Here is a 113,312-nt window from a genome sequence, read left to right as displayed (position 1 = left end):
CAGATCGCTGGTCACCAGCGGAGTGCGCTGGAAGGCGCTCGTCTTGCTGGCCGTGCAGTCGCCGGGCTTGTCGCCCGCGGCCCACTGGATGCCGCCCAGCAGGTGCTTGAGGAAGTACTCCTCCTGGAAGGCGGAGGGCGCGTGCCCGCCGGCCGTGAACCAGGAGCGCCCGCCGTCGTAGTTCTGGCACCACGAGTACGGGTGGTCGACGCCCTCGTCCAGCCCGTTGATGCCGTCGCGCACCTTGATCTGCGCGAGCGTGTGCACCTTGCCGGTGGGGTTGGTGCGCCAGTTGTACCACTCCTCGGTGCGCTCCCAGAGCTGAGGGAGGCCCTTGGTGGAGGGGTGCGCCTGGTCGAGCACCTTGATGCGGCCGGTCTGCACGGCGGGGTGCTTGTCGAAGATGGCGCCGACCAGGCCCTCGTACCAGTCCCAGTCGCGCTCGCTGGCGCTCGCCGCGTGCAGTCCGACGTAGCCGCCGCCGGCGCGGATGTACTTCTGGAAGGCCGCGCGCTGCTCGGCGTTCAGGAGATCTCCGGACTCCGGCGTGGAGTTGGTGTTGTTGAAGACGATCGCCTTGAACCTCGCGAGGTTCTCGTCGGTGAAGGCCGCAGCGTCGTCGGTGGCCTCGACCTCGAAGCCGTTCTCGGCGCCGAGCTTCTTGACCGCCTCGACTCCGGCGGCCCGTGAATCGTGGTCGAAGTTGGTGACCTTCGAGAAGACCAGGACGCGGAACGGGACGGCCGCTCCGGCCTGTTGGGGAACCGTCACGACCAGGCCGAACACCATCGCGCACAGCGCGGCGAAGGTGGCCAGAGGTCGCAGAAGTCTTCGGGCGGTGCCGCGGTTCGGGGGATGACTCATGGGCGCTCCCGCTGTCTAGGGGTACGGCTGTGTGCCGTCGGCTCATCGGGTGCATCGCTAGGGAGAAAGCGCTTTCTGAGGTGCAGTCGCTCAGCGTAGGTTCCAGTGATCGGAGGGGTCAACGGGTCGTAGGGGGCTTGTTACGTACCGGAGTTGGGGCTGTGGCCCGTGCGCGCGAAGGGTCCGGGCGGTGCGCTGAGGGTGTGCGCCGGTGCCGCGCGGTGGTGGCGGACGGCGGGGGCCGGTGCGGCGCGGTGGGGGCGGACGGCGGGGGTGGGTGCCGCGCGGTGGTGGCCGGGCGCCGGCCGCCGCGGTGTGTCCCGACTGTTCCTGCGGAGGTGTCCGGGGAGCCGTCGTGGGCAGGGAGCCCTCGTCGCCGTATGCAGCCCGCGAACGGACCGAGGAGCACAGCGATGACGCACACGACGCCGTACACCACCCAATCCGTGACCGCGCCGGACGGCCTCCAGATCGCCGCGTACACCTGGCTGCCGGACGGCGGCCGGCCCCGCGCACTCGTCCAGATCGCCCACGGGGCGGCCGAACACGCCCAGCGCTACGACCGGTTCGCCCGGTACCTCACCGCACACGGCTACGGGGTGATCGCCTCGGACCACCGCGGCCACGGCGCGACCGCGATCTCGACGGGCGGGTACGGGGTGACGGAGGCCCCCGGTGCGGAAAACTCCGAGGCGGACGGGGCGGGCGCGGACAGCTGGCGGGCGATCGTCGACGACCTGAAGGCGGTCGGCGACCGGGCGCGCGAGCTCTTCCCGGATGCGCCCACCGTGCTGCTCGGGCACAGCATGGGGTCGATGCTGGCGCGCGACTACGCGCAGGAGTACCCGGACACCCTCGCGGCCCTGCTGCTCTCGGGAACCTTCCGCACGCTGCCCGGAGTCGAGATCCAGAGCTCCCTCGACCGGCTCGACCGGGAGATCGCCGAGGGCGGCCGTGCGGCGGTCTCCTCCTTCGTGCCCGAGGTGTTCGCCTCCTTCAACGACCCCTATCCGCACCGCACCGGCTTCGAGTGGCTGTCCAGGGACGAGTCCGAGGTGGACCGCTACGTGGCGGACGAGCGCTGCGGGTTCGCCTTCTCGGCGGGTCTGTCGCGGGACTGGGTGAACGGCATCCGCAAGATCAACCACCCCGACCAACTCGCCCGTATCCCGGACGACTTGCCGGTGCACGTGGCGGTCGGCACCAAGGACCCCTGCAACCAGGGCATGTCCCTCGTCTACGACCTCCTGGAGGACTTCCGCTACGTGGGCGTGGCCGACCTGACCTGGAAGGGTTACGAGGACGCACGCCACGAGATCCTGAACGAGACCAACCGGGCGGAGGTGCAGGCGGATCTGGTGGCGTGGTTGGAGAAGCGGGTGTGAGGCGGGACGTGTCGGGTGCGGGACGGGTGTGTCGGGTGGGTGTGAGACGGGGGTGTGTTCGGTTACGGCAGCGGACGCGGTCGTAGGGGTGGGCCCGTGACCCTGGAGGGTGGGCCCGCGACCGTGGGGGCGAGCCCGCGGCCCCGTGAAGCCGGGCGTGTTCGGCGGTGGGCAGCGCGGATGTCAGTGGGGTGTCGTACCTTCTGAGCCATGACCGCTGCCGCCGCCCCCACCTCGGACGACGCCCGTGCCATCGCGCTCGGGCTGCCGGAGACCACCGAGAAGATCGCCTGGTCGATGCCGACGTTCCGGGTCGCGGGCAAGATGTTCGCCACGATGCCGGAGGAGGAGACCTCGCTCGCGGTGCGCTGCCCCAAGGAGGAGCGCGACGAGCTGGTCCTGGCCGAGCCGGAGAAGTTCTGGATCGCCGACCATGAGGCGGCCTTCGCCTGGGTCCGCGTCCGGCTCGCGGCGCTCGACGACCTGGACGAGCTGCGCGCGATCCTCACGGATTCGTGGCGGCAGGCGGCGCCGCCCCGGCTCCTGGAGCAGCACCCGGAGCTGACGGTCGTGGGGGAGTAGAGAGGGACTCGCCGCGGCGGCCGGGATCCGCGTCACTCCCAGGCTGCCCCCTGCACGACGTGATGCGGGGACCGGCCCTGCCGCGCCGCGGCGATCGCCTCGTCCACGGACTGCCCCGTGCCGGTCCAGTCGTGCGCCGACCAGCTGTCGCCGAGGGCGGTGACGGTGCGCCCGCGCCCGGCGTCGAGGGCCACGAATGTGCCCGTGAGCACGGCGAGCACCACTTCGTCGAGGCTCTCCAGAATGCCCTCGGACCCGTCGTCGCAGGCGTCGCAGCCGCAGTCCGGCAGCCGTGCCAGCTCGACGGCGGGCTCACCGGCGCCGAGCGTGAGCACCGTCCCCGGCACGCCGTCCATGGCCGAGAAGCCGAAGACCAGGGGTACGGCGTCCGACCGGACCGGCCGCAGCCGCACCGCGCTGTCGACGGCCACCTCCGGCTCCCGCAGCCAGACCTCCGCCGCGCCCGGCCGCCCGGCAGCGGGACGGGCCCCGGCGGCCGCGGCGGACGGCGCGCCTGCCGCGGCGGGAGGGAGCTCGACTGCGGCGGGAGGCGGCTCGGCTTCCTCGGAATGCGCGCCTGCCCCCACGGGAGGCGGCTCGACCGCCTCCGAAAGCGCTCCCGCCGCAGCCGGAAGCGACTCAGCCACGGCCAGCGAGCGGCCGGTCAGGACGCGGGTCCACGCTTCCGCACGAGCGGCCAGGATCCGGTACTTGCCGGGATCCTCGCAGCGCGAATACGCCTCGTCGGGGACCTCGCCGTCGGGGTGGGGGTCCGGCCAGGCCGGGGTGCCGGCGCCGGTCACCACGAAGGCCTCGTCCACCAGACGCAGCCAGTCGCTGGGATTCACGTACGCACTCTCCCTGCGCGAGAACGGAACCGGCCGGTGTCCGGACCAGCCGGGTCCGGCCCGGAAAGAGCCCGGAACGAGCCCGGACAAAGCAAAGAGGCCATCGCTTCCGATGGCCTCTGAACTGCGGTACTTCACCGACATCACTGTCGGGACGACAGGATTTGAACCTGCGACCCCTTGACCCCCAGTCAAGTGCGCTACCAAGCTGCGCCACGTCCCGGTGCTCGTGTGACCTGGGGTTTCCCCTGGCCGAACGCGCACGGAAACAATACCGCACTCCGGCCGGTGCTCGTGAACCCGTTTTCCGGCACGCCCCCTGTGGCGCACCGGATGCGGAGGGTGACCACACGGGCCCTCACCTGTGCGGAGCCGCCGTCGATGCACGCACCACCAGCTCCCACGAGGTCGCCTTGCGCCGCGGCCGTCCCGCCGGCGGGCGCAGCGCGAGGGTCAGCACCTCCTGGCCCATGCGCGCCAACGGCAGCCGGACCGTGGTGAGGCCGGGGGCCAGGTCCGCCGCGTACGCGACATCGTTGAAGCCGACCACCGACATCCGCTGCGGCACCGGCACGCCCTCGGTGCGCAGGGCCGAGAGCACCCCGAGCGCCATGGCGTCGTTGAGCGCGACGATCGCCGTCGTCTCCGGATGTTCGCGCAGGATGCGCTCGGCCGCGTCGTGGCCGCCGTCGCGGGTGAACTCGGCGTGCATCACGGGCACGTCCGCCATCGACAGACCGGCCCGGCGCAGCGCCACGCTCAAGCCTGCGAGCCGGTCCACCACCGTGGACAGGCGCGCGTCCCCGGCGGCGACCGCGATCCGCCGGTGCCCGAGCGCGACGAGATGCTCCGCGATCGCCTCGCCGCCCTCCTTGTTGGCCGGGCGCACCGAGTCCGCGCTCAGCGCGTGCCGGCCGATGACGGTGAGCCGCCCGCCCGCGCTCTGGAAGGCGGCGAGCTCCTGTTTGGCCTCCGCCTCCAGGCTCGGGTCCACATAGCCGGAGCCGGCGATGATGATGATCCCCACCCGCTGCGCGATCAGATGCCGCACCTGGCGCAGCTCGCTGCGCGGGTCGCGGGCGGACGTGCTGATCTGCACGATCAGTCCCCGCTCGCCCGCCGCCCTGATCACACCGCTGGCGATCTCGGAGAAGTACGGGTCGTCGATCTCATGGACGATCAGCCCGACGGTGGACGTGGCGCCGCCGGCCAGCGTGCGCGCGTGCGGATTGGCCACGTAGCCGAGTTCGCGTGAGATCTGCCGGACGCGCTCCGCCACCTCCTCGCGGACCCCGTCACGCCCCGCGAGCGCCCGGGAAGCGGTTGCCAAAGAGACCCCCGCGCGCTGAGCGACATCCGCAAGGCGCAGCGGGGAGCGTGGTCGGGTCATCCGTCACCGCCTCTGAACTGGGGCTTGTGAACTGGTAGTTGCGCGGCCGTTGTGCAGTTCCTGTGACGTGGCTTACATAGTACGCAAGCGCTCCCGAAAGCGCTTGCTCGTGAGTGGACAGGGGGTGTCCAGCAATGAGCACAACCAGACGAGGGCAGCTGGTGGCCACGGTGAGCGCCCTGGCCGCGACGTTCGCCCTCGGCGGCTGCGGCGGCGGAGCGGGCTCCGAGGGCTCCGGGGACGACACCATCACCATCGGCGTCTCACTCCCGCTGACCGGCGACTTCGCCGAGCCCGGCAAGGGCGTGGAGCGCGGTTACAAGGCCTGGGCGAAGATCGTCAACGACAAGGGCGGACTCCTCGGCCGCAAGGTCGAGTTGAAGATCCTCGACGACCAGTCCAACGCGGACCGGGTCGTCTCCGACTACGAGCAGCTCATCGGCAAGGACGAGGTCGACCTGGTCTTCGGCCCGTTCTCGACCCGGCTCGTGGTGCCCTCGGCGCGCGTGGCCGAGGAGTACGGGATGCTCTTCGTCGAACCCGCGGGCGCCGCGCCCGAGGTCTTCGAGCAGGGCTTCAAGAACCTCTTCTACGCGGCTCCGGCGGTGGCGAACGACCACTACAACCACCTGGCCGAGTACATCCTCGCGCTCCCCGCAGACCAGCGGCCGAAGAGCGTGGCGTACTCCGCGATGGACGACCCGTTCGCCCAGGGGACCGCGTACGGGCTCAAGGACAAGCTCGAGGCCGCCGGCATCAAGACCGCGGTGGACGAGGTGTATCCGCCCAACACCACCGACTTCGGCCCGATCGCCGCGAAGATCGCCGACTCGAAGGCCGACATGGTGGTGGGCGGCTCGCAGTACCAGGACGGCGTGAACCTGATCGTCGCGCTCCAGCAGCTCAACTACCAGCCGAAGATCGCCGCGTTCTCCACCGCCCCCACCTCGCCCGAGTTCGCCGAGGCGATCGGCAACAAGACCGAAGGCGTCCTCGCCCCCACCGGCTACACGCAGAAGGCGGACTACCCGAGCAACAAGGAGTTCGTCGAGAAGTACACGGAGCAGTTCGGCAAGGCGCCCGAGGAGGACGAGGCCAACGCGTACACCACCGGCCAGGTGGTGGCCGCCGCCGTCGAGGCCGCCAAGTGCGCCTCGCAGGACGAGGAATGCCAAGCCAAGCTGATCGAGTTCCTGCGCGGGAACGAGGTCGAGACCGTGGTCGGGCCGCTCAAGTGGGACGACAAGGGTCGCCCGCAGAGCGCCCACATGATCCAGCAGTGGGTGGACGGCGAGATCCAGATCGTGCTGCCCGAGGAACAGAAGGAAGCCGACTTCGTCTTCCCCAAGCCGAAGTGGTGACGGGCCGGTGCCCTCGGCCGGACTGGTCTTCCAGAGCGTGCTGCTCGGACTGCTGCTCGGCGGGCTGTACGCCCTGCTCGCGGCCGGTCTGACGCTGTACTTCGGCATCATGCGCGTGGTGATGATCGCCCACTCGGCGTTCCTGATCCTCGCCGCGTATCTCGCGTGGTGGGCGCACCGCGAGACGGGAGTGGACCCGCTCCTGACGCTCGTGGTGACCGTGCCGCTGTTCTTCCTGGCGGGTGTGGCCCTCCAGCGGCTGCTCCTGTCCCGGCTCAGCCCGGTGACGCTCACCATGATGTCGGTGCTGCTCACCTTCGCGATCGCGCTGGTCATCGAGGGGCTGCTCGGCTACGCCTTCTCCGGTACGCAGCGCAGGATCAGACTCGGCTACAGCTCCACGAGCCTGGAGCTGTTCGGGGCCCGTATCGCCGTCGTGAAACTCATCGGCTTCGCGCTCGCCGCCCTCTCCCTGCTCGGTCTGTATCTGCTGCTCAAACACAGCAGGTTCGGCCAGGCGCTGCGCGCCACGATCCAGCACCGCGAGGCCGCCCGGCTGCTCGGCATCGACACCGACCGCGTGGCCGGCTACGGCTTCGGGCTCGGACTCGCCACCGCCGCCGTCGGCGGCACGGCGCTCTCCCTCGACTCGACGATCTATCCGTCCCTGCACTGGCACTGGATCGGACCGCTGATGGCGATCATCGTGGTCGGCGGCCTCGGCAGTGTCCCCGGCGCGGCCATCGCCGCGATGACCCTCGGCATGATGCAGAGCCTGTTGCAGATCGAACTGGCCGCCACCTGGGCGCAGACCATCTTCTATCTCGCGCTGTTCGGCACGCTCGCGTTCCGGCCGCAGGGATTCTTCGGAGGCCGTCTTGCGCAGCGATTCTGAGCCCCGGACGACGACCTCCGGATCCCGTACGGGCGGCGGCGGACGCACCGGCCCGCTCGCCGCCCCGATCGCCAGGCACCGCGTCGCGCTCGGCATGAAACTCCTGCTGTACGCCGTGGCTCTCACCGCGCTCTTCACCTTCCCCGACGTGGCGCCGAGCCGCTACGAGGTCACGGTCGCCATCACCCTCCTCAACTACGCCGTGCTCGCCACCGCCTGGAACTTCGTCGGCGGCTTCACCGGCTATATCTCCCTGGGCCACGGCGCGTTCGCCGGCCTCGGCGCCTACGGCACGGCACTGCTCGTGGTGAAGGCCGAACTGCCCAGCTTCCCGGCCCTGTTCGCGGCCGCCGCCCTCGTCGGACTGATCGCCGTACCGGTCGGCTATGCGGCCCTGCGCGTGCGCGGCGCCTCGTTCGTGATCGTCTCCATCGCGCTCGTGCTCGTTCTGCTGCTCGTCTTCCAGAGCTGGGCCTCCTTCACCGGCGGCTCGCGCGGGATGGTCGTGCCGCGGCCGTTCCCGGGCATGCTGCGCACGGAGCACCACCGCGTCTTCTACTTCCTGTTCGCCGCGCTGCTCGCGCTCGCCCTCGTCACCTGGTGGCTGATCGACCGCTCCCGCTTCGGCCTCGGCCTCAAGTCGATCCGCGAGGACGAGGACAAGGCGCAGGCGCTCGGCACGCCCACCTTCGCGTACAAGCTCGTCGTGTTCGTCGTGTCGGCGGTGTTCACCGCGCTCGCCGGCGGCCTGTACGCCCTGTGGTTCGGCGATCTCGATCCGGTCTTCCAGTTCTCGATCCTGTCGGGTGCGTACATGGTCCTGATGGCGCTCCTCGGCGGCGTGCGCCATCTGTACGGGCCGCTGCTCGGTGCGCTCGTCGTCGGCTACGCCCTGGAGTACTCCAAGCTCGAATACGGCGACACCCCGCTGCACCTGGTCACGGCGGGCCTGCTGCTCGCCGTGGTCGTGCTGTTCATGCCGGACGGCGTGATCCCGGCCGTGCGGGGTCTCGCCGCGCGGTTCCTCGGCGGCGGGCAGTCCTCGATCCGTGAGGTCACGGCCGCGGAGCTGCTGCACGGACAGCGCGCCGCAGGCTCCGCAGCACCTCCCGACTCCCGTACACGGAAGGAGGTCAGCTCATGAGCGGCCTGGAGATCACCGGGCTCAGCAAGTCCTTCGGCGGGGTGTGCGCCCTCGACGACGTGTCCGTCGCCTTCCCGCATGGGAAGATCAACGCCCTGATCGGGCCCAACGGTTCGGGCAAGACCACCTTCTTCAACTGCGTCACCGGCATGATCCGCGCCGACTCCGGCCGCATCACGTACCGCGGCCAGGACCTCACGGGGCGCCCGCCGCACCGGATCGCGCGGGCCGGGATCGGCCGCAGCTTCCAACTGTGCCGGGTCTTCCCGCGGATGACGGTGCTCGACAACCTGCTCTGCGCGGTCCAGCCCCGTACGCTCCGCGCCAAGGCGGGCCGCTCGCACAGCCGGGCGGAGACCGAGCGCGCCCGCCACTGGCTGACCCGGATGGGCATCGACCACCTGGAGCGCGCCGAGGCGCAGAACCTGTCGTGGGGCCAGCAGAAGCTGCTCGAACTGGCCGGAGTCCTCATGAGCGAACCGGAGACGATCCTGCTCGACGAACCGGCGGGCGGGGTGAACCCCGCGCTGATCGACCGGATCTGCGCGCTGGTGAGCGAACTCAACGCCGAGGGGCGCACGTTCCTCGTCGTCGAGCACAACATGGATCTGGTGATGAGCCTCAGTCACCACATCGTCGTGTTCGACCGCGGCTGGCCGATCGCCGAAGGCCCGCCCTCCGCCATCCGCTCCGACGAGAAGGTGCTGGGGGCGTATCTCGGTGTCTGAACCCCGCGCGGCCTCCCCGTATCTGCTCGAACTCGACGGCATCGAGGCGGGATACGGCCGTGCCGCTCTCGTCCTGCGCGGACTGAGCGTGCGCGTGCCGCCCGCGACGATCGTGTGCCTCGTGGGACCCAACGGCGCCGGCAAGTCCACCGTCCTGAAGGTCGCCAGCGGTCTGCTCGCCCCGCGCGCCGGACGTGTCCTCGTCGACGGCAGGGATGTCACCGGTCACGGGCCGCAGCAATTGCTCTCGGTCGGAGTCGCCCATGTCCTCCAAGGCCACAGCGTCTTCCGCGAGATGACGGTCGCCGAGAACGTTCTGCTCGGCGGCTACACCCTGCGCGACAAGGCGGCCGTGGCCCGCCGGGCCGAGGTCGTGCGCGAGATCTTCCCCGTCGTGGCCGAGCGCTGGACGAGCCTGGCCGGACTGCTGTCCGGCGGGCAGCAGAAACAGGTGGAGTTCGCCCGCTCCCTGATGGTGGAGCCCCGGGTCGTGCTGCTCGACGAACCGTCGATGGGACTCGACCCCAAGGCCACCGGCACGGTCTTCGCACAGGTCGAGCGGATGCGGGCCGCGGGCACCGCGGTGCTCCTCGTGGAGCAGAACGCCCGCCGCGCCCTCCAGACCGCGGACATCGGCTGCGTCCTCGACCTCGGCCGCGTCCACATCGAGGGCCCGGCCCGCGAGCTGCTCGCCGACCCGCAGCTCGGTGAGCTGTATCTGGGCGGGCGGCCTGCGGAGCCGAGCGGCCGTCCCGCGGGGCCGGGCGATCGTCCTGCGGATGCGAGTGGCCGTCCCGCGGAGCCTCCGCCGGCGTCGAAGGCCTGACAGGGGCAGGGGTTCGGGGAGCGCCGCACCGGCGGTGGCCGCGCGGGAACCGGCACGAGGCCGGACTGACCCGACCGACCCGACCTGACCGAGTCGACCCGGCCGACCCGAGCCGACCCGAGACGGACCCGCCCCGAGACCGACCCGCCGCGATCCGGTCCTCGGCGGCCCGCACAGCCCGACCTCCCTCACCCCGTGATTGACTCCTTGTCGACATGACCGCTCACGTCCTGATCCTCGGCGGCACCACCGAGGCCCGCGCCCTCGCCACCGCGCTCGCCGCACGTCCCGGCCTGCGCGTGACGACCTCGCTCGCGGGCCGTGTCTCGGCGCCCGCGCGCCTCGAAGGCGAGGTGCGCGTCGGCGGCTTTGGCGGAGCGGACGGGCTCGGCGCCTGGCTGCGGGACGCGCGCGTGGACGCCCTGGTCGACGCCACCCACCCCTTCGCCGCGGCGATGAGCACCCACGCGGCGCAGGCCGCCGCGCGCACCGGTGTGCCGATGGTGGCGCTGCGCCGCCCGGGCTGGAGCGCCGGCCCCGGCGACGTATGGCATGACGCGCGGTCCCTGCCCGAAGCGGCGGAGCTGCTGCCCGCGTTGGGGCACCGTGTCTTCCTGACGACGGGCCGCCTGGGCCTCGGCGCGTTCGCCCATCTGACGGACCAGCACTTCCTCGTACGGTCCGTCGAGCCGCCCGACCCGCCCCTGCCCCCGCACACCGAAGTCCTGCTCGCGCGCGGCCCGTTCACGCCCGACGGCGAGCGCGAGCTGCTGCGCACCCACCGGATCGACGTGCTCGTCACCAAGGACAGCGGGGGAGCGGCGACCGCGGCGAAGCTCGGCGCGGCACGTGAACTCGGCATCCCCGTCGTCGTCGTGCGCCGCCCCGCCGCACCCCCGGGTGTGCCGTCCGTCGCCGACGTGGCGGGCGTGCTCGCGTGGCTGGACGGGGTCGTCTGAGAGCCTGCCGCGTCCCGAACCGCCCGCCGCCAAGAGGACTCAGCCGCGAACTCAAAAGCGATCTCAGCCGCGTCGGCGCAGCAGATACGTGTCCATGATCCAGCCCTTGCGCTCCCGTGCCTCGGCCCGCACCCGCTCGATTCGCGGGCCCGCCTCCGCGATCGGCCCGGACACGAGGATCTCGTCCGGCGTGCCGAGGTAGGCGCCCCAGAAGATCTCCAGGTCCTCCTCCGCGTACGCGCGGAAACTCTGCTGGGCGTCCAGCATCACCACGACGTCGTCGACCCCCTCGGGGAAGCCCTCCGCGAGCCTCCGCCCGGTCGTGATCTGCACCGGCCGCGCCACCCGGTTGAGCCCGGTGCGATGCCGGGCGACCAGGGTCGAGACGCTGCTGATCCCGGGCACGACGTCGTACGTGAACGCGGTCCGGCCGCGCTCCAGGATCTCCTCCAGGATCCCCAGCGTGCTGTCGTACAGCGCCGGGTCGCCCCACACGAGGAACGCCCCGGTCTCGTCCTCGCCGAGCTCCTCGCCGATCAGCCGCTCGTAGATGTCCGCGCGGCGGCTGCGCCAGTCGTCCACCGCCGGAGCGTAGGCGCCCCCGCTCGCCCGGCGGTCCCGCTCGGGGTCGCGGGCCTCGACCACCCGGTACGAACCCGCCGGCAGGTGCTCGTCCAGGATGGCGCGGCGCAGATCCGTGAGATCCGCCTTCACCTCGCCCTTGTCGAGCAGGAAGAACACGTCCGTGGCCTTGAGCGCCTTCACGGCCTGGAGGGTGAGGTGGTCGGGGTCGCCCGCGCCGATGCCTATGACATGGATGGTTCGCACGCGGTCAGTCTGCCGTACCCTCCGCGCCCCCTTCGCGGCGCCTCAGGACGGGCGCCTCGCGTGCGGCGTCCACGGGCCCGCCGCCCGCCTCGACCCGGCCCGCCAACTCCTCGGCCCAGGCGGTGAGTCCGGGTCCGTCGATCCCGTACGGCGCGCCGGTGAGGCCGAGGGTGCCGCGCCGCAGCAGCCGCGCCCCGCCCTTGGCGTTCCCGCGCGCGGCATGGGTCAGGCCCACCGCGAGCTGGGCCAGACCGCGCCACAGCGGCTCCTCGCCCGCGGGCCCCGCCTTCCAGGCGTCCTCGAACACCTCATGCGCGTGGAAGGGTTTGCCGGCGTCGAGCAGCGCCTGCGCCTCGTCGAGGGTCTGCCGCGGGGTGCGCACCACCCCTTCGGGCTGCCGCTCGACCCCCTCGGAGCCGTACGGCAGCGGGCGGCCGAGGCCGTCCCTGGGGCGGGCGTTGCGCGCCCGGCCCTCCGTGTCACGGTCGCGGTCACCGGCCGCCTGCGGGATTTCGTCGCTCACCCTTCGATTGTCCCGGGGCAGGGGCAACGACGCAGGTCCGGGGTGAGGTATGGTTCTTTCTCGTGAGCGCGGCAAGCCCGCGCGAACGGGACGTGGCGCAGCTTGGTAGCGCACTTGACTGGGGGTCAAGGGGTCGCAGGTTCAAATCCTGTCGTCCCGACAGTTCGACGCGTCGGACGTCGCAGCGGAAGGGCCGTTCTCGAACGGCCCTTTTTCCGTTGCCGGACGGGTTGGCCGGGCCCGTGTCACGGGTCGAGGACGGGTGGCCGTCCGCCCGCATTGGTCTTCGGGTTCATCGGCCGAGCACGCGCGCCAGCAGGACCTCTTCCACGTCCCGCAGCGGAAAGGCGGGATCCTCGGCCGCCAGCGACAGCGCGCCGCGGACGGCGGCCAGGATCAGGAGCCGGTCGCCCGCCGGATCGGTGGACCCGGCCTCGCGGAGCGACCGGTCGAGCGTGTCGAACAGGTCGGCCGACTTCGCGTCGGCCTGTGCCGCGCGCAGGACCTGCCGGGCCTGCGGATCGGCGAGCAGCGCGGACACGGCCCGGCTCTCGGTGACTTCGTCGGGCGAGGTGTCCAGACCGAGCAGCGCGGAGCGGACGAGCAGGCGCAGCGCGGTCGCCGGGTCGGAGTCCTCGTGCGCGGCCAGGGCCGCGCGGGTCCGCTCGCGCCACCGGTCGGCGATCTCCACGAGCAGCGCGTCCTTGCTGCCGAAGTAGTGCGAGGGCAGGCCGCCGGCCACGCCGGCCCGTGCGGCGATCTGCCGCAGGGTCGTCGCGTGGTAGCCCTGCTCGGCCATCAACAGCACGGCAGCTCTGCGGATGCGGTCCCGGGTGGCGCGGCGGACCGCGGCCGAGGCCTCAGGCGTCCTGGGCACGGTGCCTCCTGTCCGGCCCGGCGGTGTGCGCGGCCTGTACATTGAACATGCGCTCAATCATAAGCGCCGAGGAACGAACCGGCTGAGGGGACCCGTCATGGCCGACCGGAAGCATGGTGCGAAGGCGCCTGCCACGACCCGTACCGTCAGGGCGCGGGACTGGACCTTCGAGGAGCTGGACGGGGAGACCTTCGACAAGGTCCTGTTCCTCAACGTCGACATGATGGAACTGGCCGACCGCGGGGCCGTGTTCACCGACTGCACGTTCCGTGGTGTGCGCTTCAACGCCTCGACGCACCGGGGCGCCGCGTTCACCAACTGCACCTTCGTCAACTGCTCGTTCTTCGACGCGGCCTTCACGGACTGCAAGCTCGTGGGGAGCATGTTCGACCGTTGCAGCTACGGGCTGATGCGGGTGGAAGGCGGGGACTGGGGGTTCACGGGGCTGCCCGGAGCCGACCTCGGCGGCACGGTCCTGCGCCGCGTCCGGATGCGGGAGGCGGACCTGACCGGCGCCCGGCTGGTCCAGGCCGAGGTGCGGGAGTGCGACCTGTCGGGCGCCTGGCTGCACAGCGCCGACTTCACGGACTGCGATCTGCGCGGCACCGATCTGACGGGCATCGATCCCGACACCGTCACGCTGAAGCGGGCGGTCGTCGACATCCCCCAGGCCATGGTGGTCGCCGAGGCGCTGGGTCTGAAGGTGGCGCCCTGAGCGCCGCCACCGGTGGGCGGTCGAGGTAAGTCACGGTGCGGCCAAGGGAGTTGGCCGGTGTGCGGGCGGGGCGGGTCTTGTGTCCGCGATCGGGCCGCCCGACGATGCACCCATGACCGAGCCGACTTCCCCGTCCTCCGGAGCGCCCTCCTCAGCAGCGCCGTCCGCAGGAACCCCGTCCGTCCTCGCCGCCCTCGTCGGTGCCCTGCGCTCGGGGGCGGTCGAAGTGGTGGATCTGACCGCGCCGCTGTCCTCCTCGACGCCGATCCTTCGGCTGCCCGAGGAGTTCGGGCAGACCGCGCCGTTCCAGCTGGAGGAGATCAGCCGGTACGACGCCAAGGGGCCCGCCTGGTACTGGAACAACTTCCGGTCCGGCGAGCACACGGGCACCCACTTCGACGCGCCCAACCACTGGGTCACCGGCCGCGACCTCGCCGATGTGGCCTCGGTGCCGGTGCAGCAGCTCGTCGCCCCCGCGGCCGTGCTCGACGTCAGCGAGGAGGCCGCGAAGGACCCCGACTTCCTCGTCGAGGTGGAGCACATCCGGGCCTGGGAGGCGCGCAACGGCGCGCTGCCGGACGGCGGATGGCTCCTGGTGCGGACGGGATGGAACAGCAGGTCCGAGGATCCGCAGGCCTTCCTCAACGCCGACGAGCGCGGACCGCACACCCCGGGCCTGTCCGCCGCGTGCGCCCGGTGGGTGGCCGAGGAGTCGCCCGTCATCGGGCTCGGCGTGGAGACCGTGGGCACGGACGCCGGGCAGGCCTTCGCCTTCGAGCCGGCCTTCCCCTGCCACGCGTATCTGATGGGCAGCGGCAAGTACGGGCTCACGCAGCTGCAACGGCTCGCGCAACTCCCCGAGACCGGTGCCGTGGTCGTCGCCGGGCCGCTGCCGATCGTCTCGGGCTCGGGCGCGCCCGCCCGGGTGCTCGCCCTGGTGGAACGCGCGTCGTGAAGGCCGCCGAAGCCGTCGGCCGTGCGCTCGTGGCCTGCGGGGTCGGGCAGGTCTTCGGGGTGGTCGGGTCCGGCAACTTCCATGCCACCAACGCGATGACCGCGGCCGGAGCCCGCTTCGTCGCGACACGGCACGAAGGCGGGGCCGCCACCATGGCCGACGCCTACGCCCGTACCTCGGGTGCGGTCGCGGCGGTCAGCGTGCACCAGGGATGCGGCCTGACCAACGCGCTCACGGGGATCGGCGAGGCGGCCAAGAGCCGCACCCCGCTGATCGTGCTCGCGGCCGAGGCCACACAGGCGCACTCCAACTTCCATGTGGACCAAAGGGCGTTGGCGCGTGCGGTCGGTGCTCACAGCGTCCGGGTCACCTCGGCGGCCGGCGCCGTGGCGCAGACGGCGGACGCCGTGCGGCTGGCCGTCCAGGAGCGGCGCACCGTCGTGCTCAACCTTCCGCTCGACGTACAGACGCAGGAGACGGCCGGCGCGGAACGAGCCCTGGCCGCGCTCGGGCCGCCACCGCCGCGTACCGCGGTGGCGCCCGCACCGGACGAGGTCGAGGCGCTCGCCGGGCTGCTCGCCGCTGCCGAACGGCCGGTGTTCATCGCCGGCCGCGGAGCGCGGGGCGCGGGCGCGCGCACGGCTCTGGAGGAGCTGGCCGAACGCTGCGGGGCCCTGCTCGCCACCTCGGCGGTGGCCCGCGGGCTGTTCCGCGACAACCCGTGGTCGCTCGATGTCGCGGGCGGCTTCTCGACGCCCCTGGCGGCCGAGTTGATCCTCGGCGCCGACCTGGTCGTGGGCTGGGGCTGCGCGCTGACCATGTGGACCACACGGCACGGCCGGCTGATCGGTCCCGAGGCCACGGTGGTGCAGGTGGACGACGAGCCCGCGGCACTCGGCGCGCACCGGCCCGTGCACCTCGGGGTCACCGGTGACGTGACGGAGGTGGCGCGGCGGGTGCTCGCGCGGGCGCGGGACCGCACCGGCTACCGCAACGCCGCCACCGCCTTCGCGCTCGCCGACCGGCCCGGCTGGCGCGACGTCCCGTACGAGGACGCCGGGACGCACGAGCGCATCGACCCGCGCACCCTGTCGCTCACCCTCGATGAGATCCTGCCCGCCGAGCGCACCGTCGGTGTCGACTCGGGCAACTTCATGGGCTACCCCACGATGTATCTGTCCGTCCCCGACGAACAGGGCCTGTGCTTCACCCAGGGCTTCCAGTCCATCGGCCTCGGCCTCGCCACGGCCGTCGGCGCCGCCCTCGCCCGCCCGGACCGGCTGCCGGTGGCCGCGGTCGGCGACGGCGGGCTGCTGATGAGCGCCGTGGAGCTGGACACGGTGCGCCGGCTCGGGCTGCCGATGGCGGTGGTCGTCTACAACGACGACGCTTACGGCGCCGAGGTGCACCACTTCGGACCGGACGGACACCCCCTCGACACGGTCGAGTTCCCGCCCACCTCCCTCGCCGCGCTCGCCCGCGGCTACGGGTTCGAGACCGTGACGGTCCGCACGCCCGACGACCTGAAGCCCGTACGGGACTGGGTGGCCGGACCGCGCACCGCGCCGCTGCTCATCGACGCCAAGGTGGTGCGGGACCGGCCTGCCTGGTGGCTGGAGGAGGCGTTCCGCGGGCACTGAGCGCGGGCACTGAACGCGCGTGTCACGCAGGGGAGTTGTGAGGGTCCGGTACGGCCGCTGCGGAGAGCGGCCGTACCGGACCGTGGGTCACGCCGGCGCGGGCGCGTAGCCCACCGGGCGGGCCGTGAACGCGCCACGGCCCTGGGTGCGGCTGCGCAACCGGGTCGCGTAGCCGAAGAGTTCGGCCAGCGGGACCGTCGCCGTCACGACCGCCGTACCCGACCTGCCCGTCGAGCCCGACACGCGGCCGCGGCGCGCGGCCAGATCGCCGAGGACGCTGCCGACCGCGTCCTCGGGCACGGTGACCGTGACCTCGACGACCGGTTCGAGCAGGGTCATCCGGCAGGACCGCAGCGCCTCGCGCAGACCGAGCCGGCCCGCCGTGCGGAACGCCATCTCCGAGGAGTCCTTGGAGTGGGTCGCCCCGTCGGTGAGCGTCACGGCCAGACCCGTCACCAGGTGGCCGCCGAGCGGCCCTTCGGCGAGTGCGTCACGGCAGCCCGCCTCGAAGGCCCGCACGTACTCCTGCGGCACCCGGCCGCCCACGACCGCCGAGCCGAAGGCGAACTCGTCCTCCGACGGCCGCACATCGAACACGACGTGCGCGAACTGGCCCGCCCCGCCGTCCTGTTTGACATGGCGGTACGTGAATCCGCCGACGCCTTCGGTGACCGTCTCGCGGTACGTGACCCGCGGCCGGCCGACCCGGACGTCCAGGGCGTGGTCGCGGCGCAGCTTCTCCGCCGCGACCTCCAGGTGCAGTTCGCCCATCCCGGAGAGCACGGTCTGACCCGTCTCCGGGTCGGTCCGCACCGCGAGCGACGGATCCTCCTCGGCCAGGCGCGCGAGCGCCGCCGTGAGCCGCCCGGCGTCCGCGCGGCGCACCGCCTCGACGGCCACCGAGACGACGGGCTCCGCGACCGTCGGCGGTTCGAGCACCACGGGTGCCCCGGGCGCGCACAGAGTCGTGCCCGCCCGCGCCGACTTGAGCCCGACGAGCGCGACGATGTCGCCCGCGACGGCCAGGGCGACGTCCTCGTGCCGCTCGGCCTGCACGCGAAGGACGCGGCCGACGCGTTCGGTCCGGCCCGTGGCGGCGTCGAGCACGGTGTCCCCCTTCCGCAGCGTTCCCGCGTACACCCGCAGGAAGGTCCTGCGGCCGGTCGTGCCCGACTGCACCTTGAACACCAGGCCCGCGAACGGCGCGTCCGGGTCGGCCGGTACGTCCGCCGGCACGTCGAGCGGCGAGGGCAGATACGCCACCACCGCGTCGAGCAGCGGCTCGATGCCACGGTTGCGGTACGCCGCACCGCAGAGCACCACGACACCGTCCCCGGCCGTGGTGATCTCGCGCAGCGCCGCGCGCAGCGTCGCCTCGCCGAGCGCACCCGAGGCGCAGAACTCATCGAGCGCGCCCGCGTGCAGCTCCGCCACCGCCTCCTCCAGGAGGCGCCGGCGGCGTACCGCCTCGGCCGCGAGCGCTTCCGGAACGGCCGTTTCCGCGCAGACTTCGCCCTGCCACGTCAGCGCGCGCATCCGGACCAGGTCCACGACGCCCGTGAAGCCGTCCTCGCGCCCGATCGGCAGCTGCACCACGAGCGGCACCGCGCCCAGGCGGGTGCGGATCGACTCGACGGCCGCGTCCAGATCGGCGCCCGCGCGGTCCAGCTTGTTGACGAACGCGATCCTCGGGACGCCGTGCCGGTCGGCCTGGCGCCACACGGACTCGCTCTGCGGCTCCACGCCCGCGACCGCGTCGAACACCGCGACCGCCCCGTCGAGCACCCGCAGCGAACGCTCCACCTCGTCGGCGAAGTCGACATGGCCGGGGGTGTCGATCAGATTGATGCGATGGCCGTCCCAGTCGCAGCTCACGGCCGCGGCGAAGATGGTGATGCCGCGGTCGCGCTCCTGCGCGTCGAAGTCGGTCACCGTGGTGCCCTCGTGCACCTCACCGCGCTTGTGCACGGCTCCGGTCAGGAACAGCATCCGCTCCGTGACGGTGGTCTTGCCCGCGTCGACATGGGCGAGGATGCCCAGATTGCGCACGGTGGCAAGGGGGTTGGGGGAAAGACGGGTTCGCATGGCCGAGGGCCTTTCGGAGTGTTCCGGAAGTGGTCGGCGCGATTCACCGTGACGGCGGCGGCACGGGACAGGGCGCGCGGGACTGCGCGCCTGTGCGGTGGGCCTGAGTTACGTCACGGAGTCCGGTGCGGGCCGCGCAGCCCGGACCGGAGGGGCGAGGACACGAGCAGGACCTCGAACCCGTACGAGGAGACGGCACGTGCGGTGTGGTCACGCATGGCCGTCCCCTTCCGTTCAAGTCGCTGTGCCGCCACGGCTTTCCGTGGCGATCACAGGCGAGTGTAGGGAGCGGTGCGGGGCGGGGCATCCGAATTTGTGCGGGGTGCGGAGCAGGGGCCGTCGATGCCGACGGCCCCTGCCTCGTACGTCCGGATGCGATCCGGCCTGCTCCTCGAAGGAGCGGCTCACCCCTCGAAGGACCGGCCTACTCCTCGAAGTAGGCGTCGAGCGCCGCGTCGAGCTCGCCCGTCCAGCGGGTGAGCGTGGCGCGGTCCGGGGCCTGCACCTCGTTGGGGTACCAGCGGTCGCCCTTGGTGTGCACCGTGACCGTGAGGCGCTTGGCGAAGCGGGCGGTGGCCTGCTCCACCGCGACGACCTCGTCCCAGGTGAACTCCGTGGCCTGGTCGTCGAGCGTGAAGCCGATGCCCCCGGCGTCCACCGTGATGGTGCCGCGGTGGTCCTTCGCCTCGAAGACGGGACGCTCACCGGAGGCCTCGGGCTCGGCGCTCTCGGACTCCGAGCCGTCCGCTTCCCCGGCGGGCTCCGTCTCCGCCGACTCCCCGGGCTCCTCGGCCTTCGCCGGCTCGGCGAGGTCCACAGCCGCCGCCTCGGCGTCCTGCGGCTCCGCGTCCACCACCGCGGCGCCGGCCTCCGCGCCGTCCGCCCGCTCCTTCTCCCGCACCGCGTCCCCGGCCCGCCCGGCCGGAGTGATCCCCGGAATGAAGCCCGGGTCCATGGAGGCGGCCGTGTGCAGGGGAGCGTCCTTCTGTCCTATGCGCTGATCCACGGTTGCCTTTCCTGCGAAGCCTTCGCCACTAGCCGCTCGGTTTCTTCCGGTGCGCAGTATGGCCGACGAAGCTGTGCCCGCGCAGTCCCGGATGGGTCTCATGCGGTCACGAACAGCCGGTCGGCCCGCCCTCTCACAGGTGACGGGGCGACTGCATCAGCGGCAGCTCCGGCGACGCGTCGCGCTGCTGCGGGAGCACGGCCGAGGCGCTCAGGCCGCTCGGATGCAGCGCGACGGTGCGCGCCGGAGCCGGTATCCGGATGCCCTCCGCCTGGAAGCGGCCGTGCAGCCGCTTGATGAACTCGTGCTTGATCCGGTACTGGTCGCTGAACTCGCCCACCCCGAGGATCACCGTGAAGTTGATCCGGGAGTCCCCGAAGGTGTGGAAGCGCACCGCCGCCTCGTGCTCGCGCACCCCGCCCTCGACCTCGGCCATCACCTCGTCCACGACCTCCATCGTGACCCGTTCGACGTGTTCGAGATCACTGTCGTACGAGACACCGGCCTGCACCAGGATCGTCAGCTCCTGCTCGGGCCGGGTGTAGTTGGTCATGTTCGTCGAGGACAGCTTGGCGTTGGGGATGATCACCAGGTTGTTGCTGAGGTTGCGGACCACCGTGTTGCGCCAGTTGATGTCGACGACGTAGCCCTCCTCGCCGCTGCTGAGGCGGATGTAGTCGCCCGGCTGGATGGTCTTCGAGGCGAGGATGTGCACGCCCGCGAAGAGGTTGGCGAGCGTGTCCTGGAGCGCGAGCGCCACGGCCAGACCGCCGACGCCGAGCGCGGTGATCAGGGGCGCCACCGAGATGCCCATGGTCTGGAGGACCACCAGGACACCCATCGCGATCACCACGACGCGCGAGATGTTCACGAAGATGGTGGCCGAGCCCGCGACGCCCGTCCTGGCCTGCGTGAAGGCCTTGATGAGGGCGACGATGACCCGGGTCGCGGTGAGCGTGGCGAACAGGATCAGGGCGGCCGTCAGGGACTGGTTGACGATGCCGCGTACGCGGTCCGTGAGCGGCAGGGCCGTCGCGCCGATCGCCGCGCCCGCGATGGTCGCGGCCCACGGCACGAGGTAGCGCAGCGCGTCCACGAGGACGTCGTCACCGCTCCAGCGGGTGCGCTTGGCCGCCTTGCCCAGCCAGCGCAGCACCAGGCGAAGCAGCAGACCCGCGGCGATGCCGGCGGCGAGCGCGATGCCCGCGACCAGCCAGTCGTTCCAGGTGACCTCGGAGCTCACCGGCCCACCTCCCTGGCTCGCGGGGCACAGGGAACGCCCGGTGTGGGCCGTATGTGAGAGATCGTCACGTGGAGGTCACCTGCTCGGTCGTCGAGTAGCACCGCGCGCGGGCGGGCCCGGGTGCGCGCGGTCGAAACAAGGCGCCATCCTGCCGCATGAACATGAGGTTCCGGCACCGGCCCCCGGCAACCGGGCCAACACCCGCAGAGACTCGGCCAGTTCGCGGCCGGATGCGTCCTGTCCGCGGGCGCGGGCGGCGGCGGACCTCCCTGCACCCCCACGCATCCGGCCGCGAAGTCCCAGGTCAGACCGTGGCGATGGCGGGATCGCTGATGCCCGGCGCACCCGTCTCGACATGCCCCGCGAGGCGGCGCAGATAGCCGCTGTCGGCCGACGAGACAATGCTCACGTCGTACCAGCGGCGGGTGGCCGCGAGGTCCACGGTCCGCTGCACCGTCGCACCCGCCCCCACCGGCACCGACTGGGCAGCGCCGCCATAGGCGTTGGTGACCGTCAGGGTTACGGCGGCCGAGGTCGGATTGGTGAGGGTCAGGAGCAGATTGCCGCTGGCCTTGTCGTGGCGCGCTTTCACCTCGGGTCCTGCGGCCTTGCCGGCGCTCTTGAAGCGGCGCAGGAATCCGTTCGGCCCGAAGACCGTGAGGTCGTGATTCCCGCCCGAATAGGCCGAGTTCCAGGCGTCGGAGACGGTGGCGCCGGTACCGGCGGTGTACGTCCAGGGGCCGTCGGTGCGGTTGTCGGAGCGCACGTGGAAGCAGATGCCCGCGCCGGAGCCCGTGCCGAAGGTGAGCGAGATCTTGCCCGTGGCCGGGTCCACCGCGCCGTCCACGAAGGGCTCGTACGGGAGCGGGCGGGCGGGGCGCGAGCCGCGCTCCTGCTTGGGCAGGGACCCCTGGGCGGGCGGCTTGGGCAGCAGGCCGGCCGGCTCGTCGTGGTTCGGGGGCTCGAAGCCCGAGGTGTCCGGGAGGTCGGCGGGCGTGGTGACGGCGCGGCCGAAGTCGAAGGCCGAGGTCAGATCGCCCGCGACGGCCCGCCGCCACGGGGAGATGTTGGGCTCGTGCACCCCGAACCGCCGCTCCATGAAGCGGATGATCGAGGTGTGGTCGAAGACCTGGGAGTTCACATAGCCGCCGGTGCTCCACGGCGAGACCACGATCATCGGCACCCGCTGGCCCATGCCGTAATGCCCGGCCGCGTACGAGGCGTTGCCGGGGAAGTAGTCCGTGGCCGTCTCCACCGTGGACCTGCCCTGCGCGGCCGAGGCGGGGACGTACGGCGGGACCACGTGGTCGAAGTAGCCGTCGTTCTCGTCGTACGTGAGGAACAGCGCCGTCTTCGCCCAGACCTCCGGGTTCGAGGTGAGCGCTTCGAGGACCTGCGAGATGTACCAGGCCCCGTAGTTGACCGGGAAGTCCGGGTGCTCGCTGAACGCCTCCGGTGCCGCGATCCAGGAGACCTGCGGCAGCCGGTCCGCGGCGACATCGGCGCGCAGCACGTCGAAGTACCCGTCGCCCGCCTTGACGTCGGTGCCGGTGCGCGCCTTCTCGTAGAGGGCGTCGCCCGGCTTGGCGTTGCGGAAGGTGTTGAAGTAGAGCAGCGAGTTGTCCCCGTAGTTGCCGCGGAAGGCGTCGCTGATCCAGCCCCAGTGCCCGGCCGCGTCCAGGCCGTCGCCTATGTCCTGGTACACCTTCCAGGAGACGCCGGCCTTTTCCAGGCGTTCGGCGTACGTGGTCCAGCCGTAGCCCAGCTCCTGGTTGCCGAGCACCGGTCCGCCGCCCGTGCCGTCGTTGCCCACGTAACCGGTGAGCATGTAGTAGCGGTTGGGGTCCGTGGCGCCGATGAACGAGCAGTGGTACGCGTCGCACACGGTGAACGCGTCGGCGAGCGCGTAGTGGAAGGGCATGTCCGCGCGCTCCAGATGCGCCATCGAACGCTCGGACTTGGCGGGGATCCACTGGTCGTACTTGCCGTTGTTGAACGCCCTGTGCCCGCCCGCCCAGTCGTGGTCGAGGCCCGCGATGAACTGCATGCCCAGGTCGTCGACGTCGGGGCGGAACGGCAGCGTCACCTTGTTGTTGTTCGCCTGGTGCCAGACCGGCTTGCCGCTCGGCAGCGTCACCGGGCGCGGGTCGCCGAAGCCCCGTACGCCCTTCATCGTGCCGAAGTAGTGGTCGAAGGACCGGTTCTCCTGCATGAGGACGACGATGTGCTCGACGTCCTGGATGGTGCCGGTGGCGCGGGCGGCCGGCAGGGACGCGGCCCGGGCGATGGACTCCGAGAGCGCGGCGAAACCCGCGCTCGCGCCGGCGATCTTCAGGAAACGGCGGCGGTTCAGTTCGGCCATGAGTGGGGGTCCTCGGGGCTGGTGGGGGCAGGTCGGTGGAGTGTTCCAAGAGACCCCGGGGAGGGAAAGGGCGCGTGGTGCAGAAGTGAAAGGATCTCGTACGGATGTCCAACAGCTGCACTCGAACGAGGCGTTCCGGATCCTTGGGCCGCCGCCCGGATGCGGGCCGGGTCCGCCGTCCTCACCTGAGCGGCTGCCGTCCTCACCCCGGCAGCCGCAGCCCTCACCCCAGCAGCCGCAACGCCGTGGCGGCCACCCCGACCCGCACCCGCTGCCCCCACACCAGCTCCAGAGCGTCCTGCTCCATGCCGTCACCGAAGGCCACGAGCCGGTCGGACTCCACCGTGAGCTCCAGGCGTGCGCCGCCCCGCAGTTCGCCCGCGACCAGCGAGGTGCCGGTGGCCGGTGACGGCCAGGCCTCGCGGACGAACCAGAGCAGCCGGCGCTCCGCCGGCGAAGGCAGTGCCAGCGTGCTGCCGCGTTCCTGCCAGAGCGAGCGCAGCCAGCCGGTGGCGCCCGTCCCGGTGCCGACGAGCACCCCGGACGAGGCCTGCGCCTCCGCGCCGGATCCGCTGCCGATGCGGTAGCGGGCCGTCTGGTGGCCGGGCGGACCGAGATAGATCTCGTTCAGCGCGAGCAGCCGCTGCGTGTCGTCGGCCACCGCCTCCACCATCGTCAACTCCTCGTCGCCGGTGGCCTTTCCGAGCGCCGCGGGCAGCAGCCGGGCGGCGTCGCGGGCGCGGTGGCGCACCAGGACGCCGGGGTTGCGCCCGGGATCGGTGTCGATCCCGATCACGGGCTGGCCGGACAGATACTTCGCGGTGTTGGCCACCAGGCCGTCCTGGCCGACCACGACCACCACGTCCTCGGGCCCGAACAGGAACCGGTCGAGATCCGCCCGCTCCACGCGGCTCTGCCGCCAGGTGATCGGCACGGCCGCCGCCACCTCGGCGAGCGCGGCGGCCGTACGGCGGTGGCGCTCGACGAGCTCGTCCACCGAGCGCCCGCGCGACGAGAGGAAGAACGCGGCCTGCCCGTGCGTTCCGTGCCGGGCCAGCAACTCGGCGTACTCCGTGGTGCGGTGCACGAGCACCGCACGCGGCGCCAGCGCCATCAGCGCTCACCGCGGCCCGTGGCGACCGGCGCCGGGCCGCCCGCACCCAGCTTGGCCAGCAGCCCCGTGAGCACGTCCGGCGAGAGCGTGAGGCTCTCGATCCGCGGCAGGTTCTCCGCCGCGCGGCTCGCCGCGAGCGCGTGCAGCACCGCGGGATCCGTGCGCCCGTGTACCTCGAGCCATGCGGCCTGCGCCTGCGCGCGGGCCTCGCCGATCTCGCGCGCCGCCGCGGCCTCGGCCCGGGCCAGGCGCACCTTGCGGGCCGCCTCCGCCTCGGTGCGCACCCCGTCGGCCGCGGCCTTGGTCTCGGCCTCGCGCCGCGTGTTGGTGCCGCGCTGGTCCACCAACTGCTCCTCGCGCCGGGCCAGTTCGATCTGGCTGGCCAGCTCGTTCTCGGCGATGGTCCGCTCGCGCTCCACGGCCACGGCCCGGCGCTCGTACGTGGCGCGGTCGGCCTCCTGCTGGATCAGCTCGCGCGCCGGGGTGCGCAGGGCGCGCTCCACCTCGGCCTCGGGCCGGATCGCCACCACCCGTACGGCCACCACCTCGATCCCCGTGGCGGGCAGGCGCGGTTCGGCCGCGAGCCCGGCGGCGATCCGCTCGCGGACCGCCGCGACCCCGTCGACCAGGGCGGCGGCGAGCGGGGTGCGGGCCAGGACGTCCAGGGCGTGCTGCTGCGCGGTCTCGGTGAGCAGGGTCGCGAGCTGCTCCACGGGTGCCCCGCGCCAGGCCCCCGTGTCCGGGTCGATCGAGAAGTCGATCCTGGCCGCCGCCGTCACCGGGTCGCTGATCCGGTAGGTGACGGTGGCCTGCGTGGACACGTCCTGGAAGTCGGCGGTGCGGGCGTGGAAGCTCATCGCCAACTCGCGGTCGTCCACGGGTATTTCGGAGAGTGCGGCGCTGAGCGAGCGGTACCAGAAGCTCAGCCCGGGACCGTCGTGCACGACCTTGCCCGCACGCAGGTGCCGGATGTGGGCCGTGGGTGCGGATCGCAGATGGCGCAGTCCGAAGCGCCGGGTGATGTCGGCCATGAACCCCCCTTAATGTCACTAGGACGATAATCCCGCGCATGGGATTAAGTGTCAAGATGACTACAACGGGAGCCGGAGTCCGGGCATACGGCGACAACGGCCGCTGTCCGGGCATGCGTCGACAACTGCCGCTGTCCAGGCATGCGTCGACGCCCTCGGAAGGGAAGCGCGAGGGCGTCGACGGAAGGAACGGGCAACAGGGGGCGCAGAACACCCCGACCCCGGGCGCCCCGCAGGCCCGCGACCCGAAGGCCGGGGCGGAGGGGGGAGCGCGGACGGCGCCCGGGCGGGCGCTACGGCCGGCTGGCTCACCGACAAGCCAGCCGACCGAGCTCGTGCCGTACGCGCACGAACTCGCCTGTGCCGTACGAGCCCCACTCTGCCTCCTGGCAATCACAACGGACAGCAATTACGGGGCCGATGCGTATACCGAACTTCTTCTGGGGCGGGCATAGGTATACCGAGGACGTCCGCCCGGCCGACGCGTATCGTCGTCGGCGAGAAGCGGAGGCGAACGCGCCGACCGCCCTGCACACGCCGCATGCAGTGAGGTTGGGAATGACTTTGGCTCTTGTCCGCCGCAGGCCCGGCGAACTGCCGGTGGAGGTCACCGGGTTCGTCGGGCGGAACAAGGAACTCACCCGGGTCGACGAGGCGTTGCGCCAGACCCGGATGGTCACCGTGACCGGGCCCGGCGGTGTGGGCAAGACGCGGATCGCGCTACGCAGCGCGGCGCGCGTCGCCGGCCGCTACGCACACGGGGTCTGCCTGGTCGAACTGTCCGAGCTGCGCGACCCCGAGCTGCTCCCGCACACCGTGGCCAACTGCCTGGGGCTGCCCGAGGGCGACCCGCGGCCGCCGCTCGACGCGGTGCTCGACCATCTGCGCGAGCGCAACCTGCTGCTGATCCTGGACACCTGCGAGCACCTCGTGGACGCCTGCGCGATGCTCTCCGACATCCTGCTGCACGAGACCACCGGAGTGTCGGTGCTCGCCACCAGCCGCCAGCCGCTGGACGTACCCGGCGAACACATCTGCCCCATCGCGCCGTTGCCGGTACGGGCCAACGGCGGCGACGCGGTGGAGCTGTTCGCGCAGCGGGCCCGCGCGGTCGACCCGGCGTTCACGGTGCACGACGGGAATCGGGCCGACGTGGTCGCCCTGTGCCGGCGCCTGGACGGCATGCCGCTCGCGATCGAACTCGCCACCGTGCGCCTGCGGGTGCTGCCCCTCGACCAGCTCGTGGCCCGCCTCGAGGACCGCTTCCGGCTGCTCACGGGCGGCAGGCGCACCGCGCTGCCGCGGCACCAGACGCTGCGCACGGCCATCGAGTGGAGCCACGAACTCTGCTCCGAACAGGAGCAGTTGCTCTGGTCGCGGCTCTCCGTCTTCGCGGGCAGCTTCGACATCGCGGCCATCGAGGAGGTCTGCGCGGGCGGACCGCTGCCGCGCGAGGACATCCTGGAGGCGCTCGTCGGGCTCGTCGACAAGTCCGTGGTGCAGCGCGAGGGAGCCGACGGCTCGCGCTACCGCATGCTCGACACCCTGCGCGAATACGGGGCCGAACACCTCGCCCTGCGCGGCGAGCAGGCACAGCTGCGCGAGCGCCACTACGCCCGCTACCTGCGCCTCGCCGAGGAGTTCGACCGCCACTTCCTGGCCGACGACCAGATCAAGCGCTACCGCGCGCTGCGCGAACAGCACCCCGACATCCGGCTCGCCATCGAGTACGCGCTCGCGGCACCGGGCAAGGACAGCGAGGCCGCCGCCCTCACCGGGTCCCTCTGGCCGTACTGGCACATCGCTGGCCTGCACACCGAGGGCCGCTATTGGTACGCGAAGATCACCGACCGCTTCCCGGGCGCCGTGCGCGAGCGCGCCTGGGCGCTGGCACAGAGCGCGTATCTCGGCGCCTTCCAGGCCGACCCCCGGGCGCTGGACGAGGCCGAGGAGTGCGTGCGGATCGCGGACCACCTGGACGACCCGGTGGTCGCCGGGCGCGGCCGCGTCTACCTCAATCTGTCGCTCACGTTCATGGAGCGGCACGAGGAGGCGGCCCGCGCGGCCGAGGAGGCGTACCGGATCCTGGAGGAGGCCGGCGACGTGGTGGGCCTCGTCACCCTCGAGACCCAGATCGGCTACATGCAGCACCTCAGCGGACAGCTCGACGAGGCGCTCGAGGTCTGCGAACGGGGCCTCAGGCGACTCGGCGAGGACTCCAAGGAAGGCTGGGTGCGCGGCTATCTGCACTTCGTGACCGGCGTGGCCCGCTTCCGGCGCGGCGAGTACGAGCAGAGCCGCGCCTCGGGCGCCACCGCCCTGCGGATCAAGCACGAGCTGGGCGACGGCGTGGGCATGGGCTACTGCCTGGAACTGCTCGCCTGGCTCGCCGGACACGACGGACGCCACGAGGAGGCCGTCTGGCTGCTCGGTGCCGCGGACCCGCTGTGGGCCGGGGCCGGGGCGCGGCTCGGCGGCACCTCGCTGATGGAGGAGTTCCACCAGAACGCCGTACGGGCCGCGCACGCGGCACTCGGCGAGCAGCGCTGCGCCGAGCTGCGCGCCGACGGGGCGCGCCGGCCGCAGGACGAGGTCGTCGCCCTCGCCACCGGCCGGCAGGCGAAGGAGGTGATCCCGGCGCCGCGCTCGCAGACCCATGAACTGACGCGCCGCGAGCACGAGGTGGCGCTGCTCGCCTCCGAAGGACTGTCGAACCGGGAGATCGCCGAGCGCCTCGTGATCTCGAAGCGCACGGTCGATGCGCACCTGGAACGGATCCTGGCGAAGCTGGGCGTGCCGTCACGGGGGGAGATTGCGGCGCGGCTGAGCGAGTTGGACGGCTGAACAGGTCAGGTACTGAGGAGGTACGGGGTCGGTGCGGGAAGTGGTTTCACGTAGCATCCATCCCGTATGGACATATCGACAGGGGAATTCCTCGTCCTCGCCCTGGCGGCGGCGCTCGTCGGGTTCTCCAAGACGGCGGTCAGCGGCGCGAACACGGTCAGTCTGGCCGTGTTCGCGGCCGTGCTGCCCGCGCGGGAATCCACCGGCGTCCTGCTGCCGATCCTGATCGCGGGCGACGTGCTCGCGGTGCTCACCTACCGCCGCCACGCCCACTGGCCCACGCTGTGGCGGCTGTTCCCGGCCGTGGCCGCGGGAGTGGTGGTCGGCACGGGGTTCCTGATGTGGGCGGACGACGACGGCGTGGCCACCTCGATCGGCGCGATCCTGTTGCTCATGGCGGGCGTCACGGTGTGGCGGCGCCGGCTCGCCGCCCGCCAGGAGGAAGCCGGCGGTTCCGTGCCGGCGGCACGCTGGAAGGCGCCCTCGTACGGGGTGCTCGGCGGGTTCACGACGATGGTGGCCAACGCCGGCGGACCGGTGATGTCCCTGTACCTGATCTCCAGCGGGTTCCAGAAACTCGGGTTCCTGGGGACGTCCGCGTGGTTCTTCCTGATCGTGAACTCCTCGAAGGTGCCGTTCAGTGTGGGGCTCGGGCTGATCGACCGGGAGTCGCTGCTGCTCGACGCCGCGCTCGTGCTCTTCGTCGTGCCGGGCGCGTGGCTGGGACGCAAGTGCGTCGACCGGATCGACCAACTCCTGTTCGAGCGGCTGGTGATCGGCGCGACCGTTGTGGGCGGAATTCAGCTTCTTGTGCGCTGACGTTCGCGCCCGTACACGGAGCGGGCGTCCGTCTCGCACAAGGCACCGATTACGATCCTGGGCCATGAACGCTTCCGATCAAGAGGCCACCGCCGCCGAGGACCAGGAGACCGCGACGGGCGACCCCGAGGAGGAGAGGGAGAGCCGCCGCCCCGGTATGACGCCGCGCCAGGCACGGCGGCTGCGGATCGCCGCCGCGTCGGTCGCGATGGTCCTGGTCGCCGTGGTGCTCGCGGTCCGGCTCGCGAGCCGCTCGTCCGTCCTCGTTGTCGGCGTGTACGGGCTCCTGCTCGTGCTGTGCGGCCTGGTGATCGAGCTCAGCCGCCGGGGGCGCACCCGCCTGGGAACGTATCTGCTGGCAGCGGGACTTGTGGGGGCCCTGCTCGGCGACTGGGTGCTGCTGCCCTGACGCCCGGGCCCGCGCTCCACGGGACCCTCGGGCGTCAGGCCTCCTCGAACGCGCCGTGCCGGCCCGCGCCCGCCGCGAAGCGCGCCGCGCCGTCGAGGCTCTCGGCCAGCACCCCGAGCCCGTGGCGGAACTCGCCCGCCATCGCGGCCTGTTCGCCCAGCCCCTCCTGCTCCAGCACCGACGCCCGGTCGCTGCGCAGACAGGCCTGCGGGAACGCGGCGATCTCCGCGGCCAGTTCCTCGGCCGCCCGCCGTGCGCCGCCGTTCGGCACCACGCGGGTGGCAAGCCCCATCGCGTAGGCCTCGGAGGCAGGCACCGGGCGGCCCGTGAGGATCATGTCGAGCGCGCGTCCGGTGCCGACGATGCGGGGGAGCCGCACCGTACCGCCGTCGATGAGCGGGACGCCCCAGCGGCGGCAGAACACCCCGAACACCGCGTCCTCCTCGGCTATCCGCAGATCGCACCAGAGCGCCAGCTCCAGACCGCCCGCCACCGCGTGCCCCGCGACCGCCGCGATCACCGGCTTGGACAGACGCATCCGGGTCGGACCCATCGGGCCGTCCCCGTCCTCGGTGACCTGGTTGCCGCGCTCCGTGCCGACCGCCTTGAGGTCCGCGCCCGCGCAGAACGTGCCGCCCTCGCCCCACAGGACCGCCACCCGCGCCGCGTCGTCGGCGTCGAACTCCCGGAAGGCCTCGGCGAGCAGGGCGGCCGTGGCCCCGTCCACGGCGTTGCGCGCCTCGGGGCGGGAGAGGACCACGGTGGTGACGGGGCCGGTGCGTTCGATGCGTACGGTCATGGGCGCAGTCTGCCGTGCGGACCGGTGCCGCGACAGGGGCCCGCCCGGCGCCGTCCACCGTCTCCCGGGCGTCGCCGGCACATCTCCGTGCGGCGCGGCAACCGCTGCCCGGTCAGCGCCGCAACCAGTCCCCGGCCGCATGCACCCACCGCGCGAACAGGTCCTCCTCGCCGAAGAGTTGGAGCTCCGCGTCCGGTGCGCGGCGCTCGTACAGGGCGAGCAGGATGTCCCTGAGCGGGCCCCGCACAGCCGTGGTGGCCTTCTCGTGACCGCGGCGCCACGTCATCGGCTCCGTGCCGAGGTCGATCAGCCACTCGCCCGCCTCGCCATCGTCGTCCGGTGCGTCTGTCCCGTGCAGGTGCAGCGTGCGGGCCGGGGCGATGAGCGCGGCCTGGTCCTCCGGGGAGGCGTAGGCCTGCGGGAGCGTGCTGAAGCCGAGCCACTCCTCGATGCCGTCGATGGCCGTCCGCGCGTCGAGGGTGTACCTGCCGCCGGCCGCGACGGTCGCGTCGTAGCGGTGCACCACGGTCTCATACGTCATCCGGCGGGCCCAGAAGACCGGCTTCCCGCTGGGGGCCACCGTCCAGACCGGGGTGTCCTCGGGTGTGGCACGCAAGGTGGCCGCGAACTGCTCGGCGCCTTCAAGGAGCCACGCGCTCAGGCCCGGCACGTCGTCGTCCTTGCCGGGGGTGACCTCGTTGACCTGGTCGTCGGAGACCGGAGCGGTGGCCCGCGTGCGGATCACCGTCTCCGCCCAGCGGTGCGCTCCGCCGACATGGCGCAGGAGGTGGGCGAGGGTCCAGCCGTCGAGGCCCGGGACGGGCGCGGCGGCGTCCGCGCCGGCCACGGCCTCGGTCAACCGGCGTGTCTGGTCGGTGATCCGGGCGGCGTAGAGCTCGTGGAGGTCCTGGGCGGCGCGCGTCATGGGATCACCGTAGCCGCCCCGCCCGAGGCCGCCCCGGAAGCCCGCGGACCCGGTCAGTCCTTGAGGAAGCGCAGGACCGCGAGCACGCGCCGGTTCAGATCCTCCGAAGCCGGCAGGCCCAACTTGCCGAACAGGCTGGCCACATGCTTCTCGACCGTGCCCGCCGACACGTACAGCTCCGCCGCGATCGCCGCGTTGGACCGGCCCTCAGCCATCAGCGACAGCACCTCGCGCTCACGCGGCGTGAGCGTGGCCAGGTCGTCGGTGCGGCGGCTCGCACCGGCGAGCTGGGTGACCACCTCGGGGTCGAGCGCGGTGCCGCCGGCCGCGACCCGGTCCAGGGCGGAGGTGAACTCGGCGATGTTCGCCACACGGTCCTTGAGCAGGTAGCCGACGCCGGCCGAGCCGCCCGCGAGCAGCTCCGTGGCGTACTTCGTCTCCACGTACTGGGAGAACAACAGGACGCCGGTGTCCGGGTGTTCGGACCGCAGGGCGATCGCCGCGCGCAGTCCCTCGTCGGTGTGCGTGGGCGGCATCCGGATGTCGACGATCGCGACATCCGGGCGGTGCTCGGCCACTGCGGCCCGCAGCGCGCCGGCGTCGGGCACCGCCGCGCAGACCTCGTACCCGCGGTCCTCGAGCATCTGGACCAGGAGTTCCCTGAGGACGGCGGCATCTTCGGCGATCACGACTCGCATGGCGCCCATGCTGGCACGAACGCTCATGCGCGCGGCGGCAGATCGACGGTGATCATCGTCGGGCCGCCGGCGGGGCTGCGGATCTCCAGGGACCCGTCGACGGTGCGGACCCGCTGGGCGAGTCCGGTCAGGCCGCTGCCGGTCCCGGCCTCGGCGCCGCCGTGCCCGTCGTCGCCGACGCGCAGCCGCAGCCCGCCCCCCGGGCTGCCGACCGCCGAGACGGTGGCGCGGGTGGCGCCGCTGTGCTTGATCACGTTGGTGAGCAGCTCGGCCGTGCAGAAGTACGCGATGGACTCGATCGCGGGCGAGGGCCGTTCGGGCACGTCCACCGTCAGCTCGACGGGCAGCGTGGAGCGCGCGGTGAGCGTCTCCAGGGCCTGCGCGAGACCCTCGTCCAGGACCGGCGGATGGATGCCGCGGGCCAGATCGCGCAATTCGGTGAGGGCTTCGGTGGCGTTGCGGTGCGCCCCGTCCACGAGCCGCCGTACGGCGTCGAGGTCGAGCGTGGACTCGTCCGCGAGTTTCGTCTTCACCATGTCCAGGCCGAGCGCCAGGGCGACCAGCCGGACCTGCGCCCCGTCGTGCAGATCGCGCTCCACGCGCCGCAGCAGCGCCACGGAGTCGTCGACCGCGAGCGCGCGGGTCTCCTCCAAATCCCTGACGCGTGCGGCCAGTTCACCCGGGCCGAGCAGGGCCCGCAGCAGCCAGCGGTCGGTCAGCACGACCAGCCGCGTGAACCAGGGCGCGACCAGCAGGGTCGCCAGGCCCATCACCACGCCGAGGAGCGACCCGGCGAAGCTGTGCGCGGTCGGGCTGCCGCCGAAGGGGAGCGGCGTGAGCAGCAGCATGCCGTGGGTGCCCTGGCCGAAGACCGCCCAGCGCAGGGGAGCGGTGAGGTTGATCAGGCCGACCACCCACCACTGCACGGCGTACAGACCGATCAGGGACAGCGGCAGTTTCGCGAGGACGTACGAGACGTGCCGCCAGGCGGTCCCGTCCCGCAGCCGGGCGTCGAGCCGCGCGAACAGGCCGGGGCCCGTGTGTGCGGCCGGACGGTGGGGCGCCGGGACGTGCTCGCCCAGGAGGCTGCCCGCGAGCCGCCGGTGCAGGGAGCCCAGGCCGAGGGCGAGACCCAGGGCGGCGACGGTCAGGAGCAGGCCGACCACCGAGCCCACGAGCGTGACGACGAAGGCGAAGCCGAGCGCGAGCAGCACGAGCACCGGGAGCGCGCCGGCCAGCCCGAGCAGGCTGCCGAGGAGCAGATACGCGACCTCGCGTCCGGCCCGCCGCGACAGCGGGGCCCGCAGCACCGCGGACAACGCGGGGGCGCGGGACGCGGGGGAGTCGGCGGCGGTGGCGGCGTCGGGTCCGGCGGGCATGCCGCCGATGATCCCGTGTCCGCCGCCGTATTGCTGCCCGGGCGTGTCCGGCGCGTCGCCCGCGGCGGTGTCACGCATCCCGCTTCACCAGGACCCGCAGCCCGGCCGCGTACACCACGGCTGTGTAGAGCACGAGGAGGGCGAAGCCGGCCCACGGCGTGAGCATCTCCGGCATCGGTCGGGACACGGCGAGCGAGTTGCCCGCGATCATCGTCGGGAAGAACTTGGCGACCGCCGTGCCCGTCGCACCCGCAAGCACCGCGGGCACGACGAAGAGCAGCCCCACCAGCGCACCGATCGCGCTCGCCGTGTGCCGGACGAGCGCCCCGATACCGACGGCCATGACGGCTATCAGACCGAGATACGCCCCGGACATCAGGACCGCGCGCAGCACCCCGCCATCGGTGAGCGAGGGCTGGGGGATCGCCGGGTAGAGCGCGGCCCCTCCCGCGAAGAACGTGACGAGGACGACGAGCTCGCTGAGCACCAGCGTGACGCCGCCGAACACCGCGGCCTTCGCGGCGAGGACGAGCGGCCGGTGCGGCACGGCGGCGAGCGTGGCGCGGATCGAGCCCGAGGAGTACTCGCCCGTGACGAGCAGGACCCCGATCACACCGATCACCAGCTGTCCGAGCGCGACCCCGGCGAGCACGTTGTTCGTCGGGTCGAACGTGGCGAGCTTGTCGGGCGACGGAGGCTTGGTGTTGGCCATCGTGACCACGCCGATGGCGATCATCCCGGCGACGACCACGAGCAGCGCCCACCATGTGGACCGCAGACTGCGGAGCTTGATCCACTCCATCCGCAGGGCGTGCGGGAGTCCGTAACCGCCCGCAGGCATAAGGGAGGAGAGAACGGCGGTGCTCATCGGGGCCTCCGGTGGGGCGGGTCGTACGGAGAGGGGGAGGGGGCGGACAGGGGAGCGGGGGAGGGCGTTTCGGTGTCCGGGCGGTGTGCCGGGGTGCCGGTGTACATCGCCGCACCGCTGGTGAGCCGGAAGAAGGCCTCCTCCAGGGAGGAGCCGTCGGCCGTCAGCTCCGCGACGGACGTGTCGGCGAGCAGCCGGCCCGGCCCGATCACCACCAAGTGCTCGGCGGTGAGGGCCATTTCGCTGATGAGGTGGCTGGAGACGAGGACGGTACGGCCCTCGGCCGCGAGGGACTTCATCAAGTCCCGGATCCAGCGCACCCCTTCGGGGTCGAGCCCGTTCACCGGCTCGTCGAAGAGCAGCACGCCCGGGTCGCCGAGCAGCGCGGCCGCGATGCCGAGCCGCTGCGACATGCCGAGCGAGAAGGTGCCGGCCCGCTGGTGCGCGGCCTCGGCGAGGCCCACGGTGCGCAGCACCTCGCCGACGCGGGCGCGGGACACACCGCCGCCCGCGGCGAGGGCGGTCAGGTGCTGGTGGGCGGTGCGTCCGGGGTGGTACGCGCGGGCTTCGAGCAGGGCGCCCACCTCGCGGAGGGGCCAGGCGAGCTCCGGGTACGGGCGGCCGTTGACCAGGGCCCGGCCCGCGTCCGGGGTGTCCAGGCCCATGATCATCCGCATCGTGGTGGACTTCCCGGAACCGTTGGGGCCGAGAAACCCCGTGACGGTTCCGGGAGCCACATCGAAGCTCAGGTCTTCGACCGCGGCGGTGGCGCCGTACCGTTTGGTCAGTCCGCGGACCGAGATCATCCGAGCCTCCTGGTGGCGGACGGCCGCACGGGTCGGGTCGTCGGGGGAAGGGTGGCGTTCGTGCTCATGCCTCGACGCTAGATCCGCCCGCACGCCACGGGAACGCGGCTTTCCTCCGCGGTGCCCGGGGGAAAACCCCCAGGTCGGGATCGCTACGCGCCGGGTACGGTCTGCTGGACCTGGCGCAGGAACGCGGCGTTGTCAGGTGCCTTGCGCAGCTGCTCGACCAGCGTCTCGGTGGCCTGGACGCCCCGCGGCTGGAGGGCGCGCCGGAGCGCGCGTACCGCCGTCAACTCGGCTTCCGGCACCAGGAGTTCCTCTCGCCGGGTGCCGGACGGCGCGATGTCCACCGCGGGATGGACCCGCTGGGAAGCGAGGGTGCGGTCGAGCCTCAGCTCCATGTTGCCGGTGCTCTTGAGCTCCTCGAAGTAGTAGTCGTCGCCGCGCGAGCCGGTGTCGACGAGCGCGGTGGCGAGGATGGTGAGCGAGCCGGCCTCCTCGGTGAGCCGGGCCGCACCGAACAGACGCTTGGGCCCGATCAGGGCGCCGGCGTCGACACCGCCGCTCAGGGTGCGGCCGCCGGACGAGGCCGCGTTGTTGTGGGCGCGGCACAGACGTGTCAGTGAATCCATCAGGATCACGACGTCACGGCCCTGCTCGACAAGCCGCTTCGCGCGTTCGACGGCGAGTTCGGCGAGGGCGATGTGCTCCTTGGCGGGGCGGTCGAAGGTGGAGGCGAGCACCTCGCCGCGCACCGAGCGCTGCATGTCGGTGACCTCCTCCGGCCGCTCGTCCAGGAGCAGCATCATCAGATGGCACTCCGGGTGGTTCTCGGCCACGGCAGCGGCGAGCTGCTTGAGCAGTACGGTCTTGCCGGTCTTGGGCGGCGCGACGATCAGGCCGCGCTGGCCCTTGCCGACGGGCGCGACGAGATCGACGACGCGGGGCGCGAGCCCGCCCGCGGGGTGTTCCAGGGTGAGGCGCTCGCGCGGGTGCAGCGGGGTGAGGTCCTTGAAGTGCGGGCGCGCGCCAAGGAGTTGAGGGGCCTGTCCGTTGATCAGGTCGACGGTGCCGAGGGTGCGGCCTTTGCCCGTCCGTGCGAGCGTGCCCGCGACGGCGTCGCCGCGGCGCAGACCGTGGCGGCGGATCAGGGCGGCCGGGACGTGCGGGTCACCGGGCGAGGCCAGGTAACCGGACGTGCGCAGCACGCCGTTGCCCTGCGTCGTGAGCTCCAGGATCCCGCTCGCCGTGGGCAACTCGGCGGCGGGTGCGGCGGGTTCGAGTGTGGTGGTGGTCATGGTGGGCGTCCTTTCGGGGACGGAACGTGGCATACGGGAGGGGGAAGGGCTCGACGCGACGCAGAACGCGGGCCGCCCGCGACGGGGGCGCGCACCGCACGTCGGCGGAGCAGGAGAACCGGCTCGGGTGCGGGGCCGTACGAGAACGGTCCGCGGGAGCGCGGTGACGGTGGGCGGAGCTGCCCGGAAGAACCGGAAGAACCGGTCTCTTCGGGAGGGCCCGGAAGGGATGACCGTGCATGCCCGAAACGAGGGGCAACGGCTGTCCGAGAGGCCCGCAAGAAGCGGGCGGAGAGAAGATCCGCACCGGCGTCCGGAGAGGCCGGACGAGCACAGGTGCTTCTCGCACTGTAGCAGCTCTTGACCTGAAGTAAAGTTGAGGTTCTAGGTTTCCAGGCATGAGCATGGAGACCACAGCCTGGACCCAGCTGCACAGCGTCATGAACGCACAGCAGGAGCAGCGTCCCTTCGCCCGCGCCACTCTCCGCCGGATCGCCGGCTTCGCCCGCCCGCACCGCCGGCGCATCGCCCAGTTCCTGGTCGTCAGCGTGGCGATGGCGCTGCTCGCCGTGGCCACCCCGGTGCTCGCCGGATGGGTCGTGGACGCCATCGTCGGCGGCGACGAGCCGGACGTGGTCGTCCGGCTCGCCCTCCTGATCGCAGTGATCGCGGTGGCCGAGGCCGGGCTCGGGATCCTGGGCCGGTGGCTCTCCGCGAGCCTCGGCGAGGACCTGATCCTGGCCCTGCGCACCGCCGTCTTCGACCACGTCCAGCGGATGCCGGTCGCCTTCTTCACGCGCACCCGCACCGGCGCCCTCGTCAGCCGGCTCAACAACGACGTCATCGGCGCGCAGCGCGCCTTCTCCAACACCCTGTCCGGGGTGGTCTCCAACCTGGTCACGCTGGTGCTCACGCTCGCCGTGATGCTCAGTCTGTCCTGGCAGATCACCCTGCTCGCGCTGGTCCTGCTGCCGGTGTTCGTCGTCCCGGCCCGCCGCATGGGCACCCGGATGGCCCGGCTCCAGCGCGAGGCGGCGGCGCACAACGCGGCGATGGGCACCCGGATGACCGAGCGGTTCTCGGCGCCGGGCGCCACCCTGGTCAAGCTCTTCGGCCGGCCCGAGGAGGAGTCGGAGGAGTTCGCCGCGCGGGCCCGCCGCGTACGGGACATCGGGGTGCGCACCGCGATGGCGCAGGCCACCTTCATCACCGCGCTCACGCTGGTCTCCGCGCTGGCGCTCGCCCTGGTCTACGGTCTCGGCGGCTGGTTCGCGCTCCGCGGCAGCCTCGACGCGGGCTCCGTCGTCGCCCTCGCCCTGCTGCTCACCCGCCTGTACGCCCCGCTGACCGCGCTCGCCGGCGCCCGTGTCGAGGTGATGAGCGCCCTGGTCAGCTTCGAGCGCGTCTTCGAGGTCCTCGACCTGAAGCCGCTGATCGAGGAGAAGCCGGACGCCCGCGCCGTGCCGGAGGGGCCCGTCGCCGTCGAGTTCCAGGACGTCCGCTTCGGCTATCCGTCGGCCGACAAGGTCTCCCTCGCCTCCCTCGAAGAGGTGGCCTCACTCGACACCCGCGGCGGCGAGGAGGTCCTGCGCGGCCTCTCCTTCCGCGCCGAACCCGGGCAGACGGTGGCGCTCGTGGGCTCCTCGGGTGCGGGCAAGTCCACCATCGCCCAGCTGGTGCCGCGGCTGTACGACGCCGACGAAGGGACGGTGCGCATCGGCGGGGTCGACGTACGCGAGCTCAGCACCGCCTCCGTACGGCAGACGCTCGGCATGGTCACGCAGGACGGTCACCTGTTCCACGACTCCGTACGGGCCAACCTGCTGCTCGCCCAACCCGCCGCCACCGAGGAGGAGTTGTGGGACGCGCTGCGCCGGGCCCGGCTCGACGCGCTGGTGCGCTCGCTGCCGGACGGTCTGGACACGGTGGTGGGCGAGCGCGGGTACCGGCTCTCCGGCGGTGAGCGCCAGCGCCTGACGATCGCCCGGCTGCTGCTCGCCCGCCAGCGTGTGGTGATCCTCGACGAGGCGACCGCCCATCTGGACAACACCTCGGAGGCCGCCGTCCAGGAGGCGCTGGCCGAGGCGCTCGACGGCAGGACGGCACTGGTCATCGCCCACCGCCTGTCCACGATCCGCTCGGCCGACCAGATCCTGGTCGTCGAGGACGGGCGCATCGTGGAGCGCGGCCGCCACGAGGAACTGCTCGCGCAGGGCGGCCGCTACGCCGAGCTGCACCGCACGCAGTTCGCCGGGCAGGAGCAGGTGGCCGAGGCCGCCTGACGGGCCGGGCAGGGGGAGGCGTGAGGGGCCCCCGGGGGGTTGGGCCCCTCACGCCGGTCTCGGGTGCGGGAACCCGCCCGGGCTCCCGCAGGGGAGGCCGGCCGGGTCAGGCGTCGGCCGCCCGCAGCAGCGCGGCGATCTCGTCCTGGCCCTTGTCCTCCGCGTGCTGGAGCGGGGCCACCCCGTTGCTGTCGGCGAGCTTCGGGTCGGCGCCGCCGTCGAGGAGGTACTGGACCGTCTTCCGGTGGTCCTCGCCGCCGTCGCCGAGGATGATCGCCTCCAACAGGGCGGTCCAGCCCAGGTTGTTGACGTGGTCGACGTCCATGTCGGTGTTCTTCAGGACCTCGCGGATGTACTCCGCGTGACCGTGCTCGCCGGCCGGGATCAGGGACGTGCCGCCGTACCGGTTCTCCAGCGTGTAGTCGGGCTTCGCGGGGATCAGGACGCGGGCCATCTTGACGCTGCCGGTCACGCCGGTGACCAGCCAGGCGCTGTCCTGCTGCTCGTCCTGCGCGTCCGGATCGGCTCCCGCATCGACCAGGATCCGGGCGACCACATCGTGGTCCCCGGTCGCGGCGAGGATCAGCGGCGTACGGCCGCGGTCGTCCCGCGCCTCCACATCGGCACCGGCCTTCAGAGCCTCGCGCGCCGCGTCGGGCTCGCCCTGCGCCGCGGCGGCGAGCAGATCGCGCGAGGCCTGCGCGTTCCCGCCCTTGGGCGCCTTGCTCGCGGGGGTCTCCTCGGCGGGGCTCTGCCCGGCCGAGGCGGTGGCGGAGGAGCGCTCGCCGGCCGGTTCCTCCTGCGCCGGGGAACCGCACGCGGCGAGCAGCGTCACCGAAGCGGCCAGGAGGGCCGCGGGGAAGAGGGTGCGGGCGTGGCGACGGGGGGTCCTGCGCTGCGGCTGCACGGTGGTCTCCTCACGGTGGGGCGTCATGAGGAGATCGTCGCCGACGCCCGACGCCCCGGGCATCGCTTCATCGGGGCGGGTGGGAGAGACGGGTGGCGGACAGGAGGGTCCACCGATCGGTTGATACGGGGCGGGGGCGCCCGGCCGGTCAGGCCGGTGCGGGACCGGCGGGCCCCGGGCCCGACGAGCGCACCCCGCCCAGTCCCTCACCGCCGCAACGTGGTCACCTTCAGCTGCGGATCGGCCAGGATCTCCTCCTGCGTGAACCGCTCGGTCACCCACCGGCCGCGCGCGAACAGCCGTGTCTGGTCGGTGTAGTGCGGCGAGCGTGGGTTGGCCGACTGGCCGTAGGTGAGCAGGGTGGCGGCCCGCGGGCCGTCGTCCGTCAGCGTCACGGCCATCAGGAAGGTGGTGCCGAACGCACCGCGCACCGGCGATCCGGTGCCGGAGTCGGGCCCGGCGTCCATCACGTTGAAGCAGCCCTGCTCGCCGTCGCAGCCCGGCAGTGCGATCCCCGCCCAGCGCTGCACCGCACCGAGCGGGGCGTCGGCCGGCAGGCCCTCGGCGGCGAACATCTGCACCGCGTCCGCCAGCGTCCGGCCGACCACGGGCCGGGTCACGTCGATCCCGCGCGGCGTGGTCAGCGGCTCGGCCGGGTCGTACGGCACCTTCGCCCAGCTCTCCTCCTGGCCGAGCAGCAGCTCGTGGAAGGCCGTCCACAGGGCGGCGCCGCGCCGGTCGGGGTGCGCGCGCCCGCCCCAACTCCCCAGAGCGGCACAGGCCTTGCGCACATCGACGAGGCTGCCGTCCGTCGCCCGGAGCCGCGGCCGCTCGCGGCACAGCGCCACGACGTCCGCGCGCCCCTGCTCCGCCGACAGGACCCGGTTGCCCAGCATCGACGCGCGCAGGGTGCCGAGGTCGAACCCGGGTGCGCCCAGACCGTCACTTCCGTCGGCGCGCCCGGCGATCATGTCGAGGCCCAGCTGGGCCCGTGGCCCGAGCCTCCCGTGGTCGTACACGGCGGGGAAGCCGGTCAGGGGCGCGGCCGGATTGGTGTACCGCGGCCCGTTGTTGGAGTTCGCCACGAAGTCGCCACGGGTCAGCTTCGGCTGGGCGGCCGGACCGTACACGCCGGGGACCAGCGCGTCGGGATCGCTGCCCCAGGCACAGGCGGCCGTCGATCCGTCGAGGGCCTCCTCCTCGCCCGCCACGGCGCACCGCTTCAGCTGCTCGTCGGTCAGGTGTGGGACGGCCGAGGAGTCGGTGAAGTACGTTGTGCCGCCGCTGTCGGCGGCCTGGGTGTAGGTCCAGGGGATGCCCTGGATCCGGTCCTGCGCGGAGCGCAGCTCGCCGAGGTCGCTGGCGCGGCCCATGGCCAGCCAGGTGTCGAGCGAGCGCAGGTTCGACGCGTTCGCGTCGCGTACGGCGTAGGCGGTGCTCTTCGACCAGCCGAGGCCGAGGACGGCACCGAAACGCGAGCGGTACACGGTCCGTTCGACCGTCCTGACGGAGCCGTCCGCCTCGCGCACGGCGACCGGAACGGTCGTGCGCCGCATCCGCTCGCTGCGCCCGTCGACCAGATACCGGGCCGGGTCCTTCGGGTCCAGCTTCAGGCGGTACAGCGTCGCGTGCTGCGCGTCGCTCGCCGTGTGCGCCCACGCGACCCGCTCGTTGTGGCCGATCGCGACGACCGGCATCCCGGCCAGCCCCGCGCCCGCCACGTCGTACGAGCCGGGGATCGTCAACTGCACCTGATAGAAACGCGAACTGCCCACCCACGGCAGATGCGGATTCGCGAGGACCATGGCGTTCCCCGCACCCGGCCGCATCGCCTCGCGCCCGACGGCCCAGCCGTTGCTCGCAGGCGCGCCTTCGGCGGCCTCGGCCCGCGCCGGTCCGCCGCCTCCGCTTCCCGTACCGTCTGTGCCGCCCTGGCCCGGCTTCGCGTCCCCGATCGCGGGGGCGTAAGGCACCGCCCCGCTGGATCCGTTGATGTCGTAGAGGATGTGCCAGATGTCGTCCTGCGTGACCGGACGCACCCAGGGCTTCCCCTTGCACTGCGGATCCGGCAGCCCGGCGGCCCCCGTGTCGCGCAGATACCGGTTGAACCCGTCGACATACCCCGCGACCAACTCCCGCGCGTCACGCGAAGGCCCCAACGGGGCCTTCTGGCGCAGCAGTTGCCGCACGGTGCCGTCCTTGCGCAACGCCGAGTAGTAGGTGTCGCTCGCGAGGTTGTACGGGGGTCCCTCGCCCGGCCCCTCCTGGCCGGACGGCCCGCCGTTCCCCGGCGCGGTCCCGTCCGCCGACCCGGCCTCCCCGTCGCGCGGCCCGAAGAACCGTGAGCGTTCCCCGCGCACCGTCGCCACGGTCTCGGCGAGCAGACAGACGTTGTCCTGCGCGTAGGCGTACCCGTAGCCGTATCCGAGACCGCCGAAATCCTCGGCCACGATGTGTGGGATGCCGTACGCGGTGCGCCGGATCTGCACCGTACCGCCGTCTTCCGCGCCCGCCGGCGCCGTGGGCAGCAGCACACCGCCGCCCGCCACCAGGCCGCATGCGAGTGCCGCACCGGCCGTCCTCCTTGACCACCCGCCGAAGAAACGGCGTGGCGTACTTCGGATCGCATCCATGCGGTCACCCTGGCGGAATCCGGGCCGCACCGAATCCGGCGCGGGGCCCGTTTCCCGGAGCGGCGGTCCGCCGGAGTATGTACGCCCCAGGGCTACCCCGGGCGGCCCGCTCCGTCGCACGGGCGGGGCACGGCCAGCACTGGACCCGCTGCCCGCCGGTCCGCGCTCGTCAGGCATCCTGAGGTCCGGACGGGCAGGGGTGCCGGGCAGCCCGGGGAGCAGGCGGCCGGGCGGGTCTTCGGAAGGGCAGGGACAGGGTGAGCTCAGGGTGGGGCCACGCGCTGGGCGAGACCGCGTTGACGATCCTGGTCCCCGAGGCCGACCCGCTGATGCGGGAGGACTTTCCCGCCCACGTCTCCGTGCTCTTCCCGTTCCTGCACGAGGGCCACGTCGACGACTCCGTACGCCGCCGGCTCGGCGAACTGGTGCGCGGACACGAGCCTTTCGAGCTCACCTTCGCCGAGTTCGGCCGCTACCCGGGGGTGCTCTACCTGGAGCCCTGGCCCGCCGATCCCTTGCGGGCGCTGACCAAGAGCGTCGTCGCGGCCTGGCCCGAGTGCGCACCGTACGGCGGGATCTTCGGCGAGGCCGGTCTCGCGCCGCACCTGACCCTCGCGAACAGCGCGGGCCCGGACACCGCGGACGCCGCGTACGACGCCCTCGAACGGGAACTGGCCCCGCGCCTGCCGCTGACCGTGACCGTACGCGAGGTGACCCTGGTCACCTGGGACGGGCAGGCCTGGCGCAGCACCCGCAGCTTTCCCCTCGGTACGGACGGGACGCGCTGAGGCGTACGGGACGCGCTGAGGGGTACGGACCCGCCCGATGCGGGCCCGAAGACCCACAACGCGGACCGCTCCGCCACCGACCGCTCAGCGCATCGCCGCGGCCAGCCGCGCCGCCCGCGCCCGCAGCGTCAACTCCTGCGGCTCGGGCGGTGTTGGGCCGCCTTCTGGAGGTGGGGCGCTCCGCGGCCGAGCGGCCATCTGCGGCGACGCGGAGTCTGCTGGGTGCGGTCCTGCTCCATACCGGATCCAACGACCGAACCGGGCTTCGGTCGCACACCTGATGCGGAGCGCAGACGTCCGGGCGACGGCCGCCGGGTTCGGACGGACGCCGCGCAGCTGGCATCATCGAGGCATGTCCGACCTGATCATCGCCGCCTGTGACGGTGCCGCCAAGAAGAATCCGGGACCCGCCGCGTGGGGCTGGGTGATCGCCGACGCCGACGGCACCCCGCAGCGCTGGGAGGCCGGCCCGCTCGGCGTCGCCACCAACAATGTCGCCGAACTGACCGCACTCGCCGAGCTGTTGGAGGCCACCGAGCCCTCCGTGCCGCTCGAGGTGCGGATGGACAGCACGTACGCGATGCAGGCCGTCACGACCTGGATCAAGAACTGGAAGCGCAACGGCTGGCTCACCGCCTCGAAGAAGCCGGTGGCCAACCGCGAGCTCGTGATCCGGATCGACGAGCTGCTCACCGGCCGTGACGTCACCTTCCGCCATGTCGCCGCCCACCGTGCCGACGGCGATCTGCTCAACGCCATCGCCGACATCGCGGCCAGCGACGCGGCCGAGTCGCAGCAGCCGGCCGGCACCGCCCACGGCATGACGGAGATCCCCGAGCCCCGCGCCGATCGCGTGACCGCCGAACCGTCGGCGCGCAAGGCCGCCCCGCGCAAGAACGCAGGAAGCGGCAAGAGCGCGGGGGGCGGCAAGAACACGGGGAGCGGCAAGAAGGCTCCGGTGATCAACGCGAAGTTCGCGGGCCGCTGCTCGTGCGGGAAGTCGTACGACGCGGGGGAGAAGATCACCAAGCTGGCCTCGGGCGGCTGGGGGCACGTGGCCTGCGCGCAGGCGTGACGGCCCCGGCGCGCGGGACCGCCGAGCGGCGTCGAGCGCTGCCGGGACCGGCCGAGTGGCCCGCAGGGACGGTCAGTTGTTCACGTCGCGCTCGAAGTCCCGCTCGCAGGCGTCACGTTCGCTCTGCGAGTCGGCCTGCCGGACGCAGTCCTCGAAGCTCTTGAACTCGTCCGAGTTCAGGATCGACGCCCCGATCACGATGATCACGACGGAGGCGATGGCGCCGAGCGCGCCGAGGACCGCACCCGCGATCGAGAGCCCGCGGTACGGCGCCCGGCCGCCGCGGGCCCTGCGGGCACCGATGATGCCGAAGATCACGGCGAGGAGTCCGAGGACGACTCCGCCGATGACGGTCCAGAAGAGCAGGGCGGCCGCGACGCCGAGGACGAGCGCCGCGATGCCCATGCCGTTGCCCTGCCGTGCGCCGCCGTGCGGGTCGGTGGCCGTGCTCCCGTAGGGATACGGGGTGTGCGCGGGGTCGGTGGAGGACACGCGAGGAACCTCGTTTCGTGGGGTGTCGGGTCATGTGCGGTGGGCTACGAGTTCCCGTACGGCCGCGGTGAATGCGCGCCGCCCCGGGCCGGACTGTGCACAGCCCGTTCACGCGGGCCACGGGAGGGCACTCGCCGTACATGCACACCAACCCGGATCCCGATCCCTACCGCACACCAGGACTCGAACCGGGCGGCGGAGTGCCGCCGGGCGAGACGCCGCCCGCCGAGGGCAGTACCCCGGGCGCGGGTCCGCGGGAGACCCACAATCCTCCGCGGGGCTGGGCGAAGGCGCCCCTGGTCGCCATCATGATCGTCGTGGCGCTCTTCGTGGTGGGCCTGCTGGCCTTCGCCGTCGAGCTGCACCGGTGACGCCGCGATGAGAGAACGGCACCGGTGACGCCGCGATGAGACTGTTCCACAGCCGCCCGTCCGACCGCGGCCTGCGCCGCGTCCGCCACGGCCGCGGCTTCCGCTACCTGGACGGCCACGGGGATCCGGTGCGCGACCCCGAGGAGCTGGCCCGTATCCGGGGCCTGGCGATCCCGCCGGCCTGGCAGGACGTGTGGATCTGCGCCCGGGCCAACGGGCATCTTCAGGCGGTCGGCACGGACGACGCCGGCCGCCGGCAGTACCTGTACCACCCGCAGTTCCGGGCCGAGCAGGAGCAGGCCAAGCACGAGCACGTGCTCGACGTCGCCGAGACCCTGCCCGCGGTACGGGAGGCCGTGGAGAGACATCTGCGGGAGCGCGGCCTGACCCGCAACCGGGTGCTCGCGACCGCCGTACGCCTGCTCGACCTCGGCTTCTTCCGGACCGGCAGCGACCGCTACACCGAGCAGCACCAGAGCTTCGGCCTCACCACGCTGCTGCGGGAGCACGCCCGCTGCCGGGCGGGCGGTGTCGACTTCACGTACCACGGCAAACACGGCAAGGACCTGGTGCAGACGGTCGCGGACCCGGCCGTCTGCCGCAGCCTCACCGCCCTGCTGCGCCGCCGGAACGGCGGCGACCGGCTCCTGGCCTACTGGGAACACCGCACCTGGCACGGCGTGACCGGCGAGGACCTCAACGCCTACCTGAAGGAGCTGGCCGGACTCGGGATCACCGCCAAGGACTTCCGCACCTGGCACGCCACGGTCATGGCCGCCGTGGCGCTCGCGGTCTCCCGGTCCGTGGCCCGCAGCGAGACCGCACGCCGCAAGGCCGTGGCCCGGGCGGTACGCGAAGTCGCCGGGTATCTCGGGAACACACCCGCCGTCTGCCGCGCCTCGTACATCAACCCGCGCGTGATCGAGCTGTACGAGGAGGGCGTGACCGTGGCCGCCGACCTGCCGCACCTGGGCGAGGAGAGCGCCGACGGCGTCCCGGCCACGCAGGGCCACATGGAACGGGCGGTGCTGCGCATGCTCCGCGCGAAGCGGGTCTCTGGAACGGGGCGAGGGAAAGAGCCCGCCGTTGTACAGTGAAGGCGCCCCTGACCAGCAAAAAGCCGGCGGGGAGCCGTCTTCTAGGAGTGCAAAGTGCTGCGCACCATGTTCAAGTCCAAGATCCATCGCGCCACGGTGACCCAGGCGGACCTGCACTATGTGGGATCCGTGACCGTGGACGCCGAGCTCATGGCGGCCGCCGATCTGCTGCCCGGTGAGCTCGTGCACATCGTCGACATCACCAACGGTGCCCGCCTCGAGACGTACGTCATCGAGGGCGAGCCCGGCTCCGGCGTCATCGGGATCAACGGGGCCGCGGCCCATCTCGTCCACCCCGGCGACCTGGTCATCCTGATCAGCTACGCCCAGGTCGACGATGCCGAGGCCCGCACCCTGCGCCCCAAGGTGGTGCACGTGGACGCCGGCAACCGCATCGTCGAGCTCGGCGAGGACGCCTCGGCGCCCGTTCCCGGCACCGACCAGGAGCGCAGCCCGCAGGCACGGGTCCCGGCGGCCCGTCTCTGACGTCCGGCTGACCGGCCGGCCCGTCCCCTCCGGCCGGGCGGCACCGCACCCGGCCGGAGGGGACAGCCGACGGCCGGGTTGGCACACTGGGCGCATGACAGACTCCGTGATCGCCGACGACCGGCCGAACGGCCGGCTCGAGGCCCGCGCCGACGGTGAACTCCTCGGCCACATCCAGTACTTCGTGCTCGACGAGCCCGCGCCCGCCCTCGTGCCGGTGCACACCGTCGTCGAGCCGGCCCACGAGGGCAAGGGCGTCGCGGGCTCCCTCGCGCGCGAGCTCTACGCGATCGCCGCGCGCGAGGGCCTCGCCGTGGCGCCGCTGTGCCCGTACGTGGTGCGCTGGGCGGCCAAGCACCCCGACGAGGCCCCCGCCGCCCCGCAGGACCTCCTGGACGCGGCGAAGGCGGCGGTGGCGGCCGACCCCGGCAAGTGGTGACCTGAACTTCCCCGCAGGAACGGCGCTTTGACCCGGACACCGGCGAAGACGAGGAGCAGGACATGGTGGCGGACGGCGAGGACGTGGTGCTCAGCCCGGTGGGCTGGGTGGCCGCCCAGGCGAAGAAGTACGAGGAGTCCGGCGGCACCAAGGGCACCACGGTGATGGGCGTCCCGTGCCTGCTCCTCGACTACCGGGGCCGCAGGACCGGACAGTGGCGGCGCACCGTGCTGATCTACGGGCGCGACGGCGAGGACTACCTGCTCGTGGGCTCCGACGGCGGCGCCGACCGCCACCCGCAGTGGTACCTGAACCTGGAGGCCGACCCCGACGTACGGGTGCGGGTGGGCGCCGAGCGCTTCACGGCCCGGGCCGAGACGCTGGGCGCCGAGGACAAGGAGCGGGTATGGCCGGGCCTGGTCGAGCTGTTCCCGCAGTACGCCCAGTACCGGAGGAAGACCGAGCGGGACATCCCGGTGGTACGGCTGCGGCGCACCCAGGCCGCGGACGACTAGCTTCGCCGGGCGGGGGAACGCGGCCCGGGAGAGAGTGGGGAGGAAAGGCCTCCGTTTCCCCGAGGAGGATCGCCATGACCTACCCGTACCCCGACCCCGCCGGGCCGGGGCCGACCCCGGGCCCGTACCCGCCGGACCCCGGACGCCCCGGGCCGCCGCCGGATCCGGGCCCGCTGCCGGACCCGTTCCCGCGCCCCGCCGACCCGGAACCGGCGCCCTCGCCCGTGCCGCAGCCGCCGGGCCCCGACCCCGTACCGGACCCGGAGCCGCAGCCCGATCCGATGCGCTAGCGGCGCCGGAGCACGCGGGCTGACGCGTGAGGGGCGGCGGCTTCACGGCCGCCGCCCCTCAACTCCCGTATGCCGGAGCCCGGTTCTGCCGAAGCCGGTTCAGGCCTCGACCTCCGAGCGGTCGCCGCCCCACAGCGTGTGGAACGAGCCCTCGCGGTCGGTGCGCCGGTAGGTGTGCGCGCCGAAGAAGTCCCGCTGGCCCTGGGTGAGCGCGGCCGGCAGGCGCTCGGCGCGCAGCGCGTCGTAGTACGCGAGCGCCGCCGAGAAGCCGGGCGTGGGCACGCCCTGCTGCGTGGCCGCGACGAGCACCGCGCGCCAGTCGTCCTGCGCCGTCGCGATCTCCTCCGCGAAGCCCTTGTCGGACAGCAGCGAGGGCAGGTCCGCACGCGCGTCGTAGGCCGCGCGGATCCGGTCGAGGAACGCGGCCCTGATGATGCAGCCGCCGCGCCAGATCGCGGCCACCGCGCCCAGGTCGATGTCCCAGCCGTACTCCTCGGAGCCCGCCTGGATCTCGTGGAAGCCCTGCGTGTACGAGACGATCTTGGAGGCGTACAGCGCCTGCTCCACCTGATCCGCGAAGGCCGCCTTCTCGGCCTCGCCGAGCGGCTGCGCGGTCGGACCTGCCAGATCCCGCGAGGCCTCGCGCAGTGCCGTGTGGCCCGAGAGCGAGCGCGCGAACACCGCCTCGGCGATCCCCGAGACCGGAACGCCCAGGTCGAGGGCGATCTGCACGGTCCAGCGGCCGGTGCCCTTCTGCTCGGCCCGGTCCTGCACCACGTCCACGAAGGGCTTGCCCGTCGCCGCGTCCACGTGCGACAGGACCTCGGCGGTGATCTCGATGAGATACGAGTCGAGGCGGCCCCGGTTCCAGGTGCGGAAGATGTCCGCGATCTCGGCGGGGGAGTAGCCCGCGACTTCGCGGAGCAGGTGGTACGCCTCGGCGATCAGCTGCATGTCGGCGTACTCGATGCCGTTGTGCACCATCTTCACGAAGTGGCCGGCGCCGTCGGGGCCGCAGTGCGTGACGCAAGGGGTGCCGTCGGCGGCCTTCGCGGAGATCTTCTCCAGCATCGGGCCCAGGGTGGCGTACGACTCCACGGAGCCGCCGGGCATGATGCTCGGCCCGTTCAGGGCGCCCTCCTCGCCGCCCGAGACGCCGGTGCCGACGAAGTGGATGCCCTGCTCGCGCAGCTCCTTCTCGCGGCGGCGGGTGTCCGCGAAGTGCGCGTTGCCCCCGTCGATGATCATGTCCCCGGGCTCCAGGAGCGGGGCGAACTCGCGGATCACCGCGTCCGTGGGCTCACCGGCCTTGACCATGACGACCAGGCGGCGCGGACGCTCCAGGGCGGCGACGAACTCCTCGGCACTCTCGGCGGCGACAAAGGTCCCCTCGTGCCCGAATTCCTCGACGAGCGCGCGGGTCTTGGCGGCGGTGCGGTTGTGCACGGCGACGGAGAATCCGTTGCGCGCGAAGTTGCGGGCGAGGTTGCGGCCCATGACCGCAAGTCCCGTCACGCCGATCTGGGCTGAAGTGCTCATGCCTGTCGCTCCTGGACCTTGGGAAAGGAAGTCCTGCCTGGGGGCCAGTATCGCCCGGAGCTCTGGGATATCTTCCCGACAACCTGTCCGGTGGACACCAGAGGGAGCGATGTCGCCATGGCCCTGTTCGATCTTCCGCTCGATCAACTCCGTTCCTACCGGCCGTCATTCCCGGCCCCGGACGATTTCGACGAATTCTGGGCGAAGACCCTCGCGGAGGCGCGCGAGCACGAGCTCGACGCCCGATTCGAGCCGGTGGACACGGGCCTGACCGGTGTCCAAGTGCTCGACGTCACCTTCTCCGGCTTCGGCGGGCACCCCGTCAAGGGCTGGCTGATACTCCCGGCCGGCGCGGGCGAGCCGCTGCCCGTGGTGGTCGAGTACATCGGATACGGCGGCGGACGCGGCCTGCCCCACATGCATCTGCTGTGGGCCTCGGCCGGGTTCGCGCACTTCGTGATGGACAGCCGCGGACAGGGCAGCGGCGGCTGGGCCGAAGGGGGCACCGCGGACCCGGTGGGCAGCGGACCCGCGTATCCCGGCTTCATGACGCGCGGTATCGAGGACCCGCACGACTACTACTACCGGCGCCTGATGACGGACGCGGTACGGGCCGTGGAGGCCGCGCGCTCCCACCCGCTGGTGGACGCCGCGCGCACCGCCGTGGCCGGGGTCAGCCAGGGCGGCGGCCTGACGCTCGCGGTGGGCGGACTCGTACCGGACCTCGCGGCCATCGCGCCCGACGTGCCGTTCCTCTGCGACTTCCCGCGCGCGATCTCGCTCACCGACCGGATGCCGTACCGCGAGATCGGCGGCTACCTCCAGGCCCGCAGGGCCGACCCGGCGAAGGTGCTGCGCACGCTCTCCTACTTCGACGGCGTGCACTTCGCGGCCCGCGGCACCGCGCCCGCCCTGTTCTCCACGGCGCTCGAGGACCAGACCTGCCCGCCGTCGACGGTGTTCGGCGCCTTCAACGCGTATGCGGGCGAGGACAAGTCGATCGAGGTCTACGACTTCAACGGCCACGAGGGCGGCGGCCCGTACCAGCAGGCCATCCAACTCCGCTGGCTCCCGGGCAAGTTGAGGGCCGGGCGCGACGCCTGAGAGGCGCCGGGGCCGGGCGGGGCGACTGAGGGGGATTTGGGCGCGGTTGATCAACTGGGGCATGTGACGGAGGACTTGTCGCAGAGGCGGCCGAAGACCCTCTTGTCATGGCCTGTTCGGCGCGATTACGTTTGCGGCCCTTGACGCGTGTTGTTTGGGGGAAACCATGCCGGGCCGTCACCGCCGTCAGCAGCCGACCAGGATCAACCGCGCCTCGCTCACCGTCACGGTCGGCGGCGCCACGATGGCGCTGCCGCTGGTCGGCACCGGCAGCGCCCACGCCGCCGACGTGGGCACCTGGAACAAGGTCGCGGCCTGCGAGGCCGGCGGCAACTGGTCCATCAACACGGGCAACGGCTACTACGGCGGCCTCCAGTTCCGGCAGTCCACCTGGGAGGAGTACGGCGGAACGCGCTACGCGCCGCGCGCCGACCTCGCCACCAAGGACCAGCAGATCGCCATCGCCGAGAAGGTGCTCGCGGGCCAGGGGCCCCAGGCCTGGCCGGTGTGCTCGGTGCGCGCGGGCCTGACGCGCGGCGGAGACGCCCCCGCCATACAGCCCGCACCGGCGAAAACCAAGACGAAAACCGGCACCAGGCAGGCCGCACCGCCCGACACGAAACCCGAGACCACCCCGCAGTCGAAGGCCGGGCGCACCGAGATGTACACGGTCGTGCGCGGCGACAGCCTCTCCGGCATCGCGGACGAGCGGGATGTACGGGGCGGCTGGCGGCAGTTGTACGAGGCGAACCGCGAGGTGGTCGGCGGCGACCCGGACTTCATCCTGCCGGGGCAGCGGCTCACCCTCGACGTCCGGGGCGGCGCCGCGCAGCGGCCCGCGGACGCGGCCTCGGCGGAGCGGAAGAGATCGGCGGCCGAGGCGGACGCGAAGCGCCGGGCCGCCGCGCAGGAGCGCTCGGACGGTAAGCAGAAGTCCGACGCGCAGCAGAAGTCCGACGCGCGCAAGCAGGCCGACGCAGAGAAGCAGGCCGCCGAGAAGCAGGCCACGGCGAAGCGGCAGGCGGAGGCCAAGAAGCAGGCGGACGCGAAGAAGCGCTCGGAGGCGAAGCAGCGGTCCGAGGCGAAGACGGCGGACAACAAGCCTTCGGGTCAGAGCACCGCACCCCGCCGTGCCGCGCCCGTGGCCGCATCCCCCAGCACCCCGTACCGCGCCGCCGGCGGATCCTGGTCAAGCGGCTACCACACGGGGGTCGACTTCCCCGTGCCCACGGGCACGTCGGTGCAGGCGGTGGCCGCCGGCAAGGTGGTCACGGCCGGCTGGGGCGGGGCGTACGGCTACCAGGTGGTCATCCGGCACGAGGACGGCCGCTACACGCAGTACGCGCACCTGTCGGCCCTCGTCGTGAAGACCGGCCAGACGGTGAACGCGGGCCAGCGGATAGCCCGTTCCGGCTCGACCGGGAACAGCACCGGGCCCCATCTGCACTTCGAAGTGCGGACGGGGCCCGAGTACGGAAGCGATGTCGACCCGCTGGCCTACCTGCGGGCGGGGGGCGTCAGGATCTGATCATGCGTGCGCAGCGGCCGCTGTGCCGGCCGCTCGCCACGTCGTCGTGCGCCGTGTCACCCGCCTCGTACACCACGGCGGGCGGCTGGCCCGGGATGCCGGCCAGCCCGCGCACCCCCGGCCGGAGCCCGGGGTCCGCGTCCTCGGAGTCTGTGGACACGGCGCGCACCACGTCCTCGGCCGAGAGCGAGGCGGGCGAGCCCGGCAGGTGCACACCGGCCGGCGAGTCGGGCACGAGGACCGTGTCCGGAACGAGCAGGTCGGCCGTGTCGAGGTCCACCGGGGGAAGATCCCCGACGGGAAGGTCCAGTTCGGGAAGGTCCGGTTCGGGCAGGTCTCCCACAGGAGCAGCCAGTGCCGGAAGGTCGTCGGACGCGGCCACCGTTTCCGTCTCCGCCTCCGCCGCCTGCCCGATCCGCTCCGTGGTGAGCAGGATCAGACCGCCGGCTGCCACGACGCCGCAGCCGAGTGCGATGAGCGTGCCCGTGAGCCCGTAGCGGAAGGTCTCGCCGAACAGGGTCAGACCGACAGCGGCCGCCACCACGGGATTGACCACGGTGAGCACCGAGAGCGGCACCGCGAGGCCCGCGCCGCGGTAGGAGGCCTGCGACAGGAGCAGACCGCCGACGGCGAGCACCGCGATCATTCCGAGGCCGGGCAGTTCGTGGAGGAGGCTGCCTGCGGTGAAGTCCACGGTGAGGTTCTTGGTGAACACCGAGGCCATGCCGAAGGAGATGCCCGACGCGGTGGCCAGGAGCACGCTGCGGATCACCGGGTGCCGGTGCACCGCGTGCGCGGTCACCATGAGCGCGCCCACACCGCCCACCGTGGTGAGCGCGACCAGCAGCTGCTCGCCGCCGTCGAGGGCGTGCGACTCGGTGGAGCCGGTCAGGGCGAGCATGCCCGCGAGGCCGACGGTGGCCATGATCGCGCCGCGCCAGGCGGTGGAGCCGGCCTTGCGGCCCACGAACAGCGCGGCCATCGGCAGCGCGAAGACGATGGTGAGGGCGCCGAGCGGCTGGACCACGCTCAGCGGCCCGTAGGCGAGGGCGACCACGTGCAGCAGTCCGCCCAGGCCGTTGAGCACGACCGCCAGCCACCAGCCGGCGCTGCGCAGCGGGGCGTACGAGTGGCTGCGGCCGGTGGTGGCGACGCGCTCCTGCACGATCGCACCACCGGCATAGGCGACGGCGGAGACCAGGGACAGGAGCACGGACAGCGCGAGGGCACTCATGTGTCCCTCCGGGCGTTCTCGTGCGGCAGGCGGTCGCGGTTCATAACACCCACGATGACGCTTTCATTCCGCCCGGTCGTCGTCCCTGAGCACGCATTCCGGGGTACTGCCGTTGGAGTACGCGCCACGCAGCGTAGTCCCCTGGGTGGGCACCGGTGACCTGCGCAGGGAGTGGTCCGTGGGGCGCCCGGGATCCGCGCCCTACGCGTTCCGGAACCGCACCCGTCCGCTGTCCAGATCGAAACGCGCCCCCTCCACCACGGCGCCGCCGAGCGCCGGATCGTCCCGGACCTGCGCCACGACCCGGTCCACGTGCTCCCGTACGGCGTGGTCCACCCAGTCGCCCGCCCGGAAGCGCGTCGCGCGGGCGGCCGGTGCGATGCCGTCCACGACCCGCGTGAGATGTCCGCCCGTGTGCCCGCCGTCGCGTACGTGTGCGACCGCCGCGCCGACCGCGCCGCAGCGCTCGTGCCCCAGGACGACCACGAGGGGTACGCCGAGTTCCGCGACGCCGTACTGCACACTGCCGAGGACGGCCTCGTCCAGGACGTGCCCGGCCGTGCGGATCACGAGCAGATCGCCGAGCCCCTGGTCGAAGACCAGCTCCGGCGGCACCCGCGAGTCGATGCAGCCGAGCACGACGGCGAAGGGATGCTGCGCCACGGCCACCGCCCGCCGCCACCGCCTGCTCTCGTGCGGATGCCGCGCATGCGCCTCCGCGTAGCGCGCATTGCCCTCGCGCAGCCTGCGCAGCGCTTCGGCCGCGGTCCGCGGCGGCCGGTCCGGGTCGGCGGCCCGCGGGGCGGGCACCTGCGCGGCGAGCGGCACGGCGGCGACTCCGAGCCCGAGGAAGGCGCGGCGGCCGCGCGGGCGGGAGGTGGCCGGGACGTCCTGCGGATCGGTGCTCATGGCGCCATGGTGGCCACGCCCCGCGGACGCCGCGCGGGTGTCGCACGAGGAACCCACCTGTGGGTGACCACCGGACTCCGGCGACCTGTGGGTGACCATCGGGTTCCTGCCAGGAACCCGCCTGCCAGGAACCCGGCCGCGAGGGCCCGCCGACCCCCTGCGACCATGAACCCCATGCCCGAGCCCTTGACCGCCCGAGACCTCGCACGGGTCTCCTCCGTCGGCGGCTTCTTCGCGCTGCGGACGGAATCGCGGCCCGCGGGGGCCCCGCTCGCGCAGGTCTACGCCGGGCAGCACGACGCGCTCGGCTTCCGCGTGGCCAAGGTGCGCTCCGCGATCGGGGCCGACGAGGTCCGTATCGCCGTGTCCATCGCGCAGTTGGGGCTGGCCGCGCGGATCTGGTCCGTGGCCCTCGGCGCGGCGGCGCTCCTCGGCCGCGTCCCGGAGCTCGATCCCGCCACCCTGTACTGGGACCCCGACGCATCGAGCCCCGACGACCTCGCGCTCACCACCGCGGGCACCCGTCCCGTCGAAGACCTCGCCGAGGTCGTGCTCGAACGGCACCTCGTACCGCTCGGCGCCGCCCTGCACGCCCGCTTCCGTATCTCCGACCGGCTGTTGTGGGGCAACGCCGGATCGGCCCTGGCCGCCGCGGACCGCGAGATCCGGCGCTGGGCACGGCGTACGGGGGACGCCGAAGCAGCCGAGCGCGCGGGCGCCCTCGCCGCCCGCCTCTTCGAGGACCCGCGGCTGCGCGGCACCGGCGCGTACGAGGGCGAGTCCTTCCGGCGGCGCAGCTGCTGCCTCTACTACCGGATCCCCGGCGGCGGAGTCTGCGGCGACTGCTGCTTCCGTACGCCACCGGACCCTTCCGCTCCCCGCCGAACTGGGTGACCATGAGGGTGCGCCATCGCCGTACGAGGCAACGCCGTCGCGTCCGAGGACCGGAGGGCTGTGGGTGAAGGTCGGACTGCTCAGCCGTGAGTACCCGCCGGACGTCTACGGCGGCGCCGGAGTCCATGTGGAGTTCCTCGCGCGGGAGTTACGGGCGCTCGCCGACGTCCGCGTGCACTGCTGGGGAGAGGGCGGGAGCGACACCGTCACCCGGCACGCCGCCTGGCCCGCGCTCGCCGACGCCAACGACGCGTTGCGCACCTTCTCCGTGGACCTGTCCATGGCCGCCGCCGTCGCCGACCGCGACCTCGTGCACTCGCACACCTGGTACGCCAACCTCGCCGGCCACTTCGCCAAGCTCCTGTACGGCATCCCGCACGTGATGACCTCGCACTCCCTCGAACCCCTGCGCCCCTGGAAGGCCGAACAGCTCGGCGGCGGCTACGCGTTGTCGAGCTGGGCCGAGCGCACCGCCGTCGAGGCGGCCGACGCGGTGATCGCCGTGTCGCACGGGATGCGGGCCGACATCCTGGAGAGCTACCCGGCCGTCGACCCGGACCGCGTGCACGTCATCCACAACGGCATCGACACCGAGCTGTACCGCCCGGACCCGGACGGGGACGCGCGGGAGCGGTACGGCATCGACGCCGGACGCCCGTACGTCCTCTTCGTCGGACGCATCACCCGCCAGAAGGGCGTCCCCCATCTCCTGCGCGCCGCACGGCAGTTGGACCCGGACGTCCAGCTGGTGCTGTGCGCCGGCGCCCCGGACACCCCCGAGATCGACCGCGAGTTCCGCGCCCTCTTCGAGGAGCTGAGCCGCGGCCGCTCCGGGGTGCAGTGGATCCCCGAGATGCTGCCGCGCCCCGACGTGGTCCAACTCCTCACCCACGCGGCCGTGTTCGTCTGCCCGTCGGTGTACGAGCCGCTCGGCATCGTGAACCTGGAGGCGATGGCCTGCGGCACGGCCGTCGTGGCCTCCGCCGTCGGCGGCATCCCCGAGGTGGTCACCGAGGAGACCGGGCTGCTCGTGCCCTACGACGAGAAGGACCCCGAAGGGTTCGAGTCCGCGCTCGGCGCCGCCCTGAACACCCTCGTACGGGACCCCGGGCGGGCCACCCGCATGGGCGCGGCCGGACGCGCCCGTGCCGTCGGGGAGTTCGGCTGGGACGCGGTGGCCCGCAGGACGGCGGATCTGTACGCGGCAGTGAGCTCGGCGACCTAGACCTAGACCTAGACCTACTAGACGCACCAGAACACCAGGCGAACCAGTCGATCCATGTGAACCAGGCGTACCAGGCGATCCAGGGGGCGGCGATGCGCGGCGGACCTTCGGTGCTCGGCATAGTCCTTGCGGGTGGGGAAGGCAAGCGGCTGATGCCGCTCACAGCCGACCGGGCGAAACCGGCGGTGACCTTTGGCGGCACCTACCGGCTGGTCGACTTCGTGCTCTCCAACCTCGTCAACGGGGACATCCTCCGGATCTGCGTGCTGACGCAGTACAAGTCGCACTCCCTCGACCGGCATGTGTCCACGACCTGGCGGATGTCGAGCCTGCTTGGCAACTACGTGACCCCCGTACCGGCCCAGCAGCGCCTCGGCCCGCGCTGGTTCTCCGGCAGCGCGGACGCGATCCTCCAGTCCCTGAACCTCGTGCACGACGAACAGCCCGACTACATCGCGGTGTTCGGCGCCGACCACGTGTACCGGATGGACCCGCGGCAGATGCTGAACCAGCACATCGAGTCCGGCGCGGGCGTCACCGTCGCGGGCATCCGGGTGCCGCGCGCCGAGGCCTCCTCCTTCGGGATCATCACCCCGGCCAAGGACCGCACGCGCGTGGAGCGGTTCCTGGAGAAGCCCGCCGACCCGCCGGGCCTGCCCGGCAGCCCGAACGAGGTCTTCGCCTCCATGGGCAACTACCTCTTCACCACCAAGACCCTGATCGACGCCCTCCAGAAGGACGCCGAGGACCCCACGTCCAAGCACGACATGGGCGGCTCGATCCTGCCGATGCTCACCGAGCGCGGGGTCGCCCAGCTCTACGACTTCGACGACAACCACGTCCCCGGCGAGACCGGCCGCGACCACGGCTACTGGCGCGACGTCGGCACCCTGGACGCGTACTACGAAGCGCACATGGACCTGATCTCCGACCACCCGGTGTTCAACCTCTACAACCGCCGCTGGCCCATCTACACCCACCCCGGCCAGCTGCCGCCCGCGAAGTTCGTGGCCGGCGGCATCGCGGGGGAGTCCATCGTCAGCCCGGGTTGCGTCATCAGCGGCCAGGTCACCGGTTCCGTGCTGTCCCCGGGCGTGGTGGTCGAGGCGGGTGCGGTGGTGCAGGGTTCGGTGCTGCACGACAACGTGCGGGTGGGACGCGGTGCGGTCGTGCGCGGCGCCGTGCTCGACAAGAACGTGGACGTCCCGCCCGGGGCGACCATCGGCGTCAACCCCGAACGGGACCAGGAGCTCTACACGGTGTCCAAGGGTGGGGTGATCGCCCTCGGAAAGGGCCAACGCGTGGAGTGACCCTTGCGCGGCGCTGCCGGACGACCCGTCCGCGCAAGGGAGTTCACAGCATCCGCCGTTTGCGCCCCAGCCACGTCTGCGCGACCACCACCACCGCCAGGAACGCCCCGCTGACCACCTGTTGGTAGGAGGAGTCGAGCGAGCCGATCTGGTTGATGATGTTCTTGATCACCTGGAGCAGCAGCACCCCGGCGAGCGTGCCGCTGATGAAGCCGAACCCGCCGGTGAGCAGCGTCCCGCCGATCACCACCGCCGCGATCGCGTCCAGCTCCATGCCGACGCCCAGGATCGTCACGCCCGACATGAGGTAGGCGGCGTTCAGCGCGCCCGCGAGCCCGGCGCACAGCCCGGAGAGCGTGTACACGGCGATCTTCGTACGGGCCACGGGGGCGCCCATGAGCGAGGCCGCGTCCTCGTTGCCGCCCACCGCGTACACGTACTGCCCGAAACGGCTGCGGCGCAGGGCAAGCGCGCCGAGCACGAACAGGACGGCCGTGATCCACACCAGCAGGCTCACTCCGAGCAGGCTCTCCTCGCCGAGCGTCGCGAGGAAGGACCGCTCCTCGACCAGGTAGGTGGTGGAGCCCTCGTCCGTGACCGCGAGCAGGATGCCGCGGGCCAGCAGCATCGCGGCCAGCGTCACGATGAACGGCGCAAGCCGGGACTTCGCGATCAGCAGCCCGTTGACCAGGCCGATCAGCCCGCACACGGCCAGCGGGAGCAGCAGCGCCACCAGCGTCCCGTACTGCGAACCCCAGGCCGCGAGCACCCCGCCGAGCGCGAAGGTGGAGCCGACCGAGAGGTCGATGCCGCCGGTGACGATGACGAAGGTCATGCCGAGCGCGACGATCGCGAGGAACGTCGAACCGACCGCCATGTTGCCGAGGTTGTCGGAGGTCGGGAACGCCTCGAAGCTGACCGAGGCGATCAGGACCGTGAGCAGCAGCGCCACGAGCGCGCCGTGCTGCTGGGCCAGCGCGGTGAGCCGTTCGCCGCGGCGCGCGCCGAGCGGCTCCTCCTCGGGCAGCGAGGCATCCAACACGGGGCTCTTCATCTGGGTACTCATCGCCTTCCCCGCTCCCGCGCCGCGTAGACGGCGGCGACGATCACTACGGCCTGGGCGATCTGCGTCCAGGACGGCGGCAGATCGTGCTTGATCAGCGTGGCGGTCAGGAGCTGGATCAGGACGGCGCCCGCGACGGTGCCGCCGATCCGGACCCGGCCGCCGCTGAGCGGGGTGCCGCCCACGACCACGGCCGTGATCGCGGAGAGCTCCATCAGGGTGCCCAGCGAGGTGGGGTCGCTGGCCGTGAGCCGGGCCGTCGCGAGCACACCGGCGATCGCGGCCAGGGCGCCGGACACCACGTACACGACGACCAGGACGCGCCGCACCGGCAGCCCCGCGAGCTGCGCCGCGGGCCTGCTGTCGCCGATGGCGAGCAGCTGCCGGCCGAAGGTGGTGCGCTTGACGGTGAACGCGACGAGCAGCGCGAGCGCCACGGCGATCAGGACCAGATACGGGATGCCGAGCACGCTGCCGCTGCCCAGCGAGGCCATCGTGGGGTCGCGTACGTCCTTGAGCTGCGGCAGGAACACGTTCGCGAGCCCGCGGCAGGCCACCATCAGCGCCAGCGTGGCGACGATGGGCTGCACCCCGATGAAGGCGATCAGGGAACCGTTCGCGAGGCCCACCAGCATCCCGCCGAGCACGGCGACGAGGATCGCCGCCACCGGTCCGTATCCCAGGTAGAGGGAGATGAGCGAGGTGGAGAGCGCCATCACCGACCCCACCGACAGGTCCACGCCCTCGCTGCCGATCGCGAGCGCCATGCCGAGCGCCACGATGATGACGGGGGCGACCTGGACGGCCTGGGTGCGGAAGTTCTCCGCCGAGACGAAGTGCGGGGTGAGCAGGACGTTGGCGAGCAGCAGCGCGAGGACACCGGCGTACACGCCGTAGTCCTGGAGCAGGCGCAGTACGCGTGCGCGGTCCAAGGGGACGCCGCGCAGGGCCAGTTGGGTCATGACGGCGCACCCTCTTCCGGGGCTCGGGAATGGGCGGCGATCGCTTCGAGCAGCCGGTCCTCGGTCACCTCGGCGCCGGCGAGCTCCGCGACCACGGCGCCGTCCTTGAGGACCACCACCCGGTCCGAACCCTCGACCAGCTCCTCCATGTCCGAGGAGATCAGCAGCACCCCGAGTCCGTCCGCGGCCAACTCGTCGATCAGCTTCTGCACTTCGGCCTTCGCCCCCACGTCGATCCCGCGGGTCGGCTCGTCGAGCAGCAGCACCTTGGGCTGCATCGCCAGCCAGCGCGCGAGCAGCACCTTCTGCTGGTTGCCGCCGGAGAGTTCGCCCACCTTCTGGTGCGGTCCCGACGCCTTGATCCGCAAACGCTTCATGAAGGTGTCGACGATCCGGTCCACCCGCTCCTCGTCGACCAGACCGAACCGGGACAGGCCCGGCAGTGCGGCCAGCGCGATGTTCTCGCGCACCGACAGGCCCGGCACGATCCCCTCGGCCTTGCGGTCCTCGGGCAGCAGGCTGATCCCGGCGCGGATGGCGGCAGGGGTGGAGCCCGTACGGACGGACGCACCGGCGACGAGCACCTCGCCCTCGTCCGGCGGCAGCGCGCCGGCCACCGCCTTCGCGGTCTCGCTGCGGCCCGAGCCGAGCAGCCCGCCGAGGCCCACGACCTCGCCGGGCCGGATGGCGAGCGAGACGTCATGCAGGGTGTGCCGGACCCTCAACCCCCGTGCGGTGAGCACCGGTTCGCCACCGGTCTCGTGCTCGCCGCTGAACTTGGTGAGCCCTTCCGCGCGCACCTCGCCCATCTCCCGGCCCAGCATCAGCGAGACCAGGCGCAGCCGGTCCAGCTCCGCGATCGGGCCGGTGTGCACCAGCTTTCCGTCGCGCAGCACGGTCACCGTGTCGCAGACCTCGTACAGCTCGTCGAGCCGGTGGCTGACGTAGACGACCGCGATGCCCCGGTCGCGCAGCATCCGGATCACCCCGAACAGCGTCTCCACCTCGCGGGGTTCGAGCGAGGACGTGGGCTCGTCCATCACCACGACCCGCGCGTCCACCTGCACCGCGCGGGCCAGCGCCACCATCTGCTGGGCGCCGATGCCGAGCGTGCGCAGGGCCCGCGTGACATCGACCCGTACGCCCAGATCGCGCAGGGCCTCCTCGGCCTCGCGGTGCATCCGCCGGAAGTCGATGAGCCCGAACCGGTTGCGGGGCTCACGGCCCAGGAACAGATTGCGGGCCACACTCATCAGCGGGACGAGGTTGACCTCCTGGTAGATGGTGGAGATCCCCGCGTGCTGCGCCTCCAGCGGCGTCGCGAACTCCACCGGCTCGCCCCGGTACTCCACGAGCCCCTCGTCGGCGCGGTACACACCGGTCAGGACCTTGATCAGGGTGGACTTGCCCGCGCCGTTCTCACCGATCAGCGCGTGCACCCGGCCGGGATATGCGGCGAAGTCCACACCGTCGAGCGCCAGGGCGCCGGGGAACCGTTTGGTGACGCCCGCGGTGCGGAGCACGGCCTCCGCACCGGGCGGCCCGCTCCCCGCCTGCGGGCCGCCCGCGTCGTACGTCTCCGTCATCCTCAGTACGCCTTGCCGATCTCGGACTCGGCGTTGTCCTCGGTGTACTCGGTGTCCTTGATAACGATGTCCTGCCCGACCTTCTCGCCCTTGGTGAAGGCGTCGAGGGTCTCGAAGGCGAGCGGTCCGAAGCGCGGGTTGGACTCGACCACGCCGTGGATCCAGCCGTCGACGATGCCCTGCACCGCGCCGCGCGTGCCGTCGATCGTCACGATCCGCACGTCGCCGGCCTTCTTGCCCGCGCCCTTGAGCGCGTTCACGGCGCCGAGGCCCATCTCGTCGTTCTCGGCGTAGATCCCGGTGATGTCCGGCTTGGACTGGATGAGCTGCTCGGTGACCTGCTGGCCCTTCTCGCGGGCGAACTCACCGGTCTGCTCGAACACCACCTTCAGGTCCGGGGCCTTCTCGGCGATGCGGTCCTTGAAACCCTTGGTGCGCTCGGTGGTCACGTTGTTGCCGGGGGCGCCGAGCAGGATCGCCACCTCGCCCTTGCCGCCGGTGGCCTCGATCATCCGGTCGGCGGCGCGCCTGCCCTGCTCGACGAAGTCCGAGCCGATGAAGGAGACGTAGTCCTTGCAGGGCTCGGCGTTGATCTTCCGGTCGATGGTGACGATCGGGATCTTCTTCTGCGCGGCGGTGCGAAGGACCGGGCCCCAGCCGTCCGAGTTCAGCGGGGCGATCACCAGGACGTCGGCGCCCTTGGCGATGAGGTCCTGGACGTCGCTGATCTGCTTGGAGAACTGCGACTGGGCGTTGGCCGTCAGGAGCTTGATCCCGCGCTCCTTCGCCTCGGCCTTGATCGAGGCCGTCTCGGCGATACGGAACGGATTGGCCTCCTTCTCGGACTGCGAGAAGCCGACGGTGGCGCCCTTCAGATCCAGCTTCTTGCCGCCGAAGGCCGTGAGGTCACAGGTCTTCTGGTCGCCCGAGGGCTCGGCGACCTCCTGGCCCGCGTCGGCGGCGGCCTTGCCGGTGTCCTTGGCGTCGGAGGGGTCGTCCTCGGACTTGGCGCAGCCGGTGGCCAGGGCCAGGCTGAGACAGAGCCCGGCGGTCAGCAGGGTGGGGGCGGACGTGCGGCGATCGGTGTTGCGGCGCAGACGAACGGTCGGCTTCATGGAGTCCCCATTACGGCGCGGCCCCGCGGCGCTCAGGCACGCGTGGGAGATCGGCTGGTGCGGTCAACTCGCGGTCCGGTGCGGAAGGTTCGGCCACCCGGAGGTTGGCGAACCTGGAGTGTTCGAGAACCCGGGAGTTCGCGAACTGAGCGTTCGAGAACCCGGGAGTTCGCGAACCTGGAGCGTTCGAGAATCTTTTACATCGTTGGAAGAGGGCTGTAAACCCTTCGTGCGGCGGCCGGTGCGTACCGGTCCCGGGCGCCGTCTACCGGCGTCCCAGCGTGCTCTCGCGCTCCACCAGCCGGAAATCCGCTGTGAGTTCGCGTCCCTGCGGCTCCCCGTTGGCGGCCGCCGCCCCGCTCAGGCGGCTGATCACGGACTCCACGGCGAGCCGCGCGATGGCGTGCTTGTCCGGCGAGACCGTCGTCAGCGAGACCGCGCCGAACCGGCCCTCGACGATGTCGTCGAAGCCCACCACCGCCACGTCCCACGGCACTCGCAGCCCGCGCTCGTGCAGCACCCGCATCGCCCCGATCGCGACCAGGTCGTTGTACGCGAACACCGCGTCGGGCCGCATGCCCGCGTCCAGCATCCGCGCCATCGCCACGGCGCCGTCGGCGCGGTCCCAGCCGCCCACCGGGCCGACCAGGGAGTCGGGCGCGGGCTGCCCCGAGGCCGTCAACTCCTCGCGCCAGCCCTGGAGTCGCAGGTGGGCGGGCCGGTTGGCCGTGTCGGTGCGGGCGCCGAGATAGGCGATCCGGGTCCGGCCGAGGCCGAGCAGGTGGCGCACCGCGGCGCGGGCCGCCGCCACGTTGTCGATCGCGATGTGGTCGTACGGCAGGTCGTACTCGCGCTCGCCGAGCAGCACCAGCGGGACGTCGTCGGTGCGGGCGCGCAGATCGTCGGCCTCGAGCTCGAGCGGGCTGAGGATCAGACCGTCGATCACGCGGGCCCGGAAGCCCTGGCTGACGAGGATCTCCTGCTCGCGGTCGCCCCTGGTGTGGTCCAGGAGCACCGTGTAGTCGTGCTCGGCGGCCGCGTCGATCACGGCGCCCGCGAGCTCCGCGAAGTACGGGTTGCCGAGCTCGGGCACCGCGAGCGCGATGATGCCGGTGCGGCCTTTGCGCAGGTGGCGGGCGGTCAGATTGGGCCGGTAGCCCAGTTCGTCGATGGCGCGCTGCACCTTCTCGCGCATCGCCGGAGTGACGTGCTGGTAGTTGTTCACGACGTTCGAGACGGTCTTGATCGAGACGCCGGCGCGTTCCGCGACGTCCTTGAGGCTCACCCTCACGCGAATCCCCTCCGGGGCGGGCGCCCCTGGCCCCGGCCTGCGGCGACGCACCCCCGAGGGTTGCATCGATGTACAGGCGCGTGTACTGGCCCTTTGTCATGACCCTGGACAGCCGGTCGGTGCCGTGCTGTCATGCCAACTGCCGTTCCTTCCAACGTTGTACAGACTCATCCGACGACCCGCCACCCTTCGTCAGAAGGAGGAGCACGTGCGAGTGAGAAAACGACTGAGAAGCCGACGGGCGTTACGCACCGGCCGCGTGACGCCGCGCAGGAGCAGGCTCGCCCTGCTGCTCGCGGCCCTGCTCGCCCTCGCGGGCCTGACCGCGCTGCCCGCGGCCCAAGCAGCGGAGGATCCCGTGCAGCCACCCGGTCTCAAGGGCGAGTACTACACCCAATCCGCCCCCGGAGCCTTCGACTTCGCGGAACTCAAGGCCACCGGATTCGACCCGAACCTCGACTTCGACAACCTGGAGACGCGCCTGGCCTCCGCCACCGGCCGCTCCGACGACGTGAGCGTGCGCTGGACCGGCAAGCTCGTCCCCGAGCGCAGCGGCGCCCACACCTTCACCGTCATCGGCGACAACGGCTTCAGGCTCTGGGTCGACGGCAAGCTCGCCATCGACCACTGGGTGGACGACTGGGACCGGGAACAGACCTCGCAGCCGGTCGAGTTGACCGCGGGCACCGCCTACGAGTTCAAGGTCGAGTACTTCGAGCACTACGGCGGCTCGAACCTCCACGTCAACTGGATCCAGCCCGGCCAGGCCAAGCAGCCCATCCCGCAGTCGGCCTTCCGGCTCCCGGACGGCTTCGACTACGACGGCGCGTACGGCGGCTCCGTCCTCGCCTCAGGACGCACCCTGCGCCTCGACTTCGTGCAGGAACTCGCGGCCCCACCCGCCGAGTTCACCGAGCACATCGACGCCGTCATCGGCGGGGCCGAGTGGCCGCTCGGCGCCGCCCGCCTGGACCCCGACGACCCGCGCAAGCTCCTGATCGAGCTGACCGAACCCGTGGTCGGCCAGGGCGGACAGGTCGATCTGCGCTACGACGGCCAAGGCGGTCTGACCGCGCAGGACGGCAAGGCGGTCGGCGCCTTCTGGAGCGGCGGCACCAACGACTCCGAGCACCAGCTCACCACCAAGTGGGGCGAGGAGGTCACGCCGCAGAACGCCTGGCGCGAGTACCCCCGCCCGCAACTGGTCCGCAAGGACTGGCAGAACCTCAACGGCACCTGGGAGTTCGCCGGCGCCTCGGCCGGTGAGCAGCCGCCGTTCGGCAAGCGCCTCAAGGAGCGCATCCTCGTCCCGTACCCCGTGGAGTCCCAGCTCTCCGGAGTCGAGCGGCACGAGGACCGGATGTGGTACCGCCGCACCTTCACCGTCCCCGAGAAGTGGGACGACAAGAAGCGGATCAAACTCAACTTCGACGCCGTCGACTGGCAGTCCGTGGTCTACGTCAACGGCAAGAAGGTCACCGAACACAAGGGCGGCTACGACCGGTTCAGCGCCGACATCACCGACGCGCTCAAGCCCGGCCGCACGCAGGAGCTGATCGTCGGCGTGTACGACCCGACGGACGCCGACGGAGCGGAGAACCCGCCGCTCGGCAAGCAGCGCCTCGACCCGTCCGGCATCTGGTACACCGCATCCTCCGGCATCTGGCAGACGGTCTGGCTGGAGCCGGTGGCCGCGGACCACGCCTCCGGGCTCAAACTGATCCCGGACGTGGCCGGCGAGCGGCTCGCCGTGGATGTGCAGGGCGTACGGGACGGCGTGCCCGTCACCGCCGTGGCCTACGACGGCAAGCGCGAGGTCGGACGCGCCACCGGCAAGTCCGGCAGCACCCTCCAAGTCCCTGTCCCCGACCCGCACTTGTGGTCACCGGACGACCCGCACCTGTACGACCTCAAGGTGACGGTCGGCGGCGACAAGGTCGCGAGCTACTTCGGGATGCGCTCCGTCCAAGTCGAGAAGGCGGACGGCACGCCCCGGATCCTGCTCAACGGCAAGCCGGTGTTCTCCATGGCCACGCTCGACCAGGGCTTCTGGCCGGACGGCCTGCACACGGCGCCGAGCGACGCGGCGCTCGCGTACGACCTGAAGGCGCACAAGGACCTCGGGTTCAACTCCGTGCGCAAGCACATCAAGGTCGAACCGGACCGGTGGTTCCACCATGCCGACCGGATCGGGCTGCTCGTCTGGCAGGACATGCCCTCCATGACGGCCGGGCGCACCCCGGACGCCGCCTCGCGGGCGCAGTACGAGCACGAGATGAAGAAGATGATCGACCAGCACGTCTCCAGCCCTTCGGTGATCATGTGGGTCACCTTCAACGAGGGCTGGGGTCAGTACGACCAGGCGCGCATCGCCGACCAGGCGAAGACCTGGGACCCGAGCCGGCTCGTGAACAACATGAGCGGACTCAACTGCTGCGGCGCGGTGGACGGCGGCAACGGCGACATCGCCGACGCCCACGGCTACCCGAGCCCGCTGCTCCCGCAGCCGGACGGCGAACGGGCCCTGGTCAGCGGCGAGTACGGCGGCCTCGGCCTGGCCGTGCCGGGCCACGCCTGGCCGGTCCGGCACACCTACGTCGGAGTGGACCGCGCGAAGTACACGGACGAGTACCTGGCCCTGCTCGACAAGGTACGGACGCTCGCCTGCCAGGGCGGCAACGGAGCCGTGTACACCCAGATCACCGATGTGGAAGGCGAGTTGAACGGCCTGCTCACCTACGACCGCAAGGTCCTGAAGGGCGATCAGCAGCGGATCAAGGCCGCGCACGAGGCGCTGATCAGGGAAGCGGCGGCCCCGGGAGGTGTGCAGTGCGCCTGAGGTGACCCGAGTGGGGGCGGGGGATCGGTGCCACGAGAATTGACGTGCTCGTAACGTTCCGTATTCCGGACGTGCTTGACCGTAGTCGTCAACAGGTTGTTGACTGCTGGCTCCCCGTCGTCGACGCGAGAGCTGGGCATGGCTACCCACACCGATCCGCTCGCCCCCCTCGACCTGGCCTTCTGGAACATCGAGTCCGACGAACACCCCATGCACCTGGGCGCCTTGGGCCTCTTCACCGCCGACTCGGCCGGCGCCGCGCAGCACGCCGCCGACCTCCTCACCGCCCGCGCGCCCCGCGTCCCCGGTCTCGGGATGCGGATCAGGGACGTCTGGTACGGGGCCGGGGGAGCGGTGCGCGAACCGGCACCCGCCTTCGACCCTGCCGACCACGTCCGGCTCGCCGCCGCCACCGTCGACTTCCACGCCGCGGCCGGCGCGCTCATGGAGCGGCCCCTGGACCGCGCGCGCCCGCCCTGGGAGGCACACGTTCTGCCCGGCGCCGACGGCGCCACCTTCGCGGTGCTCTTCAAGTTCCACCACGCCCTGGCCGACGGGCTGCGCGCGCTGACCCTGGCGGCCGGGGTGATGGACCCGCAGCCGGACCTCGCCGCCCGCGCCCACCGGCCCTCCGAGCCCGCGCCCGAACACGGCCTCCTGTCCTGGCTGCCCCGCCCGCAACACCTGCCCGGCGCCGTCCGCGCACGGCTCGGCGCCCTCGGCCAGGCCCTCGACATCGGCGCCTCCGTGGCCCGCGCGACCTGGCCCGTGCACTCCTCACCGGCGCTCACCGCCCTCCCGACCGGCAGCCGCCGCACCGCAGGCGTCGTCCTCGACCTGGACGAGGTCCAGCGCATCCGCAAGACGACGGGCGGCACGGTCAACGACGTCCTGATCGCCCTCGTCGCCGGCGCCCTGCGGCGCTGGCTCGCCGAACGCGGCGAGCCGGCCGACGAGGTCCGCCCCCGCGCCCTGATACCCGTCTCGCGCCGCCGCCCCCGCGCCCGCCAGCCCCAGGGCAACCGGCTCTCCGGCTACCTGATCCGCCTCCCCGTCGACGAGGCGGACCCGCTCACCCGCCTGCGCACCGTCCGCGCCGACATGGACCGCAACAAGGACGACGGCGCGCACCGGGGCGCGGGCGCCGTCGCGCTCCTCGCCGACCACGTGCCGCCGCTCGGCCACCGCCTCGGCGGCCCCGTCGTGGCCCAGGCCGCCCGCCTGCTGTTCGACATCCTGGTCACCAGCGTGCCGCTGCCCAGCCTGGGCCTGCGCCTGGCCGGCTGCCCGCTGGCCGAGGTCTACCCCTTCGCGCCGCTCGCCCAGGGCCACTCACTCGCCGTAGCCGTCTCGACCTACCGCGGACGGGTCCACTACGGCCTGGTGGCGGACGCGGAGGCCGTCCCCGACCTGGACCGCCTCGCGGACGCGCTGACCCGGGAGCTCCATGAGGTGGCGACCGCGGCCGGGGTCTGACACCGCACGCCCGTCACGCTGCGTACGGCGCCAAGTGCGCCCGGTCAGGCCCGAGGGGAACGGTTTGGAAACCGGCACCCCGGCTCCGTAAAATCCACTCTTTGGAATCTGACCGGCGCCGGCGCGCCCGCACCCGTACGAGGAAAACAACGGCGATGAGCGTGACCAGCGAGAGCACGGAGGGCCAGGAGCTCACCGAGGGCCAGGAGCCCCAGAACTTCGGACCCGGCATCGACCCCGAGCGGCTCGCCGTCTGCCTCGCGGTCCTCGACGAGCTCGACAAGCTCGAGGTCGACCACCCCGACGCGATCGCCGTACGCCGCGCCACCGCCGGCATCTACCGCACGGTCAAGCAGCGCCGCCGCCAGGAGCGCCGGGCCGCGAAGACCGCGCACGACCGCCAGGTCACGCACGCCACGGCCACCGGCTCCGCCGAGCGCATCGACGACGAGACCCAGGGCCTGCTGCCGAGCTCCTCCGCCGCCGGTGAGATCGCCGGCATACTCCAGCGGCCGCGCTCCTGCTACGTCTGCAAGGCGCGGTACGTCGAGGTCGACGCCTTCTACCACCAGCTCTGCCAGAAGTGCGCCGCCGAGAACCGCGCCAAGCGCGACGCCCGCGCCGACCTGACCGGCAAGCGCGCCCTGCTCACCGGCGGCCGCGCGAAGATCGGCATGTACATCGCGCTGCGCCTGCTGCGCGACGGCGCGCACACCACGATCACCACGCGCTTCCCCAAGGACGCCATCCGCCGCTTCAAGGCGATGGAGGACTCCGCGGACTGGATCCACCGCCTGGAGGTCGTCGGCATCGACCTGCGCGACCCGGCGCAGGCCGTCGCGCTCGCCGACCAGGTCGCCGAGGCCGGACCGCTGGACATCCTGATCAACAACGCCACGCAGACCGTGCGCCGGCTGCCCTCCGCCTACGCCGCCCTCGTCGACGGCGAGAGCGCGCCGCTGCCCGCCGGCGAGCTGCCCCCGCACAGCGTGATCGGCGCCTTCAACTCCGGTGCCGTGGACGGCATCCAGGCCCTGCCCGCCGGGATCTCCGGCATGGACGCGCAGCAGGTCGCCGACCTCGCGCTGGTCGGCGGGCACGCCAGCATCGAGAAGCACCGCGACGGCACCGCCATCGACGCGGGCGGCCTCGTCCCCGACGTGGTGCACACCAACACCTGGGTGCAGTCCATCGAGCAGATCTCCCCGGTGGAGCTGCTCGAGACCCAGCTGTGCAACTACACCGCGCCCTTCATCCTCATCAGCAAGCTGCGCGCCTCGATGGCCGAGGCCGCGCGCAAGGCCGCTTCGGGACGCGCCTACGTCGTCAACGTCTCGGCGATGGAAGGGGTGTTCAACCGCGGCTACAAGGGCGCGGGCCACCCCAACACCAACGCCGCCAAGGCCGCGATGAACATGGTCACGCGCACCAGCGCCCAGGAGATGTTCCAGACCGACGGCATCCTCATGACCTCCGTCGACACCGGCTGGATCACCGACGAGCGCCCGCACTACGACAAGCTCCGCCTCGCCGAGGAGGGCTTCCACGCCCCCCTCGACCTGGTCGACGGTGCGGCCCGCGTGTACGACCCGGTAGTGCGCGGCGAGGCCGGCGAGGACCTGTACGGCGTCTTCCTGAAGGACTACGCACCCGGCAAGTGGTAGCCGGCGCCGGGGAGTCCGGTCACGGACTCCCCGCCGCCCGCAGCTGCTCGTGCACGGCGTACCCGGCCGTCGAGCCTGCCGCGGCCCGTACCCGCGTCCCGCCGTCCACGAGCAGATCCGCGCCGGTCACCCAGCGCGCCGCGTCCGAGACCAGCCAGGCCACCGCGTCGGCGATGTCCTCGGGCTCGCCGATCCGGCCGAGCGGCAGACCCTCGGCGATGCGCTGCTCCGCGCCCTCCCACACGAACCGCGCCATCTCCGTGCGGACCAGGCCCGGCGAGACGGCGTTCACCCTGACCCGCGGGGCGAGTTCGCCCGCCAGCTGACGGGTCAGATGCAGCAGGGCGGCCTTGCTGGTGCCGTACGCGCCGACGTTCGGGCCCACGCCGTGGGTGCCCTCGGTGCAGATGTTCACCACGGCGCCCCCGTGCTCGCGCATCCAGGCGCGCCACGCCGCCTGCACGAGCCGCAGCGGCGCTTCGACGTTGGTGGCGAAGGCCGCGGCCCAGTCCTCGGGGTCGGCCTCCATGAGTGGGCCGTACGGACGGTTGGTGGCGGCGTTGTTGACGAGGATGTCGAGTCGGCCGAACTCCCGCAGGAACTCCCGTACGCATGTGTCGAGTTGCGAGGGATCGGCCACGTCCCCCGCGCAGCCGAACGCCCGCATCCCGGACTTCTCCAGCGCGGCGACCGCCCGCCGGACCCCCTCGGGATCGCGCCCGGTGACGCCCACGGCCGCCCCGGCCGCACCGAGCCGGTGCGCGACGGCCAGACCGATCCCGCGGGTCGCGCCGGTCACCAGGGCGGCCCTGCCGCCGAGTTCACGCTCCGCTGCTCCAGTTGTCATCCGCGTACGGTGACATGACGGACCGTCAAAGGGGAGCCCCGAGCGCCACCGGATGCCCGGCGCGCCGTCCCCGGCCTTGACCGCATTCCGCGGGCTGTCCCCGCCCCTCCACTACCGTGCCGCCGCGGCCACCAGCTCGAGCACCGGCCGCCAGTCCTCCATCACTCCGGCGTCCAGGCCCACGACCTTCCCCGCGTCGTCGGCCTGCCGCAGCGTGAGCGCGTCCTGCGCGTACGGGTCGGCGGCGAAGGCCGCGATCTCCTCGTACGACATCGGGCCGCCCTGCACCCCCAGCGTCAGAGCGCTCTGTGCGGACAGCGGCCGTCCCGGTTCCGTCGCCGCCAGGTAGCGCTTGGCCGCGACATGGAGGCGGACGAGGCCGGCGACCCGGTGCCCGAGCAGCCCGCGCACGGCATCCGCCGCGTGCTCGGCGTGCGCCGCGTCGTCCCCCGGCCGCAGCAGATGCCCGAGGTCGTGCACGAGCCCGGCCACTTGGAGCTCCTTGTCGGCCGGGTGCGAGCGGCGCAGGAGCGCGGCGGTCTGCAACGCGTGGTCGTGCAGATCGACCGGATCGCCGCTGCGGTCGGGGGTGTCCCAGGTGCCGCGGCAGGCGTGCAGCAGATCCATCAGCGCGTCGACCGTGCGCACCGTCACTCCCGAGGGCAAGGGGTCGTGCGTGGTCAGAGGGCCGTGCGACGTCATGTGCGGCTCCTTCCGGTTCCTCGGCGGATGGCACCAAGTGCCACGCAGGAGAAGGAGAACAGGCCCGCCTGACCGTCAGGCCAACGCCGTATTAATCACGTGCAGCGAACGCCCCCTTCCGCTTACCGTGAAGGCCGTCGCCCCCTGCGGAGAGCGCCCGGATCCAGTCGGATTACCCACCACCACAGAGGTTTTGGGCCGTTTTCCCAGGGCATGCACGGAGATTTTGCCTCCCCATAGAGCGGGGGTCCGCTCATATGGGTACTCTGGGCGGCAGCGGGCCACCCAACGGGTTCACCAACACCCTTGGCCCGCCCTGGGACAAGCCGGTCACCACGGCTGCGTCCCGTACGAGAACCGGCGCCACCGCGACCGAACTGGCCTGAGCGATGCCCCACCGGGCGGCCGCGGCGCCCCGGCGGCGGGGCGGTGACGGTGCGACCGGGGGTTACCCGACACATAAGGAGTGCGCGGTGACACCAGACAAGTCCAAGAGTGAGCAACTGGCCCCGAAGGAACGGCGCGACCGGGCCGGCCGTCGGCGCGGGGACCAGCTGGGCAGCCTCGAGGTGTGGGCGCGGTCCGCGCCGATCCGCCTCGCGGGGTACGAGGACGACCTCGCCGAGCCCCACATCCTGCCGAGCGTCGACTGAGTCCTGACGGGGCTCGCCCGGAGGCCATGACCGCGGCGCCCACCTCGGCGCCTCGGCCCTCGGCGCCTCCGCACTCCGGCCCCGTCACGGCACCAGGAACTCGGCCTCGAACCCGAGCAGCTCACGGGCCGCCGTGAGGTCCACCGGAGCACTCCGGCCGGGCAGCGGCCGCCGCACCTCGGTGTCCGGATGGAAGCGCCGCAGCAGCTCCCGCGTCGGCACGTCCATCAGCGTCTCGGGCGCGCACACGTGCACCGTGTGCGCGCCCGGACCCGGCACCCGCAGGGCGAGCAGCGCGGCCCGCGCCGCCTCCCGTACCTCCAGGTGCGTCCACAAGTCCCGTGCGCCGAGCGCCGGATCGGCCCGGAGCCGGGCCGCATGGGCGAGCAGCCGCTCCTCGAAGCCGCCCACGAACGGGTAGCGCAGACAGACCACCCCCATCCCGTGCCGGCGCGCCATCATCGCGGCGGTCAGCTCGTCGGTCTGCTTGGCGAGCCCGTACGGATCGGCCACCTGCGCCGGCAGTAGCGCGTCCACCGGCACGTACGCCGGATGCGGCGCCGGATCGGCCGTCCACGGCAGCCCCGTCGCACCCCAGGAACCGGCCACCGCCGCACGGCGCACTCCGGCCCGTCCCGCCTCCTCCAGGACCGTGAACGTGGCCAGCGAGTTGGCGCCGAACACCTCGTACGGGCTGTGCCGCTCGGGGGTCGGGATCGCCGCGAGATGGATCACCGCGTCCACGCCGTCGAGCGCGGAGGCCACGGCCTGCGGATCGCAAGCGTCGCCCCGCACCACACGCCGGGCTGCCGGACCGCCCGGATCCTCCAGCACCAGCGCATGGGCCTCGAAGCCCTCCTCGGCGAGGAGGGCGAGCACGGCGCGGCCGATCCGCCCGGCGGCTCCGGTCACCAGGACCCTCATCCGCGCACGCCTTCCCCGTGGGCCCGCCGCAAGCCTTCCCCGTGGGCCCGCGCGCCCTCCCCACGGGCCCGTACGCCTTCCCGGTAGACCCGTAGGGCGAAGATCCGCGCCGAAGCCGCACCGTTCGTGGCCTCCACGACGAGGCGCAGCGCCTTCGCGGTCACCGGCCGCGGCAGGTCGTGGACGATCCGCCGGCGTCTGTTGTCGCTCGTTCGGGCGATCACCTCCCACTCCTTGCCTTCGGCACTGAGTGCCTCGACACGGAAGTCCTTGAGCAGTGTGGGGAGGAGGTCCCGCAGAGGCAGGGGCCGGGGCCCACAGGCGCGCCCCGTGCGGCGTCAGGCGGCAGGCGCATGCCGACGCCACGGCCGTGCGGCCTCCAACGCCGCGGCCGCCGCCAGGAGTTGCTCCTCCCGGCCCGGCGCGCCCACCAGCTGCACCGCGCAGGGGGCGCCCGTCGCCAGCACCCCGAAGGGGACCGACAGGGCGGGCCAGCCCGTGAGGTTCCAGGCCGGGGTGAACGGTGAGTAGCGGGTGTTGGCGGTCAGATTGCGCAGCCAGCCGCGCTCGTGCCAGGGCGCGGCGGCCGGGCCGCGGCGTGCGAGAGCCGGGGTGAGCAGCAGGTCGTGCTGTGCGAAGAACGGCTCCAGGCGGGTGCGCAGCCGGGCCCGGCCCTCGCCCCGTTCGACCCGGGCGAGGAAACGCCCGCCGAGCGCCGCGTGTCGGCGGGTGCGCGCGGTCAGTCGGGTGCGGTCCAGGTCCCGCGCGTCCACGTGGGTGCCGGCCGTCCAGTGCGCGAGCGCCGACGTGCCGAGCCAGAGCGGATACGGGGGATCCGCGGCCTCGACGCGGTGGCCGGCACCCGCCAGCGCCTTGCCCGCCTCCTGTGCGGCCGTCCGCCAGGCCCGCAGCACCGGCACACCCGCGAGCGGACTGCGCACCGACACCGCGATGCTCAACTCGGCCTGCGCGGAGGGCGTTTGGGGCTCGGTGCCGGACAGGACCGCGAGCAGGAGACGGGTGTCGGCGACGGTGGTGGCCAGCGGGCCGTTCTCGGACAGGCCGAACCAGCCGCCGCCCAGGTCCCGCGGCACGACGCCCTCGCCGGGCTTGAAGCCGACCACGCCGCAGTTCGCGGCCGGGATCCGCAGCGAGCCCATGCCGTCGTTGCCGAGGGCGAGCGGCACCATCCCCGCCGCGACCGCTGCCGCGCTGCCGCCCGAGGAGCCGCCCGCCGTGCGCGAGGTGTCCCAGGGATTGCGGGCGGTGCCATGCACCCCGTCCGTCGTGCCGAACACACACAGCTCCGGCACATTGGTCAGGCCGACGACCACCGCGCCCGCCGCACGCAGCCGGGCCACCGTCGGGTGGTCCTCGGCGGCCGGGGTGTCGGGGGTGGCCGCCGACCCGTTGCGGGTGGACTCTCCGCGTACGGGCAGATTGTCCTTCACGGCCACGGGCACCCCGGCAAGCGGGAGCCCCGCCAGATCCGACCGCGCGGCCAGGGCCTCGGCCTCCGCGAGCGCCTCCCGGGCGCGCACGTGCCGGAAGGCGCCCACGCGGGCGTCGAGCAGCTCGATCCGCGCGAGGTGCTCCGCCACCACTTCGCGTGGTGTCACCTTCCCGGCCCGCACTGCCTCGGCGATCTCCGTCGCGGTCCGCCCGGCCCAACTGCTCACGGTCAACTCCCTGTTCCCGACATGTTCCCGTCCCTGTCCCTCGGAGAGAACTCTGGCGGGTCGGGGCGCGCGCGTCGAGCCTGCGCGGGGGCTGCCGTCGGTGGCACCTCCCGGTCTTGTGAAGGCGGAGAGCTCCGATCAATACTCGGTGCGGCCATGACCACGGGGGCCCGGTACCACCGAGCATGATCCTCCAGCGGAAGGAAGCTGCGGTATGACCGACTTCGAAGGGCTCAGGGCCGTCGTCACGGGAGGTGCCTCGGGCATCGGCAGAGCGACGGCCGAGCTCCTCGCGGCGCGCGGCGCCCAGGTCACCGTCCTGGACCTCGCCCCGGACACGGTGGCGAAGCCGCTGCTCGCCCGGCGTGCCGACGTCACCGACGACACCTCCGTACGCACCGCTCTGGCGGCGGCCGCCGGAGAGATGGGCGGCTTGGACATCCTGGTCAACAACGCGGGGATCGGCGCGCAAGGCACCGTCGAGGACAACGACGACGCCGAGTGGCACCGCGTACTGGACGTCAACGTGCTCGGGATGGTCCGCACCGCCCGGGCCGCACTCCCGCACCTGCGCGCCTCACGGCACGCGGCGATCGTCAACACCTGCTCCATCGCCGCGACCGCGGGCCTGCCCGGGCGCGCGCTCTACAGCGCCACCAAAGGGGCGGTCCTCTCCCTCACGCTCGCCATGGCCGCCGACCACGTCGGAGAAGGGATCCGCGTGAACTGCGTCAACCCCGGCACGGTGGACACCCCGTGGATCGGCCGCCTCCTCGACGCGGCCGACGACCCTGCTGCCGAACGGGCCGCGCTCGTGGCGCGCCAGCCCACCGGCCGGCTCGTGCGGGCGGACGAAGTGGCCGCCGCCATCGCCTACTTGGCGAGCCCCGCGGCCGGTGCGACCACCGGCACGGCCCTCGCGGTCGACGGCGGGATGCAGGGCCTGCTGCTGCGTCCGGTGGCGTCGTGATCGGCAGCGCTCGGCTCGCCGCGACCGATGTGCCGGTCTCAAGCCTCTCCTTCGGTGCCGCGCCCATCGCCGGGTTCTCCACGCCGGTCGGTGAGGAGCAGGCGTACGAGGCGATCACCGCCGCCTGGAACGCGGGCATCCGCACCTTCGACACGGCACCGCACTACGGACTCGGCCTCTCCGAGCGCCGCCTCGGCGAGGTGCTGCGCGAGCGCCCGCGCCACGGCTTCACGCTCTCCACCAAGGTCGGCAGGCTTCTCGAGCCGTACGACGGCGGGGGCGACGACCTCGCGGCCGGCGGCTTCGCGGTGCCGGCCACGCACCGCAGGGTGTGGGACTTCAGCGCCGACGGTGTGCGGCGCAGCATCGAGGGCAGTCTGGAGCGGCTCGGCCTCGACCGTGTCGACATCGTCTATCTGCACGACCCCGACGACCACGAGGAGTGGGCGTTCCGTGAGGGCTACCCGGCGCTCGAGCGGCTGCGCGCCGAGGGCGTCGTGGGCGCGATCGGCGCCGGGATGAACCAGGCCGAGATGCTCACCCGCTTCCTCACCGACACGGACACGGACGTCGTCCTGGCCGCGGGGCGGTACACCCTGCTCGACCAGATCGCTCTGAAGGCCCTGCTCCCGGCGGCGCAGGCGCGCGGCCGGAGCGTCGTGGCCGCGGCCGTCTACAACTCGGGCATCCTCGCGGATCCGCACCCCGGCGCCACGTACAACTACACGACGGCCCCGGACGACCTCGTGACCCGCGCCCTGCGCATCAAGGAGCTCGCCGAGCGGCACGGCACCACCCTGCGGGCCGCCGCGCTCGCCTTCCCGCTGGCGCACCCGGCGGTCGCGAGCGTCCTCGTGGGCATGCGCTCGGCGGCACAAGTGCGGGACTCCGTCGCGCAGTTCACGGCACCGGTGCCGCCGGATTTCTGGGCCGAGCTCAAGGCGGTGGGGCTGCTCGCGGCGGAGGCGCCGGTGCCGGAGTCCGCGGGAGGGTGACGGTGCGGCTGCGTCGTGAGCGTCGCGCGACCGCGTGAGGCGGCCTCAGTGGTCGGAGGACTGTGACGGTGACGGCCGGTCGGAGTGCTGCGGCGGCTGCGACGTGGTCGTCAGGCGCGTCGGCGGCAGGAACTCGCGGACGTACGTACGGTCCCACCACGCTCCCGTCGCGCGCAGCTCGCCCCAGGTCGTGTAGCGGTAGCGGTACAGGCGTGCCCGGACGAAGCGGGGCGGCGCGTCGGGGAACGGGTTGTGCCGCAGAAGCTTCAGGGTGTCCCGGTCTCCTTCGAGGAGCCGCTCCACGAAGGCCCCGAACCAGCCGCGGGCATACGCGGGCGACAGCGCCGCGAACCACATCATCCAGTCGAGCCGCAGGTGGTACGGGGCGAACTGCCGTGGCATCCGGCCGGGTTCACCGGGCTTGCCGTGGAAGCCGTACTCCTTCCAGGCGGCGCCGTCGGGCAGCGGGACCGGCTCGTCGGTGCCCTCCACCGCGATCTCGTGCCGGATCCGCCCCACGCTGCCGAACGCGCCGTAGGAGTTGACCAGGTGGAGCGGGTCGAAGGAGGAGTTCATCACCTGCCGGCGCGAGAGCAGGTTGCGGACCGGGCGGTAGCTGAGCACCAGGACCAGCGCCGTCACCGCGTACACCATGAGCTCGTACCAGAGCGGGGGCTCGGCGAGCGCGGGCGGTGCGCCGGTGAGCGGGGTGAAGTCGACGGCCGACAGGGCCAGCGCGATCGTCAGCCAGTTCAGCCAGGAGAAGTTCCCGGACAGGACCAGCCACAGCTGCGTGACCGCCATGACCACGGCCGCGCAGGACGCGACCGGCTGCGGGGTGAACAGGAGGAAGGGCAGCAGGAGTTGGGTGGCGTGGTTGGCCGCCACCTCCACGCGGTGCACCGGCTTCGGCAGATGATGGAAGAACCAGCTCAGCGGGCCCGGCATCGGCTGGGTCTCGTGGTGGTAGTCGAGGCAGGTGAGCTTGCGCCAGCACGCGTCCCCGCGCATCTTGATCAGCCCCGCGCCGAACTCCACGCGGAACAGCAGCCAGCGCAGCAGGAAGAGGACGAGCAGCGGCGGCGCCAGGTCGTGCGGGCCGAGGAACACCGCGAGGAAGCCGGTCTCCAGGAGCAGCGACTCCCAGCCGAAGCCGTACCAGGTCTGGCCCACGTTGACGATCGAGAGGTAGAGCAGCCAGGGCAGCAGCCACAGCAGCATGCCCGCCCACAGCGGCAGTTCGGCGTCGAGACCGGCCAGCAGGGCCACCGCGCACAGGGCGCCGGTGCACGCCGCCACCGCGAACAGGCGGTCCGAATAGCGCAGTTGGAACAGGCTGGGAGCCCGGCGGAACGGCACCCGCGCCGTGAACCGCGGGACCGGCAGCATCCCGCGCTCGCCGATCAGCGCACGGAACTGCAGGGCGGCGCCCACGAACGCCACCAGATACACGGCGGCCAGGGCCCGCTGGAAGACGAGCCGGGCGAGCCAGTAGTCGGGCGCGGTGAACCACTCCACGCCTCCATTGTTGCGCGCGACGCCCGGGTGATCCTGCCGTGCAGGTGAGCAGCGCCTCCTCGGTGCGCCCTCGCGGTGCCGTACGGCGGGCGAGCGCGGTTGCGGGCCAAATTCCGGGATTCACACAATGAGGGACGTACTGCCAGAAAACAGGCGGGAGAACGGCGTGCACTCACCGACCAGGCGCTATGTCACAGCCCTCGCGATATCCGGAGCCCTGCTGGTCGCGGGCTGTTCCGGCAGCGGCGACAACGATGCGGGCGACACGGGCAGTGACAAGGAGCTGTTCCTGCAGCCGGTCGCCGCGGCGGGACCGGATCCGTTCACGGACTCCACCGCCAAGGTCACCGAGACCCCGCCCCCGGTCACCCGAACGCCGCAACCCTCGCCCACCGGCTCCGCCTCGCCCACCCAGGCGGGCATCCGCAGCATCCAGGGCTCGACCCCCGGTCTTTACGGCGGCACGCACTCCGTCAGCAGCTGCGATGTCGAGCAGCAGGTGCGCTTCCTGACCACCGAGCAGTCCAAGGCCCGCGCCTTCGCCCAGGTCGCCGGGATCCAGCAGAACGAGATCGCCGGCTGGCTGCGCGGTCTGACCCCGGTCCAGCTGCGGGTCGACACCCGGATCACCAACCACGGCTACAGCGGCGGCCAGGCCACCAGCTTCCAGTCCGTGCTCCAGGCCGGCACCGCGGTGCTCGTCGACAACCGGGGCATGCCGCGCGTGCGCTGCGCCTGCGGCAACCCGCTCACACCGCCGGCCGAACTGCACAGGGAGGCCACGCACCACGGTCAGCCCTGGCAGGGCTACCACCCCACGAATGTGGTCGTGGTCAAGCCGTCCACCACCGTGATCAACAACATCACGATCATCAACGTCACCAACAACACCTGGATCGAGCGCCCCATCGGCGACGACGGGGACAAGGACAAGATCGTCCCGCCGCCGACGCCCACGCCCGACCCGAGCGTCACGGACCCGGACGGCGAGAGTCCCGACCCGCCGACGGACGACCCGACCTCGGAAGACCCGGACGGCCCCGCGTCCGAGGACCCGACGACGGACGACCCGACCTCGGACGACCCGACGAGCACCGATCCCGCGGACGACCCCACGGACACCGATCCCACGGACACCGACGAGTCGACCGACCCGACGGACGGCTCGGACACGGAGACCCCGAGCCCCACCGACTGCCCGACCCTCTCGCCCACGCCCACGGCCCCGGGCGCCCCCACACCGACGATCCCGGCCGGCTGCCCGGTCCCGCTGCCCGTCCCCGTACCGGACACGGACCCGCAGGTGCCGGACGGCGGGGACGCCACCGTGCCCGACGGCGGCCAGGACCCGTTCCAGGAGCCCACGGACCGCACCGACATCCCGAGCCTGCCGCAGGACGAGACGGTGCCCGACGTGCCCGGCGACGAGACCGGACCCGAGTCGGTGCCCGAGGTGCCGGACGTCGAGCCCGGTCCTGACACCCCGTTCATCCCGGACCCGACCGGGCCCGAGGAGTTCAGCGGCTGAGCCCCCGGCGCCGGTGGGCACGGACGCGCTCCGAGCAGGGGAGCACCGACCGCCGGCGCACACGATTTTCGTCCTTCCGGCCGCAGACGGTGGCCGGAAGGACGAAGCATGTACGGGGCGGCGGATGGTGTCCTCGAAACTCCTGCCCGTACGCCGTTTCCAGGGGGAAGCTCCGTGCTGCACGTCCTCTACCTCGTCGGAGTCGCCTCCTTCGCCGCCAGCGGTGTCCTCGCCGCCCACCGCGCCAACATGGACCCCTTCGGCGGCATCGTGCTCGCCTTCGCCGCCTCCATCTCCGGCGGCACCCTGCGCGACCTGATCCTCGGCCGCCACCCCTTGTACTGGACCCACGACTGGGTGCTGCTCACCGTGATCAGCTGCGCCGCCGTGGGCACGATGCTGTACCTGCGGCGCTGGGAGCTGCCGCACCGGTCCCTGATGACGGTCGACGCCCTCGGCCTCGCCGTCGTGACCGTGATCGGGGCGCGCGCTGCGATCGACGCCGGTGTCACGCCGTTCGCGGTGATCATCCTGGCGGTCCTGACGGGCGTCACCGGCGAGGTCGTGCGCGATGTGCTGTGCGGGGAGTTCCCGCCGCTGCTGCTGCGCGAGGAGGTGTACGCGACCGCCGCCTGCGCCGGAGCCGCCGGCTACCTGCTGCTGCACTGGGCCGGCGCCTCGGACACGCTCGGCACGGTGGTGGCGGCCTCCCTCGTCTTCACCCTCCGGCTCGCCGCCATCCACCGCGAGCTGCACCTGCCCCGCCTGGCGGACTCGGCGGGCCGGGCGGCGGAGCGCCGGGGGCGCTGAGCCGCCCGGCGGTTACTGGGACTCCGGCATCCCGGGGGCGGCACCCCGGCGCCGGCATCCGGGCTCCGGGATCCGGCAAACCATGGCAAAGTGGACGCATGTCCGACCCGGACCCCTGGCCCGCGCCGCCCGAAGCGATCCTCGCGCTGAATCGCACGGGCAGCTTCGACTGGGATCTCGAGAGCGGCGAGATGCACATGGACCCGGCGGCCCACGAGATCTTCGACCTGGCCCCCGGCGAGTACGACGGCCGCCCGCAGAGCCTCGCCCCGCGGGTGCCGGTGGGGGAGAGCCGGCGCCTGGACGCGCTGGTCTCCGAGGCGCTGAAGAACGGCAGCGAGACCTACGGCGCCTACTTCCGGCTGCGCCGCCGCGACGGCTCCCTGCGCTGGACCCACACCCAGGGCTACATCCGGCGCGACGGCAACGGGCGGCCCCGGCGGATCCTCGGGATCGTCCGGGACGCGACGGAGGAACTGCTCGAAACCCGCATCCGTATGGAGCAGGACGCCGAGACCAGGCGCCAGACCAGCATCGTGGAGGGCACCACCGCGGCCCTCGCCCACGCGCGCACGATCCAGGACGTGATCGACGTCCTCGACGAGAACCAGGGCCTCGCGCACCTGGGCGCCGCGAGCCTCGTCATGGGCCTGATCGAAGCGGGCCGTATCCACCTCGTCGCCGAGGGCCCGCCCGGCGCGTTCGTGCCCGGCACGCGCTTCACGCGCATCGACGAGCACTACCCCATGAGCGAGGTCATCAGGACCCTTGCCCCCCGCTTCATCGAGTCACGTGAGGAGTTCGCCGGCTCCTACCCTCTCCTGTGGCCGCACATCAGCCACCTCAACATCACCTCGGCCGCGTACCTGCCCCTGATCGCGCAGGCCCGCCCCATCGGCGCGCTCGGTCTGCTCTACCAGGACAAGACCGGCTTCACGCCCGACGAGCGCAACCTGCTCGTCGCCCTCGGCAGCTCGATCGCGCAGTCGCTGCAGCGGGCCATGTTCTACGAGCAGGAGAAGGACCTCGCCGCCGGGCTCCAGCAGGCCATGCTGCCGCGCTCCATCCCCGCCGTGGACGGCGCGGAGATCGCGGTGCGCTACCGCTCGGCGAAGCTCGGGCGCGACATCGGCGGCGACTGGTACGACGTGATCCCGCTGCCGGGCGGCAAAGTGGGCGCGGTCATCGGCGACGTCCAGGGGCACGACACCCACGCGGCCGCCGTCATGGGCCAGTTGAGGATCGTGCTGCGCGCCTACGCCGCCGAGGGGCACACGCCGGCGACCGTCATGGCCCGGGCCTCGGTGTTCCTGCACGAACTCGACACGGACCGCTTCGCCACCTGCCTCTACGCGCAGGCCGACCTCACCACCGGCGTGGTGCAGCTCGTCCGCGCGGGCCACATCGACCCGCTGCTGCGCGCCCAGGACGGCACCTGCCGCCGCGCGCCCGTCGCCGGCGGTCTGCCGCTCGGCCTGTCCGCCGAATTCCACCGGCTCGAATACCCGGTCACCACCCTCGAACTCGACCCGGGCCAGATCCTGTTGCTGTGCACCGACGGCCTGGTCGAGCAGCCCGGGCACGACCTCGACGACGGGGTGCAGTCCCTCACGGTGGAGGTGGCCTCGGGTCCAACGGACCTGGACGCGCTGGCCGACCGCCTCGTCGAGGACGCCGACCGCCGCGGCGGCGACGACGACGCGGCCCTGCTCCTGCTGCGCCGCCGCACCTCGGACGCCCCCAAGTCCGGCGGCCGGCTCCAGCAGCACGTCGCGCCCAACGACCCGGCGGCGCTGCGCGAGGCCCGGCACATGGTCCGTGCGGCGGTACGGGCCTGGGGCGCTCGTGACCGCTCGGACGAAATCGAGCTGGTCGCCGACGAGTTGGTGACCAACGCGCTCATGCACACCGAAGGCGCCGCGATCATCACGCTGCGCGTCCTGTCCGGCGCCGAACGCCGCCTGCGCGTCGAGGTCGAGGACACCTCCAGCGCCCTGCCGCGCCGGCGCGAACCGGGCGAGGAGGGCGTCTCGGGCCGCGGCCTCCTCCTGGTCGACCGCCTGGCCGACGTCTGGGGCGTGGAGTCGCGGGGCAACGGCAAGGCGATCTGGTGCGAGTTCGTGATCCCGGACAGGGACAGCTGAACCTTTCAGTTCGTTGGTGTGTGAGGTGTGGGGGCACGTTTCAGCCGTGGGGCAACCCCCAGCCGTGGCGCAACCTTCAGCCCGTCCGGCGTTTGAGGACGAGCGCGTTCAGCGCGAAGGGGGGCCGGGGGCGCAGCCCCCGGTTTCGGGAAGGGGCGGGTAGGGGAAATCGCCCGCCGCAGGCGCCCTCCAACCCACCCGCACCCGACACCGATACCGCACCCCACCCCGCCACAGGTCCAACCTCTGCAAGCCACATTCCAGCCGCCGCCAAAGGTTTCCCGCCCCGTTCCCTCCACCCCCTAGCGCCTCCTGACGTGCCCACAGCAAGCTGACGCGCGACATCTGCCCCCAGGGCAACTCGCCGTCACGCAGGAGTAGTTGTGGACCCGAGGAGCGTCAGACGCTGGGCCGTGCTCGGCACGGCCGTGGCCGCCCTGACGGCGGGGGCTCTCACCCCCGCCGTCGCCGATTCCGAACCCGACCCACGCCCGGGCACCACCGCGGAGATACGGCGGCCCATCGCCCCACCGCCCGCCAGCAGCCCGGCCGCCGCAGGCGATCCGGCCGCAGCCCCGACGGCCGTCGTCGACGGCGACGGCATCGAGACCGCCCGCAGCGCCCGGCCCATCGCCCCGGGCGTGGAACTCACCTCGTACGACCGGCTCGAGTCGGACAAGTGGCTGCGCGTGGACGCCCTCAGCGTCGCCCTCGGCGGCACCACCGGCGGGAAGGATCCGGACGCCGGGCCGGGCCGGGGCATATCCCCGGACAAGGGCATATCCGTCGACTATCTGCACTCCGGCAAGGTCGCCGACCGCCGCACCGTCTCCGAACTCGCCGCCGCCCACGACCCGGGCAAGGGCCGCCGGACCGTGGCCGCCATAAACGCGGACTTCTTCGACATCAACGAAACAGGCGCACCCCAGGGCGCGGGCCTCAAGGACGGCAAGCTCGTCCAGTCACCCGCGCCCGGCGCCCACCGCGCCGTCGGCTTCGGCCCCGCCGACGCGGGCCGGGTCCTGGAGCTCTACTTCGACGGCACGCTCACCACCCCGCAGGGCGTGCGCGCCCTCACCGCGTACAACGCCGCGAACGTCCCGGCCGGCGGCATCGGCGCGTACACCGACGCCTGGGGCACGGCCGACCGCGCCCTCACCGTCGACAAGGCGACCCCCGTGGCCGAGGCACTGGTCGAGGACGGCAAGGTCGTCTCCGTGGCCGACCGCGTCGGCAGCGGCCCGATCGCCGCCGGCGCCACCGTGCTCGTCGGACGCGAGGCGGGCGCCGAAGCGCTCAAGGCCCTGCGCCCGGGCGACCCGGTGGGCATCGCGTACGCGCCGCGGACGAACGGCGGCCCGGTGCCCCGCACCGCCGTCGGCGGCCGCGAACTCCTCGTCGTCGACGGCGTCCCGCAGAACCACGAGGGCGCCGGCAACAACACCGCCGCCCCGCGCACCGCCGTCGGTTTCTCGGCGGACGGCCGCACCCTGCACATCCTCACCGTCGACGGCCGCCAGGCCGACAGCGGCGGCGTCACCCTCACCGAGCTCGGCGTGATGATGAAGCAGGCCGGCGCGCACAACGCGCTCAACCTGGACGGCGGCGGCTCCTCCACGCTCGTGGCCCGCGAGCCGGGCAGCGACGCGCTCCAGGTCGAGAACAGCCCCTCCGACGGCAGCGAACGCACCGTGCCCAACGGCCTCGCCCTCACCGCCCCCGACGGCAGCGGCCGCCTCGAGGGCTACTGGGTCGAGACCCGCACGCCCGCCGTCGCGGCCCCGACCGCCGACCCCGTGAAGGGCGGCCACCCCGAGCGCGTCTTCCCCGGCCTCAGCCGGGAGTTGACCGCCGCCGGATACGACGAGACCTACGGCCCCGCCGAGGGCACCCCGCGCTGGCGCGCCGAGCGCGCCGACATCGGCCGGGTCTCGGACGACGGGGTGTTCACCGCGCGCCGCAGCGGCACCACCGAGGTGCGCGCGAGCAGCGGATCCGCCGGCGGCAGCACCGAGTTGACCGTCCTGGACACCCTGGCGCGTGTCGAACCCACCGCCCGCCGCGTGGGCCTCGCGGACGCCGCCGCCACCGGCACCTTCGGCCTGGTCGGCTACGACGCCCACGGCACCAGCGCACCCGTGGAGCCCCGGGACGTCCGCCTCGACTACGACCGTACGAAGTTCGAGATACGCGACGACGGGCGCGGCGCGTTCGCGGTCAGGGCGCTCACCGGCAAGGGCGCGGGGCAGATCAAGGCCACCGTGCAGGGCAAGGAGACCCTCCTCGTCGTCAGCGTCGGGCTCGACGAGCAGTCCGTGGCCGCCTTCGACGACGCCGTGACCTGGACGTTCAGCCACGCCCGTGCCGCCGGCCGGGTCGACCCGACCCCCGAAGGCCGGACCGGCACCGGCCTGAAGCTGACCTACGACTTCTCGCTCTCCACCGCCACCCGCGCCGCCTACGTGAACCCGCCCGCACGCATCCCGGTCCCCGGCAGCCCGCAGTCGTTCAAGCTCTGGATCAAGGGCGACGGCAAGGGCGCCTGGCCCAGCCTGCACCTCAAGGACGGCGCCGGCAGCGACCTCGTCCTGCGCGGCCCGTACGTGACCTGGACCGGCTGGCAGCAGGTGACGTTCACCGTGCCGCAGGGCACCGCGATGCCCCTGTCCGTGTTCCGCTTCTACCTCGCGGAGACCGGCGCCGCCAAGCAGTACACGGGCGAGGTCGTGCTCGACGAGCTCACCGCCCAGGTGCCGCCCAGCGTCGACGTGCCCGAACAGCCCGTCGTCACCGACGAGTTGATCGACTCGGCCGCAGAAACCGAAGGCCGTGACTGGCAGTTCGCGGTCATGTCCGACGCGCAGTTCGTCGCCCGCGAACCCGACAGCCCCATCGTCCAGCAGGCCCGCCGCACCCTGCGTGAGATCAGGGCGGCGGCACCGGACTTCCTCGTGATCAACGGAGACCTGGTGGACGAGGGCGCCCCTGCGGACCTCGCGTTCGCGCGCCGCATCCTCGACGAGGAGCTCGGCGACTCCGTGCCCTGGTACTACGTGCCCGGCAACCACGAGGTGATGGGCGGGAAGATCGACCACTTCAAGGCCGAATTCGGCCCCGCGCAAAGGGTGTTCGACCATGAAGGCACCCGCTTCGTCACCCTGGACACCTCCAGCCTGTCCCTGCGCGGCGGAGGCTTCGCCCAGATCAAGGCCCTGCGCACCGCACTCGACCAGGCCGCGAAGGACCCGGCCGTCTCCTCGGTGGCGGTGATCCAGCACGTGCCGCCGCGCGACCCCACCGCCCAGAAGGGCAGCCAGCTCGGCGACCGCAAGGAGGCCGCACTCCTGGAGCAGTGGCTCGCGGACTTCCGGCGTACGTCGGGCAAGGGCGCCGCGTTCGTCGGCAGCCACGTGGGCGTGTTCCACGCCGCGCACATCGACTCCGTGCCGTACCTGATCAACGGCAACTCCGGGAAGAACCCGGCAGGCCCCGCGGACCGGGGCGGGTTCACCGGCTGGTCCCTGATCGGCGTCGACCGCGTCTCGCGCGCCGAGCAGCACGAGGCGCGGCAGCGGCCCTGGCGGGGCGGTCCCGACTGGATCTCGGTGCAGACCCGCGCCGACACCGACCGCCTCACGCTCACTGCGCCGCAGACCCTGCGGCCCGGACAGAGCGGACCGGTGGAGGCCACGGTGGTCCAGGGCGCCCGTCAGGTCCCGGTGGCCTTCCCCGTCAGCGCCGACTGGACGGGCTCGCCGAACCTGCACATCGGCGACCCGGACGAGGCCCGCCCCCGGCACGTGGCCGCGTACGACCCGGACACGGGCCGGCTGACCGCGCTCAGGGCGGGCGGGATCACGCTCGCGGTCACCGTGAACGGGGTGACGCAGCGCGCCGAGGTGCTGATCGCGAGCGCCGCGGACCAGCGGCTCGCGGAGGCCGAAGGCGCCTGACGCCCAGGGGCGCCACACACCGGTGGCCCCGGTCCGACACGCGGACCGGGGCCACCGAAGGCGTGTGCCGTGAAGCGGACTCAGAGAACGCCGGAGTCGGCCACGGCGATCGCGGCGCGGGTGCGGCCGCTGCCCGAGCCGAGCGACTCGATCTTCTTGACGAGCTTCATCGACTCCTCGTCGGCGACCTCGCCGAACACGACGTGCTTGCCGTCCAGCCACGGCGTCACGACGGTGGTGACGAAGAACTGCGAACCGTTGGTGTTCGGGCCGCGGTTGGCCATCGAGAGCAGGCCCGGGCGGTCGTGCTTCAGCTGGAAGTTCTCGTCGGGGAACTCCTCGCCGTAGATGCTCCTGCCGCCGGTGCCGTTGCCGTTGGTGAAGTCACCGCCCTGGAGCATGAACTCCGGGATGACCCGGTGGAACGGGGAGCCCTTGTAGCCGAAGCCCTTCTCGCCGGTGCACAGCGCGCGGAAGTTCTCCGCCGTCTTCGGGACGACGTCATCGAAGAGGTTGAACGTGATCCGCCCGGCAGGGGCGTCGTCGATGGTGATGTCGAAGTAGGCCTTGATTGTCATGGGCCCCATCCTGACATCCCCGCGGGGGTGCCATGGCCACACCCCCGGGAACGTGTCCCGCGGGCTCGCCTCTGACCTGGGCAAACGAGCTCGCGACGGGGCGCGTGCCTGCGGTACCGTCGGCGGTCGAGGAGGCACGATGCAGCAGAGCACGACGGCGCTGATCAGGGCGGGGCACGAGGGGGACCTCGAGGAGCTCACGCGGATCTACAACCACTACATCGCCGAGACGGCGATCACCTTCGACATCGACCCGATCACGGTCGACGAGCGCCGCGCCTGGCTGCACGCCCACCCGGAGACCGGACCGCACCGGCTGCTCGTCGCGGAGCAGGACGGGGCGGTGGTCGGCTATGCGACCAGCAGCTCCTTCCGCCCGAAGCTCGCGTATCTGACCTCCGTCGAGACCTCCGTCTACCTCGCGCCCGAGTACGGCGGCCGGGGCCTGGGCAGCCGGCTCTACTCCGCCCTGTTCGAAGCGCTCGCTGAAGAGGACGTGCACCGCGCGTACGCGGCGGTCACCGTCCCGAACGAGGCCTCGTTCCGGCTGCACGAGCGCTTCGGCTTCAAGCCCGCCGGCACGCACCGCGAGGTCGGCCGGAAGTTCGGGCGCTACTGGGACGTGGCGTGGTTCGAGAAGGAGATGCGCTGAGCGCGTCCGCGACCCGGGCGGGTCAGGCGGGCGTGAGCGTCTTGTGGAAGAACGTGGACGGCATCAGCTTTCCGGCCGGATCCGCCGCGTAGTCCGGCACCGTTCCCGTCGGCGTCCACCCGGCGGCCCGGTACAGGCGCTCCGCCGGACTGCCCGTCTCCGTGTCCAGCGTGAGCAGGGTGATCCCCGCCCCCGCCGCGAACTCCTCGGCCATATCGAGCAGTCGGCGGGCCACTCCACGGCCGCGGGCGGCCGGCGCGACCATCAGCTTCACCACTTCGGCGCGGTGCCGCCCGTTGTCCTTGGCCACCGGCGCCAGACCGACCGTCCCCGCCAGGCGTCCCTCGACGTGCGCCACCCAGACGACGAGCCGTCCGGCCGCGACCTCGGCGGACAGCGAACGCCACCACTGCGCCGCCTGCGCGGCGTCGAGGCCCGCGAGGAAGCCGAGCGAGGCGCCGCCCGCCACGGTCGCGGCCAGCAGCTCGCCGAGCGCGTCCGCCTCGGCATCGAGTCCGGCGGCGGTCAGCCTCGTGACGGTCGGCGGGCCGCCGGGCGCGGTCGTGTGCGGGGTCACAACGTGCGTGCTCACGGGGTGAGTTCCTTTCCCTGGGGCGCGGGGAGCGCGGTCCGGACCGGCGTGGGCTTTGCGCCCGCACGGCGATGGAGTACGGAGATCAGCAGGCCCGCCCCGACGATCGCGGTGCAGGCCAGCGAGGCGTGCCAGAACGCCCGGCGCATCCCCGGCAGTCCGAGGGACGCGGCCGAGGAGTGCAGATAGAGCCCGGAGACGGCGCTGATGAACACCGCCGCCGCCATGCGCTGCGACATCTGGAGCAGCCCGCCCGCCACCCCGGCCGCCTCGGCCGGCGCGTGCCGCAGGACCTGGGCCTGGGTCGGCGCGACGGTGAACCCGGTCGCGGCCCCCGCGCACAGCTGGCACAGGGCGAGCACCCACGGCAGCGCACCGGCCGGCACGTACAGCGTCGCGATACCTCCCGACAGCAGGGCGAGGGCGGACAGCGTGAGCCCGGAGGTGATCACGCGGTGTTCGCCGAACCGGCGCACCACCCGCCACGCGAAGGTGGACGTGGCACCCATGCCGACCGCCTGCGGCAGCATCACCAGAGCCGCCGTCATGGGGGACAGACCGAGCTCGGCCTGGAGGAACACGGCGAGGACCATGCCGTTCGCGAGCGAGGCGCCGAACTGGGCCATCGCCACGCCCGTGCCGAGCGCGAACGGCGCGGAGCGGGTGAGCGCCGGATGCACGAGCGGGCGCCGTCCCGAGCGCGCCCGGGCCCGCTGCTGGAGCACGAGCGCCACCGCGAGGGCCGCCGCCCCGGCTCCGTAGGCGAGATATCCGCCGGAGCGGATGAACGGCAGCATGATGAGGACGGTCAGGCCCGCGAACAGCGCGACACCCGGCAGATCGAGCCCGGCGGACGCATTGACCGGCCGCTGCCGCGGCAGGAAGCGGGCGCCGGCCACGAGCGTGGCCACGGCGAAGGGCACGTTCAGCAGGACCGCGAACCGCCAGCCCGGCTCGGCCCCCGCCGCGGCGATCAGCGCACCGCCCACCGGGGGCCCGAGCGCGGTCGCGATCCCCGCCGTCACCGCGTACATCCCGAGCGCCCGCGCCCGCGCGGCGCCGCGGAACACGTCCTGGATGGTGCCGATCACCTGCGCGTTGACCAGCCCGGCACCCAGCCCCTGGAACAGCCGCGCGCCCACCACGAGCCAGGCGTCCTGGGCGCAGCTCGACAGCAGGCCGCCGAGCACGAAGAGCGCCATGCCCGCGAGGAAGAAGGGCTTGCGGCCGTGCACGTCGCCGAGCCGCCCGCCCGGCACGAGCGCCACACCGAAGGCCAGCGAGTACCCGGCCACGATCCATTGCAGCTGTGCCGCGTCGGCGGCCAGGGCGTCCCGCAGGGCGGGCACGGCGATGTTGAGCACCGACTGGTCGAGCAGGGAGGTGAACCCGGCCGCGAGACAGACGGCGAGAATACGGCGCTCACGCGCGGAGAACCGCTCTCCCTCGCGGGTCTCGCGCGCCTCGGATATACCGCTCACGGCAGCACCACGGCGATCACGTAGCGCACCGGTCCTTCGGAGGTGCAGCGGAAACGCGAGGGCCCCCACAGGCGGAAGCGGAGACAGTCGCCGGTCGCCAGCGCGTACGTCTCGTTCTGCACGCTCACGTCCAGCGTGCCCTCGAGCACATAGATGTGCTGCTCGAGCCCCGGGACCGGCGGTCCGTCGTAGGAGATGTCCGCGCCGGGGCGCAGCGTGCCCTCGACCAGCTCGCCGCGGAGCCCCGCGTGCGGCGGGGAGACCGAGCGCCGGACGAAACCGGACTCCGTGTCGTTCCACACGCGCTGCCGCTCCGCGCGCACCAGCTGGGCCTGCTCGCCCTCGACCTCCGTGAGCAGCCGGGACATGGTGCGCTCGTACGCCGCGCAGAGGCGGTTGAGCAGCGAGGTCGTCGGGCTGATCTCGCCGCGCTCCAGGCGCGAGAGCGTGGACCGGCTGACACCGGAGCGGGTGGCCAACTCGTCCAGGGACCAGCCGCGTTCGGTGCGCAGGGCGGCGAGGCGCTGGGCCAGCCGTGCGTCGATGTCGTCTCCCATATCCGGGATGCTATCCCGAATGTGGGAGACGCTGGAACGGTCCCGAGCCGGATCCGGCGTGTGCATCGGCGCGGTGCGCGGCTGTCAGTGGCCCGTGCCAAGGTGGGATCATGCCCGAACTTCCGGAGGTGGAGGCCCTCAGGGTCTTCCTGACCGAGCATCTCGCCGAGGCCCGGATCGCCCGTGTCCTGCCGGTGGCGATCAGTGTCCTGAAGACTTACGACCCGCCACTCGGCGCCCTGGAGGGCCGGCCCGTCACGGGTGTCGCGCGGCACGGGAAGTTCCTCGACCTCGACCTGGACGGGCTGCACCTCGTCACCCATCTCGCCCGCGCGGGCTGGCTGCACTGGAAGGACCGGCTGCCGGACGGCCCGCCCAAGCCGGGCAAAGGGCCCCTCGCCCTGCGCGTCGCCCTCGACGACGGCCGGGGCTTCGACCTGACCGAGGCGGGGACCCAGAAGCGGCTCGCGGTGTACGTGGTGCACGACCCGCAGGACGTCCCGGGCATCGCCCGGCTCGGCCCCGACCCGCTCGCCGAGGACTTCGACGAGGCCGCGTTCGCCGCACTCCTCAAGGACGAACGCCGCCGCATCAAGGGTGCCCTGCGCGACCAGAGCCTGATCGCGGGGATCGGCAATGCGTACAGCGACGAGATCCTGCACGTGGCCCGGATGTCCCCGTACAAGATCGCGGGACGTCTCACCGAGGACGAGCGGCACACGCTGTACGAGGCCATGCGCGGCACGCTCGCGGAGGCGGTGGAGCGCTCGCGCGGGGTGGCCGCGGGCCGGCTGAAGTCGGAGAAGAAGAGCGGCCTCAGGGTGCACGGGCGGACGGGGGAGGCCTGTCCGGTGTGCGGGGACACGATCCGCGAGGTGTCCTTCAGCGACTCCTCGTTGCAGTACTGCCCCAGGTGCCAGACCGGAGGGAAGCCGCTCGCGGACCGGCGGTTGTCGCGGCTGCTCAAGTAGGGCGGTCGCAGGGGCGGTTCGTGAGGATGGTCAGTGCGCCGGGATGGTGAGCACGTGTGTGCCGTCAGTGCGCCGGGATGGTGAGGACGCGTGTGCCGTCCAGCGTCCGTACCTCGAACCGCCGGATCTGGTCCGCGCGCAGCCCGGTCCCGCCCTCCGCGCGGAGCGGCCGCTCGTGGCCCGTGCGGCCCGGGAAGCCGTAACCCCCTTGCGGCACCGACCAGCTGAGCACCGTCTCCTCCGCGCCGTCCGTTCCCACCGCGACCAGCTCGCAGCGCCGCGGGCCGTCGAGACCGTCCATGCGCAGGGCCACACCCGTGCCCCACGCCTGCGGTTGGAGCGCGAGGCTTGCCGCGACGGTCCCGGACCGTGCGTCGAGCACGTGCGGCTGCTCATCGCGCAGGTGCACGGTCCCGGCCGGTGCGGCGATGAGCACCGCCACGGCCGCGGCCACCAGACGCAGCCGGCTCGTACGGCGGGCGCGCCGGACCGTTGCGAGCAGGCGGTCGAGCAGCGGCGGCGAGGGGGCGGAGGTGGTCGCGCGTGCGGGCGGAAGCGCGTGCGGCTCCGTCAGCGGTGCGAGGAGCGCCACCACCCGCGAGAATGCGGCGAGTTCGGCGGCGCACGGCAGGCAGTCGCCCAGGTGGGCCTCGACCTCCAGACTGTCCGCGGGTTCCAGAACGCCCAGCGCGTAGGCGGCGACGTCCTGGTGCTGCGCGGCGCTCATGGGCGTTCCTTCTCCTGCGAGGTCGTACGGAGCTGTGCGGGACGGCCGGGGTGACGCCCCACGTGAGACGCGAGGGGAACCAGGCCCCTGCAACGTGTCCCCCTGCAATACGGGACATCGGGTGTTACTGCTCAACGCCTCCGGGAATTCCGCCGGCCGCCCCCGCCCCGTACGGCACCTGTGTCCACCGGGCACGGGGCGGCATACACTCCGCCGCATGCTGCGTGTACTGGCCGTCGACGACGAGAAGCCCGCGCTCGAAGAGCTGCTCTTCCTGCTGCGCGCCGACTCCCGGGTGCGCAGCGCCGAGGGCGCCACCGACGCCACCGAGGCGCTGCGCAGGATCAACCGTGCGCTGGACGCCGGGCCCGACGGCGAGGACGCCATCGACGTGGTGTTCCTCGACATCCACATGGCAGGGCTCACCGGTCTCGATGTCGCCCGGCTGCTCGCGGGGTTCGCGCGGCCGCCGCTGATCGTGTTCGTCACCGCGCACGAAGGGTTCGCCGTGCAGGCCTTCGACCTGAAGGCCGTCGACTACGTGCTCAAGCCCGTACGGCGCGAGCGCCTCGCCGAGGCGGTGCGCCGGGTCAGCGACCTGACCGGCAAGGCGGCCGCGGCGGCCCCCGTGCCCGCCACACCCGTCGCGGTGGACTCGGCGCCGGACCAGATCCCCGTCGAACTGGGCGGCGTCACGCGCTTCATCCCGATCGACGACATCGCGTACGTCGAGGCCCACGGGGACTACGCGCGGCTGTACACGGACGAGGGCAGCCACCTGGTGCGGATCCCGCTCTCCACGCTGGAGGAGCGCTGGGCCGCGCGCGGGTTCGTCCGCATACACCGGCGCCACCTCGTCGCGCTGGGCCGCATCGACGAACTGCGCCTGGACGCGGGTGCGACGACGGTGCGGGTGGGCGGCGCGGAACTGGCGGTGAGCCGCCGCCATGCACGCGAGGTGCGGGACCTCCTGATGCGGCACGCTCGTCGTTGAGGTGGTCTCGGTCCGCGTGCACCTTGCCGGGGTCGTCCCCGCACCCTGCTCCGCCGCTCCGCGGCGGGTGGTCGGGGTGTGGGGCTGACGCCCCACACCCCGACCACGGGGGCTCCGCCCCCGGTACCCCCGCGCCGTGCCCTCCTCCGTACGGGCGACGGCCCACTCTGGCCTGCGCCGGCGTGAACGCCCCCCCCGACCGCACACCGTCCGACCCGACCGCTCACCGCACCCCACCCGCCGTCCGGCGACGCGTGGCTGGTCGTGGGGGAGGGCGGGTGCCTAGCCTGGCGCCGGTCGACGGGAGGGAAGTCCGACGTGCCCGCTCCATCCGAAGTCGAGGCGCTGGTCAGGGAGGTGCGGGCGCTGCCCGGGCCGCCGGCGGACCGGGCGGAGGCGGTGCGCTACCTCGCCGGCCTCAAGCGCGTCGCCGCCCGGTGGGCCGAGATCCTCGACGAGGCGCAGGAGGCGGCCGCCCCGTTCACCGGGCCGCGCGCCGAAGCCGCGCTGCAACTGGCCTTCCGGCGCGCCGAGGAGTCGTACGTCGAACTGGAAGTGGCCCTCCAGGACTGCGGAGCCGAGCTCTACCCCAGGTGAACCGCCGTGCGTAGACTCCCGTTCACCCCGCACCGGACGAGGACGAGCACGAGCACGAGCCAGAGAGAGCGCACCGCCCATGCCAGCTGCACCCGACGGCCCGCGCCGGGAGATCGTCACCGGTGTGCCGCGTCAGGCGCGGCGCCCGCACGGCCACACCGCCGCGCGCTTCGAGATCGACGAGCAGACCACCATCGGCACGACCTACGTCCGCTCGCTCATGCGCAGCCAGTTGAAGGCCGGCCTCACCGCGCTCGGGCTCCTGATCCTGTTCGTCGCCACCTTGCCGCTGCTGTTCATGCTGCCCGAGTCCGTGACCGGCTCCGACACCTCGCCCGCCCTGTTCGTCTGGGTCTCGCTTGGCGTGGGCGTATACCCGGTGATGTTCCTGATAGCCCGCTGGTACGTCCGCAGGGCCGAGCGCAACGAGCGGGACTTCACGGGCCTCGTCGAAGGGCGCTGAGGCGCGTGCCGCAGACCCTCCCGGCCATGAGCGCGGGGCAGCCGTGAACCAGACGTACGCCGTCACCGCCGTCACCCTCGTCGTGCTCGCCACGGTCCTCATCGGCGCGCTCGGCCTGCGGATCTCCCGTACCACCTCCGACTTCTACGTCGCCTCGCGCACCGTGCAGCCGGGCCTCAACGCCGCGGCCATCAGCGGCGAATACCTCTCCGCCGCCTCCTTCCTCGGCGTCGCGGGCCTGGTCCTGCTCCAGGGCCCGGACATGCTCTGGTATCCGGTCGGCTACACCGCCGGCTACCTCGTGCTGCTGATCCTCGTCGCCGCCCCGCTGCGGCGCTCCGGCGCGTACACGCTCTCGGACTTCGCCGAGGACCGCCTCGAGTCGCAGACCGTGCGCCGTCTCGCGAGCCTCTTCGTCGTCGGCATCGGCTGGCTCTACCTGCTGCCCCAACTCCAGGGCGCCGGGCTCACCCTGGAGATCCTGACCGGCTCGCCCGGCTGGGTGGGCAGCCTGGTCGTCGCGCTGGTCGTGACGGGCGCGGTGGCGGCCGGCGGCATGCGCTCCATCACCTTCGTGCAGGCCTTCCAGTACTGGCTCAAGCTCACCGCGCTGCTCGTGCCCGCCCTGTTCCTGCTGGTGGCGTGGCTCGGGGACGGCACCCCGCGCGCGAGCTTCGACGCCCCGGCCGTCTTCCGCGAGCACACCTCGGTACGGATCGACACGACCGTCCGCATCGAACTCGACGCCCCCCTCACGCTCACCGTCGACGGAGAGCTCGACGGCACCGCGTACGACAAGCGGCGCGTCACGCTCGACGAGGGGAGCCACCGCGTCGAGCGCGGCACGCGGCTGTCCTTCCCGTCCGGCACCCCCGTCCCCGAGACCCAGGAGCACACCGGCACCGGCACCTCCAACTGGTCGCGCCCGCTCGCCGGCGACCGCGACGAGTACCGGCTCTACGCCACGTACGGACTGATCCTCGCGACCTTCCTCGGCACCATGGGCCTGCCGCATGTGGCCGTCCGCTTCTACACCAGCCCCAACGGACGCGCGGCCCGCCGCACCACGCTGGCGGTGCTCGGCCTGGTGGGCGCCTTCTACCTGCTGCCGCCCGTGTACGGCGCGCTCGGCCGGATCTACGCGCCCGAACTCGCCCTCACCGGCGACGCCGACGCGGCCGTGCTCGTCCTGCCCGAGCGACTCATCGGCGGGGTGGGCGGCGATCTGCTCGGGGCGCTGCTCGCGGGCGGCGCCTTCGCGGCCTTCCTGTCCACCGCGTCCGGGCTCACCCTCGCCGTGGCGGGAGTGCTGCACCAGGACGTGCTCGCGACCCGCGGGGTACGGCACTTCAGGATCGCGGCGGCCCTCGCGATGGCCGCGCCGTTCGGGGTGTCGCTGATCGCCACCAACGTCCCGGTGGCGGACGCGGTCGGGCTCGCCTTCGCCGTCTCGGCCTCGTCCTTCTGCCCGCTGCTCGTGCTCGGCATCTGGTGGCGCCGTCTCACCCCGCCCGGCGCGGTGGCGGGCCTGGTCACCGGGGGAGGGGCGGCCCTGACCGCCGTGCTCGCCACCCGCACCGGACTGCCCTCGGCCGGCTGGGCGCACACGCTGCTCGCCTGGCCCGCGGTGTGGTCGGTGCCGCTCGGCTTCCTCACGATGATCGCGGTCTCGCTGCTCACGCCGTCCCGCATCCCGCCGGGCACGGCGGCCACGCTGGCCCGCCTGCATCTGCCGGAGGACCTGTCGGCCCGGCGGCGCGGCGAGCCGCCGGCCCGTGAACTCGGCGGCGTCCGCAAGCGTGCAGTGCAGTACGGCGCTTCCGTACGCGGTGCGGGCGAGGCGGAAGAGCGGGCCGCGCGGGGCGCGGGCGAGGCAGGAGAGCGGGCCGTGCGCGGTGCGGACGGGCCGGGCGAGCCGGCGGAACGGAAGGCGGGGGAGGGATGACCGGGATCGGGATCGCGGCCCTGGTCGTGGCGGGTGTCGTCGTCCTCGCGGCCGGCTTCCTGCTCGGCCGGTTCACCGCCCGGCGCGGCGAGGGCGACCTGGACCTCGGCACCCCCGTCGAGCGCGCCACCTTCCACACGCTGCACACCGCCTCGCTCGCGGCGCCCCCGCTGCGCGCCGGCCTCACCGAGGACACGGCGCGCAAGGCGGCCAAACGGCTGCGCTCCCTGCTCGGCACCGAGGCCCTGTGCCTGACCGACCGCGAGCGCGTGCTCGCCTGGGACGGCCCCGGACTCGGCCACCACAACGACGCCGTCCTGCGCCGCCTCGGCGAACTCCTCGAATCCGGCCGCAGCTTGAGCGTGCGCACCGAGTGCGAGCTGCCCGAGTGCCCGCTGCGCTGGACCGTCGTCGCGCCGCTCACCGGCGAGGACGGCATCCTCGGCGCCCTGGTCGCCTACGGCTCACGCGAGTCCGCCGTGCTCGTACGGGCCGCGACCGAGGTGGCCCGCTGGGTCTCCGTCCAGCTCGAACTCGCCGAACTCGACCGCTCCCGCACCCGCCTGATCGAGGCCGAGATCCGCGCTCTGCGCGCCCAGATCTCCCCGCACTTCATCTTCAACTCGCTCGCCGCCATCGCCTCGTTCGTCCGCACCGACCCCGAGCGCGCCCGCGAACTCCTCCTGGAATTCGCCGACTTCACGCGCTACTCCTTCCGGCGGCACGGGGACTTCACCACCCTCGCCGACGAGTTGCGCTCCATCGAGCAGTACCTGGCCCTTGCGGGCGCCCGCTTCGGCGACCGGCTCCAGGTGACCCTCCAGGTCGCCCCCGAAGTGCTGCCCGTCGCACTGCCCTTCCTGTGCCTCCAGCCGCTCGTCGAGAACGCCGTCAAGCACGGCCTGGAGGACTCGCGCGACAAGTGCCGCATCTCCATCTCCGCGCAGGACGCCGGCGCCGAGGCCCTGGTCGTGATCGAGGACGACGGCGTCGGCATGGACCCCGCGCTGCTGCGCCGGATCCTCGCGGGCGACCACGTGCCGCAGGGAGCCGGATCCAACGGGCTCGGCCTGTCCAACGTCGACGACCGGCTGCGTCAGGTGTACGGGGACGAGTACGGCCTCGTCATCGAGACGGGCGTGGGCGCGGGCATGAAGATCACGGTACGGGTGCCGAAGTACCGCGCCGGGGTGCACTCGCACTGACGGCTCCGGGTGACCGTCCGGGGCCGGACAGGCTTCGGGCGTCGCGCCGCTCAGAACAGATGGATCGCCAAGTGCCCTAGCGGCAGCCCCAGTTCCCATGCCGGCGTCCACACCTGGTCGTCCTCGTCGACCTCGATCGCGCCCCGGTGCCACTGCAGCGAGGAGTCCAGATCGGCCGCGAGCAGCTCGGTGCGCTGCAGCCACTCCCAGGTCTCCGTCGCCAGCTCCAGGTCCGGGCCGCCGCCCTCGGCGCTCCGGCGCTCCATCCGCTCGCGCACCCACTCCTGCCAGGGATGGCCGTACGCGGTCAGGGACAGCCATTCGTCCAGCTGGGAGATGACACGGATGCCGGAGAGCTCGTCGTCCTGGTCCGACAGATAGATGGTGAGGGCGAGAGTCTGCCGGCCCGCCCGGTACTCCAGGGTGCTCGACGGGACGAGGTCTCCGGTGCGCAGCAGTTCATCGGCGATGTACTCCGCGTAGAGCCATGCCATCGGCACGGCCAGTTCGCCGGTACCCCTGCCGTTGCTCCTGTCGGGCAGCAACCGATCCACCTACTCCCTTTCCTCTGCCCCCGCGAGGCCCCTCCGAGCCCCGAGGGGCAGCCTTCACCGTCGGGCCCGCCCGTGGGTCCGGCTTTACTCAACTGGACACACTGGTTTCGAAATCGACCCCTCCGCAGCTGCACGGATGGGACGTCGCGAGCTCTGTGGTACGAGCGGTGCGCCAGAGGTCGGGCGCACGGTCCGTACCGAAGAACTCGCCTCACACTACGGGCGGTGAGGGTCCGGAGTTCGCCATGATCCGGGGGTTCGGGGGGTGAGAGTGCTCACGCCCGGGGCGTCAGCGGGCCGCTCCGGCACCGTATCCGGGCAGGACGGTCCGCAGCCGCCGAAGGGCGTAGTGCGAACGGGACTTGACGGTTCCCGCGGGAATGCCGAGCGCCTGCGCGGCCTCGGTCACGGAGTGTCCGCGGTAGTAGAGCTGCACGAGGACGTCGCGGTGTTCGCGGCGCAGCGTCGTCAGCGCCTCCCGTACGTCGAGCGCGGTCACCGAGCGCTCCTCGTGCCCGTCGCCCACCACCGCGGCGGGCGCGTGCTCGATGACTTCCGCGCCCACCTCGGCGGGCCGGGCCTGGCGGGCCCGGCGCGCGTCGATCGCGAGGCGCCGGCCGACGGTGAACAGCCAGGGCCGCATCGACTCGTGGTCGCTGCGCAGCGCCTCCGGATGCTGCCAGGCGCGCACCAGCGTCTCCTGGACCAGATCCTCCGCGCGCTGACGGTCGCCGTAGGTCAGACCGAGCAGAAAGCCGAACAAGGCGCGTCCGTGGGCTTCCTGGAGCTCGGCCAGCTCCTGCTCGGGGGTGCGGGTGGGGTGCTCCATCGCGGTGGTCACCGTTGACTCCTCCGTTCCGTCGCGCGTCGCCGTTTCGCTCGTCGGCCGACCGGCCTCCCGCCGCATCGCCGACGCCGTGAACGTAACGGCGTCGTACGGACGTGCGGCCCGCGCGTACGGCGGCAGTCGAGCAGGCGGCCGAGCCGTGCGCCGAACGGTCCGCGCGCAGGTCGGACCCGCGACGAACGGCGCGACGAACGGCGCGACGAGCGGCTCGGTGAACGGCGCGTCGAGTGGCGCGGTGAGCGGCCCCGAGCCGGATGCAGCCGGAATTGGGTGATTACCTTCCGGTTCGGCCAAGTCGTTCCGTATTGGCAACCATCGCGGCAAAGCTCCTTGACTTCCCCGATGCCCCCGGATGGATTCGTACGGGGACATTTCGATTTCTCGATCTCCCCTCCGCCGGCTCGCTCACCACTCAAGGGAAGTCACGTTCGATGACTGAACGCACCGGATCCTTCCGTGCACGCTCCACGGGCGCCGTGCTCGCAGCCGTCCTGACGGCCACCGCCGCCGCGGGCTGCAGCGAAGGGCAGCCCGCGCCCGCGCCGGGACCCGCGTCCGAGAAGAAGCCGCCCGCGCCGTCCGCCGCGGGCGGCCCCGCCCCCGCCCCGGCGCCGGCCGAGGGCTTCACGCTGGTCGCCTCGGGCGACGTGCTGCCGCACGCCTCGATCATCCGCCAGGCCAACGCCGACGCGGGCGGCGACGGATACGACTTCCGGCCGATGCTCGCCGGGGTCAAGCCCGTGGTCGCGAAGGCGGATCTGGCGATCTGCCACATGGAGACGGTGTACGGCGCGGACGGCGACTACACCGGCTACCCCGCCTTCAAGTCGCCGCCCCAGGTGGCCGACGGCCTCGCCGCGACCGGCTACGACTCCTGCTCGACCGCCTCGAACCACACCCTCGACGCGGGCGCGGCCGGTATCCGCCGCACCCTCGACGCGCTCGACAAGGCCGGGATCGCGCACGCCGGTTCGGCGCGCAGCGCGGCCGAGGCCAAGCGCCCCACGATCCTGAAGGCGGGCGGCGCGAAGGTGGCCCACCTCGCCTACAGCTACGGCACCAACGGCTACCCGCTCCCGAAGGGGCAGCCCTGGGCCCTGAACCTCATCGACGAGAAGAAGATCATCGCGGACGCGCGGGCCGCCCGTCGGGCCGGCGCGGACGTGGTCGTGGTCAGCCCGCACTGGGGCACCGAGTGGCAGGACCAGCCCGACGCCCGCCAACTGCGCCTGGCCAAGCGCCTCACCGCGGCGCAGACCCGCGGCCGGCCGGACATCGACCTCATCATCGGCACGCACGCCCATGTGCCGCAGCCGTACGAGAAGGTCAACGGCACCTGGGTGATCTACGGCATGGGCGACCAGATCGCCGGCGACATGATCAATTACTCGGGGTCCCACGACCCGCGCGGCAACCAGGGCACGATCGGCCGCTTCACCTTCGCCCCGCCCAAGGGGCAGGGCGACCGGTGGCAGGTGACCAAGGCGGAGTTCATCCCGCAGTGGTTCGACACCGGCGACGGCCGGGTGGTCAATCTGAACGCCGCGATCAAGCGGGGCGCCGACTTCACGGACGTACGCGACCGCATCCGCCGCATCTCGCTCAGCCGCGGGGCGGCCGAGGACGGGCTCCTGATGGGGAGTTGAGCGCCCGCGCACGCGAGGCGGCGGGCCGCACCCGGACCATCCGGGTGCGGCCCGCCGTCCTTCACCGCGTCACTTCTCCGCAGGGCTCTGGGACTTGGCGAGCTCGGACCGGCGGTACGAGTAGCCGAAGTAGATCAGCAGCCCGATCGCCAGCCACACCGCGAAGCGCACCCAGGTCTGCCACTGCAGATACGTGATCAGCCAGATCGAGAAGCCGACGCCGAGCAGCGGCACCACCGGCATGCCCGGGCAGCGGAACGTACGCGGCAGTTCGGGCTGCCGGTAGCGCAGCACGATCACCGCGACACACACCACCACGAACGCCAACAGGATCCCGATGTTGGTGAGTTCGGCCGCCTCGCCGATCGGCAGGAACCCGGCGATGGCCGCGGACGCGATGCCGACGATCCAGGTGACGCGTACGGGCACATGCCGGGTGGCGTGCGTCTTCGCGAACCACTTGGGGAGCAGTCCGTCGCGCGACATGGAGAACCACACACGGGTGACGCCGAGCATGAACGTGAACATCACCGTGAGGATGCCGATGATCGCCCCGATCGCGATCACATCCGCGAGCCCGCCGAGCCCCACCGACTTGAACGCCGTGGAGAACCCGCTCTCCGGGTCGACCTCCTTGTAGTTCTGCATGCCGGTCAGGACCAGGCAGGCCAGGACGTACAGGACCATCGAGATCGCCAGCGAGTACATGATCGCCTTCGGCATGTGCCGCTGCGCGTCCTTGGACTCCTCGGCGGCCGTGCTCATCGCGTCGTAGCCGAACACCGCGAAGAACACGGTCGCCGCGCCCGTGAACGCGCCGCCCACCCCGAACGGGAAGAACGGGTTGTAGTTCCCGGTGTCGATGTGGAAGACGCCGACGCCGATCACGAGCAGCACGACGAGCACCTTCAGGACCACGACCACGGTCTCGAAACGGGCTGCGTTCTTGATGCCGAGCGTCAGCAGATACGCCACGAACAGGCACAGGATCGCGGCGAACAGGTCGACCTTGTGCCCGTCGCCGGTGCCGGGCGCCCCCAGCATCCACGCGGGCAGTTCGGCTCCCATCTCCTCGACGAGGAAGCCGAAGTAGCCGGAGATGCCGATCGCGACCACGGCCACGATCGCCGTGTACTCGAGCAGCAGGTCCCAGCCGATGAACCAGCCCGCGAGCTCGCCGAGCACCGCGTAGCCGTACGTGTAGGCCGAGCCCGCCTTCGGGATCAGGCCGGCGAACTCCGCGTACGAGAAGGCGGCCGCGGCGCTCGCGACGCCGGCGATGAGGAAGGAGATGAGGACCGCGGGACCGGCCGTGCCGCTGGCCACGGCGCCCGCGAGGCTGAAGATTCCGGCACCGATGATGCCGCCGACACCGATCGCGGTGAGCTGCCACAGACCCAGCGATCTGCTGAGCGCGCCCCCTCCGCTCTCGGTCTCTTCGATCTGTTCGATCGGCTTGCGGCGCAGTACGCCGTGTCCGCTCCGGAGTGGGGCCATGAGCGTCACCTCGTCGTTGGGGGTGTTCCCTGACGGCCGATCATGATGACGCAAGGCAGGGCGGCGCGGAAGACGCCATGCCAGGACGGTTCGGGGTGACTTGATGCGGTTACGGCAGCACGGTGACGCGGGCCGAGGGCTCGCGGACTACGGCAGCACGGTGACGCGGGCCGAGGGCTCGCGGACTACGGCACCACGGTGACGGGCCAGCGCCCCGCCTTGACCAGGCGCACCGCCACCGAGCCGACGATGCGGTGCCCGGCCTGCTCGGACGCGCCCACGATCACGGCGTCCGCCTTGAGCTCGTCCGCGGCGGTGACCAGGCCGTTGTACGGGTCGCCGCGGAAGGTGTGGAACTCCCACCGGACCGAGAAGATGTCCTTCACCCGCTCGGTCGCGTCCTTGATCTCCGTGATCAGGCCCTCGGCGATCTCGTCCGTCACGTCGGCGACGGGTGCGCCGAGCGCGGCGCCGGCGGCCATCACGGGCTGCACGTAGACCACGGCGAGCAGCGCGTTCTGCCGCCGGGCGAGGCCGCCCGCGTAGGCGGCGGCCCGCAGGGAGGTGTCGGAGCCGTCCACCCCGACCATGATCACCTTGGGGCCGTCCGTACCGCGCTCGAACCCGGTCACCTGCTCTTCGCTCACATCTGTGAGGCTAGCCGAGGCGGGCCCCGGTGTGACCCGGAGGGCCCCTCTCGACGGGCGGGCCGGCCCGCGGCTTCTTAGAGTCGGTCCATGAACGCCAGCGTGGAAGCCGCGATATCCCCGGGCCAGACGCAGGATGCGGACCGGCACAGACCGGACGGCTCCGGGTTCCTGGGCAAGGTCCCCGACGTCTTCGCGGCCTTCTTCGGCCTGCTCGGCCTGTACTGCGGCATCCTCGCGGTCATCGCCCCGCTGCGGCACCTGGCCCGCCCCGTCACGCGGGCCCTGGACCACGCCACGGTCCCGGTCAGCGCCAACCTCGCGTACGCCCTGTTCCTGACGCTGCTCGCCGCGGCCTGCGCCTCGCGCAAGACCATCGCGTGGCGCCTCGTCGTCGCGTACCTCGGGATCCTGCTGATCTGGGACGGCATCCGGATCGCGCAGGGCCACTGGTCCGAGGTCCTCACCTCCTCGATCGTGTGCGGCGTGGCGCTCGTGGTGCTGGTCCTCGCCCACCGGGAGTTCTACGCGCAGACCCGCAGGGGACAGTTCCTGCGGGCCCTCGGCGTGCTCGTGGCCGGGCTCGCGGTGGCGATCCTCGTCGGCTGGGGTCTGGTCGAGCTGTTCCCTGGCACCCTGGAGCGCGGCCACCGCTTCCCGTGGGCGGCCAACCGCGTCCTCGGCGGTCTGGTCTCGGGCCAGCAGTTCGACGGATCGCCCCCGCGGCCGCTCTACTTCTTCCTCGGCCTGTTCGGCGCCCTCGCGCTCCTGAACGCCGCCTTCACCCTCTTCCGTTCGCAGCGGCTCGAAGCCGCGCTGCACGGGGACGAGGAGGCGCGGATCAGGGCGCTGCTCGGGGTGTACGGCGAGAACGACTCGCTCGGCTACTTCGCCACCCGGCGCGACAAGGCCGTCGTCTTCGCCCCGAGCGGCAAGGCCGCCGTCACCTACCGGGTCGAGGCCGGTGTCTGCCTCGCCAGCGGCGACCCCGTGGGCGACCCCGGCGCCTGGGACCAGGCGATCGAGGCCTGGCTGGAGATCGCCCGGCGGTACGCGTGGGCGCCCGCCGTGATGGGCGCGTCCGAGGAGGGCGCCAAGGCCTTCGCGCGCCACGGCATGGGCGCCCTGGAACTCGGCGACGAGGCGATCCTGTACGTGCAGAAGTTCGACCTGGACGGCCGCGAGATGCGGGTGACCCGCCAGGCCGTCAACCGCGTCAAGCGCACCGGCGCCACCTGCCGGATCCGCCGTCACTCCACGCTCAGCGAGGAGGAGATGGAGCAGATCGTCGACCGCGCCGACGCCTGGCGCGACACCGAGACCGAGCGCGGCTTCTCCATGGCGCTCGACCGGCTCGGCGACCCGCAGGACGGCGACTGCCTGCTGTGCGAGTGCCACGACGCCGACGGCAAGCTGCTCGCCCTGCTCTCCTTCGTGCCCTGGGGCAAGGACGGCATCTCGCTCGACCTGATGCGCCGCGACCGCAGCGCGCCGAACGGCGTCATGGAGTTCATGGTCAGCGAACTGTGCGCCAACGTCGGCAAGTTGGGCGTCCGCAGGATCTCCCTCAACTTCGCCGTGTTCCGCTCGGTCTTCGAGGAAGGCGCCCGCATCGGCGCGGGCCCGGTCCTGCGGCTCTGGCGCAAGCTGCTCCTGTTCTTCTCGAAGTGGTTCCAGCTGGAGGCGCTCTACCGCTCCAACGCCAAGTACGACCCCGAGTGGTACCCGCGCTTCATCTGCTACGGGGACGCCGGTTCGCTCGCCCGGGTCTCGCTGGCCTCCGGCATCGCCGAGGGCTTCGTCTCCGTGCCGAGCCTGCGCACCCTGTGGGGCAAGGGCCACACGCCCGCCAAGTCCATGCAGCCGACCACCACCGCGGGCCTGCCCTCGATCGAGGAACTCGGCCTGGGCGCCGACCGGTCGCAGACCGCCGACCCGCTCGCGGCCATGCCCGAGCAGGTCCGCATCCGCCACCGCAAGCTGGCGCGGCTCCAGGACGAGGGCATCGACCCGTACCCGGTGGGCATCGCCCAGCGCACCCACACCCTCGCCGAGATCCGCGCCGCCCACGCGGGCCTCGCGCCCGGGGCGCGCACGGGGGAGCAGGTCACGGTCGCGGGCCGCGTCATGCTCATCCGCGACTTCGGCGGTGTGGCCTTCGCCGATCTGCGCGACTGGTCCGGCGACCTCCAGCTGATCTTCACCCGCGCACACGCCGCGGTCCTCGACACCTTCACCGGCGCCACCGACATCGGCGACCACATCACCGCCACCGGCGAGATCGGCGTCTCCGACAAGGGCGAGCTGTCCGTGTTCGTGACCGGCTGGCAGCTCACCGGCAAGTGCCTGCGCCCGCTGCCCGACAAGCGCCGCGGCCTCGCCGACCCCGAGGCCAAGGTCCGCCGCCGGTACGTGGACCTGGTCGCCAACCCCGACGCCCGCGAGGTCGTCCGGGCCCGCTCCACCGCGGTCCAGGCGCTGCGCCAGGGCCTGTTGGAGCGCGGCTACCTCGAGGTCGAGACGCCGATGCTCCAGCAGATCCACGGCGGCGCCAACGCCCGCCCCTTCACCACGCACATCAACGCCTACGACCTCGACCTGTACCTCCGTATCGCCCCCGAGCTCTACCTCAAGCGGCTGTGCGTCGGCGGCCTGGAGAAGGTCTTCGAGATGGGCCGCACCTTCCGCAACGAGGGCGTCTCCTACAAGCACAACCCCGAGTTCACGATGCTGGAGGCTTACCAGGCCTTCGCCGACTACGACGTGATGCTGAACCTCACGCGCGAACTCATCCAGGGCGCGGCCACCGCCGCCTTCGGCTCGCCCGTCGCGCGCAAGGCCGACGCGGACGGCAGGCTCGTCGAGCACGACATCTCCGGGCTCTGGCCGGTCAAGACCGTGTACGGGGCGATCTCCGAGGCACTCGGCGAGGAGGTCACCGCCGACACCGAACCGCCCGAGCTGCACCGCCTCTGCGACAGGAGCGGTGTCCCCTACACCGCCGAGATGGGGCGCGGCGACGTGGTCCTGGAGATGTACGAGCGCCTGGTCGAGGAGAAGACCAAGCTGCCCACGTTCTACAAGGACTTCCCGACCGACGTCTCCCCGCTCACCCGCCAGCACCGCACCGACCCGCGGCTCGCGGAACGCTGGGACCTGGTCGCGTTCGGCACCGAACTGGGCACCGCCTACTCGGAGTTGACCGACCCCGTCGAACAGCGCCGCCGCCTCACCGCCCAGTCGCTGCTCGCCGCCGGCGGCGACCCCGAGGCGATGGAACTCGACGAGGACTTCCTCGACGCCCTCGAATACGCGATGCCGCCCACCGGCGGCCTCGGCATCGGCGTGGACCGCCTCGTCATGTTCCTCACGGGCCTGACGATCCGCGAGACCCTGCCGTTCCCGCTCGTGCGCCGCCGCTGACCTCCCTCCTTGTACGCCCCCGCCGGGGCGTGCGCATCCCGGGACGGTCCGGGCAGGTGCTTCTGCGGGCGGCGCCGTGTTGATGGGGCCCGGGCGGCCTCGGCCGTGCGACGTAATAGTCATGAAAAAGGAAGAACCGCTTCCGGGGCGTCGTGCGCTGCTGCGCGGCGCCGCCGGCCTCTCCCTCGTCCCCCTCGCCACGACCGCCGGCTGCTTCAGCAGCCAGGGGTCCGCTCCGCCCGCCGCCGGCCCGGCGGCCGGCGCCCCGGCCCTCAGCCGTCCGCAGAAGCCCTCCGCGTACCGCCTCAGACCGCTGACCGGCTACGGACCGGCCCGCGGGCTGCCCGCCGCGGCGCCCGTGCGCTCCAAGCCGATCCTGCGCCTGGCCAGCCGCGACCGCACGATGGTGCTCACCTTCGACGACGGCCCCGATCCCCGCTACACCCCGGGCATCCTGCGCACCCTGCGCCAGTACGACGTGCGCGCGATGTTCTTCGTCTGCGGCGAGATGGCCGCCGCCTCGCCCGATCTGCTGCGCGAGATGATCGACGACGGCCATGTCATCGGCAACCACACCTGGACGCACCCCCAGTTGCTCCGCCTCGGCCGCGCCGCGGTGCGCTCCGAGATCGAGTCCACCAGCGAGGTCGTCCGGCGCACAGTGGGGGAGGCGCCGTTGTGGTTCCGTGCGCCGTACGGGGCGTGGAACCGGGCCGCGTTCGAGATCGGCGCCGGGGCCGGCATGGAGCCACTGGCCTGGACGACGGACTCGCTGGACTGGACCGAGCCCGGCACCCGGAAGATCGTCGACAACGTGCTCAGGGGCGCCGGTTCGGGCGTGGTGGTCCTCAACCACGACGCGGGCGGCAACCGCAGCCAGAGCGTGGACGCGCTGCGGATCTATCTGCCCCGGCTTCTCGACGACGGCTACCGCTTCGGACTGCCGCGCCGCCGGTCCGTCTAGCTTCCCGCGCGGAATTGCCCGCGCTTCAGGCGGACAAAAGGGCCGCGCTTCCGGAATCGGATTCCGGAAGCGCGGCCCTTTTGTCTGTCGCCGACCGCCCGCTCAGCGCACCTCGACAAGCCGGGCGAACACCACGACATTCCCGTCGTAGCCGTCCTTCTTGGTGAATCCGCCGCCGCAGGTGATGACCCGGAGCTCCGGAACTCCCGTGGAGTTGTAGACCTTTCCGCCCGGGAAGTTCGCCTTCGAGAAGACCTCGACGCCGTACACCCGGAACACGGCCGTCTTTCCGTCCCGCCGGCTCACCTCGACGTGGTTTCCCTTTTTCAGGGAGCCGAGTCCGTAGAACACCGCGGGGCCCTGGTTGTTGTCGACATGGCCGACGACGACCGAGGTGCCGTTCTCGCCGGGGGAGACCGCCCCCGTGAACCAGCCCGCCAGATTGGGGTCCTCGGGCGGCGGGGCGTCCACCCAGCCGTCCGCGTCCAGACCCACCGGCTGGATCGGCGCGTTCACCTGGATCTGGTCGATCCTGACCCGCTCGGGAATCGAGAACGGCAGCGCCTTCGGTGCGGCCGTCTTCGGCTCTCCCGCCGTCACCGCCTCGGCCGCGGCCGCCGCGGCCGGCTGGGGCGGCCCGACGGCGAATTCACCGGAGCCGTTGCGGATCAGGGCGAGGCCGGTCAGCAGGACAAGCGCTATGACACCCCACGGGGCGCGCTTCTTCTGCGACTCCTCCTCCGCTGCGCCGTGTGCCGAATCCATTCACAGTCCCCTCTCGGCGCGGCCGTCGTACCGCGCCGTACGCGCATGTGAGAACGCTAAGTGGATTGCGTAAGGGCGGCATGCGGTCGGCACCGAACGGGTGGTGCGCGAAGCCCACTTGCGCCATCCGAGTCCATTTGCCGAAACCATTTCTGACGGTCTGTGACCTGCGGCGATATCGAGCCCGCGGAAAAGCGCCCGGCGTGTCGCTCACCGGTACGGACCAGCCCCGAAATGCGGGCCTGCGCAGGGCGTTCGAGGGTCTGAACCGGAAGGCGCTCTCGCCGATTGACCGGGGAAGGTTCCCCGGGGCGTCTTTCGCGGAGGTCCACATGCGTACTACTCGTGCCCTGGCAGCCCTGGGCATCGCCGGTGCTTTCGTCGGGCTCGCTGCCCCGACGGCCGGTGCCTGGGACTCGAGCACCATCAGCGTCGACCCGACCGTCGCGGGTCGCGGTGCCCATGTGGCGGTCAATGTCAGCGCCCACGAATGCAAGGGCGGCGGCACCGTGTACTCGAGCGCGATCGAGCACGGAAGCGCGACCCTCACCGGGACCAGCAACGGAGCCCACGCCAACGTCAAGGTCAGCCACAACGCCTCGTACGGCCGGCACGACGTCACGGTGCACTGCGGCAGCGCCGGTTCGATCACCAAGCCCCAGGCCCTGACGGTGATCGGCCCGAGCCAGGGCGGCTCCGGCGGCTCCATCACCAGCGGCGCCACCTCCACCGACATCGCGATCGGCACCGGCCTGGTCACGGCCGCCGTCGCCGGCGGCGGTGTCTTCTGGCTGCGGCGCCGGGGCGAGTCCAAGGCCTGACGTCCCGCGTCGACATGACGTCGCCCCCGGAACCTCGCGGGTTCCGGGGGCGACGTCATGGACCGGGCGCAGGAGTTGTGGCGACAGCCTGGCCCGGCGGCCCGGGTGCCGGACGGGTCAGGAGTGGTCCGACTCGGCCGGGCGGCGGCGGGCGAAGTGCAGGGCCGAGCCCAGCGCGCCCGCGATCAGCGCGGCACCGAAGGCGATCTCGCCGAAGTCGAGATCGGCGAGGCTGCCGCCGATGCCCGCCTTCACCCCGTGGTGGACGGGCGGGTTGGTCCAGCCGTTGTTGCCAGAGGCGATGGTCAGGTTGGTCGTGCCGTTCTCGCCCTTGCAGCTGAACGTCACGGTGTACATCGCGCCCGGCTTGGCGTCCCAGTCGACGGTGGCCGTGGCGCTCTGTCCGGAGGGGATGCGGACCGTGTCGAAGACGCCGGAGGAGGCCGTGGCCGTGTCCTGGCAGCCGTCGACCTTCAGCGTCACCTGGCCGCCCGCGGCGATGGTGGAGGGCGTCACGCTGAATCCGTACGAGGTGATGTTGTTGTCGCCCCTGGCCGCGGCCTTCGGCCCGGCCTGCGCTTCGGTGTTGACCTCGGCCAGCGCGGGCGGCATGCCGAGCGTGAGGGCGCAGACGGTCGCGGGAGCGAGCAGGGTGAGCGCTGGGAAGGTGCGTATCGCACGCATGGTGAGTCCTCCGGGTCCCCGAGGAGCAGCCGCGGACCTTACCGCTGTTGCCGGAAATGCACCTCGATGCCCGAAACGCTAGGGAGCTGCCCGTACGGCCGCGATCGGTGTCGTACGAATGGGGCATCCGCATGGGCCGTTGGTGGGATGGCGGGCGTGGCGCGGACCCTCGCGCGGTGCGTGGCGTGAGAAGGGAGCTGACGCTCGATCAGGACGAGATCGCCGCTGTGGTGGTCAGGGGATCAGGCGCGTCTGCCGGGCCAGCCACGGGAGGTTCTTCTCCAGGCCCGGGCGCCAGACCGACCAGTTGTGGGCGCCGGGCAGCTCCATCAGGCGGACGTCCATCCCGGCCTTGCGGGCTGCGTCGTACACCACTTTGGCCTGCGGCCGGTAGGTGCTGTCCTCGGTGCCCGCGACGAACACACCCGCCGTGTCCGGGAACTTCTGCCGGGCCATCACATCCAGCGGATTGACCTTGCGGAAGGCCGCCTCGTCGCCGCCGAACACGCTGTCCACGGTCTGCTGGTGGCTGCCGACGGACGGCTCGGCCTCGCCGGAGATGTCGATGAAGCGCCCGTAGCGCTGCGGGGCGTTGACGGCGGTCTGAAGGGAGCACGTGCCGCCGTTGGACAGCCCCGAGATCGCCCACTGCGCCCGGTCGGTGGCGGCCTGGAGATGCGCGGCCACCCAGTTCGGCACGTCCTCGGAGAGGTATGTCTGCACCTTGCCCAGCTTGCCGTCCACGCACAGCGGGTTGTCGAACGGCGAGCCCAGGTTGTCGGCCACGACCACGATCGGGGCGAGGCCGCGGTGCTCGGCGGCGAACGCGTCCATCATCGTCGGCAGCTCACCGGAGGTGATCCAGTTCTCCGGGGCGCCGGGCTGGCCCGGCAGCAGCACGAGCACGGGCAGCAGGGGGCGCGGCGAGGCGCGGTAGGCGGGCGGCAGATACACGTACGCGGTCTGCGCCTTGAAGCCCGACTTCGTGCCGGGGATGGGTGTCTGCGACACCGTGCCCTTGGCCGGCAGGTCCTTCGGCGGGCGCCACACGTCCTCGATCGTCCTGCCCGGCGGCACCTCCAGCACCGGCTCCTTCGTGCCCGTCGCGTCCTTCAGGCTCACGGTGTCCTGCGGGCCGAGCATCGTGCGCACGGTCGGGAAGTTGTCGTAGTAGATGTTGACCTGGTTGCTCGCGTAGAGGACCACGCACAGAGCGGCGAACAGGGCGCCGACGCGGCCGCGCCAGCGCAGGAAGCGCAGCTTGAAGAGCGCGAGCAGCAGGGCGAGCAGCAGGATGCCGATCCAGAAGAGCACCTCGAAGGGCAGCTCGTCGGGGAAGGGCTGCCACCAGTCGTTGACGATGACCTTGACCAGAAACGTCAGCAGCGCGGCCAGCACCAGGGCGGCCGGCAGCCACCGCGTCCACCAGCGCCGGTCCCGTGTGATCAGCAGGAACGCCAGCGAGGCGAGGCCGAGTACGCGCAGTACCACCGGCAGCGTGCCGTCCACCAGCGACCAGTCCAGCGGGCTCGCGGCCACGGACATCGGGCCCGCGGCCGCCGGCTCCGGTCCCGCGGCCGTGGCCAGGACGGTCACCGCGCTCACCATGCGTGCGCACCGGGCCCGCGCCACTCCACCAGATGGGGGTCGTCGAGGGCCATGTCGGCGTCGCTCAGCCCCGCGCGGCGCAGGAACTCCACGAGATCCGCGTCGCTGTACGCGGTCCCGAGGGCCACGCCGCGCACCTCGACGCGGCGTCCGGGACGCCCCGCGCGAGGCGGGTGGACCACGATCGGTGCTTGCCAGGGCATGCCCTCAGGGTGCGTCAGGCGATGCAATTCGGCCATTTAGCTACGGCCGGGTTTCGTGAGGCGTGCGGTTCCCCCGAAACGTATGGAAAACACGCACATCACTGGCGTGCGGGCGGCCGCCGGGAAAAGAAATCTTGAAGTGCTTTGAACGCACCCGCCGTCCGCTTGCGTACCTAGGGCCATGTGCGGCGCATCCGAGCGCCGACCACCCGAGCGGACCATGGGAGTTCACGATGAAGACCTGGCGGAGCGCCTCGATCGCGGCGGCTGCGGCCCTTCTTGCGCTGACGACGGCGTGCGGTCAGGAGAAGGGGTCCGACCAGCCGAACGGCCAGTCCGTGGGCAACGCGGCACCGGCCGACGGCGGCTACGGAGACGGGTACGGCGGGGGCGGCGACGCCGATGCGGCGGCCGCCGAGCCGAAGTCCGCGGGCCAGCTCGCCGTCTGGGACAGCAAGGAGCTGGGCAAGGTCGTCACCGACAGCGCCGGGTTCACGCTCTACCGCTTCGACAAGGACACGGCGAAGCCACCCAAGTCCACCTGCGACGGCGACTGCGAGACGGCCTGGCCGGTGGTCGCCGCGGAGGGCGCCAAGGCCGCGCCCGGCGTCGACCCCTCGCTGATCGGCTCGGTGCAGCGCACCGACGGCACCGAGCAGCTGACCATCGCGGGCTGGCCGATGTACCGGTACGCCCAGGACAAGAAGCCCGGCGACGCCAAGGGGCAGGGCGTGGGCGGCACCTGGTTCGCCGCGGCGCCCGACGGCAAGAAGGCCTCCCCGGCGGCAGCGGAGGAGGAGGGCGGCGAACAGGCGGACCTCGCGGGCCTGTCCACGCGCAAGGACCCGAAGCTGGGCGAGATCGTCATCGACAAGAACGGCATGACGGTCTACCGCTTCAAGAAGGACTCCGCCTGGCCCATGAAGTCGGCCTGCACCGGGGACTGCCTGGCCAACTGGCCCGTGGTCGAGCCCGTCGACAAGAACGACACCGAGGGCATCCTCAAGAAGGGCTTCGTCACCTTCAACCGTCCCGACGGCCTCAAGCAGCAGACCATCGACTGCTGGCCGCTGTACACCTACGCCGGTGACAGCGCCCCCGGCGACACCAACGGCCAGGGCGTGGGCGGCACTTGGTACGCCGTCTCGCCCGAGGGCAAGCTGGTCGGCGCCCCGAAGTAGCGCGCCCGGCAGCGGCCCGGCGCGAGATCGGGCACCTGCACAGGAACCCCTCATACGGGCCGGTTTCTCCCCCTCGCCTGCGGTGGAGGAACCGGCCCGTATTGTTTGCCTGAAGTCGTCGGCCGGAAACCGGAAATTCCAAAAGGCCTTGCGCGACGGACGCGGAAGTCGGTTGTGGAAGGGGGGAGTCGAGTTCCGCCGCACCGAACTACCCCAAAGGTGACGAGAATTCATCTGCACGTGCAGCTGCAGGTGCACTTGCCGGAGGCAGTGACCGAGAACGGACGAACAATTTCCGGTTCGACTCGACCCGCCCGCGGCCGGTCAGTAGCCTCGCCTCGAACACCGGCTCGGACCCACCTCTCGAAGGTCGAACAGGGAGACACTGATGGAGCGACCCGCCTGGGCTCCGCGGAGCATCGACATATCGGTGCCGAGCGTTTCGCGCATCTACGACTACTACCTGGGTGGTTCGCACAACTTCGAGTCGGATCGTGAAGCGGCCCGCAAAGCCATGGAGTTCATGCCGGGCCTCCCGAAGATCATGCAGGCGAATCGTGCCTTCATGAGACGGGCCGTGGGATACGCCGTCGAGCGCGGCATCACGCAGTTTCTCGATATCGGCTCCGGTATCCCCACGTTCGGCAATGTCCACGAGGTCGCGCAGAACCTGCACCCGGGCGCGCGGGTGGTGTACGTCGATCACGACCCGGTGGCCGTCGCGCACAGCGAGGCCGTCCTCGAAGGGAACCCGGACGCCGGCGTGCTCGCCGCCGATCTCAGAAAGCCCCAGGAGATCCTCGACAGCCCCGTGCTGTCCGGACTGCTCGACCTGGACCGCCCCGTAGCCCTGCTGCTGGTGGCGGTCCTCCATTTCGTCGAGGACGCCGACGACCCGTACGCGGCGGTCGCCGCACTGCGCGCAGCGCTCGCGCCCGGCAGCCTGCTGATCCTGACGCACGCCTCGTACGAAGGGATCCCACTCACCCAGGAGCAGGCCGGCGGCACCGTCGGCGTCTACAAGGACATCCGCAACCCGCTCATCATGCGCTCGCAGGCCGAGATCGAGCGGTTCTTCGAGGGGTACGGGATGGTCGAACCCGGGCTCGTGTCCATGCCGCTGTGGCGCCCGGACACCCCGCCGGAGCAGGAGGACCCGTACGCCTTCTCGGGGTACGCGGGCGTGGGGCTGCTGACGTGAGTGAAACGGAGGCCACCGCGGAGGCCGACGGGCCGGACTCGCGACTGCGGCGGTTCGTCACCATCTGGGGGCGGGCGGTGTTCCCCGTGACGGCGACGTCACGGACCCGCGCCGAGTTCCAGCGGCAACTGCTGCCGCTGGCCGAGCAGTTGCGGGACGCGCTGACCGCGCGCGCCTTCGACGCGGCGGCCGGCCGGCGCGCGGGCGCCGCGCTCATCGAGGCGCACTGCACCGATCCCGAGGCGCTCACCCGGACCCTGGACGTCGTCGATGCCTATCTGGTCCTGTACTGCGGCAGCGAGGACGAGGCCGAACGCGAGGCGCACCGGGCGCGCTGTGCCCGCCTTCAGCACGCGATGGCCGGCGGCTTCGCCGAGGCGCTCAGGGAGCGCACGCGCGGCGAGCAGGAGGCGATCTCGCGGGCCGCCCTGATGGCGCGGCAGGCGGTGGCCGAGGCGCTGCACAC

At 72.3% G+C, this 113,312-nt stretch carries 102 protein-coding genes and 2 tRNA genes (2 of these 104 only partly in view); 54 read left to right on the top strand and 50 right to left on the bottom strand.

Annotated elements, in window-relative coordinates; translation table 11 throughout:
* Positions 1–789, bottom strand: partial view of a ThuA domain-containing protein gene (locus tag BLT97_RS03085; RefSeq protein ID WP_245769174.1) — the start only. 2,619 nt of this gene lie to the left of the window's left edge; 789 of the gene's 3,408 nt are visible here — the first part of the coding sequence; its start codon is at positions 787–789; the stop codon falls past the left edge of the window.
* Positions 790–1,277: 488 nt separating this feature from the next.
* Here BLT97_RS03085 and BLT97_RS03080 point away from each other — a divergent pair, with 488 nt between their 5' ends.
* Positions 1,278–2,249: an alpha/beta fold hydrolase gene (locus tag BLT97_RS03080; protein WP_093607053.1), complete on the top strand. Its 972-nt coding sequence runs from the start codon at positions 1,278–1,280 to the stop codon at positions 2,247–2,249.
* Positions 2,250–2,459: 210 nt separating this feature from the next.
* The gene (locus BLT97_RS03075) at positions 2,460–2,831 is read left to right on the top strand and encodes an MmcQ/YjbR family DNA-binding protein (RefSeq protein WP_093607052.1); all 372 of its coding nucleotides are present in this window, start codon (positions 2,460–2,462) and stop codon (positions 2,829–2,831) included.
* 32 nt (positions 2,832–2,863) lie between these two features.
* Here BLT97_RS03075 and BLT97_RS03070 read toward each other — a convergent pair whose 3' ends face one another.
* The 3 genes from BLT97_RS03070 to BLT97_RS03060 form a co-directional block, all read right to left on the bottom strand.
* Positions 2,864–3,679 (bottom strand): DUF6226 family protein, encoded by an 816-nt coding sequence (locus BLT97_RS03070; RefSeq protein ID WP_093607051.1) that lies wholly within the window; start codon positions 3,677–3,679, stop codon positions 2,864–2,866.
* A 149-nt stretch (positions 3,680–3,828) separates the two neighbouring features.
* Positions 3,829–3,902: transfer RNA gene (locus tag BLT97_RS03065), tRNA-Pro, on the bottom strand.
* 135 nt (positions 3,903–4,037) lie between these two features.
* Positions 4,038–5,069 carry a LacI family DNA-binding transcriptional regulator gene (locus tag BLT97_RS03060; RefSeq protein ID WP_093607050.1) on the bottom strand — a complete coding sequence of 344 codons (1,032 nt, stop codon included), beginning with the start codon at positions 5,067–5,069 and terminating at the stop codon, positions 4,038–4,040.
* A 134-nt stretch (positions 5,070–5,203) separates the two neighbouring features.
* Between BLT97_RS03060 and BLT97_RS03055 the strand changes: the two genes are divergently transcribed.
* From BLT97_RS03055 to BLT97_RS03030, 6 genes are all read left to right on the top strand, one after another.
* On the top strand, positions 5,204–6,430 hold the full coding sequence (locus tag BLT97_RS03055; RefSeq protein ID WP_093607049.1) for an amino acid ABC transporter substrate-binding protein: 1,227 nt from the start codon (positions 5,204–5,206) through the stop codon (positions 6,428–6,430).
* 7 nt (positions 6,431–6,437) lie between these two features.
* On the top strand, positions 6,438–7,325 hold the full coding sequence (locus BLT97_RS03050; protein ID WP_093607048.1) for a branched-chain amino acid ABC transporter permease: 888 nt from the start codon (positions 6,438–6,440) through the stop codon (positions 7,323–7,325).
* Complete coding sequence (locus BLT97_RS03045; protein ID WP_218137280.1) at positions 7,309–8,469, top strand: branched-chain amino acid ABC transporter permease; 1,161 nt, start codon at positions 7,309–7,311, stop codon at positions 8,467–8,469. The genes BLT97_RS03050 and BLT97_RS03045 overlap by 17 nt, the downstream gene beginning before the upstream one ends.
* Positions 8,466–9,197 (top strand): ABC transporter ATP-binding protein, encoded by a 732-nt coding sequence (locus tag BLT97_RS03040; protein ID WP_093607047.1) that lies wholly within the window; start codon positions 8,466–8,468, stop codon positions 9,195–9,197. Before BLT97_RS03045 ends, BLT97_RS03040 begins: the two co-directional genes overlap by 4 nt.
* Complete coding sequence (locus BLT97_RS03035) at positions 9,190–10,023, top strand: ABC transporter ATP-binding protein (protein ID WP_218137279.1); 834 nt, start codon at positions 9,190–9,192, stop codon at positions 10,021–10,023. The genes BLT97_RS03040 and BLT97_RS03035 overlap by 8 nt, the downstream gene beginning before the upstream one ends.
* 215 nt (positions 10,024–10,238) lie before the next feature.
* The gene (locus BLT97_RS03030) at positions 10,239–10,982 is read left to right on the top strand and encodes a cobalt-precorrin-6A reductase (protein ID WP_093607045.1); all 744 of its coding nucleotides are present in this window, start codon (positions 10,239–10,241) and stop codon (positions 10,980–10,982) included.
* 63 nt (positions 10,983–11,045) lie between these two features.
* On the opposite strand, the gene cobF is transcribed toward BLT97_RS03030, so the two are convergent.
* Both cobF and BLT97_RS03020 read right to left on the bottom strand, forming a co-directional pair.
* The gene (cobF, locus tag BLT97_RS03025; RefSeq protein ID WP_093607044.1) at positions 11,046–11,810 is read right to left on the bottom strand and encodes a precorrin-6A synthase (deacetylating); all 765 of its coding nucleotides are present in this window, start codon (positions 11,808–11,810) and stop codon (positions 11,046–11,048) included.
* Between the two features lie 4 nt (positions 11,811–11,814).
* Positions 11,815–12,333: a DUF309 domain-containing protein gene (locus BLT97_RS03020; RefSeq protein WP_093607043.1), complete on the bottom strand. Its 519-nt coding sequence runs from the start codon at positions 12,331–12,333 to the stop codon at positions 11,815–11,817.
* 86 nt (positions 12,334–12,419) lie between these two features.
* Between BLT97_RS03020 and BLT97_RS03015 the strand changes: the two genes are divergently transcribed.
* Positions 12,420–12,493, top strand: a tRNA-Pro gene (locus BLT97_RS03015).
* Positions 12,494–12,625: 132 nt separating this feature from the next.
* On the opposite strand, the gene BLT97_RS03010 is transcribed toward BLT97_RS03015, so the two are convergent.
* Entirely contained in the window at positions 12,626–13,210 is a 585-nt protein-coding gene (locus BLT97_RS03010; RefSeq protein WP_176953619.1) for a TetR/AcrR family transcriptional regulator, read from the bottom strand.
* A 97-nt stretch (positions 13,211–13,307) separates the two neighbouring features.
* Between BLT97_RS03010 and BLT97_RS03005 the strand changes: the two genes are divergently transcribed.
* From BLT97_RS03005 to BLT97_RS02995, 3 genes are all read left to right on the top strand, one after another.
* Entirely contained in the window at positions 13,308–13,925 is a 618-nt protein-coding gene (locus BLT97_RS03005; protein WP_093607041.1) for a pentapeptide repeat-containing protein, read from the top strand.
* A gap of 112 nt (positions 13,926–14,037) precedes the next feature.
* On the top strand, positions 14,038–14,880 hold the full coding sequence (locus BLT97_RS03000) for a cyclase family protein (RefSeq protein ID WP_093607040.1): 843 nt from the start codon (positions 14,038–14,040) through the stop codon (positions 14,878–14,880).
* Positions 14,877–16,520 (top strand): thiamine pyrophosphate-binding protein, encoded by a 1,644-nt coding sequence (locus tag BLT97_RS02995; protein WP_093607039.1) that lies wholly within the window; start codon positions 14,877–14,879, stop codon positions 16,518–16,520. Before BLT97_RS03000 ends, BLT97_RS02995 begins: the two co-directional genes overlap by 4 nt.
* A gap of 87 nt (positions 16,521–16,607) precedes the next feature.
* Here BLT97_RS02995 and fusA read toward each other — a convergent pair whose 3' ends face one another.
* The 6 genes from fusA to BLT97_RS02965 all read right to left on the bottom strand — a co-directional run bounded on the left by fusA (position 16,608) and on the right by BLT97_RS02965 (position 25,361).
* On the bottom strand, positions 16,608–18,605 hold the full coding sequence (gene fusA / locus BLT97_RS02990) for an elongation factor G (protein WP_093607038.1): 1,998 nt from the start codon (positions 18,603–18,605) through the stop codon (positions 16,608–16,610).
* A gap of 424 nt (positions 18,606–19,029) precedes the next feature.
* Positions 19,030–19,611, bottom strand: coding sequence for a hypothetical protein (locus tag BLT97_RS02985; protein WP_245769108.1), 582 nt, complete (start codon positions 19,609–19,611; stop codon positions 19,030–19,032).
* Positions 19,612–19,744: 133 nt separating this feature from the next.
* The gene (locus BLT97_RS02980; protein WP_093607037.1) at positions 19,745–20,854 is read right to left on the bottom strand and encodes a mechanosensitive ion channel family protein; all 1,110 of its coding nucleotides are present in this window, start codon (positions 20,852–20,854) and stop codon (positions 19,745–19,747) included.
* A gap of 304 nt (positions 20,855–21,158) precedes the next feature.
* Positions 21,159–23,216: a phosphocholine-specific phospholipase C gene (locus BLT97_RS02975; protein ID WP_093607036.1), complete on the bottom strand. Its 2,058-nt coding sequence runs from the start codon at positions 23,214–23,216 to the stop codon at positions 21,159–21,161.
* A 223-nt stretch (positions 23,217–23,439) separates the two neighbouring features.
* The gene (locus BLT97_RS02970) at positions 23,440–24,330 is read right to left on the bottom strand and encodes a hypothetical protein (RefSeq protein ID WP_093607035.1); all 891 of its coding nucleotides are present in this window, start codon (positions 24,328–24,330) and stop codon (positions 23,440–23,442) included.
* On the bottom strand, positions 24,330–25,361 hold the full coding sequence (locus tag BLT97_RS02965; protein ID WP_093607034.1) for an SPFH domain-containing protein: 1,032 nt from the start codon (positions 25,359–25,361) through the stop codon (positions 24,330–24,332). Before BLT97_RS02965 ends, BLT97_RS02970 begins: the two co-directional genes overlap by 1 nt.
* 558 nt (positions 25,362–25,919) lie before the next feature.
* Here BLT97_RS02965 and BLT97_RS02960 point away from each other — a divergent pair.
* The 3 genes from BLT97_RS02960 (at position 25,920) to BLT97_RS02950 (ending at position 29,433) form a co-directional block, all read left to right on the top strand.
* Entirely contained in the window at positions 25,920–28,205 is a 2,286-nt protein-coding gene (locus BLT97_RS02960) for an ATP-binding protein (protein ID WP_093607033.1), read from the top strand.
* Between the two features lie 66 nt (positions 28,206–28,271).
* A complete protein-coding gene (locus BLT97_RS02955) occupies positions 28,272–29,024 on the top strand; it encodes a sulfite exporter TauE/SafE family protein (protein ID WP_093607032.1) in 753 nt (250 codons plus the stop codon).
* Positions 29,025–29,088: 64 nt separating this feature from the next.
* Positions 29,089–29,433: a hypothetical protein gene (locus BLT97_RS02950; RefSeq protein WP_093607031.1), complete on the top strand. Its 345-nt coding sequence runs from the start codon at positions 29,089–29,091 to the stop codon at positions 29,431–29,433.
* Between the two features lie 34 nt (positions 29,434–29,467).
* On the opposite strand, the gene BLT97_RS02945 is transcribed toward BLT97_RS02950, so the two are convergent.
* The 7 genes from BLT97_RS02945 to rho form a co-directional block, all read right to left on the bottom strand.
* Complete coding sequence (locus BLT97_RS02945; protein ID WP_093607030.1) at positions 29,468–30,232, bottom strand: crotonase/enoyl-CoA hydratase family protein; 765 nt, start codon at positions 30,230–30,232, stop codon at positions 29,468–29,470.
* Positions 30,233–30,344: 112 nt separating this feature from the next.
* Positions 30,345–31,157, bottom strand: coding sequence for a maleylpyruvate isomerase family mycothiol-dependent enzyme (locus BLT97_RS02940; protein WP_093607029.1), 813 nt, complete (start codon positions 31,155–31,157; stop codon positions 30,345–30,347).
* A 53-nt stretch (positions 31,158–31,210) separates the two neighbouring features.
* Positions 31,211–31,855: a response regulator transcription factor gene (locus tag BLT97_RS02935; protein WP_093607734.1), complete on the bottom strand. Its 645-nt coding sequence runs from the start codon at positions 31,853–31,855 to the stop codon at positions 31,211–31,213.
* Between the two features lie 23 nt (positions 31,856–31,878).
* Positions 31,879–33,312 carry a sensor histidine kinase gene (locus tag BLT97_RS02930; RefSeq protein ID WP_245769107.1) on the bottom strand — a complete coding sequence of 478 codons (1,434 nt, stop codon included), beginning with the start codon at positions 33,310–33,312 and terminating at the stop codon, positions 31,879–31,881.
* Positions 33,305–34,102: an ABC transporter permease gene (locus BLT97_RS02925; protein ID WP_093607028.1), complete on the bottom strand. Its 798-nt coding sequence runs from the start codon at positions 34,100–34,102 to the stop codon at positions 33,305–33,307. Before BLT97_RS02925 ends, BLT97_RS02930 begins: the two co-directional genes overlap by 8 nt.
* Positions 34,099–34,908, bottom strand: a complete 810-nt coding sequence (locus tag BLT97_RS02920) for an ABC transporter ATP-binding protein (protein ID WP_093607027.1) — start codon at positions 34,906–34,908, stop codon at positions 34,099–34,101. The genes BLT97_RS02925 and BLT97_RS02920 overlap by 4 nt, the downstream gene beginning before the upstream one ends.
* A gap of 152 nt (positions 34,909–35,060) precedes the next feature.
* Positions 35,061–36,206, bottom strand: coding sequence for a transcription termination factor Rho (gene rho, locus BLT97_RS02915; protein ID WP_218137278.1), 1,146 nt, complete (start codon positions 36,204–36,206; stop codon positions 35,061–35,063).
* 404 nt (positions 36,207–36,610) lie between these two features.
* Here rho and BLT97_RS02910 point away from each other — a divergent pair, with 404 nt between their 5' ends.
* A complete protein-coding gene (locus BLT97_RS02910) occupies positions 36,611–38,488 on the top strand; it encodes an ABC transporter ATP-binding protein (RefSeq protein ID WP_176953668.1) in 1,878 nt (625 codons plus the stop codon).
* A 106-nt stretch (positions 38,489–38,594) separates the two neighbouring features.
* Here the strand turns inward: BLT97_RS02910 and BLT97_RS02905 are convergent, their stop codons facing one another.
* Positions 38,595–39,173: an ankyrin repeat domain-containing protein gene (locus BLT97_RS02905; protein ID WP_245769173.1), complete on the bottom strand. Its 579-nt coding sequence runs from the start codon at positions 39,171–39,173 to the stop codon at positions 38,595–38,597.
* 428 nt (positions 39,174–39,601) lie between these two features.
* Positions 39,602–42,028: a penicillin acylase family protein gene (locus BLT97_RS02900; RefSeq protein WP_093607024.1), complete on the bottom strand. Its 2,427-nt coding sequence runs from the start codon at positions 42,026–42,028 to the stop codon at positions 39,602–39,604.
* A 257-nt stretch (positions 42,029–42,285) separates the two neighbouring features.
* On the opposite strand from BLT97_RS02900, the gene BLT97_RS02895 reads away from it, so the two are divergent.
* A complete protein-coding gene (locus BLT97_RS02895; RefSeq protein WP_245769106.1) occupies positions 42,286–42,816 on the top strand; it encodes a 2'-5' RNA ligase family protein in 531 nt (176 codons plus the stop codon).
* A gap of 352 nt (positions 42,817–43,168) precedes the next feature.
* The gene (locus tag BLT97_RS02890; RefSeq protein ID WP_176953618.1) at positions 43,169–43,891 is read left to right on the top strand and encodes a ribonuclease H family protein; all 723 of its coding nucleotides are present in this window, start codon (positions 43,169–43,171) and stop codon (positions 43,889–43,891) included.
* Between the two features lie 72 nt (positions 43,892–43,963).
* Here BLT97_RS02890 and BLT97_RS02885 read toward each other — a convergent pair whose 3' ends face one another.
* On the bottom strand, positions 43,964–44,383 hold the full coding sequence (locus tag BLT97_RS02885; protein ID WP_093607023.1) for a hypothetical protein: 420 nt from the start codon (positions 44,381–44,383) through the stop codon (positions 43,964–43,966).
* Between the two features lie 140 nt (positions 44,384–44,523).
* Between BLT97_RS02885 and BLT97_RS02880 the strand changes: the two genes are divergently transcribed.
* The 6 genes from BLT97_RS02880 (at position 44,524) to BLT97_RS02855 (ending at position 47,581) form a co-directional block, all read left to right on the top strand.
* Positions 44,524–44,754 (top strand): DUF6480 family protein, encoded by a 231-nt coding sequence (locus BLT97_RS02880; RefSeq protein ID WP_093607022.1) that lies wholly within the window; start codon positions 44,524–44,526, stop codon positions 44,752–44,754.
* A gap of 35 nt (positions 44,755–44,789) precedes the next feature.
* The gene (locus tag BLT97_RS02875; RefSeq protein WP_093607021.1) at positions 44,790–45,851 is read left to right on the top strand and encodes a DNA topoisomerase IB; all 1,062 of its coding nucleotides are present in this window, start codon (positions 44,790–44,792) and stop codon (positions 45,849–45,851) included.
* A gap of 54 nt (positions 45,852–45,905) precedes the next feature.
* Positions 45,906–46,337, top strand: coding sequence for an aspartate 1-decarboxylase (gene panD / locus BLT97_RS02870; RefSeq protein WP_093607020.1), 432 nt, complete (start codon positions 45,906–45,908; stop codon positions 46,335–46,337).
* Positions 46,338–46,344: 7 nt separating this feature from the next.
* Positions 46,345–46,776 (top strand): GNAT family N-acetyltransferase, encoded by a 432-nt coding sequence (locus BLT97_RS02865; RefSeq protein WP_425442659.1) that lies wholly within the window; start codon positions 46,345–46,347, stop codon positions 46,774–46,776.
* 62 nt (positions 46,777–46,838) lie between these two features.
* A complete protein-coding gene (locus BLT97_RS02860) occupies positions 46,839–47,291 on the top strand; it encodes a nitroreductase family deazaflavin-dependent oxidoreductase (protein WP_093607018.1) in 453 nt (150 codons plus the stop codon).
* Positions 47,292–47,365: 74 nt separating this feature from the next.
* Entirely contained in the window at positions 47,366–47,581 is a 216-nt protein-coding gene (locus BLT97_RS02855; RefSeq protein ID WP_093607017.1) for a hypothetical protein, read from the top strand.
* A gap of 99 nt (positions 47,582–47,680) precedes the next feature.
* On the opposite strand, the gene gndA is transcribed toward BLT97_RS02855, so the two are convergent.
* The gene (gndA, locus tag BLT97_RS02850; RefSeq protein WP_093607016.1) at positions 47,681–49,120 is read right to left on the bottom strand and encodes an NADP-dependent phosphogluconate dehydrogenase; all 1,440 of its coding nucleotides are present in this window, start codon (positions 49,118–49,120) and stop codon (positions 47,681–47,683) included.
* Between the two features lie 117 nt (positions 49,121–49,237).
* Between gndA and BLT97_RS02845 the strand changes: the two genes are divergently transcribed.
* Both BLT97_RS02845 and BLT97_RS02840 read left to right on the top strand, forming a co-directional pair.
* Positions 49,238–50,224, top strand: coding sequence for an acetylxylan esterase (locus BLT97_RS02845; RefSeq protein ID WP_093607015.1), 987 nt, complete (start codon positions 49,238–49,240; stop codon positions 50,222–50,224).
* A 166-nt stretch (positions 50,225–50,390) separates the two neighbouring features.
* Positions 50,391–51,752 (top strand): transglycosylase family protein, encoded by a 1,362-nt coding sequence (locus BLT97_RS02840; protein ID WP_093607014.1) that lies wholly within the window; start codon positions 50,391–50,393, stop codon positions 51,750–51,752.
* On the opposite strand, the gene BLT97_RS02835 is transcribed toward BLT97_RS02840, so the two are convergent.
* Both BLT97_RS02835 and BLT97_RS02830 read right to left on the bottom strand, forming a co-directional pair.
* A complete protein-coding gene (locus BLT97_RS02835) occupies positions 51,742–52,986 on the bottom strand; it encodes a DMT family transporter (RefSeq protein WP_176953617.1) in 1,245 nt (414 codons plus the stop codon). The genes BLT97_RS02840 and BLT97_RS02835 overlap by 11 nt on opposite strands.
* A 201-nt stretch (positions 52,987–53,187) precedes the next feature.
* Complete coding sequence (locus tag BLT97_RS02830; RefSeq protein ID WP_093607013.1) at positions 53,188–53,895, bottom strand: carbonic anhydrase; 708 nt, start codon at positions 53,893–53,895, stop codon at positions 53,188–53,190.
* A 174-nt stretch (positions 53,896–54,069) separates the two neighbouring features.
* Between BLT97_RS02830 and BLT97_RS02825 the strand changes: the two genes are divergently transcribed.
* From BLT97_RS02825 to glgC, 3 genes are all read left to right on the top strand, one after another.
* On the top strand, positions 54,070–54,789 hold the full coding sequence (locus BLT97_RS02825; RefSeq protein WP_093607729.1) for a (2Fe-2S)-binding protein: 720 nt from the start codon (positions 54,070–54,072) through the stop codon (positions 54,787–54,789).
* A 64-nt stretch (positions 54,790–54,853) separates the two neighbouring features.
* Positions 54,854–56,014 (top strand): glycogen synthase, encoded by a 1,161-nt coding sequence (gene glgA, locus BLT97_RS02820; protein WP_093607012.1) that lies wholly within the window; start codon positions 54,854–54,856, stop codon positions 56,012–56,014.
* Between the two features lie 92 nt (positions 56,015–56,106).
* Positions 56,107–57,324 carry a glucose-1-phosphate adenylyltransferase gene (glgC, locus tag BLT97_RS02815; protein ID WP_093607728.1) on the top strand — a complete coding sequence of 406 codons (1,218 nt, stop codon included), beginning with the start codon at positions 56,107–56,109 and terminating at the stop codon, positions 57,322–57,324.
* Positions 57,325–57,367: 43 nt separating this feature from the next.
* On the opposite strand, the gene BLT97_RS02810 is transcribed toward glgC, so the two are convergent.
* The 5 genes from BLT97_RS02810 to BLT97_RS02790 form a co-directional block, all read right to left on the bottom strand.
* The gene (locus BLT97_RS02810; protein WP_093607011.1) at positions 57,368–58,390 is read right to left on the bottom strand and encodes an ABC transporter permease; all 1,023 of its coding nucleotides are present in this window, start codon (positions 58,388–58,390) and stop codon (positions 57,368–57,370) included.
* On the bottom strand, positions 58,387–59,349 hold the full coding sequence (locus BLT97_RS02805; protein WP_093607010.1) for an ABC transporter permease: 963 nt from the start codon (positions 59,347–59,349) through the stop codon (positions 58,387–58,389). Before BLT97_RS02805 ends, BLT97_RS02810 begins: the two co-directional genes overlap by 4 nt.
* Entirely contained in the window at positions 59,346–60,935 is a 1,590-nt protein-coding gene (locus BLT97_RS02800) for a sugar ABC transporter ATP-binding protein (RefSeq protein WP_093607009.1), read from the bottom strand. Before BLT97_RS02800 ends, BLT97_RS02805 begins: the two co-directional genes overlap by 4 nt.
* Before the next feature lie 2 nt (positions 60,936–60,937).
* Complete coding sequence (locus BLT97_RS02795) at positions 60,938–62,050, bottom strand: ABC transporter substrate-binding protein (protein ID WP_093607008.1); 1,113 nt, start codon at positions 62,048–62,050, stop codon at positions 60,938–60,940.
* Between the two features lie 265 nt (positions 62,051–62,315).
* A complete protein-coding gene (locus BLT97_RS02790) occupies positions 62,316–63,341 on the bottom strand; it encodes a LacI family DNA-binding transcriptional regulator (RefSeq protein WP_093607007.1) in 1,026 nt (341 codons plus the stop codon).
* 259 nt (positions 63,342–63,600) lie between these two features.
* On the opposite strand from BLT97_RS02790, the gene BLT97_RS02785 reads away from it, so the two are divergent.
* From BLT97_RS02785 to BLT97_RS02775, 3 genes are all read left to right on the top strand, one after another.
* On the top strand, positions 63,601–66,180 hold the full coding sequence (locus BLT97_RS02785; protein WP_245769105.1) for a PA14 domain-containing protein: 2,580 nt from the start codon (positions 63,601–63,603) through the stop codon (positions 66,178–66,180).
* Positions 66,181–66,318: 138 nt separating this feature from the next.
* A complete protein-coding gene (locus BLT97_RS02780) occupies positions 66,319–67,656 on the top strand; it encodes a wax ester/triacylglycerol synthase family O-acyltransferase (RefSeq protein WP_093607006.1) in 1,338 nt (445 codons plus the stop codon).
* A 155-nt stretch (positions 67,657–67,811) separates the two neighbouring features.
* A complete protein-coding gene (locus BLT97_RS02775; protein WP_093607005.1) occupies positions 67,812–69,320 on the top strand; it encodes an SDR family NAD(P)-dependent oxidoreductase in 1,509 nt (502 codons plus the stop codon).
* 19 nt (positions 69,321–69,339) lie between these two features.
* Here the strand turns inward: BLT97_RS02775 and BLT97_RS02770 are convergent, their stop codons facing one another.
* Complete coding sequence (locus BLT97_RS02770) at positions 69,340–70,167, bottom strand: SDR family oxidoreductase (RefSeq protein ID WP_093607004.1); 828 nt, start codon at positions 70,165–70,167, stop codon at positions 69,340–69,342.
* Between the two features lie 111 nt (positions 70,168–70,278).
* Positions 70,279–70,869 (bottom strand): inositol oxygenase family protein, encoded by a 591-nt coding sequence (locus tag BLT97_RS02765; protein ID WP_425442633.1) that lies wholly within the window; start codon positions 70,867–70,869, stop codon positions 70,279–70,281.
* A gap of 257 nt (positions 70,870–71,126) precedes the next feature.
* Here BLT97_RS02765 and BLT97_RS38865 point away from each other — a divergent pair, with 257 nt between their 5' ends.
* Both BLT97_RS38865 and BLT97_RS02760 read left to right on the top strand, forming a co-directional pair.
* The gene (locus BLT97_RS38865; protein ID WP_281251110.1) at positions 71,127–71,255 is read left to right on the top strand and encodes a hypothetical protein; all 129 of its coding nucleotides are present in this window, start codon (positions 71,127–71,129) and stop codon (positions 71,253–71,255) included.
* A gap of 87 nt (positions 71,256–71,342) precedes the next feature.
* Entirely contained in the window at positions 71,343–71,522 is a 180-nt protein-coding gene (locus BLT97_RS02760) for a hypothetical protein (protein ID WP_093607003.1), read from the top strand.
* A gap of 84 nt (positions 71,523–71,606) precedes the next feature.
* On the opposite strand, the gene BLT97_RS02755 is transcribed toward BLT97_RS02760, so the two are convergent.
* The 3 genes from BLT97_RS02755 to BLT97_RS02745 form a co-directional block, all read right to left on the bottom strand.
* Positions 71,607–72,446, bottom strand: a complete 840-nt coding sequence (locus BLT97_RS02755) for an NAD-dependent epimerase/dehydratase family protein (RefSeq protein ID WP_176953616.1) — start codon at positions 72,444–72,446, stop codon at positions 71,607–71,609.
* On the bottom strand, positions 72,443–72,670 hold the full coding sequence (locus tag BLT97_RS02750; protein WP_093607002.1) for a hypothetical protein: 228 nt from the start codon (positions 72,668–72,670) through the stop codon (positions 72,443–72,445). The genes BLT97_RS02755 and BLT97_RS02750 overlap by 4 nt, the downstream gene beginning before the upstream one ends.
* A gap of 114 nt (positions 72,671–72,784) precedes the next feature.
* Complete coding sequence (locus BLT97_RS02745; RefSeq protein ID WP_093607001.1) at positions 72,785–74,125, bottom strand: amidase; 1,341 nt, start codon at positions 74,123–74,125, stop codon at positions 72,785–72,787.
* Positions 74,126–74,339: 214 nt separating this feature from the next.
* Here BLT97_RS02745 and BLT97_RS02740 point away from each other — a divergent pair, with 214 nt between their 5' ends.
* Complete coding sequence (locus tag BLT97_RS02740) at positions 74,340–75,095, top strand: SDR family NAD(P)-dependent oxidoreductase (RefSeq protein ID WP_093607000.1); 756 nt, start codon at positions 74,340–74,342, stop codon at positions 75,093–75,095.
* Complete coding sequence (locus BLT97_RS02735) at positions 75,092–76,090, top strand: aldo/keto reductase (RefSeq protein WP_245769104.1); 999 nt, start codon at positions 75,092–75,094, stop codon at positions 76,088–76,090. The genes BLT97_RS02740 and BLT97_RS02735 overlap by 4 nt, the downstream gene beginning before the upstream one ends.
* Before the next feature lie 45 nt (positions 76,091–76,135).
* Here the strand turns inward: BLT97_RS02735 and BLT97_RS02730 are convergent, their stop codons facing one another.
* Entirely contained in the window at positions 76,136–77,608 is a 1,473-nt protein-coding gene (locus BLT97_RS02730; RefSeq protein ID WP_093606999.1) for a lipase maturation factor family protein, read from the bottom strand.
* A gap of 166 nt (positions 77,609–77,774) precedes the next feature.
* Between BLT97_RS02730 and BLT97_RS02725 the strand changes: the two genes are divergently transcribed.
* The 4 genes from BLT97_RS02725 (at position 77,775) to BLT97_RS02710 (ending at position 86,043) form a co-directional block, all read left to right on the top strand.
* Entirely contained in the window at positions 77,775–79,136 is a 1,362-nt protein-coding gene (locus tag BLT97_RS02725; RefSeq protein ID WP_245769103.1) for a DUF6777 domain-containing protein, read from the top strand.
* Positions 79,137–79,310: 174 nt separating this feature from the next.
* Complete coding sequence (locus BLT97_RS02720) at positions 79,311–79,946, top strand: trimeric intracellular cation channel family protein (RefSeq protein WP_245769102.1); 636 nt, start codon at positions 79,311–79,313, stop codon at positions 79,944–79,946.
* 98 nt (positions 79,947–80,044) lie between these two features.
* Positions 80,045–82,090, top strand: a complete 2,046-nt coding sequence (locus tag BLT97_RS02715; protein ID WP_093606996.1) for a SpoIIE family protein phosphatase — start codon at positions 80,045–80,047, stop codon at positions 82,088–82,090.
* 383 nt (positions 82,091–82,473) lie between these two features.
* Positions 82,474–86,043 carry a phosphodiester glycosidase family protein gene (locus BLT97_RS02710; RefSeq protein WP_093606995.1) on the top strand — a complete coding sequence of 1,190 codons (3,570 nt, stop codon included), beginning with the start codon at positions 82,474–82,476 and terminating at the stop codon, positions 86,041–86,043.
* 80 nt (positions 86,044–86,123) lie between these two features.
* Here the strand turns inward: BLT97_RS02710 and BLT97_RS02705 are convergent, their stop codons facing one another.
* Complete coding sequence (locus tag BLT97_RS02705) at positions 86,124–86,621, bottom strand: peptidylprolyl isomerase (RefSeq protein ID WP_093606994.1); 498 nt, start codon at positions 86,619–86,621, stop codon at positions 86,124–86,126.
* 139 nt (positions 86,622–86,760) lie between these two features.
* Between BLT97_RS02705 and BLT97_RS02700 the strand changes: the two genes are divergently transcribed.
* Entirely contained in the window at positions 86,761–87,273 is a 513-nt protein-coding gene (locus tag BLT97_RS02700; RefSeq protein WP_093606993.1) for a GNAT family N-acetyltransferase, read from the top strand.
* A gap of 22 nt (positions 87,274–87,295) precedes the next feature.
* On the opposite strand, the gene BLT97_RS02695 is transcribed toward BLT97_RS02700, so the two are convergent.
* Genes BLT97_RS02695 through BLT97_RS02685 form a run of 3 tightly spaced genes read right to left on the bottom strand, consistent with a single transcriptional unit; the run spans position 87,296 to position 89,903 of the window.
* Complete coding sequence (locus BLT97_RS02695; protein WP_425442632.1) at positions 87,296–87,865, bottom strand: GNAT family N-acetyltransferase; 570 nt, start codon at positions 87,863–87,865, stop codon at positions 87,296–87,298.
* The gene (locus BLT97_RS02690) at positions 87,862–89,346 is read right to left on the bottom strand and encodes an MFS transporter (protein ID WP_176953615.1); all 1,485 of its coding nucleotides are present in this window, start codon (positions 89,344–89,346) and stop codon (positions 87,862–87,864) included. Before BLT97_RS02690 ends, BLT97_RS02695 begins: the two co-directional genes overlap by 4 nt.
* Positions 89,343–89,903: a helix-turn-helix domain-containing protein gene (locus BLT97_RS02685; RefSeq protein WP_093607722.1), complete on the bottom strand. Its 561-nt coding sequence runs from the start codon at positions 89,901–89,903 to the stop codon at positions 89,343–89,345. Before BLT97_RS02685 ends, BLT97_RS02690 begins: the two co-directional genes overlap by 4 nt.
* Positions 89,904–90,013: 110 nt before the next feature.
* On the opposite strand from BLT97_RS02685, the gene BLT97_RS02680 reads away from it, so the two are divergent.
* A complete protein-coding gene (locus tag BLT97_RS02680) occupies positions 90,014–90,874 on the top strand; it encodes an Fpg/Nei family DNA glycosylase (RefSeq protein ID WP_093606991.1) in 861 nt (286 codons plus the stop codon).
* 64 nt (positions 90,875–90,938) lie between these two features.
* Here the strand turns inward: BLT97_RS02680 and BLT97_RS02675 are convergent, their stop codons facing one another.
* Positions 90,939–91,601, bottom strand: coding sequence for an anti-sigma factor family protein (locus tag BLT97_RS02675; RefSeq protein ID WP_093606990.1), 663 nt, complete (start codon positions 91,599–91,601; stop codon positions 90,939–90,941).
* A gap of 217 nt (positions 91,602–91,818) precedes the next feature.
* Between BLT97_RS02675 and BLT97_RS02670 the strand changes: the two genes are divergently transcribed.
* From BLT97_RS02670 to BLT97_RS02650, 5 genes are all read left to right on the top strand, one after another.
* Entirely contained in the window at positions 91,819–92,595 is a 777-nt protein-coding gene (locus tag BLT97_RS02670; protein ID WP_093606989.1) for a LytR/AlgR family response regulator transcription factor, read from the top strand.
* A gap of 318 nt (positions 92,596–92,913) precedes the next feature.
* On the top strand, positions 92,914–93,192 hold the full coding sequence (locus tag BLT97_RS02665) for a hypothetical protein (protein ID WP_093606988.1): 279 nt from the start codon (positions 92,914–92,916) through the stop codon (positions 93,190–93,192).
* Positions 93,193–93,271: 79 nt separating this feature from the next.
* Entirely contained in the window at positions 93,272–93,655 is a 384-nt protein-coding gene (locus tag BLT97_RS02660; RefSeq protein WP_093606987.1) for a hypothetical protein, read from the top strand.
* Between the two features lie 43 nt (positions 93,656–93,698).
* Entirely contained in the window at positions 93,699–95,600 is a 1,902-nt protein-coding gene (locus BLT97_RS02655) for a sodium/solute symporter (protein WP_093606986.1), read from the top strand.
* Positions 95,597–96,805, top strand: a complete 1,209-nt coding sequence (locus BLT97_RS02650) for a histidine kinase (protein WP_093606985.1) — start codon at positions 95,597–95,599, stop codon at positions 96,803–96,805. Before BLT97_RS02655 ends, BLT97_RS02650 begins: the two co-directional genes overlap by 4 nt.
* Before the next feature lie 50 nt (positions 96,806–96,855).
* Here BLT97_RS02650 and BLT97_RS02645 read toward each other — a convergent pair whose 3' ends face one another.
* Together BLT97_RS02645 and BLT97_RS02640 are read right to left on the bottom strand one after the other, a co-directional pair.
* A complete protein-coding gene (locus BLT97_RS02645; protein ID WP_093607721.1) occupies positions 96,856–97,299 on the bottom strand; it encodes a hypothetical protein in 444 nt (147 codons plus the stop codon).
* Positions 97,300–97,648: 349 nt separating this feature from the next.
* Entirely contained in the window at positions 97,649–98,188 is a 540-nt protein-coding gene (locus tag BLT97_RS02640; protein ID WP_093607720.1) for a sigma-70 family RNA polymerase sigma factor, read from the bottom strand.
* A 449-nt stretch (positions 98,189–98,637) separates the two neighbouring features.
* Between BLT97_RS02640 and BLT97_RS02635 the strand changes: the two genes are divergently transcribed.
* A complete protein-coding gene (locus BLT97_RS02635) occupies positions 98,638–99,852 on the top strand; it encodes a CapA family protein (protein WP_093606984.1) in 1,215 nt (404 codons plus the stop codon).
* Between the two features lie 69 nt (positions 99,853–99,921).
* On the opposite strand, the gene BLT97_RS02630 is transcribed toward BLT97_RS02635, so the two are convergent.
* Positions 99,922–101,349: an amino acid permease gene (locus tag BLT97_RS02630; RefSeq protein ID WP_093606983.1), complete on the bottom strand. Its 1,428-nt coding sequence runs from the start codon at positions 101,347–101,349 to the stop codon at positions 99,922–99,924.
* Positions 101,350–101,534: 185 nt separating this feature from the next.
* Positions 101,535–101,939: a universal stress protein gene (locus tag BLT97_RS02625; protein ID WP_425442658.1), complete on the bottom strand. Its 405-nt coding sequence runs from the start codon at positions 101,937–101,939 to the stop codon at positions 101,535–101,537.
* A gap of 147 nt (positions 101,940–102,086) precedes the next feature.
* Between BLT97_RS02625 and lysX the strand changes: the two genes are divergently transcribed.
* Positions 102,087–105,419, top strand: coding sequence for a bifunctional lysylphosphatidylglycerol synthetase/lysine--tRNA ligase LysX (gene lysX / locus BLT97_RS02620; protein ID WP_093606981.1), 3,333 nt, complete (start codon positions 102,087–102,089; stop codon positions 105,417–105,419).
* Between the two features lie 121 nt (positions 105,420–105,540).
* Positions 105,541–106,383: a polysaccharide deacetylase family protein gene (locus BLT97_RS02615; protein WP_093606980.1), complete on the top strand. Its 843-nt coding sequence runs from the start codon at positions 105,541–105,543 to the stop codon at positions 106,381–106,383.
* A 102-nt stretch (positions 106,384–106,485) separates the two neighbouring features.
* Here BLT97_RS02615 and BLT97_RS02610 read toward each other — a convergent pair whose 3' ends face one another.
* Positions 106,486–107,148: a class F sortase gene (locus BLT97_RS02610; protein ID WP_093606979.1), complete on the bottom strand. Its 663-nt coding sequence runs from the start codon at positions 107,146–107,148 to the stop codon at positions 106,486–106,488.
* Between the two features lie 332 nt (positions 107,149–107,480).
* Here BLT97_RS02610 and BLT97_RS02605 point away from each other — a divergent pair, with 332 nt between their 5' ends.
* Positions 107,481–107,969, top strand: a complete 489-nt coding sequence (locus tag BLT97_RS02605; protein ID WP_093606978.1) for a hypothetical protein — start codon at positions 107,481–107,483, stop codon at positions 107,967–107,969.
* A 117-nt stretch (positions 107,970–108,086) separates the two neighbouring features.
* On the opposite strand, the gene BLT97_RS02600 is transcribed toward BLT97_RS02605, so the two are convergent.
* The 3 genes from BLT97_RS02600 to BLT97_RS02590 all read right to left on the bottom strand — a co-directional run bounded on the left by BLT97_RS02600 (position 108,087) and on the right by BLT97_RS02590 (position 110,464).
* Positions 108,087–108,653 (bottom strand): hypothetical protein, encoded by a 567-nt coding sequence (locus tag BLT97_RS02600; protein ID WP_245769101.1) that lies wholly within the window; start codon positions 108,651–108,653, stop codon positions 108,087–108,089.
* A gap of 234 nt (positions 108,654–108,887) precedes the next feature.
* Entirely contained in the window at positions 108,888–110,249 is a 1,362-nt protein-coding gene (locus BLT97_RS02595) for an alpha/beta hydrolase (RefSeq protein WP_218137277.1), read from the bottom strand.
* Positions 110,250–110,254: 5 nt separating this feature from the next.
* A complete protein-coding gene (locus BLT97_RS02590; RefSeq protein ID WP_093606977.1) occupies positions 110,255–110,464 on the bottom strand; it encodes a hypothetical protein in 210 nt (69 codons plus the stop codon).
* Positions 110,465–110,697: 233 nt separating this feature from the next.
* Here BLT97_RS02590 and BLT97_RS02585 point away from each other — a divergent pair, with 233 nt between their 5' ends.
* From BLT97_RS02585 to BLT97_RS02575, 3 genes are all read left to right on the top strand, one after another.
* Positions 110,698–111,645, top strand: a complete 948-nt coding sequence (locus BLT97_RS02585; RefSeq protein ID WP_093606976.1) for an SCO0930 family lipoprotein — start codon at positions 110,698–110,700, stop codon at positions 111,643–111,645.
* 388 nt (positions 111,646–112,033) lie between these two features.
* A complete protein-coding gene (locus BLT97_RS02580) occupies positions 112,034–112,846 on the top strand; it encodes an SAM-dependent methyltransferase (protein WP_093606975.1) in 813 nt (270 codons plus the stop codon).
* A protein-coding gene (locus BLT97_RS02575; protein ID WP_093606974.1) for a putative bifunctional diguanylate cyclase/phosphodiesterase crosses the window boundary here: on the top strand, positions 112,843–113,312 show its beginning. It continues 1,693 nt past the right edge of the window; the window shows 470 of its 2,163 coding nt (coding positions 1–470); the start codon lies at positions 112,843–112,845; its stop codon lies beyond the right edge, outside the window. Before BLT97_RS02580 ends, BLT97_RS02575 begins: the two co-directional genes overlap by 4 nt.

The organism is Streptomyces indicus, from assembly GCF_900100315.1.
GTDB classification, from domain to species: Bacteria; Actinomycetota; Actinomycetes; order Streptomycetales; family Streptomycetaceae; genus Streptomyces; species Streptomyces indicus.
The sequence above is the reverse complement of the archived record's forward strand: the minus strand, read 5'-3'. Positions and strand labels throughout refer to the sequence as shown.

Excerpts from the sequence above, each read along its gene's own strand:
- BLT97_RS03080 (WP_093607053.1), top strand. The coding sequence starts at position 1,278 with ATGACGCACACGACGCCGTACACCACCCAATCCGTGACCGCGCCGGAC.
- BLT97_RS03075 (WP_093607052.1), top strand. The coding sequence starts at position 2,460 with ATGACCGCTGCCGCCGCCCCCACCTCGGACGACGCCCGTGCCATCGCG.
- BLT97_RS03060 (WP_093607050.1), bottom strand. The coding sequence starts at position 5,069 with ATGACCCGACCACGCTCCCCGCTGCGCCTTGCGGATGTCGCTCAGCGC.
- BLT97_RS03055 (WP_093607049.1), top strand. The coding sequence starts at position 5,204 with ATGAGCACAACCAGACGAGGGCAGCTGGTGGCCACGGTGAGCGCCCTG.
- BLT97_RS03040 (WP_093607047.1), top strand. The coding sequence starts at position 8,466 with ATGAGCGGCCTGGAGATCACCGGGCTCAGCAAGTCCTTCGGCGGGGTG.
- BLT97_RS03030 (WP_093607045.1), top strand. The coding sequence starts at position 10,239 with ATGACCGCTCACGTCCTGATCCTCGGCGGCACCACCGAGGCCCGCGCC.
- BLT97_RS03005 (WP_093607041.1), top strand. The coding sequence starts at position 13,308 with ATGGCCGACCGGAAGCATGGTGCGAAGGCGCCTGCCACGACCCGTACC.
- BLT97_RS03000 (WP_093607040.1), top strand. The coding sequence starts at position 14,038 with ATGACCGAGCCGACTTCCCCGTCCTCCGGAGCGCCCTCCTCAGCAGCG.
- fusA (WP_093607038.1), bottom strand. The coding sequence starts at position 18,605 with ATGCGAACCCGTCTTTCCCCCAACCCCCTTGCCACCGTGCGCAATCTG.
- BLT97_RS02975 (WP_093607036.1), bottom strand. The coding sequence starts at position 23,216 with ATGGCCGAACTGAACCGCCGCCGTTTCCTGAAGATCGCCGGCGCGAGC.
- BLT97_RS02970 (WP_093607035.1), bottom strand. The coding sequence starts at position 24,330 with ATGGCGCTGGCGCCGCGTGCGGTGCTCGTGCACCGCACCACGGAGTAC.
- BLT97_RS02965 (WP_093607034.1), bottom strand. The coding sequence starts at position 25,361 with ATGGCCGACATCACCCGGCGCTTCGGACTGCGCCATCTGCGATCCGCA.
- BLT97_RS02960 (WP_093607033.1), top strand. The coding sequence starts at position 25,920 with ATGACTTTGGCTCTTGTCCGCCGCAGGCCCGGCGAACTGCCGGTGGAG.
- BLT97_RS02955 (WP_093607032.1), top strand. The coding sequence starts at position 28,272 with ATGGACATATCGACAGGGGAATTCCTCGTCCTCGCCCTGGCGGCGGCG.
- BLT97_RS02950 (WP_093607031.1), top strand. The coding sequence starts at position 29,089 with ATGAACGCTTCCGATCAAGAGGCCACCGCCGCCGAGGACCAGGAGACC.
- BLT97_RS02945 (WP_093607030.1), bottom strand. The coding sequence starts at position 30,232 with ATGACCGTACGCATCGAACGCACCGGCCCCGTCACCACCGTGGTCCTC.
- BLT97_RS02940 (WP_093607029.1), bottom strand. The coding sequence starts at position 31,157 with ATGACGCGCGCCGCCCAGGACCTCCACGAGCTCTACGCCGCCCGGATC.
- BLT97_RS02935 (WP_093607734.1), bottom strand. The coding sequence starts at position 31,855 with ATGCGAGTCGTGATCGCCGAAGATGCCGCCGTCCTCAGGGAACTCCTG.
- BLT97_RS02930 (WP_245769107.1), bottom strand. The coding sequence starts at position 33,312 with ATGCGTGACACCGCCGCGGGCGACGCGCCGGACACGCCCGGGCAGCAA.
- BLT97_RS02925 (WP_093607028.1), bottom strand. The coding sequence starts at position 34,102 with ATGAGCACCGCCGTTCTCTCCTCCCTTATGCCTGCGGGCGGTTACGGA.
- BLT97_RS02920 (WP_093607027.1), bottom strand. The coding sequence starts at position 34,908 with ATGATCTCGGTCCGCGGACTGACCAAACGGTACGGCGCCACCGCCGCG.
- rho (WP_218137278.1), bottom strand. The coding sequence starts at position 36,206 with ATGACCACCACCACACTCGAACCCGCCGCACCCGCCGCCGAGTTGCCC.
- BLT97_RS02910 (WP_176953668.1), top strand. The coding sequence starts at position 36,611 with ATGGAGACCACAGCCTGGACCCAGCTGCACAGCGTCATGAACGCACAG.
- BLT97_RS02900 (WP_093607024.1), bottom strand. The coding sequence starts at position 42,028 with ATGGATGCGATCCGAAGTACGCCACGCCGTTTCTTCGGCGGGTGGTCA.
- BLT97_RS02890 (WP_176953618.1), top strand. The coding sequence starts at position 43,169 with ATGTCCGACCTGATCATCGCCGCCTGTGACGGTGCCGCCAAGAAGAAT.
- BLT97_RS02880 (WP_093607022.1), top strand. The coding sequence starts at position 44,524 with ATGCACACCAACCCGGATCCCGATCCCTACCGCACACCAGGACTCGAA.
- BLT97_RS02875 (WP_093607021.1), top strand. The coding sequence starts at position 44,790 with ATGAGACTGTTCCACAGCCGCCCGTCCGACCGCGGCCTGCGCCGCGTC.
- BLT97_RS02860 (WP_093607018.1), top strand. The coding sequence starts at position 46,839 with ATGGTGGCGGACGGCGAGGACGTGGTGCTCAGCCCGGTGGGCTGGGTG.
- BLT97_RS02855 (WP_093607017.1), top strand. The coding sequence starts at position 47,366 with ATGACCTACCCGTACCCCGACCCCGCCGGGCCGGGGCCGACCCCGGGC.
- gndA (WP_093607016.1), bottom strand. The coding sequence starts at position 49,120 with ATGAGCACTTCAGCCCAGATCGGCGTGACGGGACTTGCGGTCATGGGC.
- BLT97_RS02845 (WP_093607015.1), top strand. The coding sequence starts at position 49,238 with ATGGCCCTGTTCGATCTTCCGCTCGATCAACTCCGTTCCTACCGGCCG.
- BLT97_RS02840 (WP_093607014.1), top strand. The coding sequence starts at position 50,391 with ATGCCGGGCCGTCACCGCCGTCAGCAGCCGACCAGGATCAACCGCGCC.
- BLT97_RS02835 (WP_176953617.1), bottom strand. The coding sequence starts at position 52,986 with ATGAGTGCCCTCGCGCTGTCCGTGCTCCTGTCCCTGGTCTCCGCCGTC.
- BLT97_RS02830 (WP_093607013.1), bottom strand. The coding sequence starts at position 53,895 with ATGAGCACCGATCCGCAGGACGTCCCGGCCACCTCCCGCCCGCGCGGC.
- BLT97_RS02825 (WP_093607729.1), top strand. The coding sequence starts at position 54,070 with ATGCCCGAGCCCTTGACCGCCCGAGACCTCGCACGGGTCTCCTCCGTC.
- glgC (WP_093607728.1), top strand. The coding sequence starts at position 56,107 with ATGCGCGGCGGACCTTCGGTGCTCGGCATAGTCCTTGCGGGTGGGGAA.
- BLT97_RS02810 (WP_093607011.1), bottom strand. The coding sequence starts at position 58,390 with ATGAGTACCCAGATGAAGAGCCCCGTGTTGGATGCCTCGCTGCCCGAG.
- BLT97_RS02805 (WP_093607010.1), bottom strand. The coding sequence starts at position 59,349 with ATGACCCAACTGGCCCTGCGCGGCGTCCCCTTGGACCGCGCACGCGTA.
- BLT97_RS02800 (WP_093607009.1), bottom strand. The coding sequence starts at position 60,935 with ATGACGGAGACGTACGACGCGGGCGGCCCGCAGGCGGGGAGCGGGCCG.
- BLT97_RS02795 (WP_093607008.1), bottom strand. The coding sequence starts at position 62,050 with ATGAAGCCGACCGTTCGTCTGCGCCGCAACACCGATCGCCGCACGTCC.
- BLT97_RS02780 (WP_093607006.1), top strand. The coding sequence starts at position 66,319 with ATGGCTACCCACACCGATCCGCTCGCCCCCCTCGACCTGGCCTTCTGG.
- BLT97_RS02775 (WP_093607005.1), top strand. The coding sequence starts at position 67,812 with ATGAGCGTGACCAGCGAGAGCACGGAGGGCCAGGAGCTCACCGAGGGC.
- BLT97_RS02770 (WP_093607004.1), bottom strand. The coding sequence starts at position 70,167 with ATGACAACTGGAGCAGCGGAGCGTGAACTCGGCGGCAGGGCCGCCCTG.
- BLT97_RS02765 (WP_425442633.1), bottom strand. The coding sequence starts at position 70,869 with ATGACGTCGCACGGCCCTCTGACCACGCACGACCCCTTGCCCTCGGGA.
- BLT97_RS38865 (WP_281251110.1), top strand. The coding sequence starts at position 71,127 with ATGGGTACTCTGGGCGGCAGCGGGCCACCCAACGGGTTCACCAACACC.
- BLT97_RS02755 (WP_176953616.1), bottom strand. The coding sequence starts at position 72,446 with ATGAGGGTCCTGGTGACCGGAGCCGCCGGGCGGATCGGCCGCGCCGTG.
- BLT97_RS02740 (WP_093607000.1), top strand. The coding sequence starts at position 74,340 with ATGACCGACTTCGAAGGGCTCAGGGCCGTCGTCACGGGAGGTGCCTCG.
- BLT97_RS02715 (WP_093606996.1), top strand. The coding sequence starts at position 80,045 with ATGTCCGACCCGGACCCCTGGCCCGCGCCGCCCGAAGCGATCCTCGCG.
- BLT97_RS02705 (WP_093606994.1), bottom strand. The coding sequence starts at position 86,621 with ATGACAATCAAGGCCTACTTCGACATCACCATCGACGACGCCCCTGCC.
- BLT97_RS02700 (WP_093606993.1), top strand. The coding sequence starts at position 86,761 with ATGCAGCAGAGCACGACGGCGCTGATCAGGGCGGGGCACGAGGGGGAC.
- BLT97_RS02685 (WP_093607722.1), bottom strand. The coding sequence starts at position 89,903 with ATGGGAGACGACATCGACGCACGGCTGGCCCAGCGCCTCGCCGCCCTG.
- BLT97_RS02680 (WP_093606991.1), top strand. The coding sequence starts at position 90,014 with ATGCCCGAACTTCCGGAGGTGGAGGCCCTCAGGGTCTTCCTGACCGAG.
- BLT97_RS02675 (WP_093606990.1), bottom strand. The coding sequence starts at position 91,601 with ATGAGCGCCGCGCAGCACCAGGACGTCGCCGCCTACGCGCTGGGCGTT.
- BLT97_RS02670 (WP_093606989.1), top strand. The coding sequence starts at position 91,819 with ATGCTGCGTGTACTGGCCGTCGACGACGAGAAGCCCGCGCTCGAAGAG.
- BLT97_RS02660 (WP_093606987.1), top strand. The coding sequence starts at position 93,272 with ATGCCAGCTGCACCCGACGGCCCGCGCCGGGAGATCGTCACCGGTGTG.
- BLT97_RS02650 (WP_093606985.1), top strand. The coding sequence starts at position 95,597 with ATGACCGGGATCGGGATCGCGGCCCTGGTCGTGGCGGGTGTCGTCGTC.
- BLT97_RS02645 (WP_093607721.1), bottom strand. The coding sequence starts at position 97,299 with ATGGCATGGCTCTACGCGGAGTACATCGCCGATGAACTGCTGCGCACC.
- BLT97_RS02640 (WP_093607720.1), bottom strand. The coding sequence starts at position 98,188 with ATGGAGCACCCCACCCGCACCCCCGAGCAGGAGCTGGCCGAGCTCCAG.
- BLT97_RS02635 (WP_093606984.1), top strand. The coding sequence starts at position 98,638 with ATGACTGAACGCACCGGATCCTTCCGTGCACGCTCCACGGGCGCCGTG.
- BLT97_RS02630 (WP_093606983.1), bottom strand. The coding sequence starts at position 101,349 with ATGGCCCCACTCCGGAGCGGACACGGCGTACTGCGCCGCAAGCCGATC.
- BLT97_RS02625 (WP_425442658.1), bottom strand. The coding sequence starts at position 101,939 with ATGGTCGGGGTGGACGGCTCCGACACCTCCCTGCGGGCCGCCGCCTAC.
- lysX (WP_093606981.1), top strand. The coding sequence starts at position 102,087 with ATGAACGCCAGCGTGGAAGCCGCGATATCCCCGGGCCAGACGCAGGAT.
- BLT97_RS02615 (WP_093606980.1), top strand. The coding sequence starts at position 105,541 with ATGAAAAAGGAAGAACCGCTTCCGGGGCGTCGTGCGCTGCTGCGCGGC.
- BLT97_RS02610 (WP_093606979.1), bottom strand. The coding sequence starts at position 107,148 with ATGGATTCGGCACACGGCGCAGCGGAGGAGGAGTCGCAGAAGAAGCGC.
- BLT97_RS02605 (WP_093606978.1), top strand. The coding sequence starts at position 107,481 with ATGCGTACTACTCGTGCCCTGGCAGCCCTGGGCATCGCCGGTGCTTTC.
- BLT97_RS02600 (WP_245769101.1), bottom strand. The coding sequence starts at position 108,653 with ATGCGTGCGATACGCACCTTCCCAGCGCTCACCCTGCTCGCTCCCGCG.
- BLT97_RS02590 (WP_093606977.1), bottom strand. The coding sequence starts at position 110,464 with ATGCCCTGGCAAGCACCGATCGTGGTCCACCCGCCTCGCGCGGGGCGT.
- BLT97_RS02585 (WP_093606976.1), top strand. The coding sequence starts at position 110,698 with ATGAAGACCTGGCGGAGCGCCTCGATCGCGGCGGCTGCGGCCCTTCTT.
- BLT97_RS02580 (WP_093606975.1), top strand. The coding sequence starts at position 112,034 with ATGGAGCGACCCGCCTGGGCTCCGCGGAGCATCGACATATCGGTGCCG.